Raw genomic sequence first — 112,021 nt, 5'->3', positions numbered from 1 at the left:
AAACAGGCCCTTTTTATTTTGCAAGCCGCGTTTCCATTCTTTTGCAAAGCTGTCCATATTGTTTTCATGCCTTGTCTGCGTCTGACGCTACAATTCCGCGATTCTCCCTCCGGCGCGTTTTTTTATGCTGTACGTTCTTGTAGCGTTTCTGGTTTCGCTGTTTTCGACCTTGCTGATCGTTCGCTACCGTTCCTGGCACGACGGCCTGACGGCTGACCACGATCTGGAGGGCGTGCAGAAGTACCATTCGAAGCCTGTGCCCCGCATCGGCGGACTGTCCTTGCTGATCGCCAGCGGCGTCACGTGCGCCTTGGTGGCAGTGCGCGAGCCGGACGTCCTTCCGAACATGGTGCTGCTGTTGGCGGCCTCGATGCCGGCATTTCTAGGGGGCTTCGCCGAGGACCTGACCAAACAAGTGCGGGTTTTGGTGCGGCTTGGACTTGCAATGTTGTCGGGCGGCATTGCGTATTATCTGCTTGGCGCGGCTGTGACGCGTGTCGACATTATCGGAATTGATTGGCTGCTGCAATTCTGGGTTATTTCGTTTATTTTCACGTCGGTTGCCATTAGCGGCGCCGCCAATGCCATAAACATTATTGACGGGTATAACGGCCTGGCGGCCGTGGTGTCCGCAATGATCTTGGCCGGGTTTGCCTACGTCTCGTTTTATCTCGGCGATCGGTTTTTGTTGATCGTGGCATTGAGCACGCTGGGCGGCATTATCGGATTCCTGGTTTGGAATTACCCGCACGGCCACATATTCCTTGGGGACGGTGGCGCTTACTTCCTGGGATTCATGATCGGTGAATTGTCAGTGCTGATGCTGGCGCGTCACCCTGAAGTGTCAGCATGGTTTCCGTTGCTGCTGTGTATTTATCCGGTATTCGAAACCCTGTTTTCCATCTATCGAAAAAAGTGGCTGCGGGGCCGCTCCCCCGGCGCTCCCGACGGCGTGCACCTGCATATGCTGATCTACAAGCGCCTTGTGCGCTGGGCGATCGGCTCGCGCGAAATGCGGCATCAGACGCAGCGCAATTCCATGACGTCGCCGTACCTGTGGTTGCTTTCGTCGTTGGCGGTCATACCCGCCGTATTGTTCTGGCAGCAGCCCTATCTGTTAATGTTCTTCACGGCAGTTTTCTCCACCACCTATGTGGTGCTTTATCGCCGCCTGGTGCTGTTTCGCATGCCCAAGTGGATGATCGTAAAGAAGAAAAAGCGCCATTGACCGGCGCCGCTTTCCTTAACCACCATTGCTCGGAATTTGGGGCAATGGGTTGGCTGGAACTGGCGTCGCTGTAACCAGCAATGTTGTTGTACAGTGCGGGCTGCGTTGAACGGCGCCTGCCAACATCGGGTCGAGGGCGGCGCCAAGCTCGAATCATTATGCCCACACGAATCCTCATCGTTCGCACCTCCTCCTTGGGCGACCTCGTCCACATGCTTCCGGCAATCACCGATATTGCCCGGCATGTGCCTGACGCACAGATCGATTGGATCGTCGAGGAAGCGTTTGCCGAGATCCCGTCGTGGCATCCGGCCGTCAATGAAGTCATCAAGGTCGCCCATCGGCGCTGGCGCAAGTCGTGGTGGTCGTCGCAGGTGCGCTTCGAGCGCCGGGCGCTTAAAGAACGGCTGCGCTCCACGCAATACGACATCGTGCTGGATATGCAGGCGCTGCTGAAATCTGCTTGGCTGGTGCGTCAGGCGCGCGGCGTGCGGCATGGGCTGGATTGGCGGTCGGCGCGTGAGCCCTTGGCGTCGCTGTTCTACAACGTGCGCCACCGCGTGGAATTCTGGCAGCCTGCCGTGATCCGCCAGCGCAAGTTGGCCGCGCTGACCTTTGGCTACCAGCATGCCGGGCTGCCGGACTTTGGATTGCAGAATTTCGTGCGGCAGGCCAGTCAGCCCGTGGAACCCGTGGTTGAAGTCGGCAGCGACGGCTTGAACGCCGCTGAACTGCCGCGTCTGCATCATTTGGACAACGACCGGGGTTACGCGGTGATCATGCCGTCGGCCAGCCGCGACGACAAACTCTGGCCCGAAGAGGATTGGCGCGCGGTATTCCGCCGCCTGCGCGAAGCCGGCTGCACCCTGAAACTGCTGGCGGGCAATGACGCCGAGGCCGAGCGCGCGAGCCTGCTCGTGGCCGGCATGGAAGGCGCCGAAGTCATGCCGCGCATGGACCTGACCGACGTGGCGCGCTTGCTGGCCGGGTCGCGCCTGATGGTGGGCCTGGACAGCGGGCTGACGCATCTGTCGGCGGCGCTGGGCCGCCCCACCATCGGCATCTACCGCGCTTCCACCCCCGTTCGCACGCCGCTGGTCGGGTCGAACTACACGGCCAGCCTGGGCGACCGCGGCGCGTCTCCATCGCGCGAAGCGGTGATGGCCTCGGTTGAGCAGGCGCTGGCCGCGCACTGACATGAATCGCGGCGTCTACACGCTGGCACTGCGGGCGTTGGCGCCGCTGCTGTGGCTGTGGATGGCGCGTCGTGCCAAACGGGCAGGCGGTCAGTGGGAGGTGTTTTCGCGTGAGCGGTTTGGCCATCCAGCGGATGGGCAACCGCTTTTCGCTTGGGCTGCCGCGTCGCAGGCTGCTGCCCCTGTCTCCACCACCGCCGATTCCCCCTGGACCCGCCCCGTCTGGGTACACGCCGTCAGCCTGGGCGAGACACGCGCGGCGCAGCCGTTGCTGCAAGCGTTGCTAGACCGCGGCTTGCCCGTGCTGCTGACTCACATGACGGCCACGGGCCGCGCTGAAGGCCAGCGTTTGTTCGCCGACGCCATTGGCCGGGGCCAACTGCGCCAAGCTTGGCTGCCGTACGACTTTCCCGGCGCCACCCGCCGCTTCATGCGCGGCTACCAGCCGCGCTGCGGACTGCTGATCGAACGCGAAATCTGGCCAAATCTACTGGCCGCCGCCCGACGCGCGCACGTGCCAATGGCGCTGGTCAGCGCGCGATATTCCGCGTCGTCGCTACGCCAGGCAAAACGCATGGGCGGCGTGATGCACGAAGCCTTGGCCGGCCTCGATATGGTCCTGGCGCAAACGGTGGAAGACGCGGCGCGGCTGGTGCAGGCGGGCGCGCCCGTGCCCGCTGTGACCGGTAATCTGAAATTCGACCTGGTGCTGCCGGCGTCGCAGGTTCAGGCAGGCCGAGAATGGCGCAAGCGTCTGGGTCGGCCGGTTGTGTCGATTGCCAGCACCCGCGAAGGCGAGGACGCCCCTTTTATCGACGCGATCAAGCGCTACAGCGGGCAGCCGGACGCTCCGCTATTCATGGTGATCCCGCGACACCCGCAACGCTTTGACGAGGCGGCCAGGCTGTTGAGCGATGCGCAGCTACCGTTCATCCGGCGAAGCGCGGGCGTCGAGCCGACCCCGGAAACCGCCGTGGTGCTGGGCGACAGCCTGGGCGAAATGGCCTTCTATTACGCTGCGTCGGATGTCGCCATCGTCGCGGGCAGTTTTGCGCCGCTGGGCGGGCAGAACCTGATCGAAGCCTGCGCAGCGGGCGTGCCGGTGATCGTGGGGCCGCACACCTTCAACTTCCAGCAGGCGGCCGAAGATGCGATTGCGGCAGGGGCCGTCTTGCGTGCGCCGGATGCGTCGGCCGCAGTCGATATGGCGTTGGCGTTGCTCGCTGACCCTGATCGGCGTCAGGCCGTCGGTCGGGCCGCTCGTGATTGGTCTGGCCAGCACGCCGGAGCGAGCGCCCGCACAATGCAGGTGCTCGCTCGCTTGTTGCGCTGATGCTCAGGGGCTTGAAGGCGCCTCAGCCCCAGACGCAGGAGTCGATCGCGACCTAGCTGCCAATCCCAGTTTGGCGGGCGCAATGGCGCCGGGCTGAACCACCGTTATCTTCCGGGCAATTGCGACGTCGGCAATGCCGGGAAAGGTCGGCGGTCCGGCTAGATGTCGTTCTGCCGCTTGGGGCGGAACACAAGCCGGGCCGACAGCACATACATGAAGCCGCTGTACACGCCAGCAGCGGCCAGTTGGGCAAGCACAGGCTTGACCTCATAAGTCAAAAAAATTTTCAGGACCGCCAAGTTCACCAAAAAGGAGATCAGGAAAATATAAAGATAACGCAGCCCTTCGCTGGCAATCTTTCCTTTACTTCGAAAAACGAATTTCTTGGAAAAGAAAAAGCTCTGAATGAAGCCGACTGTGTAGCCAAGGATGTTGGCAAGCACGGCAGGGACGCCCAGCGCCATCAACACGAAGATAATGCCAAAGCCAATCGCTGTGTTCAGGCCCCCGCTGATGGCGTAGCGCATCAGTCGGCCTGCTTCGTTCGTCCACCTAGACATGATGGGCGGCTTGAGCGGCCGGCTCGGCTGCAGCCGGCTTGTTTTTCTTGAACGTCGTGCTAGCCACCACGAACTGCGGCTTGCGGTTGATCTTCAGGTAGGCACGCCCGAGATACTCGCCGATCATGCCCAAACATAGCGTCTGAATGCCGCCTACAAGTAGGACGGTGGCGATTAGTGAAGTCCAGCCGCGCGGGTAATCCGGGTGTAAGAAGCTTTGCACGGTGATCACTAGGATCATGATCAAACTGAATGCGGACATGCAAAAACCGACGCAGGTGGCAAAGCGCAGGGGCAGAATTGAAAAGCTGGTCAGCATTTTCATCCACAGCGACAACGACCGTCGCAGGTTGTAGTTGCCTTCGCCTTCCAGCCGCGCCTGGTGCTCGATATCCACTGACGTGATGGAATTTGTGACGTCCAGGATCAGACCGTCTACGTACGCGTAGGGGCCGTCGTAGCGGATCACTTCCTGCACCACTTCCTGGCGCAGCGCCTTGAAGGACGACAGGTACAGGCCTTTGGGCTTGCGCAGTGCATAGGTGGCGACAAGATCATTGAACTTGCTGCCCACCTTTTTCCACAAGGCATGCTGCCGGCCGACATAGTTGGTGTAGCAGACGTCGTAGCCCGAACGCAGCGCGTCGAGCAGCTTGCCGATTGCGCTAGGCGGGTGTTGCAGGTCGTCGTCCATCAGGATTACGTATCGGCCGTTCGTGTGATGCAGGCCGGCCATAACCGCGTTGTGCTGGCCAAAATTCTTGCGTAGCGAAATACCCTTGATAAACGGATGTAGCGCTGCTTGCTCGGTAATGACCTTCCAGCTGTTGTCGGGGCTGCAGTCATTGACCAGTACAAGTTCGAACCGATCCGTCATCTGTAGCGCGCCCATTACCTCGGCCACTTTTGCGACCAGCTTGGGCAGGATTGATTCGCTGCGATAAACCGGGATGACGATGGAGACTTCCAGGCTGCCTCCGCCAGTTTCGGGCGGGTCTGCGGGGTGATGTCCAGTGGCGCTTGTCATGGCGATATCGGCTTAGTTGGTCTTGTGTTTTTGCTGCGTGAAAAGTAGGGTCAGCCCGATCAAAGCGATCAGCGTGGCGTACAGTTTGCCGAAGTAGAAGTAGCGGACCTCATACTGGTGCACCATAAAGATTAAATAGTACGCAGACACGATGGTGGCGTTGGCCCAATTGAGCACCGGGGCATACATCGACCGCCGGCGCGCCAGCGCCACGCCCGCCAGGAGTGCGACGATGATGGCGATCAGGAAGAAGATGTTCGTGACCGTGTCCCATCCCGTGGCTTGCGTTGTGGCCCGCCCCATGTCTTGCTGGCTGGCGTAGAAATAGTTGCCGATGATGCCGAATTTGATCGCATGCCATTCCAGCGGGTGGCTCAGCAAGGTGCGCACGAAAAGTTGGGGCGCTTCCTCTAGTCGCCCGCACGTCGTGGGGTCGATTCGGCAGGTCAGGCCACCACCGCCCTCGATGATGAATTCGCCGCCCTGGCTGAGCAGGTGCTCGCGGCTCATGACCGACGTCGAAAACGACAGTGTTTCGGTGTAGACCCATTTGGGGCTGCCCATGGTGACTTGATGATAAATCCGCCAGGGCGCCATGACGACGTGGGCAGAAATGACCACCGTCAGGGCGATACCCATCCATCGGCTCTTCGCCGGTCGGTGCTTGGCGCGTACGAGGCTCCACAGCCATGCCACTAGCAGCCAAAAGGTCAGGCCGAGCACAAACAATTCGAATTGTGATCGGAAGTAAGCCGCCAGCCCGATACTGACGCCCGCAGCAATGGCGAGCTTGCGCGGTTGGGCCACGGCGGATGCCTGCAGTGCGCACAGCACGCCCAGGAAGAAAAATGCGATGGAAAACGTTTCGCCATATATGACACGGCCGGGCTCCAGAAGGAATGACCGCGCTACGGACGGCACAAACAGCAGGAGCGGAAGCAGCCATGCGAACGGCACCGCGACGAAAGTGCGCAGCACCTTGTTGAATTTGCCCAGTACCCCCGCCCATGCGGCGCAAGCCAGCAACTGGAGGGTGTACACGAAATAGGGGGTGTCCAGGCTGATCAGCTTGATCAGCCCCGCTTCAACCAGCAGGAAGCCGGGAGGCCAGAAACTGGTGATCCAATTGTTCTCCGGCGAGATCCACCCCTTGTCGGCGATATTCATTGCGCCTGTCATGAAACTGCCGGGGTCTGACGGGAGGAACTTGAGCAGGTCTTGGGCCGTAGTGGCGAATGCGTCGATCTGTCCGGCAGGGTGACTCATGTAGCTCGCGTAGGCCGCGAGGATCAGGAAATAGCATAAAAATACGCCGATGAAGTGCGTCGCGGGCCTTTGGCTAATCGGCACTGTAGATGTCATTTCGTTCCTTCAAATCTAGTCAGGCGATACGGGCCGTCGGTGGGAGGTCAGGCCGCGTAATAGGACGTCCTGTCAGGGGCTTGCGCGGGGCGGCGCCATTCTACGCGCCGACCTGCAATATTACGAATTCGCCCGCCCCACCAGCTTGACCGCATCCTCGTTCAATTCCTGACTGAACTTTCGCGTATCTCGCCCGTCATCTTCCGGGCGCACGCCGATCCATCCCTGGCCCAGCGCCAGTACCCATAAATTCGCCAGCACGATCAGAATGAAGAGCACTCGCATGGCGGGCCTTGTTCAGGCGTTGAGGTCCAGGGTGGCGCGGGCGACCGCGGCCAGGCCATCCAGGACGGGGTGGTCCAGGTACACCGGCACCGGCGCGGCGCCGAACGCGCCGCCGGCATCGGCCAGCAGGCGTTCTATTTCCTGATGCACTTCGGGCCAGCCGCCGCCCGCCGCGTAGATCTGCGGGGTCTCGCCGTAGCGCTGGCGGCCCGCCAGCCATTGGCGCACCACCGCGCCCGCCTGCGCGGCCGCAATGCCGGAGGCAATGGCTTCGTGCGTGTCGATGGGGTAGGCCACGACCTGGCCGTTGGCGATGGGCAGGTTGGCGGTGCCATGGGCCAGCGCGTTGCGCATCATGGCAGGGCCCGGCAGGATCAGGCCGCCGGCGAAGACGTTGTCGGGGCCGACGGTATCAATGGTGGTGGCCGTGCCGAAGCTGGCCAGCACGAAGGGGGGATGGGCGCCGGGCAGGCGCGACAGCACGCCCAGCAGCGACGCCCAGCGGTCGGCGCCCAATTGCGTCGGCACGCGGTAGCTGTTGACCAGCCCCAGCGTCGTGCCCTGCGAAGGCGACCACGTCACCGCGCAACCGTGTTTTTGCAGGATCGCGGCAATGGCCGTGCCGCGGGCTTCGCCCGCCACGTTCACGCCCAGCGCGCGCAGCGGGCGGCGCGGCAGCGCGGCCAGCCAGCCATCCAGCGCATCCAGGTCCAGGCCGTCGAAGGCGACCGCCGCCGGCTCGCGCGGCATATCGCGGTTGCTGGCGTCCAGCCAACCCACCTTCAAACGGCTGTTGCCGGAATCAATAAGAATAATCATGCTTGGCGTCGAATCGAGATTTCACCAATTGAAATCGGTGTGGCGCCCTGGGGCGTTTGCACCAGCAGGCGGCCATGTTCGTCCACGCCACAGGCGGTGCCGCTAAGTAGGATATCGCCTTTTTCCAGCACGTTCACCGGCCGGCCCGCCAGCGCGTCGACTCGGTCAAAACGATGCTGAAACGCGGCAAAACCCTCGCGTTCCAAGGTTTGAACCGCGTCGTGCCAGGCGGTGGCGCTGGCGCAGATCAGGTCAGCCGCGTCGGGCAGGAGGCCGGATTCGGCTTGCACCTGAGTCCAATCAGCCACATCGCGATCCAGCGCGCGGGACAGCTCGGCCGCGTCGCGCAAATTGACACCCATGCCGATGACAACGGTGTAGCCGGCCTCGCGGCCACCTGGATTGCGGGTGGTTTCCACCAGCACCCCGGCCAGCTTGGCGTCGTGCCACTGCACATCGTTCGGCCACTTCATGCACAGGCCGTTCGCACGCGGCCCGGCAACGGCGCGCAGCGCCTCGCAGGCGACGACGCCGGCCAAGGGTGATAGCGCGGGCAATTGCGCGGCGGGCAGGTGCACGTCGTACGCGCACGAAAACATCAGCGTGGAGCCCGCGCGGTTTTGCCAAGGGCGGCCGGCGCGGCCGCGGCCGGCGTTTTGCAGATGGGTGCCCAACAGCCAGGGTTTGGCCGCGCCAAGCCCCGAGCGGGCTCGCGCCAGCAGGTCGGCATTGGTCGACCCGGTGTTGCCGGTCCAGGTGATGTCTTGGAATACAGGCAGGCGCTGGCCTAGCTCGCGGGCCAGGGCTTCCGGCGCGGGCAGGTCGATAGGGCGGACGTGTTCGGACATGGCGGCGATTGTAGGGCACGCGGCCGCCACGCGCGGTCTTTCGGGGCGCAAGCGTTTATCATTGGCGATACATTTTGCATCCGGTGCCCCGCCTACATGCCGCATTCCGCTTCATCCGCGTCCGCCGCCGCGCCTTTCCGTCTGGACGGAAAAGTCTGCCATGTGGCGGGCGACTGGAGCGTCCTGGCCCTGGCACAGGCCGGCGAAGTCGAACGCCGGCGCACCGCCATGGCCCGCGCGGCCCAGGAAGGCGTGCGCTGGGATCTGCACGGCATCAGCCGCCTGGACACCATCGGCGCCTTGCTGATCTGGCAGGCCTGGGGCGAAAAACTGCCCGAACGGGTGCGCTGGTCGGCCGGCCAGCAGGATGTTTTCAACGCGCTGGCCATGAACAAGGGCGAGGCCCAGACGGCCCCGCCCAAGCCCGAAACCTTTGCCTGGATCCGCGGCCTAGGCGGCGCCATCTTGCAAGCCGCCGAAAACGGCCGGGCGCTGCTGATCATGCTGGGCCAATTGATGCTGGACCTGGGCGCCATGCTGCGCCGGCCGCGCCTGGGGCCCTGGCGCGAGATCTCGGCGCAGGTGTATCGCACGGGCGCGCAGGCGCTGGGCATCACGGCGCTGGTGGGGTTTCTGATCGGCGTGGTGCTGTCGTATCTGTCGGCGCAGCAGCTACAGATGATCGGCGCCGACCGCTTCATCGTGCGGCTGCTAGGCGTGTCCATCGTGCGCGAGCTTGGGCCGGTGCTGGCGGCCATTCTGGTGGCGGGCCGGTCTGGTTCTGCAATCACCGCGCAGATTGGCGTGATGCGCGTCACGCAGGAGCTGGACGCCATGCGCGTCATGGGTATCTCGCACGGGCAGCGCCTGATCCTGCCGCGTGTGTTGGCGCTGGCCGTGACCATGCCGCTGCTGGTCTTGTGGACGGACGCCATGGCCTTGCTGGGCGGCATGTTGGCCGCGCAGATGCAGCTGGGTATCTCGCCGCAGTGGTTCCTGACCTCGCTGCCGGACGCCATCTCGCTGACCAATTACTGGATCGGCATCCTCAAGGGCGTGACCTTCGGCATCTTGATCGCGCTGATCGCCTGCCACTTTGGCTTGCGCATCCAGCCCAATACCGAAAGCCTGGGCCGGGGCACAACCACATCCGTGGTGACATCAATTACCGGCGTGATTCTGCTGGACGCCTTCTACGCCATCATCTTCAGTTCGGTGGGCATCTGATGAACAGCGCCACGCAAAATCGCCTGTTCACCGACGACAGCGTCACCGTCGAGCCCGTTATCACGGTGCGCGGGCTGCGCACGGCGTTTGGCGACCATGTGGTGCACGACAAGCTGGACCTGACCGTCTTCCCCGGCGAAATCCTGGTGCTGGTGGGCGGATCGGGCACCGGCAAGACGGTGCTGCTGCGGCAAATCATCGGCCTGGACCAACCTGCCGCCGGCTCCGTCAAAGTGCTGGGGCATTCGCTGTTCGACCTGTCGCCCGGCGAGCGCCGGCGCCTGTCCTACCGCTGGGGCATGCTGTTTCAGGCGGGGGCGTTGTTCTCGGCGCTGTCCGTGTTCGACAACGTGGCGCTGCCATTGCGCGAACTGCGAACGGTGCCCGAAGACCTGGTGTGCGATGTCGTCATGTGCCGGCTGGCCATGGTCGGGCTATCCGCCAAGGACGCCGACAAGCGGCCGTCGGACCTGTCCGGCGGCATGGTCAAGCGCGTGGCGCTGGCGCGTGCGTTGTCGCTGGACCCCGAATTGCTGTTCCTGGACGAACCTACCGCCGGGCTGGACCCGCTGCGTTCGGACGAATTCGTGGATCTGGTGCGCAGCCTGCACCGCCAGCTGCGGTTTACCGTCGTCATGGTGACGCACGATCTGGACACGCTGCTGGCGCTGGCTACGCGTGTCGCCGTGCTGGCCGACAAACGGGTGATCGTGTGCGACACGGTGCAGGAAGTCCTGAAGGTCGATCACCCGTTCATTCATACATTCTTTCTGGGCGAACGCGGCTTGCGCGCGCTTGGGGACCTGGCGCCGAAGGGGTTGCATCATGGAAAACCGTAGTCATGCGCTCATGGCCGGCATCTTCACGCTGGTCCTGTTGGTTGCCGCCGCGCTGATCGCCGTGTGGATCGGGCGGGATCGCACCAAGCTGCAAACGTACGAGATCGTGTCGGCCACCGCCGTCAGCGGCTTGAATCCGCAATCGGCCGTGCGTTATCAAGGCGTGCCGGTGGGCAAGGTGCAGTCCTTGGCGCTGAACCCGAACAAGCCGGGGCAGGTGCGCATCCGCATCGGCGTGGCGCCCAATACGCCCATCACCGAATCAACGTGGGCGGAACTGGGCGTGCAAGGCGTGACGGGGATGTCCAACGTGGAACTGCGCGACGACGGCTCGTCGCTCAAGCGCCTGGCCTCGTCCGCCGAGCATCCCGCCGCCATTCCGCTGCGCCCCGGTTTTCTTGACCGCATCGAGCAGCGCGGCGGCAAGCTGATATCCAACGTGGAAGAGGCCACCGAGCAGCTGCGCCGCGTGCTTAGCGAACAGAACGTGCAAGCGCTGACCGCCACCTTGCAGAACGCCACCGACATCACGCAGTCGTTGCGGCAAGCCAGCCGCGACCTTGCGCCCACCATGGCTAAGTTAGGACCGCTGATCGACTCGCTGGGCACGACGTCGCGCCAGGCGGACCGCGCCGCGCGCGAGATTGCCGACCTGGCGCAGCAGGCGCGGCAGGCGCTGGCGCGCTTGAATGCGCCCGACGGCCCCTTGTCGGTCGCCACGCGCAGCCTTAACGACATTGCGCTGGCCGCCGCGCGCCTGGACGGCGAAACCCTGCCCGCCGTTACCAATATGGCCACCAACGTCAGCGCCGCCGCGCGTGGCGCGACCGTCACCCTGCGCCGTGTCGACAGCACGCCGCAATCGTTCTTGTTCGGCCCGGCGCCCGTTGCGCCCGGGCCTGGCGAAGCCGGCTTTGCCGGATTCGGGAGACAGCCCAAATGAAAATGCGCAGCGCCGTACTGTTATTGACCGTGACCCTGACTCTGACCTTGGCGGGCTGCGGCATCGGCCGCGTGCCGGCGCCGCCCTCGGTGTTCGACCTGGGGTTGGACGCCAAACCCGTGCCGGCGCTGCCGGCCCGCGCACCGATCGCCATGAGCGTGCAAGCGCCGCCCGCCTTGTCGGACACCAGCATGATCTGGCGCGTGGGCGACAGCGCCGCGCCCCGGGCGTATGCCACGTTCCGCTGGGCCTCGTCGCCGTCCGAACTCGTGCGCCAGCGCATCACCGACCGCTTGTCTCGTCAGGGCGCCGTGCTGGCCGACCGCGTCAACCTTCAGATGCCGCAGCTGCAACTGACGCTGATGCAGTTCGAACAGGTGTATGCCGATGACGGGCAGTCCAGCGAAGGGCGCATCCTGTTGCAGGCAGTGCTGCTCAATGGCCGCAACGTGGTCGATCAAAAGCGCATCCAGGTGCGCGTGCCGACGCCGACGCAAGACGCCGCCGGCGGCGTCGCGGCGCTGCGGCAAGCCACGGACGAGGCCTCGGATCAGCTGGCGCAATGGTTGGCGGCGACGGTGCGAAGCGCCTCCGCCGCCACGTCCGAACCCGCCTCCGCAGTGGCATCCGGTGCTACGTCAGAAACCGCGCCCCGGCGCGGATTCGGCCCCCGGCCCGGACCGAACTTCGAGCCCGCATTCAATCCCTCTGCCGGGTCACGGCCCGGCAATTGAATCCGTTTCGTCGTTTCCTCGTTTCCCCATTTCCTTTTTTGCACGTTGAGTTGAACCATGTCCGCACGCACTGATACCCACGCCTTCACCGGCGCCGCCGGCCGCATTGATTGCGCCGTCGATTGGCCTGCCGGCACGCCGCGAGGCTGGGCCCTGGTCCTGCATCCGCATCCGCTGCAAGGCGGCGCGCGCGAAAACAAGGTGGTCACCACCGTGTCGCGCGCCTGCGTGCAGCATGGCCTGGTGGCGGTGCGCCCCAACTTTCGCGGCGTCGGGCAGTCCGAAGGCGTGTTCGACAAGTCGGTCGGCGAAACCCAGGACATGCTTGCCGTGGTGACGCAAATGCGCGAGCTGCATCCCGAACTGGCCGACGCACCCTGGGTACTGGCCGGCTTTTCGTTTGGCACCGCGGTCGCGGCGCAAACCTACGCGGCGCTGGCGGATGCGGGCGATGCCAAGCTGCCGTCCGCGCTGATGTTGATGGGGCCGGCGGTGAACCGGTTTCAGTCGCATGAAGTCCAGGTTCCTGACGACACGCTGATGGTCCACGGCGAAGAAGACGAGGTGGTGCCGCTGTCCGAAGCCATGGACTGGGCGCGTCCGCGTTCGATTCCGGTGGTGGTGGTGCCGGGCGCATCGCATTTCTTTCACGGCAAGCTGCTGGTGCTGCGCCAGTTGATCCAGGCGCGGCTGAAGGTCGCGTTGGACTGAACCGGCCACACGAAGGCAGCAGGTTGCATCAGGTTGCATGTTTTAAATGCACCGGGAACCCCGCGCGAACCGGCCGGGTCCAATCGCCTGCCTATAATTGTCAGCCACTAGCCCCGCGCCGGCGGGCGTCTTTCCTGGACCCACGTTGCCGATGAAGAATTTGCCTTACTCCGCTCAATCCCCCGCTGTCTTTACCCGCCGTCTGCTGACGGGCGCGGTATTGTCGGCGCTGCTTGCGGCCTCGATGCCGGCCTGGACGCAACAAGCGCCCGCCGCTGCCCCTGCCGCCGCGGGCGCCACCGCGCCGGCGCCGTCAGCCTCGGGCGTGGTGCCGGTGGGTGATGTGTCGGCGGTGCCGGCGCCCACCATCGCGGCCAAGGCCTGGATCGTTATCGACGTGAACAGCGGCCAGACCCTGGCCGCGTCCAATCCCGACATGAAGGTCGAACCGGCTTCGCTCACGAAGATCATGACGGCCTACGTCGTGTTCAACGCGCTGGAAGAAAAGCGCCTGACGCTGGAACAGACCGTGCCCGTGTCCGAGCACGCCTGGCGCACGGGCGGTTCGCGCATGTTCATCGAACCGCGCAAGCCCGTCACGGTGGACGAACTGAACCAAGGCATGATCGTGCAGTCCGGTAACGACGCCTCGGTGGCGTTGGCCGAAGCCGTGGGCGGCAGCGAATCGGCGTTTGCCGCGCTGATGAATCAGGAAGCCGAACGCCTGGGCATGAAGAACACCCACTTCATGAACGCCACCGGCCTGCCCGACCCGCAGCACATGACGTCCACGCGCGACCTGGCCACGCTGTCCGCGCACCTGATCACCGATCACCCGGACTTCTTCCACTACTACAAGCAAAAGAGCTACACGTACAACAAGATCACGCAGCCCAATCGCAACCGCCTGCTGTGGGCCGACCCGTCGGTGGACGGCATGAAGACCGGCCACACCGATTCGGCCGGCTATTGCCTGGTGTCGACCGCCGTGCGCGGCGACCGCCGCATCCTGGTGGTGGTGGTGGGCACGGACAGCGAAGCCACGCGTGCCGAAGAAAGCTTGAAGCTTTTGAACTGGAGCTTCCAGAACTTCGACACCGTCAAGCTGTTCGACAAGAGCCAGCCCGGCATCGATGCGCGCGTCTGGGAAGGCACCGCTGAAAACGTGAAGCTGGGTCCGCCCAAGCCCGTGTCGATTGCCGTGCCGCGCGGCAAGGCCGGCGACCTGAAGCCTGTTGCCCAGCGCACCGATCCGCTGATCGCGCCGCTGGCCAAGGGCCAACAGGTGGGCACGCTGCAATTCACGCTGGACGGCAAGGTGCTGCGCACTGAGCCGCTGGTCGTGCAGGACGCCGTCGAACGCGCCGGCTTCTTTGGCCGCATGGTCGACACCGTCAAGCGCTGGTTCCAGTAAGCGCACCGCACCGCGCCGTGCCACGGGTGCGGCCGCGGGTGTAAGCTAGCAGCGGGCGTTTCGTGCGAAACGCCCGTTTTCCATTTACAGGCAAGCCCATCGGGCTTGTCCGCGACGTTTGATCCTTCAGGAGTACCCCATGATTCCGGGCGTGCCGGGCGAAAGCCAGGTGTATCTCAACGGCGAGTTCCTGCGTGTCGACGAGGCGAAAGTCTCTGTCCTGGACCGCGGTTTTATTTTTGGCGACGGCATCTACGAAGTCGTTCCCGTGTACCAGGGCAAGGCGTTCCGCATGGCGGAGCACCTGAACCGCCTGGACCGCAGCCTGGCCGCCTTGCGCATCACGCCGCCGATGGACCGCGCGGGCTGGGTCGATCTGATCGAACAGTTGCTGGCGCGCACCAATCTGGACACCTGCATCGTGTACTTGCAGGTGACGCGCGGCGTTGCCAAGCGCGACCACCAGTTTCCCGCTGCGGCCATCACGCCGACCGTGTTCGGCATGATTTCGGCGTGGTCTCCGCCGCCCGCCGCGCAGCGCGCGCAAGGCCTGACCGCCATCAGCATTCCGGACGAACGCTGGCTGCACTGCGAGATCAAGTCGGTGTCGCTGCTGGGCAACGTGCTGGCCAAGCAGCAGGCGGTGGATGCGAACGCCGACGAAGTCGTGCAGTTTCGCGATGGCTACCTGACCGAAGGGTCCTCCACCAACATCTGGGTAGTCTCTGGCGGCAAGCTGCTGGCGCCGCCCAAGAACAACCTGATCCTGGAAGGCATCCGCTATGGCCTGATGGGCGAGCTGGCCGAAGCGGCGGGCATCCCGTTCGAGGCGCGCCGCATCACCCAGCAAGAGGTGGAATCCGCCGATGAACTGATGCTGTCTTCCGCCACCAAGGAAGTGCTGGCGATCGTTTCGCTGGACGGCAAGCCGGTGGGCTCGGGCAAGCCCGGCCCTGTTTTTGAGCAGTTGCGAGCGGGTTATGATGCCCGCATCGCCGCGCTGTAAACCGTTGTCCCGGGCGGCTGCCGCAGCCGCCCGTCGCGCTTTCGGCCGGCCTTGCCTGTGCGCAGCTTGCCCCCATATAAGAACATTCAGGGGCAACCACCTCTCTAGGTAACTCTCATGCATATTCCGCCCGAAGAATCGCTTATCGAATATCCCAGCGACTTTCCCATCAAGGTCATGGGCAAGCAGCATCCCGAATTTGCCCAGACGCTGACTGACGTCGTGTTGCAGTTCGACCCGGGCTTTGACGCCGCCACGGTCGAGATGCGTCCCAGCAAGGGCGGCAACTACATGGGCCTGACGTTCATCGTGCGCGCCACCTCGCGCGAACAGTTGGACAACCTGTATAAGGCGCTGCACGGCCATCCGATGGTGTCGATCGTTCTGTAATCGTGCAATCGGAATCGCCGTGATCAAGTGGCTCGCGCGGCCGGCGGACTACCTGCCGGTCTGGCAGGACATGCAGGCGTACACCGCGCTGCGCGGCGCCGATACGCCCGACGAAATCTGGCTTTGCGAGCACGCGCCGGTCTACACGCTGGGCCAGGCCGGTCTGCCGCAACATGTGCTGAACCCCGGCAACATCCCCATCGTCCATTGCGATCGTGGCGGCCAAGTGACTTATCACGGGCCCGGGCAAATCATGGCCTATGCGCTGTTCGACCTGCGCCGCGTGGACATGTACGTGAAGGAATACGTCACCTTGCTTGAGGGCGCGGTGATCGACACGCTTGCCCAGCATGGCGTGAATGGCGCCTGTCGCAAGCCCGGCGCACCAGGTGTGTATGTGCCTGATCCTGACCTGGGCCCCGACAGTGGCGAGCTTGCCAAGATTGCCGCGCTGGGCATCAAGATCCGCAACGGCCGCGCCTATCATGGTGTGTCGCTGAACGTGGACATGGACCTGGCGCCTTTCCTGGGCATCAACCCCTGCGGCTACGAAGGCCTGCGCACTGTCGACATGGCGACCTGTGGCGCGCATCGCTCGCCCACCGACGTGGGCAACGCGCTGGCGCAAAATCTGGCGGACGCCTGGCGCCGTAGAAGGAGCACGATTTGAAGACTTACACCGCCGCCGATGTCGCCGCCACCACGCCGGAACAATTGGCCCAGCTGCGCGAAGGGCCGCCGGAATCCTATGCCGCATGGATCGGCGCGGCGGCTGACATGGGGATGGTCGAAGCGCAGACCATCTACGGCCAGATGCTGCTGGACGGCGTGGGCGTGGCGCGCCAGCCCGACGCCGCGCTGGCCTGGTTCAAGCGCGCCGCCAATGCCGACCATCCGATGGCTATCAACATGGTGGGCCGCTGCTACGAAAACGGTTGGGGCGTGGCGGCGGACGACACCGTCGCGGCGTACTGGTTCCGGCTGGCCGCCGACCGTGGCCTGGACTGGGGCATGTACAACTACGCGCACATGCTGCGCGCCGGCCGGGGCGGCGTCACGCAAAACAAGGCGGCGGCACTGGCCTTGTACCAACAAGCCGCGCAAGGCGGCCATGTGAAATCGATTGGCGTGGTGGGTCGGTTCTATGAAGCGGGCGAGGTGGTCGAGCAGGACATTGACCGCGCTTTCGATTGCTATCAGCGCTGCGCCGAGGGCGGTGATTTCCGAGGCATGTTCCATCTGGGGCGCTTGCTGCTGCTGCGCGGCAAGAAGCAGGAAGCCGTTCAATGGCTGGTCCGCGTGCCTGAAGCCGCCACGCCGGGGTTCTTGAAGGAAGCCAACGCCATGCTGGAAGACGCGGGCTTTCCGGCGTTGTACGAGGTCTGAAGGGTCTGGGGTTTCTGCTGGCGTGAAGGTGTCGACAGACTATCGGCTTGCCGCGTTGTTTGCAGGCCGAAAAGGTAGGGCGGTATCGCAGCGGTATAGCACCGGTATAGCAGCGGTATAGCGCCCAGCGCCGCGCTTTTCTACGTGCTTAGCCGAGCTTCGAACGTCACTTCCAAGGTCTGATGCTGGCCGGCAGCCAGTTCGCCCTGTAGTCGATCAAGCAACACCTGCGCTGCCCGGCGGCCCAGGTCCGCCGCGTTTATGCCCAGCGTCGTCAGGCCTTGCGCCCATTGCGCCGCACTGCCGTCATCCGTGAAACCCAGCACCGCCACATCCTGCGGCACGTGCAGGTCGCGGTTGTGCGCCTCGGACACCGCGGCCGCCGCCAGCAGATCCGACGTGCAAAACACCGCGTCAAATATCGTATTGGTGGCCAGCAGCCGCAAAAACGCCATCCGCCCGTCGTTCATTTGCAGCACTTCGGGCTGCACGATGTCCGCAACCCGATCCAGCCCCAGCGCCGCCGCCGCGCTGATAAACCCCTGGCGTCGCGCGCGTTCCCAAGCGTTGTCCCCGCTGATGCAGGCGACCAGCGCATGCCGCTTTTCCGCCAGATGGCGCGCGGCCATGCGACCGGCCTCTTCGTTGTCGATCACAACGGCCGTATCCAGCGGGTGCGCCGAGGCACTCCACGTTTCCACCACCGGAATTTCCATCGCGGCCAGGCCGGCGCGAAGATTGGGCTCGTCCAGCGGGCCCATGACCAGCGCCGCGGCCGGCTGCAAGGCGGCCAACTGCGGCAACATGGCGGCGTCGTGCCACGGCCCCGCCGCCAGGAAATAGCCTTCGCCCGCCAGCCGCTCCGCGCAAGCTTGAACGGCACGACCGACAGGGCCGGTATCCAGGCGGGGGGCGATCAGGGCAACAAGGCGGGGCGGGGAAATAAGGGACATGGAGAAGGGCTTAGGGGGAATTCAGCGAAATTGCCAGGCAAGACGATAACTCAGCCTGCAAGGCGCGATGTGGACAAGCAGCCGGCTGGGCCAGGGCAAAGCGGCGGGCGGGTTGGTGCAACAGGCGGCGGTGGAGGCGTGAGGCGGCGGCGGGGGTAAAATGCCATTTTTGTCTTAAACCGGGCCGTCCTGCGCGCCGGTTGCGAAGGTGCCCAATGTCTACGCTTGCCGAGTCCGCTGTTCCCCCGAACGAATCCGCCGCCGCTCCCGCCACCACGGAAGCCGTCTACGATCCGACGCAAAAGCAGAAGTCGCAAGCCAAGACGGCGCGCATCCCCATCAAGATCGTGCCGGCCGAGCGCCTGAAAAAGCCCGAGTGGATTCGCGTGAAAGCCGCCGCGCCCGGCTCGCGCTTCTACGACATCAAGCGCATTCTGCGCGAGCACAACCTGCACACGGTCTGCGAAGAAGCGTCTTGCCCGAACATCGGCGAATGCTTCGGCAAGGGCACCGCCACGTTCATGATCATGGGCGACAAGTGCACCCGCCGCTGCCCGTTCTGTGATGTGGGCCATGGCCGCCCCGACCCGCTGGACACCAAAGAACCCGAAAACCTGGCGCGCACCATCGCCGCGTTGAAGCTGTCGTACGTCGTCATCACCTCGGTGGACCGCGACGATCTGCGCGACGGCGGCGCCGGCCACTTCGTGGACTGCATCACCCACATCCGCGAACTGTCGCCCACCACCCGCATCGAAGTGCTGGTCCCCGACTTCCGCGGCCGCCTGGACCGCGCGTTGACCATCCTGAATGCCGGCCCCCCGGATGTGATGAACCACAACCTGGAAACCGTGCCGCGTCTGTACAAGCAGGCGCGTCCGGGTTCGGACTACATGCACTCGTTGAAGCTGCTGGCCGAATTCAAGAAGCTGCATCCGGAAGTGCCGACCAAGTCAGGGCTGATGCTGGGGTTGGGCGAAACGGATGAAGAGATCTTGCAGGTGATGCGCGATATGCGTGAGCACAACGTGGATATGCTGACGATCGGCCAATATTTGCAGCCGTCGGAGCATCATCTGCCGGTGCTGCGGTATGTGCACCCGGATACGTTCAAGATGTTTGAGCGTGAAGCGTACGCGATGGGGTTTTCCCATGCGGCGGTGGGGGCGATGGTGCGGTCTTCGTATCATGCGGATGAACAGGCGCATGCGGCTGGGGTGAATTGATCCCTATAGAGGATTCTCCCAGAACAAGGGTGGGATGCGCTGCGTCTTGCCCTTGTTTCATTTCAAATTTCGCCAGCACCACTTGCCACGGTCGCGTCTATGCGAGCGGGCAGGCCTACTAAGTTAGAATCCGCACTGATTTTCTGATGCGCGACGCATATCGCCGCGCGCCAGGTCGTTCGCGACATCCAGTTTTAAAGACATTGAGTATTCACTCCTGAAATGATAAGCCCGGTCATGCAAATTTCGGTGCCTCAAGTTGCCGTTGTCATCCCCAGTTATAAGGTGTGCACGCATATCCTCGGGGTTATTGACGCCGTCGGCCCAGAGGTTGACCGTATCTACGTAGTAGACGACTGCTGTCCTGATGCGTCCGGCGCGTTTGTCGAAAAGCACTGCGAGGATCCGCGCGTGCGTGTGCTTCGCAATCCTGTGAATCGCGGCGTGGGTGGGGCCGTTTTAATGGGATACCAGGCTGGGCTTGATGAAGGCATGGAAATCATTGTCAAGATCGATGGCGACGGGCAGATGGACCCTGCGTTGATACCAGAGTTTATTGCCCCGATTCAGGCGGGCGAGGCGGATTACGCGAAGGGAAACCGCTTCTTCGATTTGGAGAAGATTCGGGAAATGCCGAAGATTCGTTCATTCGGCAATGCCATCCTGTCCTTCATGACCAAATTGTCATCCGGATACTGGGATTTGTTCGACCCGACTAACGGCTACACGGCAATACATCGCGATGTCGTTATGCACCTGCCGTTTGAGAAAATCAGTAATCGCTATTTCTTCGAGACTGATATGTTGTTTCGATTGAATACGTTGCGAGCCGTTGTGGTGGATGTTCCTATGGACGCGAAGTATGGCGATGAAGTTAGTAATCTGAAGATCTCCAGAATCATCGGCGAATTTGCCGCCAAGCACTTTCGAAATTTCTGGAAGCGAGTTTTCTATAACTATTACCTTCGTGATATGTCACTCGCGTCTTTCGAGCTGCCCCTAGGGTTGATTATGTTGGCTTGGGGGCTGGGGTATGGGCTGCTGAATTGGAATGTCAACCCAGGTGTCTCGGCGCCCGCCGGCACCGTCATGTTGGCCGCATTGCCGGTAATTCTCGGCGTACAGTTCATATTGGCGTTTATCGGGTATGACATTGCGTCGGTCCCCAAACGTCCATTCCACCGTCGTAACAGGGCTGCCGCAGAAAAGACGGATAAAAAACTGGAGTTGAAATGACCATCCTGGTAGCTATTATCTGTGTCATTGGCATTGCGGTCGGGCAAATTCTATTCAAGCTGAGCGCCCAGTCGCTGCAAAAGACGGGCACTTTTTTCGACATAGGAACGCTTGCTCTCCTCTTTTCGGCCTTCGCCCTTTATGGGTTCACCACCATAGCGTGGGTGTGGGTGCTGCAAAAGGCGGAACTTGGCCGCGTTTATCCCTTGATGGCCATGGCGTTTGTCCTGGTGCCGATTGGCAGCTATTTCTTTCTGGGCGAACGGTTCAATCCGCAGTATTTTGTTGGCGTTGCATTGATAGCCGCCGGTATCGTCATTGCAGTCAGGTCCTGAGATGACATTCGGAGTAGGTGCAGTGATGTTGGAATCGGCGACCAGGAAAAGCTTGGGGACTTGGCAGCATTGGGTGGTCGCGCTGTTTGTGTTGGTCTGCATCGTTTTCGCGAAAGTCATTCCCCCGATGCAGTCACCTGATGAGTTCGACCACGTCAAACGAGCATATCTGCTTGGCAAGGGCGTCCTCTTGCTTGAGCCATCTGCCGAACATGGTTCCGGCGGTCAAATCGACACAGGACTCCTTTCGTATTTCGGGGCATATGGCATGTTGCCATACCAATCCGTACGCAAGCTGTCGCAAGAAGAGGCGTTTACCGCCGATGGCATAAGTTGGAGTGGAAAGACGGAATTCAGCGCAACCCCTGGGACCGGCTACTACATGCCGCTTATTTATGCTCCCCAGGCAATCGGATTAACGGCGGGGGAGATGGCCGGTCTCACCATCGCTGACTCGTACGACCTTGCGCGCGTCTTCAATATCGTATGTGGCGCACTGCTTCTCCTTGCTGCGTTTCGGCTTTACCCAACCAATCCGTGGGTTCTGGGTTTGCTCATTCTGCCGATGAGCCTGTTCCAGTTTGCATCTGCCACCATCGACGGTCTATCGCTCAGTTTGACGATTTTTTCTGTGTCGGCATTTCTGCGTATCGCTCGGGACCGTGCCAAAACGCCGACGTGGTTGCTGCTCACGCTGGCAATGTCACTTGTAGCGCTGATTTCAAGCCGGGTTCATATGCTCCCCATGGTTACCTTGCTGTTTGCAGCAGGTTTCTATTCCAAGCGTCGTGCGGCTTTCGGGCTTTTCGTGTTGGCACTGGCCGTGATCGGCGCATGGCTTTATCTGGCGATCAGTACGACGCTCGACAAGCGCGTAACGATCGGGGCGGGACCAGGGGAAGTCATTGGTTTTTATCTGCAAGACCCGCTGCAGTTTGCGAGGGTACTGCGCGCTACATTGGCTGACCAAGACCTGATGCGCTTTTATGGTCATTCGTTCCTGGGCGCGCTTGGGTGGCTGGATACTTATTTTTCCGGCCGCGTGTACAAGGTAATCGGCATAGCATTTTCCTCCGTGGCGCTTTTTTCTTTGTCATGGAAGAGCATTCGGCAAGACTGGATAGCAAGAGGGCTGTTGCTTGCATGCGCGGGTGCAGCGGTCCTGTTGACGTTTATTGCCCTGCTCATTACATGGAACAAGCACCCTGCAGCCCAGATTTTGGGAGTACAAGGGCGATATTTCGCATTGCCCATGGTGCTGGTTGCTTATGCTCTCGCAGCAGGCATTGGCTCGTTTCAGGGTTTCGCTCGAAAGATTGCCGTAACCGGTTTGCTGGTTCTGTTTTACATTTCCGTTACGTCAACGTTGCCATTGCTGCTGACCCGCTATTACCAGACCTTTAATCCGATCGACCCCGTTACTGCTTCAGTTCGAGCGACGCCCCAGCTCGGACCGGAGACTCCAATCGCAATAGAAATGAGCCAACGTCACCTCAATGAGCCACGTGAACTTGTTGGTTTGGGAATTGACTTCGGAACGTATGCGCGAGAAAACCGAGGAACTGGTGAATTGCACCTGCAGTCAGCGACCGGGCAGACGGTACGGCAATCATTCGATCTCGCCACGCTGCAAGATAATCAATATGCCGAGATCTACTTTCAGCCCGGGGTGTACACCAACGGTAGGATTGTTTCGGTGGAGGGCGGTGGTGTCAGCGTGTGGGAGGCACAAATGTCCAACGGATATCTAAATTCCTGCTTGGTGTACATCTATGCCGACGGGAAGAAGAAATTCACCGAGGGCTGCCCAATTCCCGGCCATTGACCTGGATCGACGTAAAAAGGGATTGGCTCCTGTGCAGGGCGGCCCTCCCCGAGGAGCGCGGGACTACGGCCGAAGTGGGGCAGACTCGTAAACGGCCAGATCTTCCTGTGAGTCTACTTCGCCCCAAGTACCGCTATAGGGCACAGCGTGAATAGCTATGCCACCCGTTCGAATAAGGTGCTGCAGGGCGCCAGTCATATGCATCTGGTTGCGCTCGTCCCTCGGCAGCGCGGCACGCATATTGTCCAAGGCGTGCCAGCTTTCGGGAGTAAAGCGCAATAGCCCCATGTACTGCCCCTGTACTTCACCCACAGTGAGGGGCTTTTCGCCGATTTCCAATAGCGTCCCATCTGGGGCCAATCTGAAGGTTTCCGCGTCGGAGAGCGGATCGCTGAAGCGTGCGCCCCACAAAGACAGCCAATCGGGATCGTAAGTCAGCGCCAAGGCGCCGTCGTAATGAATGAGCGATCGGACCGCCTGGGCTTCGTAGAAGATGTCCGAATAGCTGACGATGCACGGGCCGTCCTGCAACCACCGCCGGGCGCACGCCAGGGACGAAACCATGTTCGTATGGCTCCAATCGGCATTGTGGAACTCGTGCAGACCGCGATCGGCCAGGGCCTCGCGACGATACCCGGTCACAATGCCAATTTCGTCGACGCCGCCCTCGCGCAATGCCGCCAGCTGTCTGTCCAGCAAAGCAATGCCCTTCAATTTGGTCAGACACTTCGGTTGGTCTGCCGTCATGTCGCCCATGCGGCTGCCGCGTCCCGCCGCGAGGATGATGGCTTTCATTCAAATATCCTTTGCAGACGTTGCGCGTCCAGCTGGTCGATCAAGGTTTCACGCTCGGGGTGCCACATCCAGCCTTCCCAGCGCAGGGTGCCATGTGCAACGGCCTCTAGCACACCGTCGGGGGCATTCGCCAGGGGCCGGAAGCCCATTGGGCAACGGTCCGGCGCCCACGCATGAAAGCTGTTGACCTCTCCGCTGCGTTCACCAGACAGGACGTGCCGCGTGCGCACATGACCTTGCACAGGGACCAGTTCGGCGCCGGCCCGCATGCACATCAATTGCATGCCGCGGCAGATGCCCAGCACAGGCGCGTCATGCCGCTCAGCCCATTCCAGTAGCTCCAGTTCCGTCTCGTCACGCACATGCGAATGTCCGATGTCGTCACCACCGCTCAGGATCAGGCCATTCAGTTCCCATTGCGCGCAGAACACGGACACCGCTTGGGCGCCCAGATTCGGAATGGGCAGCCAGCGCGTGCCTGGCAGTGCCTGCGCCATGAAGCCGGCCCACTGTTGGGATAGGGCGTCTCGCGGCTCCGCGTAGCCGGTGGCCTGCACGACTCGCATGGAGATGCCGATTCTTCGGTCACTTTTCATGAAGCGCTCGCAGAATTTTCTCGGCGCAGTTGAGTTCTGCCGTACCTGCGGCGACCAGCCGCGAATAGAGTTGATCGCCACAGCCGATGGCCGCGGGCAAGCCGAACTCTGCGCAACGGATCGCCATGTGTGAGTTGGCGCCGCCGAAGCGCGTGATCAGCGCAGCGGGTCGCTGGGTGAAGATCCAGTCAAATCCCGGATCCGCGTTCTCGATACAGATGATCCTGCCTTCGATATCGGCCTGCGCCGACATCTTGGCCGTCACCTCGACGATTGTGCCCGACGCTACGCCGGTTCCGACGAAGTTGGGAACGCTACGATTCAACGTCGCCACGTAGATATCCGGGACGCCAGCGATAATGTGGGCCAGTTTGAACGCGTGCGCGGATTCCAATTGAAGACGGGCGTTTGCGGCCACGACCTGATAGTGCCGGTCGAGGTAGTCCATCGGCGGTTGCGTGAGGCAGTTCTGGATGGAGTTCCACTCCAGGTAGGCAAGGTCGTCGCGCGATAATCCGACCTGTTCGCCCCAGGAAATCAGAAGCGATAGTGCGTCCGAGAGCACCTTGGTGAACGTGAACTTGACGGATTCGCGAGCAGCGATCGCGGTGCGCGCATAGGTCAGCAACTGATCCGCGTCCAACACGTCCAGCCCACTTTCCTGCAGAAGGGCGTTCAGGGCTGCGCGCTCCTGCTCGTCAAGCTGAAATTCATGCACATTGACTTCGTGCAGCGTGGGGACTTCGTTCAGGAACAAGTCGTCGCGTTCGTCATAACGCAGTGACGTGATCTCGTAGGTGCCTGGGCGCAAGTGGCCGAAGCGGCTCAGGAACTCCTCGCGTGACAGTGTTCCAAGGCAGACTTGGGCATACTCGCGGACGATGTTGGCGGTGACAGTGTGGATGCTGCGCTTGAACGCCTCAAGACGTGTCGACGTCAGCGCGCCGCGGCGGACTGCCGAACGCATCAGGCTTTCTGCGATGAACGCGTGGCGGGCCGAGATGGCGAAGGGCAGCACTCCTTGCTGACGACAGGTGCTTAGCAAGCGGCTAGCGCTTGCGAGCGCGATGCGCGCGGACGGGTCCCGCAGCGTCGGCGTGCCGCTGCGTGCCAGGCGTTCTGCGGTGTCGAGAGCTTGCGTCAACGTGGACGCTGGCCCAGGTGTGATAGCTTGCCTTGTCAGTGCTTGCAAGGCCGAGCGGAACTGCTGTAGTTCGGCGGTGTCCAGCACGGAGGGGTAGCGTTCCGTGAAGTCCTCATCGAAGCAAAAATCCAGACAGGTGGGCACGACATCGAATTCGACCTTGTCATGAAATTCTGGGTTTTCTTTCAGCCTGGTGAGCCAAGCGTTCACCAACTTCGCGCCGATGTCGTCGCTGACGTCGGCGGGCAGAAATGAGTTGAAGCTCAGGCGGACATCAATATAGGGATGCCCATTGATCTGTACCATCAGCTCCGCGTCATGTAGGCGTCGGTAGCCCATCACGGCGCGAGCTTCGTGCCATGTCGAGCGCGTGATCATCTCACGGTATAGAGACGCCGACAACGGCCTCGGAGTTGTCCCGATAAGCTCGGCTGGATTCCAGTCTGGCATGACGGCAAGCACGGTCGTGTCGCCCACAATGCCCGCTTGGGGCAGCGAACAGTCCCGGACGAATTCCTCAACGAAAGCCAACTGCCGCTCGACGCGGCGCTCCGTTACCGGGTGCCATTGCCCAGCCATCGACATTCGTCTGACCTGGAACAGATAAAGTTGCCCCTCGCGGCTCAGGCCAAACTCGATATCCAGCGCGGCGCATTGGCACAGTGTTTCCAGTTCGCGCGCGAGTTCCAGAAAGCGTGCGACGCGGGATGACCGAAGGTACTCTGGTGCGGCATCGCGGTAAACGAAGAGGCCCTTATTGATGGCGCTGCCACCCGTGACTGTATCCGTGCGCCCGCTCTCGTCGTCGAAGTCGATGCAGTAGTAGGGCGTACCGTGAACCATGTCATAGGTCATGATGACGCCGTTGACGGCGACATCGCTAATCATCGGTTGCACCAGGACCTGGTCACGCGGATCGCCCGTCATGGAATGCGCTACCCGATCAATAGCGTCTGCTACGGCCTCCGGCGACGAGCCATCCACGTCCAGCAAGCTGAGGAACGCACCGGCCATCGAATGGCGGGCGCCATCTTCGATCAACGCGCTGCTGCGCACGGCCAGGGTCGCGCCGGTGAACTTTTCCAGCACCCGGGCGACGACGGCATCGCGACTGACGTTCCACTCTTTCAATGAAAAGAATAGGAAGTCGGGCACGCGGGCATGCTGCAGCAACGCTTGCAGCCGCTGGAGTGTTTCTGCCTTCGTGCCGAATGCGAAGACGGCGCGCTGACCGGCGAGGGGTGTTTGGCGTTCAACCATCTTCGGAGGGCTGTGGAGCGAGAGAGAGCAAGGCCAAGTGCTTTAGCACAGGATGAATGACATAGTAGGGGCTGGTGTCGGGTCCGACTTGCTGGCGTTCGCCAGAAAGCTCGCCCGACGCGGCGTAATCCTTCAGTACGTGCGCGAGCAGGTCTGCTCGTATGGCGGCGTCGTAAACGCTGTCCACGTCGATACCGGCGGGGGGCTTGGGATACTCGCGGCGCGCCACTACGGGGCCTGTGTCGATATGCTTGTCCAGCAACAGGGCGGATACCGCCGGTGGATCGCCATTGAGCAGCGCGTAATACAACGTTGTGCTTCCCCGGTAGGCAGGAAGCCATCCCGAATGCATGTGCAGGAAGACAGGACCCAACGCCAACAAGTGATCCGAAACGATCTGCCCGCCATAGCCTGAGTAGATGACGACGTCCGTTTGCGCGGCCGTCATGGCTGCCGCCACTTCGGAGCTGTTGACGTCACGGGTATCGAGCTCCACGACAGGGATGCCGGTGCGGGCGCAAGTGGCGGTGACGGATTCTTCCAGGTCGGGCAATATCAATCCGGGCATGTCTGGTTGCGGCCTGGCTTGCCTGGACGACACATTCTCCGGAGGCGCGAGCAAGATGACCGAGGCCGGCAGCAGATCGCGGGCAACCAGCGTCTGGATATAAGCTTGCGATCTGGCCGTATGCGCGGCCAACAGTAATACCCTGTTGAGTCTCATGCCGCCCTCTCGTCCAGCGCCCGGCGCAAGGCGTCAACGTGACTTCGCTCTGAGCGCACCAGCGTTTGCAGGTTTTCTATCTGCTCGGAGCTCAGCGCAGGCATGTAGGCAGTCAGCGTATCCAGGCACTTCAACAGGCCGTTCAGATATTGCAGCCCGCGGGTCACGCCATAGGCCTCATCAAGTGCTTGCGCAAACTGCACGTACAAGTCCAGGTCGTTGTAGTCCTGCAGGTCGGCGGGACGCCAATTGGTGTTGTATTCGCCGTGGATTCGCTTAGTCACTTCGAATCGTTGCAACACATGATTTAGCGACGCAAGGGCTTGTCCGCGTGCGTCTCCTGCGAGTCCGCTTCGCACTCTGCTCAGCAGCAGCTCCGTTGGCCTAGGGGGCAACAGCTTGCCGGCCCGAGGGGCGGCGACGGCAGTATCTGCAGACGGTTGCAACAATGCGTCGCGATGGCGGCTCCAGGCCGCCAAGAAGTCGGCGCCATGAAAAGCGGTGTACGAGTATGTGTTGCGTGCATCCAGCAGGGCGCCGGTCGCGTAAGGGTAATGCACGGGGAGCGGGGATGTCATCGTGCGCCTGCCTGTTCCAATGTGCGGCGCGCCAACGCGACGATGTCCGGGCAATCGCCAGACGAGGAGATGATCAGATCGGCACTCGTGGGACGTGGAAAGGGAATGTCGACGCCAACGACGTTATGTTGTGTCCCAGCGCTGGCGGCGCGATACAACCCTTTGGTGTCACGCAACTTCAGTGCGTCCATGTTGGCGTCCATGAATATCTCGAAGTACCGGCTGAAGCGACTGCGGTTGGCCTCGCGCATGTCGGGGAACAGGGACAGGATGCAGCACACGACGTTGATGCCTTGGCGATCCAGCAGCTCGCATAGCGCGACTAGGCGTTCGGCGTTGGTGCGCCGACCGGCGACGGTGTAGGCGTCGTTATTGCGGTCATGCGCGAAGACTTCGCGTACTTCGTCACCGTCGAGCAGCACCGTATTTGCTTGTACGCTTCTCCACTGCCGCGCCATTTCGCGGCCCAGTGTCGTCTTGCCCGATCCGGATAACCCAACTAGCCAAATCACCATGTGGTGCTCCTGTCTGGGAGCAGCTTGTCCAGGTTAAGTAGCGCCTGCGCCGCGACTTGTGCGGAAAAGCCGTAATGAGGAGCAAAGTACAGGCTACGCAGCGTGCGTCGGGCATGTTGCTGGGTACTCCAGACGGCGTCGTCCGACAATAGCGAGGCCAGGGCTCCCTCTTCCGCGGTGACGTTAATCAGTTGCTTGCGGATGGACACGTCCGGCGAGTCATCGCCTGTCAGGGCATCATCCGCTGCCCCCGGCACGTCCAGCAATACCATGCGCTTGTCGGCGTAAATGCCCGCCATCGGCGGGCCGCCGTAGTCGAACAACATGTAGTCCGCCAATTGGTACAGCGGCAGATTATCTTCAGAGTTGGAGATGATCCGGGTAAAGTTCAGCTGCCGCAGCTTATCAATTCGGTCGGGCTCTGCAACTGGAGTCAGTGGGTGTACCTTCACGATGACGTTATAGCGGCTCGTCAATGCGCTGATCTCGGCATCGAAGTGCCCCAGCGAGGTGAGGGCGCCCTGAGTTGGCAGCCAGACGACGGTCGGTTTGGCGGGGTCGCAGCCCTGTGCCCTGGCCAATGCCTCACGGTCAACGACGTCATTGAAATAACGGTCGAAACGCGGATAACCCATCTGCACGATGGCCGCATCGCATGCATGCGAAAAATTGATTGCGTGATAGGGACCAAAACACAGGATGATGTCGTACAGCTGGTTCCAACGGGAAAGATTCCACCGGGATTTTCCGGCGGCATACATGAAGCGGATATTGGTTTCAGCAAGGCGCTTGATCAGCGGTTCGCCGAAATCCGATACAGGATGGTTGGAGACCAGATAGCGGTAGGCCTTGCCTTCATCAAGCACCGCCTGCGTGGGCGCGACACCGCAATCCCAACGCGCCAGATCGGCCGCCTGGGGCAGCTCGCCTTCGCCGTGCAGCAGTACATCGAAGCTGCCCTTGGGCATCAAGTCCCAGATGCAACCGTAGTGATTGAGCAGTTCTTTCGAATGCACCAGGAAGGCGATGCGTTCAATCACGTTGGCGTCTGTGCGGCGCTGTGTGGACGCCCGGGGGGGGCGAGCATGAAACAGGTTCGCGTGTCGCCCAAATAACTCACGGGTGTCTGCGGCGATGCGATTGGCCAGCACGTCTAACGCAACGTTCTGCTGCTGGGGCAGGCGCGAGATGTCTGCCTGCATCGCCGCGATCTGATCTTGGGCTTGCGCTCCACGTTGATCCGCTGCGCGTAGCTGAATCGTCATGTCGTCCAATTGGCCCGTTAGCTGGTTCAGCCGCAAGTCCAGCTTTTCAAGCCTGTGGGTCGTTTGTCCGAGACCCAGAAGTTTGTCTCGAAGCACACGAAGGGGTTGCAATGCATTCATAAGGCGTCGGCGGTAAAAGTTGCCTCGGCTGCGGCTGCAGCCAGCGCCGGTGCGGATAACCAGGCCAGCAACTCTTGCCAGCCCTTTTTTTGCGGAGTATAGCGCGACCGTAATGCAGTCATTCAGTTGGAAGGTGCGGTTGAGGACCGGGCGATGATTCCGTGGTGCGCACAGGCGCGCCGCATCAATGCTGCTCTTGGCCCGCTGTGTAGATAAAACGGAACAGGTCGACCCCGCCGTGCATCGAGGAGGCTTCGGTGGGATCGTCCAACAAGGAAATTGCGCGATCAATCCCCGCCAAGCGAACTTCCTCACGCGAGTGCGCCAGCAGGAGCGTGCTTTGCTCGAAGGGCGACAAGGGCTGCTCCGGGCTCACGACGGGCAGCAGTAACCCAGGAAATAGTGGCCGGATGACTTCGGGCTTCGCAAGCCGCAGCGCGCGTTTAAGGACAACCGGAATTTCAGCGCGGCTGGCGAAATCACGTTGATTTGTCGACAGGTTGCCGACGTGCCGACGATATTTCACGACCCGATGGTCGAACAAACCGACGCGGTAACCCAGGCCGGCGGCGCGCAACCAATAATCGTAGTCTTGCAGTTGGATCAGCCCTTCATGGAATGGACCCACTGCATCAGCGACGGTGCGGCGCATGGCGGCCGAAGGGGCGCAAAAGTAGTTGTCGTCGAAATACAGGCTTGCGAACACAGACTTGTGCCGGCGAGGCTGGAAGAACACGGGGTACCCCGAATCATCCAGTGTCTTGCCTTCCTGGTCGATCAGAGTCGGTCGGGAAAAGACGATGTCCCATTTCCCCGACGAGAGTATTTCAACCTGGTGCGCAAGGCGATCGGGGGTGGAAACGTCGTCGCCGCCCATGAGAGCGACGAACTCCCCCTCAGCGACGCGCAGTGCGGCATTGGATGCCGCGCTGGGCCCCCTGTTGGCCTGGCGGATTAGCGTAATGCGTTCGCCGAACTGGCGTGATATCAAAGCGGCGGTTCCGTCCGTCGAGCCATCGTCAACGACGATGGTCTGGATGTGCGGATAGCGTTGCGACAAAACACTTTCGACGGCTTGCACCGCAAGCTCTCCCTGATTGAACACAGGGATGATCACCGAGACGAGAGGGGCGTTCATGAATGCCGTTCAGCCCATGAACTTCTTGATGAGCACGATGACTTCATCCACTTCAGCGAAGGGCATCTGCGGCCAGATGGGCAACGACAGAGTTTGGGCTGCCGCTTGGTTGGCCAATGGCAAACTGTCGGCCGGAATCTTCAAATCGGCGTAGGCGCCTTGCTGATGCGGAGCGATCGGATAGTGGATGAGGCAGGTGACGCCCTGTTGATTTAGATAGGCGGCCAGCTCGTTGCGCTTGCTGGTGCGGATCACATACAGGTGATAGACCGAAGTTGCGCCGTCGACCGATTTGGGCGTTTGCAGATCGGCAATTCCTTGCAGGCCGGCGGTGTAGCGGTCCGCAATCGCGCGGCGGCGTTCGTTGCCGTGATCCAGCACTGGAAGCTTCAGGCGCAGGATTGCCGCCTGCAGTTCGTCCAGGCGGGAATTCACGCCCGCAACTTCGTGTACGTACTTCTTGGTCGAGCCGTAATTGCGCAAGCGGCGCATGTCGTCGGCCAGCGCATCGTCGTTGGTGACAATCGCACCGCCGTCGCCCAACGCCCCCAGGTTTTTGCTGGGGTAGAAGCTGAAACCTGCTGCATGCCCGAGGGAGCCCGCGCGCTTGCCCTTGTAGTAGGCGCCATGCGCTTGCGCGGCATCTTCCAGGACGAAGAGGTCGAACTCTTTGGCCACTGCGTTGATGTCATCCATGTCGGCCGGCGAGCCGTACAAGTGCACTGGCATGATGGCCTTGGTACGAGGCGTCACGTGGCTGCGCAACAGCGAGGCGTCGATGCCGTAGGTGTTGATGTCGATCTCAACCGGGACGGGGCTGGCGCCGGTCATGGACACCGCGAGCCAACTGGCGATAAATGTCTGCGACGGTACCAGGACTTCGTCGCCGGGCCCAATGCCGCGCGCGCGCAGCGCCAGCGCCAGCGCATCCAGTCCGTTGCCCACGCCGATGCAGTGCTTCACGCCGCAATAGGCGGCGAACTCTTCCTCGAAAGCCTTGAGCTCGGCGCCCATAATGATGCTGCCGCTTTCCAGTACACGCTTGAAGGCGTCATGCAGGCCTGTGCCCAGTTCCGCGTGGCCGGCGTTGATATCAAAAAAAGAGATCATGATGGATTTTTCTCGGCGACAACTTTCAGGAAGTCCGCATAACTGCGAATATAGTCGGATTCTTGGTAATGCATCGATGCCAGCACCAGGCAAACCGCACCAGAGGAGAAGTTATTCAATTCGCGCCAGACCAGCGATTTCATCAGTACACCCTGAAAAGGGCGATTGCATGTGATGGTTCGTTTTTCGTAGCCATTATCCAGAAGCAGGTCGAAACTGCCCGAGATGCCGATGATCAGCTGTTGAAGGTTGTGGTGCGCATGCCCGGCTCGCATTTCGCCGCTGGGAACGTCGTAGAGGTAGTAGACGCGCTGAATATCGAACGGAACGTGTTTGTTCGCCTCGACGAACGTGAGGTTGCCCCGAGGATCCGATATCTTCGTAAGATCGATGAGCTGGATTGCGTCATCAAGCGACTGCGAGGGTTTATAAATCATGTCGTGTCTCTTGTTTCTATAGCATCAGTTTTGTGTTGCTACGCTAAGGCCTAGATTAGATCGAGAACGTGCTGGACGTTGATCGAATAATCGTCATGCACGCTGTACTTGTCGTTGCGGACATAAGCTCGGGGGCCGATAACGCAGGTCACGTCGGCTTTTGAAACCCTGCCCAGCAGTTCCCATAAATAGAGCTGGTGACTGGGGTGGTCGGATGCCAGCACAATGACCTGCGTGCCGGGCTCGACCCAGACTAAATTGGTTAATTGTGCACCTGTCGGGGCGATTATGACTTCCGCCTCCCGGAAAATCGTAATCTGAGTCTGAACGTCCAAGCCGTCGGTGCGCATGATCTCGAAACCGCGCGCCGCGAGTGCCGCTTCCAATTCCTGCTGGTTCGTCAACTGGCGTATACCGCCGCTGCGTCCCGCATAAATCTTACGCTTGCGCAGCACGGCCCTCGTCGAAGGGACAAATGCCTTGCAACGTGCGACGGCGGTTCGGATGCGGGGAACGTCCAGGCACGACCAACGGCCGGATTCACCCGCCTCGTAGGAGTCCACCACGGACGTCACATCCGACGGAATATATAACGCGCCAACCCGATACATGGTGTCGGACTCGACGGGAAGAATCGGTCGACCCGACGTGTTGGCCATACTCAGCAGCTTCGCCATATTCTCGTGCAGGTCGCGTTCCACAATATACGGCACATCCGCTGGCAGCTCTGCTTCTTCTGCCAGGATCATTCTGGGCAGTGTCTCCGCCACAAAGTGAAAATAATTGTTGGAATACTCGTGCATGACATCGATCCCCGTGTCGACCCAGTTGGCGGGTTTCAACTGGAAATTCAACATCAGATTACCGCCTGAAGTCTGAGCGGCGCGGTGATACTTGAGTGCTGCGTCCTTCACATTTTGGAACGCTGCTGCCTCGTCATGGCGGATTTTTTCTCCGGCCACGAGATACCGGGTACCGCCTAGCGCCAAAGCGTCATGCAGCAACGCGACATAGGGCAAGCCAGGATAAGGCGCCAGCTTCTCAGTGATGCCTTCTGCACTGCGTTCCGGTGCGAGGTAGACCAGTTCCGCGCCATCGGGTTTGTCGATCATGTCCCGGATACTGCCGACAGGCAGCTCCAGCGTGGCGCGAATGCAATCCGTCGACACGATCGGCGCGGCCAAGCCCTTGGCAAGCGCGACTGCAGATTGAAAATCATACGGGCCACGCACCGCCGTGCGATTCTCGCGCGCACCCGTCGTCAAATAATGCTCGAATGCTGTTCCCGACCATTGCGCCACGTCCGGGTTGCACATAACGTACCAACTCGGGTCAAAGGACGGCCCAGGCTGATATCCTGCGCGTTCGCCCACCAAGACGAAATGGCTCAGAGGATCACGGGCATAGCTCTGTACTTCCGGATATCTGGCTTGATACCACTCCGTATCAAAGTATGGGTTGGGATTGCAGTTTGTGCGGGCGCCGGTTTGCAGAAAGTGTGCGAGTGCTCCGCCTTGCGTGAAATTCGCTGCCGGATACTTGCTTGTGTACCACGTCGCATCGAAATACGCGCTAGGGCTGCGGCCTTCTTTTGCACCCGACTCGACATAGTGTAACAGCGGGTTCAGGCCCGCATTCGCAACGTCAGGGTATTGCCGCAGATACCAGTTGGTGTTGAAGAGCGGATGGGGGTTCAAATTCTGTGCGACGCCGTTGGCCAGATAATGCGCGAGCGCATCCTCCACCGTGTCGAGCTTCGGCGCCTGGGTGCGATACCAATCGGTATCGAAAAAATCGGCAATGGTCGGGCCCTTCGGCTTGTCCGTCAGCTTATTCACAAAGCCGCGGGCAATCCTCTTTAGTTTTCGCGTTAATGGCATGTTCATCTAGACGATGCTTGAGCGCCGAGGCGCGTGGGTCCTTGTTGAACGGATCAATAGCCGAAATAGGCCTGGGTGACTTCGTGCGGCGAGCCGTCCATCTTGATGCGTCCGTGCTCAAGCCATAGCACGCGATTGCACGTGTGGCAGATCAGATCCTTGGAATGGCTTGCGATGACCAAAATGCTGGTAGAAGCAACGAGTTCATTTAGGCGTTGCTCAGCCCGGGCCTTGAAACCTTCATCGCCGACCGACAGCCATTCATCCATCAACAGGATTTCTGGACGGATGACCGTAGACACAGAAAATGCCAGCCGCAAGTGCATACCCGCGGAATAGGTGCGGATGGGCATGTCTATAAAGTCGCCGAGTTCGGAAAACTCGATGATCTCTTCGACCCTCTCCTTGATCGACGCGCGATCCAGGCCGAGCAGCGCACCGCGCAGGAAAATATTCTCGCGGCCAGTGGATTCGGCATCGATACCAAAACCGATGTCGATCAGCGAACCAATTTCACCGTCAATCTTCGCCGTGCCGCTGGAAGGAGCATACACGCCGCTGAGCACACGCAGCAACGTGCTCTTGCCCGCGCCGTTGTGGCCTAGCAGGCCGACACGGTCACCGTGGTTCAGATTGAAGCTCAGATTCTCCAAAGCTCGGATGACCACGCGACCCGATTGGTCTGCGCTGATCTGACCGCCGGTCGCGACCTGGAAAAGGCGCTTCTTCAACGATCTTGCACTGGCGTTGTAGATAGGAAAGTCGACACATACCTGGTCGAAATTGATAGTTGCCATGGTAGCCAGAATCTGTAAAAAGAGCTTAAAGCCAGTAGGCGATGCGGCGGCGATAACGGCCGTAGAGCATCAGCGTGACCAGCCAGCCGATTACTGCGAGCGCCAGCGACGCCAGCCAGTTTTGAGCATCAGGTGCGTGACCGAGCAGGGGGTCGCGAACTATTTCCAGCAGGTGATAGAACGGATTCAATGTCAGCATGTAGGTGCCGGCTCGTTGGGGCAACAGGCTGGGCAACCACATGATCGGTGTCAGGTAGAAAATTACCTGCATCAGACTGGAAATGATCTGCGGAATATCACGATAGCGGGCACAGAGCACGCCAAGTAGCAGGGATATCCACGTTAGGTTCAAAAGCAGCAGTATGAATCCCGGAATGGCGAGGAAGGCGTCCCACGTAACGGGCTTGCCGACCGCGATCAATACCAGCGGGAAGATCACGATGTTGTGCGCCAAAATGATCATGTTGCGCCACAGCTGGCGAAACACGTGCACGGTAAGAGGAATGGGTAACTGCTTGATCACGGCATCGGCGGCGATGAAGCTTGTGCAGCCCTCGGTGATGACCGTCGAGATGAATCCCCACAGGATTAGCCCGATGGCCAAAAATGGCAGAAACTCTTCGGTGGGCGACTTGAAGATCTGACCGAATACGATACCGATCGTGCCGATCATGACCCCCATGCTGATCGTCAGCCAGAAGGGGCCGAGCGACGAACGCCGGTAGCGTTGGCGCACATCCTGCCAGCCAAGGGTGCCGACAAGAGAGTAACGCTTCAGTGCCGTGGCGATGTCTGTGAGGGCGTTGGCTATGAACATTTTGCGGTTAAAGACTTAATAGACGCGTTAACGGGTCGATAGGGGAACCGGGCAAACATCGAGGGCGGGCAGCGCGGCAAGACTGTCATGGGCGGCCCGACAGCAAAGGTCGGTGAACCCTCTTCAGGCCTGGTGGCAAGTCCGCTGGCGCGTTTACGGGAATCAAGGTGTCGGGCAATGGATACCGGTCTCTCAACGCGACCTTCGCCCATTGGTAGCCACTGGCTTCCACGGCATACAGGAAGGCGCGTTCAACAGCGTGAGCTAGAGTGCCGTCGATTTGTCCCGCTTCATCATCGAAATCCCCGAAGCGGAGATTCAGATCGCGTAGGGTCCGCAATGCATCGGTCCGGCACCAGAACATCGAACCCGTCGGAAACTCCAGATAGATTCCCTCGTGGATCTCCACGCCCATCTTGCGCAGCAACGCACGGCAGGAAGCGAAATTCGCGCCCCAGCCGAGGATGGGACGCAGATAGAACAGGTGCTGCGGGAAGACCATGCCGACACGATCGTGCTTGAGCAGTTCGAAGATGGAAGCCACGATTTGGGGCGAACCCAGCAAGTGCTCGTACAGATAGTGGCGCCAGTCGGCAAGCGGCGTGCCGCCGTGCGGGGACTTCTTGGTGTGCAGGCTCAGGGCCAGATCGTAACGATCGTAGACATCGGCGAACCCGTACAATTTTGGCGCAATATCGCGGCCGCGGTTTTCAAAAACCCGGACTTCGACCGAACCCTTGTCGTAGCCAGCAAAGGCCGCCGTGATTTCTTGAAGCTTTTCTTCCGAGGTAGTTGAAATGTACAGATCCAACCGGCCGGGAACATTCGCCAGGTAACCGCGCATTTCGCCGCATAGTTCGGGGTAAAAGGCATGGATGATGGCGCACGCCCGGCGCTCATCCCGCTCAGCAGGCCGCGCGAACGGAATTTCGAACGCGAAATCGTCATTGTCCTTGGGACGGTTACCACGACTGGCGGCTGCGGCTGCGGCTGCGGCTGCGGCAGCCGCTGCCGTAGCGGTGTCGCGTGCCGACAATGCCTGTTTTATACCCCGCAGGCCGCTGCTGCGGAACAGACGCACTGCCTTGGTAGCCGCCGGCAGAACGCCGCCCTCGGAAGCAGCCAAACTGCGGGCGCGCCGCAACGCGGATAGGTACTTGCTGAACGCCATGGTCAGTAAAGGGTTCCGTCTTGATGCTGGGCGATCGCCCATGCCCAGGTCCGTTGCATGCCTTCGTCGAAAGCCGTCTTCGGCGTCCAGCCCAGCTCTTGACTGGCGAGGGTAATGTCGAGGATGCTGCGTGGAACATCGACAGAGCGGCTTGGCGAGAACTTGATTTCCGGCGTGATTCCCGAGACGCGCTTGATGACATCCACTATGTCGAGCAAGCTACGGCCCTGTCCGCCGCCGATATTAAATACGCGCGAAGGGCCATGGTGTTGCACGGCCGCCAGCACGGCGTCAACGACGTCATTGACGTAGACGTAGTCGCGCACCGAACTGCCGTCGCCCCAGATATGAATGGGTTCGTGCGATATGCATTGGTGCATGAACGCGGCGATGACGCCCTGGCTCTTCAGAGCCGTCTGGTAAGGGCCAAAGGGGTTGGCGACGCGCAGCACACGATATTGCAGGCCATGAAGGTACTCGTACAGACCCAGGTACTTTTCGATTGCCAGCTTGGAAATGCCATAGGCGGTGATCGGGTCGGTCGGTGCAGACTCGGGTGTCGGCACCTGCTTCGGCAAACCGTATATCGTGCCCCCGGAAGAGATGAAGATTACGCGCTTCACCCCGGCTTCGCGGCAAGCCTCCAAGAGGCGCAGCGTGGGCGTGACGTTGGACTGCAGGTCTGCAAGCTTGTCGATGTTGGCGCTGGCCGGCGTCGTGGCGTTGACCAAGTGAAAGACCGTGTCGCATCCCGAGATTGCCGTGGCGACGCTGGTGGGCTGCGAAAAGTCGCCCGGAATCCACTCAATATCTGTCAAGGCCGAGGGAAACGACAGGCGCCGGCCAAAGGCGCGTAGCGATGCCACGCGGGGTTTCAGCCCCTGGCACAGATTGGTGCCCAGGAAGCCGCCCGCGCCGAGAACGGCGCAGCGCATCTGCGAGAGTTGTGGCAATGGTTCGGTCAACTGTCGATCCTTGTTTGGAGCCGCGCTGGCGCGGTTCCGGCCAAACCCGACAGAATAGCACCGAGTCGGCGACCCTCTTCGGCCCAGTCTGTCGCTGCGCTGGTCTGGAAGCCGCCGGCCCGCTGGCGTTCGGCAACCTGAGGGTTCTGGAGCAGGTCGCAGATGGCGCCGGACAGCGCAGGGACTGTGGGGCGCTCAAGCCGCGAGTTGCCGTCGTTGAGCAACCACTCGGTATACGGGGCGCGGTTACTGACCACGGGAACCCCGCATGCCATCAGTTCCAGCGGAAGCAATGAAAGATTCGAAAACGACAACACCAGCGCGACATCGCATTGGCAATAGAGTTCGGGCAGGTCTGCGATGTCGACGATGCCCGGATTTTCGTAGGCGAACGGAATTTTGAATTCACTGAGGTCGGCTCCTGCCAACACGACGTGCGTGCTGGGAATTCTCCGTACGACCTCGGCTAGTACTAAGATCCCCAGCTCAAATGACCGGCGAGGCGTATTGGGCCGCGCATAAAAAAACACACGTTTTTGTGCGGGCGCGCTGCGCGGGAGCGGCTTGTACAAATCGCGGTCGTACGAAAACCCAATCGCATGCGTGGGCATGCCGTAATCGCGATGCAGTACATCGGCCAGCCATGAACCGGCGGTGATGCCGGTAAAGCCGAATCGGTAGGTTTCCTCGGCGAAGGTGCTGGCAGAGCCCGACGGGAAGAACCACGGCTCGAAGTCTTGAACGAAATAGCACTTATGAAGCGTGGATTGAAAGTTCCTGACGTCGTACGCGGTGTGCCACGCCGTCGCCAGCGAAATATGCGCAGGGGGAGCATGATCCGAGCCAATGTAGACGCGAGCCGCCAGCGGAAAGAACCAGGATGCGATGTCGCGTTCGACCGCAGCGGGGTCCTGCCCGGGCGCGTCTGTAATGATGAGCCGGCATTCGAAGCCGAGCTGTTCCAGGTAGCGCACGAAACGGAAAATATTCAGGTGACCACCAGAGCCCCGCCCTACCGCCGGTATGAACCAGTTGACGGTATTAGGCGCGGCATCCCCGTTCACAAAGGGTTTGCCGACGGGAGTCTCGAGTACAAACGAAAACTGGCGAAGGATGTCCGACTGCCCCAAGGCTTGACGACGCATCGCCTTGACGGCATGGCGACACATTGGGACTAGACCATGTTGCGTGCGATAACGGTTGGCGGCCTTTAGCAGCTTGGGAATTCGCGCGAGATTCACGACGGCTGCCCCCCCGAATTGGACATAGGCAGCCCGAGCAGCAGGCGCCGATCGCGGGATAGCCAATGCCGCAGTTTCTGAGGCAGCTTGTCTGCGCGAGACCCGAGATAATGGCCTAGTGCACGCGCAAGATTATCCATCGGCATTTTCACAACCAGCGACAGGTGGGTGCGATGCATGCCGATGCGCCGCGCGTAGCGCAGGTCGTTCATGGTATGCGCCACCCAGGTCTTGAGCATATGCGTAAAGCTCCGAGATAATACATATCCAAACAAGCGATACAGCGCATAGGATTCATCGAAACTGCGTTGCAGCTTTTCGATCAGCGCATAGTCGTGTGAATGGTAGACGGCCCCGTCGACGCTATAGGCCTTTTTCCAGCCAGCCTCGACGATATTCTTGGCCCAGATCTGGTCCTCGGCAAAGTCGACGTCGGGGTAAGGGTGCGTCTGCCAGACTGAACGACGCAGCAGTGCGTTGTTGTCAGAAAAGAAATGCAGCCGTTGTCGATACGATTCATCTTGATCGTAGCGGGCGCGGTCGGTCAGTTGCACCACCGGTTCGACGGCGAAGTTGGCGAAGTGTGCTTCCAGGTCCCGCTTGGTATAGGGACTAGCGTTTGGATAGGCAATATGGCGCCCGAAAACGCCAGCGATGCGGGAATCGGCATCAGCCGTCCGCACCATCGCCTGGAGCCAATGTTCGTCCACGGGGAGGGCGTCGTGCGTGATGACGACGGCGTATTCGCCCGTGGTGTTCGCCACTGCAAAGTTGCGCGTTTTGCCGTGGCCGAATTCGGTGGGCTTGATTTGAATCAACCGCACGCGCGGATCCACGAACGTCTGGACGAATTCAACGCTGCCATCTGTGGACCCGGAATCCACAACCAGCACGTCATACGCAAACGACGTCTGCTGCTTGCACACCGCCGCGAGCACCTGCCGGAACACCGGTCCGGGATTTTTCATCGGAATCACGATAGACGCCTTGATGGCGCCTGCAGTAGCGTCCGGATGAGGTGTGGACGATTCAGGGATAGACATGCGCGTCGGCCAGGGATTGTCCTTGCTTATCTTTCACTGAAAGAGTCGGTTCGGTGTCCAGGGGCCATTCAATGTTTAGTTCAGGGTCGTTCCAGGCGATGCAGCGTTCGTGTTCTGGTGCGTAATAGTCCGTCGTCTTGTAGAGGAATTCGGCGGTGTCACTCAGCACCAGGAAACCATGGGCGAAACCTGCTGGCACCCAGAGTTGGTGTTTGTTTTCTTCCGTCAGCATCGCGCCTACCCACTGACCGAACGTCGGGGAGGATTTGCGAATATCCACGGCCACGTCAAAGACGTTTCCTTGCACTACGCGTACGAGCTTGCCCTGCGCCTGCTGGATTTGGTAATGCAGCCCGCGCAGAACGCCCTTCACCGAACGGGAATGATTGTCCTGCACGAACTCGACCTCCATGCCCACGGCTGCTTCAAATGACTTTTGGTTATAGCTTTCGTAGAAGAAACCGCGCGCGTCGCCAAAGACCTTGGGTTCGATCAACAGCACATCGGGAATGGCAAGGGGAGTCGCTTTCATCAATAAACCTTCTCGACAAGCAGGCGTTGCAAATACTTGCCGTACCCGTTCTTGGCCAGCGGCGCGGCCAGAGTTTCAAGCTGCTGCGCGGAGATCCAATTGCGGCGATATGCAATCTCTTCCGGACAAGCGACCTTCAAGCCCTGGCGGTTTTCCAGCGTGGCGATGAATTGGCTGGCTTCCAACAACGATTCGTGGGTGCCGGTGTCCAGCCAAGCATAGCCGCGGCCCATGATTTCCACCGAAAGCTTGCCATGGTGGAGATAAGCGCGGTTCACGTCGGTAATTTCAAGCTCGCCGCGCGGTGAGGGCTTAATGCCCTTGGCTATGTCGACGACGTTGCGGTCATAAAAATAGAGTCCAGTAACGGCGTAGTTCGACTTAGGGGCCTTGGGCTTTTCCTCCAGCGACAGCACTTTGCCATCTTCGTCGAATTCAGCCACGCCATAGCGTTCGGGGTCGTGCACGTGATAGGCGAATACGCTGGCGCCTTCGGCGCGCCCGTTTGCGTTATCCAGCAATTGGTGGAAATCGTGACCGTAATAGATGTTGTCGCCCAGTACGAGGGCCGACACGTCATTGCCGATGAAGTTCTCACCGATGATGAAGGCTTGGGCCAAGCCGTCGGGCGAGGGCTGGACCGCGTATTGCAAGTTCAAGCCCCACTGCGCCCCGTCGCCTAGCAATTGCTGAAATCGCGGCGTATCTTGCGGTGTCGAGATAATGAGAATGTCCTGAATGCCGGCCAACATCAGCGTCGTTAGCGGGTAATAAATCATCGGCTTGTCGAAAACCGGCAGCAATTGTTTGCTGATCGCGAGCGTCGCGGGGTGAAGGCGCGTGCCGGAGCCGCCTGCCAGAATGATGCCTTTGCGTTTCATGTGGGAGTTTCCAGTTTCGTCAATTGATCGATAGCGCGGTCAGTGTGCGAGCTCCAATCGGGCAGTTCTACGCCAAGCGCCAGTTTCAGCGCAGCACTGCTCAACGTGGAATTCTTCGGACGCTGCGCGGCGGTTGGGTAATCAGCAGTACCGATCGCACGTATGTTGTCGGGATTCAGTCTCAGCGCGGCGCCGTTGGCGCGCGCGCGTCCGACGATGTACTTGGCAAAGTCATGCCAGGACGTCGATCCGTTTGCGGTCAGATGGTAAATGCCATTTTCAAGCCGTCCTTGGCGTAGTGCTGCGATGGCTAGCAGTGTGACATCTGCGATCAGCTCGGCGCTGGTCGGCGTTCCGTGCTGGTCAGCTACAACATTTAAAGTGTCGCGATCACGCGCCAGACGCAGCATCGTCTTAAGAAAATTCCCGCCGTGGGCGGAAAAAACCCAGCTTGTGCGGAAAATAAGCGCATCACAGCCCGAAGCCATTATGGCTGCTTCGCCAGCTAGTTTGGTCGCGCCATAAGCATTCCGAGGGTTGGGAGCATCGCCTTCAGTGTACGGGCCATCTTTTTGCCCGTCGAAAACATAATCGGTTGAATAATGCACCAACAATGCTCCGGTTTCTCGCGCGAATTTTGCGATTTCCGCGACGGCGTCCGCGTTTATTCGGCGCGCGGCGCCTCGCTCGCTTTCCGCTTTGTCCACCGCAGTATACGCAGCGGCATTGACGACGACTTGCGGTCTGGCGTGACGTAGTGTCGATGCGAGTACACTCGGATCCGCCAAGTCGCATTCCTCACGGCCAAACGCAGCCACATGGCCCAGCGGCAGCAACGCGCGTTGCAACTCGTGCCCGACTTGCCCATTCTTGCCTAGTAGAACAATCCGCATAGTCGTTCAAATCTTATTGAAGGCGGCCGCTACGAGCAGGCCAAAGTTGCCCAGTGCAGTCTGACGATAGACCCCGGATTTCACCACGCCCACGACCCGACCGACCGGGCCTTTCTTTCTTGCCGCCACGAACCGATTGAACGTCTCGCGGTTCTGCTCTGTCAACTGCGCTTGCAGAGGGGTCAGCATCCGGATGTTACGGTCGTTCCAATCCCGCAGGTGACCGGTAAGCAGCATGCGGATCCGCTCGATGCGCGCACTAAAACTGGCATTTGCCCCGATCAGGTTGCCGCCATGCTGGCGATACAGCAGCGAGGGGCGCGCATCATAGTGCACTCTTCCCCCGCAGGCGCTGATCAACAGGTACACCCACCAGTCATGCGCCACCGCTTCAGGTTGAGGACCTGCGGCAAGCAGTAGCTGGCGGGCCGCGTGGTTGAACACCATGGTGTTGCCTCCCCCAACGTTCTGCGTCAGGGCGTTGGCGAAAGACGGCGGACGCGTGAAAAGCGGCGACTGGCCGATCGGCGCGCCCGATCCATCGACGAGTGCGGTGCGAGTGCAGTACAGTGCCGGAATGCCGGCGGGGATTGAGGCATGCCACTGAGCCGCGCGTTCCAGCTTTTCTGCATGCCAAACGTCATCTTGGTCGGAAAAGGCATAGAGATCCGCCTGGAATTCCGGGTGGCAGGTCAGTGATAGAAAGTTGGCGACAAAACCCTGGCGAGGCCCGTTGAATATCTGGAGCCTGCCCGGCTCCCAGCGGCATTGATAGCGGGCCAGGATGGCGTGCGTGTCATCTTTGGAACCGTCGTCCGAGGCGCAAACGATCCAATCGGTGTGGGTTTGTGCCTCGAAGGAGTCCAACTGCTCAGGCAGATACTGCTGGCCGTCGTAAGTGCACAAGAGAATGGCGACTTTTTGGCTCACTGGGCCACCTGTACTAATACTGATCCATTGGCAAGCCTGGGAAGGCCTGGGAGGCGTGATGGCTGCGGAACGAATTTCCTATTGGAATTTGAGACGTTCCGATTGTTCTCCGAGCATGGAGAACAGGTTGCAGCCGAATAATTAACGGGCAAGCCGCTTTTATTCTCTCGGCTGCAGCCGGTTCAGTCTCATCACGACGAGTATTGGGTGTTGACCCAATTGCGGTACGAGCCGCTGGTCACGTTGGCGACCCAAGCAGCGTTATCCAAATACCACTGGACCGTTTTTCGAATACCCGTTTCGAAGGTTTCGGCCGGGCGCCATCCCAATTCACGTTCCAGTTTCCCGGCATCGATGGCGTAGCGGCGGTCGTGGCCAGGGCGGTCTTTTACGAACGTAACTTGGTCTTTATACGACTTGCCGTCGGCACGCGGGCTGAGTTCATCGAGTAGCGTGCAGAGAGTGCCCACGACGTCCAGATTAGCCTTTTCGTTCCAGCCGCCTACGTTGTAGGTTTCTCCTACGACGCCACCCTCTAATACGCGCCGAATGGCGCTGCAGTGGTCCTTCACGTAGAGCCAGTCACGGATCTGTTGGCCATCGCCGTAAATCGGCAGTGGCTTGCCGGCCAGCGCATTGTGGATAACCAGAGGAATCAGTTTCTCTGGGAAATGATAGGGGCCGTAATTGTTCGAACAGTTGGTTGTCAGTACAGGCAGTCCGTACGTGTGATGGTATGCGCGGACCAGATGGTCACTGGCGGCCTTGCTGGCGGAATACGGGCTGTTGGGCTCATATTGGTTGGTCTCGCGGAATGCGGGATCTTCCATTCCAAGCGAGCCGTAGACTTCGTCGGTCGAAACGTGCAAAAACCGAAAGTCGCGTTTTTCCGGCTCGGGAAGTTCAGACCAGTATGCGCGCACCGCTTCCAGCAGGTGGAAAGTGCCGACGATATTGGTTTGAATAAACTCACCGGGACCATGAATAGACCGGTCCACGTGAGATTCCGCCGCGAAATTCAGGATGGCGCGAGGCCTGTGCTTGGCAAGCAAGCTGGCCACCAGCGCGACATCGCCAATATCGCCTTGCACCAACTGATGGTCAGGGTTTCGCGAGAGCGAAGCCAGATTTTCCGGATTGCCCGCATAGGTGAGCTTGTCCAGTGTGATGACCGATTCGTTGCTCGAGTCGAACCAATCGAGGACAAAATTTGAACCGATGAAGCCGGCCCCGCCGGTGACAATAATACTCATTCTTTTTAGATCCTTGAGCTGTGAGCGCGGTGCGCAAACCCGCTCGATAACCCGCGATTATGCCGCAACTCACCGATGATCACCTACTGCTTGAAACAAAGTGTGCGCTGAAACAGGCGCTTACGTGCGAGAGACGCTCTAAGCGACCCATCTTCCGATCTCACCAGTTACGTCGCCTTACGCGCTTGAGGACTCGTCCAGAACACGTCCCCTTTTCCTTCCGCCTTATTGATACAGCGCGCCAACACAAACAACAGATCCGACAACCGATTCAAATATTGGCGAACCGGCGGGTTGACCGCTTCCACTCCCGCCAACGCCACTACCGCCCGTTCCGCCCTACGGCACACCGTCCGCGCAACATGCGCCTGCGCTGCCGCTCGCGCGCCGCCCGGCAAGATGAATTCCCGTAGCGGGGTCAGGGTGCCGTTGTAGTGCGCCAGGCGCTCGTCCAGTCGCGCGACCTGTTCGTCCTTCACCGCCGTGTGTGCCGGGATGCAGAGCTCGGCGCCCATGTCGAAAAGGTCGTGCTGGATGGCGAGCAGGTCGGCGGCGATTTCTGCCGGGATGGCTTCGCCCAACAATACACCGATGACGCTGTTCAATTCATCTACGTCGCCCAATGCGGCGATGCGCGGCGCGTCTTTGGGGGTGCGGGATCCGTCCCCCAGCCCGGTGGTGCCGTCGTCGCCGGTGCGGGTGGCGATGACGGATAAGCGGTTGGCCATGAAGGTTCCTGAATGGGATAAAGAGAAAGTAGGCGTTGCGTGCGGCGGTAAGCGCGCGCCCGGTGGGGCGGGGGCCGGCAATCAACCGTCAGGATTGTTGCGTTCTGCCGCAGGAACTGTTTCTTAACGGCGGTATCCTAGCACTGTGGAAAGTTGGCCGGGCGCTGTGCCGCCGGAGCAGCTTTCGCTGTCAATGGAGGATGCCTGTATGGCTTTTGACCGCAAATATGCAATGCCCATGGCCGTCGCGACCGCGATGGCTGTTGTATCGCTGGCGACGCCGCTGGCGTTCGCTCAGCAGGCCGACGCCAGCGGCGAAGTGCGGCGGGTGGACCCGGCCGCGGGCAAGGTGACGATCAAGCACGACGAAATCAAGGCGTTGGACTTGCCGGCAATGACGCTGGTGTATGACGCCGACCCGGCGCTGCTGGCCAAGATCAAGGCGGGCGACAAGGTGCGCTTCACGGCGACCCGCAAGGACGGCAAATACGTCGTGACGGCGATCACGAACTGAAGTTGCCTGCTGGGCACTGAGCCAGCTCGGGTATCGACGATCTCGGTTCGAAGCCCAAGCCCGGACCCCGAACTCCGAACTCAGGACCCCGAACTCCGGACCCCGAACTCCGGACCTCGCGGCCCGCAGCTCGCAATCCACAGAGCCCAAAGAAAAAGCCGCTCCCGCCATCAGGCGGCAAGCGGCTTTTTTGCCGGCAAGGTCAGGGGCGCGAACGTGTTGCCAGCCCCCAAGCCCCCCGATTTACAGCACGTAGCGAGCCAGATCCTGGCTGCTGGCGGCTTCGGCCAGTTGCGAGTTGACGTAGGCGGCGTCGATCCTCACGTGCTTGTCCTGGCTTGACGTCGCGTCGAACGACAACTCGTCCAGCAGCTTCTCCATCACCGTGTACAGACGGCGGGCGCCGATGTTCTCGGTGGTTTCGTTGACCTCGTAAGCCAGTTCGGCCAAACGGCGTACGCCTTCATCCGTGAATTCCAGCTGCACGTCTTCCGTCGCCATCAAGGCGGTGTACTGCTTGGTCAGCGACGCGTCCGTGTCGGACAGGATGCGCACGAAGTCTTCGGCGGTCAGCGATTCCAGTTCCACGCGGATCGGGAAACGGCCCTGCAATTCCGGGATCAGATCCGACGGGCGTGCCAGGTGGAACGCGCCGGACGCAATGAACAGGATGTGGTCGGTGCGGACCATGCCGTAGCGCGTGTTGACGGTGGTGCCTTCAACCAGCGGCAGCAGGTCGCGCTGCACGCCTTGGCGCGACACGTCGGCGCCGCCCGATTCCTGGCGCGCGGCGATCTTGTCGATTTCGTCCAGGAAGACGATGCCGTTCTGCTCAACGTTATTGATGGCCACGGTGCGCAGGTCTTCTTCGTTGACGCGCTTGGCGGCTTCTTCGTCGACGATCAGCTTGAAGGCTTCGCGCACCTTCATCTTCTTCGGCTTTTTCTTGTCGCGGGCCATGCCGGCGAACATGCCGCGCAATTGCTCGGCCATTTCTTCCATGCCGGGGGGCGTCATGACGTCCATTTGCGGCACGGCCTGGGCGACCTCGATCTCGATTTCCAGATCGTCGATCTTGCCTTCGCGCAGGCGTTTTCTGAAGGTCTGGCGGGCGCTGTTGTCTTCACCGCGCTCCGGCTCGCCGGAGGCGCCGCGGGCGGGCGGCACCAGGGCGTCCAGGATGCGGTCTTCGGCGGCGTCCTCGGCTTGCGTGCGCACGCGGCGCATTTCGAGTTCGCGCGTTTGCTTGATCGAGTATTCGGTCAGGTCGCGGATGATGGTGTCGACGTCGCGGCCGACATAGCCCACTTCCGTGAACTTGGTGGCTTCGATCTTGATGAAGGGCGCGTTGGCCAACTTGGCCAGGCGGCGCGCGATTTCGGTCTTGCCCACGCCGGTGGGGCCGATCATCAGGATGTTCTTGGGGTGGATTTCGTGGCGCAGGGGTTCAGCCACCTGCTGGCGGCGCCAGCGGTTGCGCAGGGCGACGGCCACCGCGCGCTTGGCGCGGTTCTGGCCGACGATGTATTTGTCGAGTTCGGAGACGATCTCTCCGGGCGTCATGTTGGATGCGGACATGAGGGCGAATCCTTGAAGCTTGAGGCGGGCTGGGGAAGCGGCCACGGCGCGGGGAACACCCCAAGCGCCGTATGGCGGCGTCAGTCGCCCAGCGTTTCGATGACGTGGTTCTGGTTGGTGTAGATGCAGAGGTCGCCGGCGATTTCCAGCGATTGCTTGACGACGGCCTCTGGCGACAATTCGGTATTGCGCAGCAGGGCAAGCGCGGCCGATTGCGCGTAGGCGCCGCCCGATCCGATGGCCGCCAGGCCATGTTCGGGTTCAAGCACGTCGCCGTTACCGGTCAGCACCAGCGTGTGCTCGGTGTCGGCCACGATCAGCATGGCTTCAAGACGGCGCAGGACGCGGTCCGTGCGCCAGTCGCGGGTCAGCTCGACGGCGGCGCGCATCAGGTTGCCCTGATGCTTTTCCAGCTTGGCCTCGAAGCGTTCCTGAAGCGTGAATGCGTCGGCGGTGGCGCCGGCAAAGCCAGCGAGGATTTTGTCGTGATACAGGCGGCGGATCTTGCGGGCCGTGCCCTTGACGACGATGTTGCCCAGGGTGACCTGGCCATCGCCGCCCAGTGCGACGCGGTTGCCGCGGCGCACGCACACGATGGTGGTGGCGTGAAATTGTTCCATGCGTTCCTTCCTTTGAAAGGACTAGCTGGGGGCGGTTCCAAGGAAATCAAGCGCGGTGCGCGACGGCCAATAAAAAAGGCCATGCTGGAAACCAGCATAGCCTTTCAGGGCATGGCGTGAAAACGGGACGGATCAGTCGCCGTACAGCTTTTGGCGCATCTCGCGGCGTTCCTGCGCTTCCAGCGACAGGGTGGCCGTCGGGCGGGCCAACAGGCGCGGGACGCCGATCGGTTCGCCGGTTTCTTCACACCAGCCGTATTCGCCGCTGTCGATGCGGGCGATGGACTGTTGCACCTTTTTCAGCAGCTTGCGCTCGCGATCGCGGGTGCGCAGCTCAAGTGCGTGTTCTTCCTCGATGGTGGCGCGGTCGGCGGGGTCGGGCACGAACTGCGTTTCGCGCAGGTGCTCAGTGGTCTCGCCGGCGTTGGCCAGGATGTCCTGTTCGAGTTGTTTGAGCCGTTCCTTGAAGAAAGCCAACTGGCGTTCGTTCATATAGTCGGACTCGGGCATGGCCAGCAATTCCTTCTCGCTGGGCAGATCAATCGCCGTATCGCTCGTCGACTTGCTTGATTTTTTAGTTGCTGCCTTGGTAGCCATGAAAACACTCCACTATGAATCGATCCTGGCGCGGGCGTCCTTTCCCGGTTGGTGCTGCTTGCTGACTACGTTACTCGTACCTCACAGTACTGCCTTCGTCGCATCGCGTCACGTCGGGAAGGGGGATTACCCCGCCAGGCACTGCTCCAAGCCCCGGGTGAAAATCTCCTGGGGCAGCTTACGTCCAATGAATACCATCTTGGTGGACGGTTTTTCGGCCGCGGTCCACGGCTTGCCGGGTTCGGCGCCCATCATCATGTGCACACCCTGGAACAACATGCGGCGGTTGATGCCCTTCATGTACAGGATGCCCTTGTAGCGCATCAGGTCGGGGCCATAGACCTGCACCACGCCACCCAGGAATTCCTCAAGGCGCGCGGGATCGAACGGCTTGTTGGAACGGAAAACAAACGCGCCGATTTCGTCGTCGTGCTTGGGGTGGTGATGGTGGGCGTGATCGCAATGTGCCCCGCAGTCGCCTTCGTGATCGTGGTCATGGTCGTGACCATGGCCATGATCGTGCCCGTGGTCATGCCCATGGTCGTGGGCGTGGCTGTGGGCGGCGTCGGGGTGCTCATCGGCCAGGAATTCCGGGTCGATGTCCAGAATGGAATTCAGGTTGAAGCCGCTGATGTCGATGATCGACTTCAGGTCGACTTCGCCAAAATTGACCGGCGTGATCGGCGCGCGCGGGTTCATGTGAACCAGGCGGTGGCGCAGCGCTTCGTAGTCGACTTCGTTGACCAGGTCGCGCTTGGAGATCAGGATGCGGTCGGCGAAACCGACTTGCTTCTGGGCTTCGGGTTGCTCGTCCAGCGTGGACATGCCGTGCTTGGCGTCCACCACGGTTACCACCGCATCCAGGCGGTAGTACTCGGCGATGTCGTCGTCCATGAAGAACGTCTGGCACACGGGGCCGGGGTTGGCCATGCCGGTGGTTTCCAGGATGACGCGTTCGAATGTCAGTTCGCCGGCTTCGCGCTTGACGCGCAGCTCGGACAGCGTACGCATCAGGTCGCCACGCACCGTGCAGCAGACGCAGCCGTTGGACAGTTCGATGATTTCTTCATCGCTGTCTTGCACGAGCAGGTCGTTGTCGATGCTTTCCGGTCCGAATTCGTTTTCGATGACCGCTACGCGGCGGCCGTGAAATTCGGTCAGGATGCGTTTGAGCAGGGTGGTCTTGCCCGCACCGAGAAAGCCGGTGAGGATGGTGACGGGAACCATTTTGTCCAAACTGCGCGGGGTGTTCATGGCGAAGCTGCTAGCGTGAAGTCAAGGCTGAAGTCTAGGCATTCAACACAGGCCCTGACAGGGTGTTTTGCCCCGTGCAGGATGGTGTTTGCCACAGGCTGCGTGGGCCGCCAACAGCGGCCGGACGCAGGATTACAGCACAGTCGGGGGCAGGGGGCAAACCCCGGGTCAACCCAGGGGCCGAAGCCCGCCGGATCGCGTCTGTAGCCTGGAAAGTACCCGGCGATATCACTATTTTGGGGCGGTTTTCCGGATTTCAAGAGTCGGTGCGACTTGGTCGCGACCGGCCCTTGTCCGGTGCCTGGCAAATTGGCGTTTCGGCAAGCGGGGGCCTGGCAACGTCGCCACGGACACGGGCGGGCAGACGTGGGCAGCGCGGCATGGCGGCGCGGGCGCCGCGCCGCAGCCGGTTCAATGGTGGTGGTGATGATGGCCGGCGTCAGCGGGTTGCTTTTGCTGGCATTGGGGACAGAGCGCCCGGATCTCGGTTTCTTGTGTGGCCAGGGCGTAGCCCGTTTGGGCGACGCGTTCGGCCAGTTGGCGGCTCATGGCGGGGTCGGACACTTCGGCCACCGCGCCGCAACCGGTGCACACCACCAGCAGGTCGTGGGGCGCGCCGCCGGCGTCGTGGCAGGCGCTCCAGGCGTTGACTGCGTCCAGCCGGTGGATCAGCCCTTCATCCATCAGGAAGTCCAACGCGCGGTACACGGTGGGGGGCGCGGCGCCGGGGTGCACTTCGCGCATCGCGTCCAGCAGCTCGTACGCCTTTAGGCTGCGCCCATGGCGCAGCAGCAGTTCCAGCACCTTGCGGCGGATGGGCGTCAGGCGGCGTCCGCGCTGCTCGCACAGCGTCTCGGCGACGCTGAGCTGGGCGCCTACGGTGTCGCTGCGGGGGGGGCGGGGCGGAGCGGGCATGGCGGACTTTATCTGAATGAAAGACGCGCGCGACGCGCGCGAGATGCCTGGAAGGTAGCAGAAAAGTCGTATATGCGGGCAGCGCTCCCGGAATCAAGCAGATTTAGTTATGATATAACATTGTAAAAATCGCAAGCGCCGCATCTCGCGGCGCATTGCTTTGATTTCGGCTTGTCCTTTGTGGTGTTTGCGCTTTCCCATGTCTCACTTCACGCTTCTGCCCGCACGGTCCGGCACCGCGCCGCGGCACGGCAACCCTCCTCGCTCTGCATTCCTGGTGTCGGCCTGGCGCCGCATGGCGGCCGCGTTGGTGGCTGCAACCTTGCTGTGGGTGTTGACGGGCTGGGCGCTGGATTGGTGGCCGCGATGAGCGTGGCGCCGGTCACGATCGAACTGTCCGAGGCGTCCTTCGGCTGGCACGGGCATCCCGCGCTGAAGGCCGTGTCGGGCCGCTTCGCCGCCGGCGGGATGACGGCGGTGGTCGGACCCAACGGCGCCGGCAAGTCGACGCTGATCAAGGGAATCATGGGGGTGCTGCGTCCCATGACGGGCAGCGTGCGCATCAGCGGGGCCGGGCGTTCCGAACTGGCGTGGTTGCCGCAGGCGGCTGAACTGGACCGGGCGTTTCCCGTGACGGTGCTGGACCTGGTGGCCATGGGCGCATGGCGCCGGGTCGGCGCCTGGCGACGCTTTCCCGCCGACGAGCTTGACCGCTGCATGCACGCGCTGGAAACCGTCGGTCTGGCCGATGCGGCCGGGCGCGGCGTGGACACTTTGTCGGGCGGGCAGATGCAGCGCACCTTGTTTGCGCGGATGCTGGTGCAGGATGCGCCCGTGCTGCTGCTGGACGAACCCTTCGCCGCTGTCGACAGCCATACCGCCGACGACCTGATGGCCCTGCTATGCGGGCTGCATGGCCAGGGCCGCACGGTTATCGCGGTGCTGCATGACCTGGATCTGGTGCGCGGCCACTTCCCGGAATCCTTGCTGCTGTCGGGCTCTGTGGTCTCGTGGGGCGACACCGCGACCGCGCTAAGCGACGCAAATCTGAAAATGGCGCGCCAGTGGCACGCGAGGGCCTACCAATGAGTCTGGCGCAATGGGTGCTTTCGCCCTTCATGGATTATGGATTCATGCGGCGCGCGCTGGCGGGGGCGTGTGCCTTGTCGCTGGGGGCCGCGCCTTTGGGCGTGTTCCTGGTGCTGCGGCGCATGAGCCTGATGGGCGACGCGATGTCGCACGCGATCCTGCCGGGGGTGGCGGCGGGCTTTCTGCTGTCCGGCTTGTCGCTGGGCGCCATGATGCTGGGCGGCATCGTCACCGGCCTGGCCGTCGCCTTGCTGGCGGGCCTGGTGGCGCGCCTGACTCCGCTGCGTGAAGACGCCAGCTTTGCCGCTTTCTATTTGATATCGCTGGGGCTGGGCGTACTGCTGGTGTCCCTGCGCGGCTCGAACATGGACTTGCTGCACGTGCTGTTCGGCACGGTGCTGGGGCTGGACGATGCCTCGCTGCTGCTGGTGACCATCACGGCCAGCGTGACCTTGCTGGTGCTGGCCGCCATCTACCGCCTGCTGGTGGCCGAATGCCTGGACCCCGGGTTCCTGCGCGCCAGTGGCGGCGGGGGTGGCTGGGTCCATATGGGGTTCCTGGTGCTGGTGGTGGTGAATCTGGTGGCGGGTTTCCAGGTGCTGGGCACCTTGATGGTCGTCGGCATCATGATGCTGCCCGCCGCCGCCGCCCGATTCTGGGTGCGCTCGGCTGCCCGGCAGATTCCGTTGGCGGCCGGCTTCGGCGTGCTGGCCTCCATCAGCGGTTTGCTCGTGTCCTACCACTTCAACGTACCCGCCTCGCCGTCGATCATCCTGGCGGCGGGCGCCTGTTATCTGCTTTCCATCGTTGGCGGCCCGCAAGGGGGGCTGCTGCGGGCACCGCGCCGCACGCGCCAAGCCTGAGTTCACAAGGAGATTCGCCATGCGTTCCATTCTGCCGTCGCGCCGCCGCGCCCTGTTGACTGTCGCGGGCCTGTGCCTGTCGGCTGTCCTTGGCGCAGCGCACGCCGCGGAACCGCTCAAGGCCGTGGCCAGCTTTTCCATCCTGGGCGACATTGTTCGCGAAGTGGGGGGCGACGATGTCAGCTTGACGACATTGGTGGGGCCTGACGGCGATGCGCACGAATATGAACCCACGCCGGGCGACGCAAAAAAGCTGTCCGCTGCGCAGGTGCTGTTTGTGAACGGGCTGGATTTCGAGACCTGGCTGCCGAAGTTGACGAAGGCGTCGGGCTTTGCCGGCAAGACGGTCGTGGCCTCACAGGGCGTCACGCCGCGCAAGTTCGCGCAGGTGGGCGGCGACCATAAGCACGCTGAACACGATCATGACCACGACCACGACCACGGCGATGGCGGTGGCGATGGCGATGGCCATCATCATCACGGCGACGCCGATCCGCATGCATGGCAAAGCCTGGCCAACGGCGTGATCTATGCGCGCAACGTGGCCGACGGCCTGGCCGCCGCCGACCCTGCCCATGCCGACGCCTATCGTCAGCGCGCGGCCGCCTATATCGCCCGCCTGCAAGCGCTGGACGCCTCGGCCAAGAAGACGTTTGCCGCCATTGCCGCCGACCGCCGCAAGGTGGTGACGTCGCATGACGCGTTCGGGTATTTTGGCGACGCCTACGGCGTGTCGTTCATCCCCGCGATGGGAGTGTCGACGGACGCCGAACCGTCGGCCGGCGAAGTGGCCCGCATCATCGAACAGGTCAAGCGCGACAAGGTGCCCGCGGTGTTCGTCGAGAACATCTCCAGCCCCAAACTTGTGCAGCAGATTGCACGGGAAACGGGCGCCAAGGTGGGTGGTACGCTTTATTCCGACGCCCTGTCCAAGCCCGGACAGCCCGGCGCGACCTATATGGAAATGTTTGAATGGAACGTACGTCAGCTTGCCGCGGCCTTGCAGCCCTGACCGCCGCGACGGCCATGCTGGTGGCCGGCTCCGCCAGCGCGCATCCGCACATGTGGATCGATGCGCGGGCGGTGGTCGACATCGACGCGCAGCAGCGCGTTACCGCCGTGCGCCAGGTATGGCTGTTTGACGAAATGTTCGGCGCTTACGCCACGCAGGGCATGGCCAAGGGCAAGGGCGGCGCCTTGCCCGCCGCCACCTTGAAGGGCATGGCCGACGACTGGATGAGGTCCTTGGGTGAACCTATCTCGCACTACTTCACTCGCGTCACGGTGGGCGGGCAGACCGCTACGTTCGCGGCGCCGCGCGATGCGCGTGTCGACTGGAACCCGAAGACGACGCGCCTGACGCTGTCGTTCACCTTGCCGCTGGCGAGCCCGATGCCCATCGGCCCCGAGGGCGCGCGAGTGGACATTTACGACCCTACCTATTTCGTCGCTTACGCCTTCGACGAGAAAGGCGCGGTGTCGCTGGCCGGCCCGCAGGCGTCGGCCTGCACATCCGACTATCGCAAGCCCAAGGAACTGGATTGGAAGACCATGCAGCAATTGGCCGCAATCCCGGCCGATCCGGAGGCACTGCCGGACGAACTTTTTGCCATCACCAAAGGGCTGACGCACCGCATCGAGGTGCAATGCCCCTAGCGTTGTCCCGTGGCGGCGCTGTGCTGGGGTTCGCGTTGCTGCTGCTGCTTGGCGGCATGAGCGCGGCGGCGGCGCAGGGCGCGCATCCTTTCGGCGTGCCGGAAAGTGGGGCGGGCATGGGCGGCCCCGGCTGGCTGGCCAATTTCTTCGGTCAGGTGTCTGTCTGGCAAAGCCATTTCTACCGTCAACTGACGGGCGCGGCGCGCGCCTGGCAGGCCGATGGCGGCGCGGCCTGGACGTTGATCGGCCTGTCGTTTGCCTACGGCGTGTTCCACGCGCTGGGCCCCGGCCACGGCAAAGCCGTGATTTCTTCCTACGTGCTGGCCAATCGGCAGACGGCGCGCAACGGCGCGCTGCTGGCGCTGGCGTCCGCATTGATCCAGGCGCTGGTGGCGATTGTGTTGGTCGCGGTGTTGGCGCTGGTGTTCAACGCCACCGCCGCCACGATGAACCAGGCGACGCGTTGGCTTGAGCTGGCGTCGTATGCGCTGGTGACGTTGTTGGGCGCGTGGCTGGTCTGGATCAAGGCGATTCGGCCGCTGCTGCCAGGCAGGCGCCAAGGGGCGGTGGCGGGGACGGTTCGGGCGACCACGTCCAAGCGCGCTGTGCCAATGGCGGGTGCCGGATTGACGACGGGTGCATCGCCGCCGAGGGGCGCTCCGCCGAGGGGCGCCCCGCCGGAGGGCGCCCCGCCAAAGGGCGCCTCGCCAAAGGGCGCTCCGCCAAAGGGCGCCTCGCCAAAGGGCGCCTCGCCAAAGGGCGCTGCGGCGTTGAATGCGATCCCGGTGTATGCGTCCGCCGCGTCCGTGACGGTGGGGTTGCCGCATCTCCACCAACATCACCATCACCATCATCATCACGACGACTGCGGTTGCGGACATGCGCATGTGCCCGCGCCTGAGCAGGTGGCGGGCAGCTTGAGCTGGCGTCGCGCCGCATCCGCCATTCTGGCCGTGGGACTGCGACCGTGCAGCGGTGCGTTGATCGTGCTGGTGTTCGCGTTGTCGCAAGGCTTTTTTATGGCCGGCGTGGCGTCGGCACTGGCCATGGGCGCCGGCACCGGTTTGACGGTGGCGGCGCTGGCCTGCCTGGCGGTAGCCGCCGGCGGCGCGGCCACGCGCGTCGGCCAGCGCTTGTCCAGCAAGGGCGCGGCGCGATTGCGCTACAGCGTAGAGGCACTGGCCGCGATGGCGGTGTTGTTGTTGGGTGTCATGCTGCTGGGCGGCATGTTGGCGGGCGGCGGGTAAGCCCCGGCCGTTCAGGATTTGCGGCCCGCGCGCGGATGCGCCTGGTCGTAGGCCTTGGCCAGATGCTGGAAATCCAGGCGCGTGTAGACCTGCGTGGTCGAGATATTGGCGTGGCCCAGCATTTCCTGCACGGCGCGCAGGTCTTGCGCCGATTGCAGCACATGGCTGGCGAAACTGTGGCGCAGCACGTGCGGATGCACATGCGTGGGCAGGCCCGCTGTTTGGGCGATCTGCGCCAGTTGCAGTTGCACGACGCGGGGAGAAATGCGCTTGCCGCGCGCGCCCAGGAACAAGGCGCAGGCGTCCTGAATAAGCGGGTGGGGCGGCGACAGCTGCTGGCGCACGGCAATCCATTTCTGCAAGGCGGCAATCGCTGCCTGCCCCACCGGCACCGAGCGGCGCTTGCCGCCTTTGCCCAGCACTTCGACCTCGGCTTCTTCCAGCTTCAACCAGCCGGCGGATTCGTAATCGGGGGTGCGCGTGTAGCGCAAGTCCAACCCAACCAGCTCTGACAAGCGCAGCCCGCTGGAATACAGCAGTTCAAGCATGGCTTGGTCGCGCAGCGCGACGGGCTCGTTGGCCACTTTGGCGGGCGCGCGGTCTAGCAGGGCTTGGGTTTGTTCTACGGACAAGGCTTTGGGCAGGCCACGCGGCGCTTTGGGCGCGCGTACCCCGGCCACGGGGTTCCCGGCCAGGTCGACGGCGGGGGCCCACCATTGGTAGAAGCCGCGCCAGGCGGCCAGCGTGCGCGCCAGGCTGCGTGGCCCGCGACCCTGGGCATGCAGGCGTGCGACAAATTGGCGGATGTGGCCGTTGGCGATCTTGTCCAGCGGCAGGCCGGCGCGGTCGGCCAGTTGGTGCAGAAAGTGCAGCTCACGCTGATAGCCGCTCAGCGTGTGCACGGAATAGCGGCGGTTGGTTTCCAGATGGCGTAGCCACGCGCGCATCGGTTCGGGCAGCGCCTGGTCGCCGGCGTCGGGCTGCGAGGGGCCGGCGGTTGCCCTTGCTCCGTCGGGCGAAGGCACGGTGCCGACGGTGGACCGTTTGCTGTCGGACGCGGGGGCAGCATCGACGCCGTCCTGCGCACTGCCGGGCGGGGGCGCGTTGTGCGAGTTCTGGTCCATGTCCGCCCGCCGTCGCGTTGCGCTAGGCCTTGGGCGAGGCCGGGTTCAAGCGATGCAGCGCGGCCGATGCCAGTTGGCCGACGGATTCCAGAAACGCCGTGCCCATCTCGGGCGTAAAGCGTTCCGGGTCGTCGGAGCCCAGCACCAACAGGCCCACGGCCGGGCCGTCGGCTTCCAGGCGCAAGGGCACCAGGGCCAGCGACTTGGGCTTGCTGTCCAGCCAGCCCACCGCTTCGAAATCGGTGTCGGTGCCGCAGTACGGCGTCTTCAGGCTGTCGGTGAACGTGCGCACATCTTGCGAGACGGGCTCGCCATAACCGGTGGGCGCCAACTCGGACAAATCCCACAGGCGCAGCGCCACGTGGTTCAGGTCGAATTGTTCGGCCAGGCCCAGCGCGATTTCGCCGGGCACGCGCTGCGCGTCATTTTCAGACAGCAGGCGGCTGCACCACTTGGCCACATGCGTGCCGATGCTTTCGTTGGCGGTGGCGTTGCGCACCAGTTCGTTCAAGCGCCATTCCAGTTCGCGGTTGCGTTCGCGCAGGGTCAGGATCTGGCGTTCGCCCAGCGAGATGGCGCGAGAGCCATGCGGGTGCGGCACCTGCATGGTGGCGAACACGTCGGCGTGTTCGTCAAAGAAGCCGGGGTGGTCTTGCAGGAAGGCGGCGATGTCTTGGGCGGTGAAAGCGGTATCAGTCATAGGGTCAGCGGTTCAGCGCCATGGAGAAGACGAGCTTGTCGATGTCGACCTGCCCCGTGAACACGGATTCGGCCGGGCCGGTCATGCGCAGTTGGTCGCCATTCCAGGCAACGGTCAGTACGCCGCCGCGCGTTTGCACGCGCACCGGCGATTCCAGCAGGCCACGGCGGATGCCGGCTGCCACGGCGGCGCAGGCGCCCGTGCCGCAGGCCAGCGTTTCGCCCGCGCCGCGCTCGAAAACGCGCAGGCGGACGTTGTGGCGGTCCATGACTTGCAGGAAGCCCGCATTCACGCGGCGGGCAAAGCGCGGGTGGGTTTCGATCAGCGGGCCTTGAACGGAAACGGGCGCGGTGTCCACGTTATCCACCACCTGAACCGCGTGCGGGTTCGAGATGGCCACGGCCGACAGCCACACTTTGTTTGGCACGCCAGCGGGGGCGTCCAGTTCAAGTTCCCAGAGGGTGTCTTCGCCTTCGCGCGTTGAAGGCAGGCCGGCGGTGTCGAATGGCAGGGCCTCGGGTTCGAACCGGGTGCTGCCCATATCTACCGTGACTTGTTCGTCGTCGCCTTCGTCCAGCACCAGGATGCCGGTGGCGATTTCCGCGCGCAGCGGATTACGGTCGGACAGCCCTTGTTCGTGCACAAAGCGCACAAAACAGCGCGCGCCGTTGCCGCAGTGTTCGACTTCGCTGCCGTCGGAATTGAAAATGCGATAGCGGAAATCCGCGTCGGGGCGGGTGGCCCGTTCGACCAGCAGGATCTGGTCGGCTCCGATGCCGAAGTGCCGATCGCCCAGCGCTCGGGCACGCTCGGGCGTCATTTCGATGGTCTGGCGGACCCCGTCGAGCACGACAAAGTCGTTGCCCGCGCCATGCATTTTGGTGAAGTTCCAGTTCATCGGGCGATTATCGCCCATTATTCGGGCGCGGACAGCCGGCCGAGATCAATAGAGCTTGGCTTCGCCGGGCGGACGGGTCTTGAAGCGGCGGTGGACCCAGTAGTACTGGCTGGGGCAGCGGCGCACCCAGGTTTCCAGCTCGCGGTTCAGCCGGGCGGTGGCCTCTTCCAGGGACGCGTCGCCGGGAAAGTCCGCCAGGGCGGGCAGCACGTCCACATGGTATCGGCCGGTGTCGGGGTTCCAGAAGCCCACGATGGGCAGCACCGCCGCGTTCCATTTCTGGGCCAGTTGCGCGGTGGCCAGCAGCGTGGCGGCCTGCACGCCGAAGAACGGCACGAACACCGACCCTTGGCGGCCGAAATCCATGTCGGGCAGGTAGTAGACCGGACGCGGGGCGCGCAGGTGGCGGATCAGGTCGCGCACGCCGTCCTTGCGGCTGACCAGGAAAACCTCGTTGAAGCGCGCGCGTCCGGCGGCCACGACCGCGTCGATGTGCGGATCGCTTTGCGGGGTGTACATGGTGGCAGCGCTGGGCACTTCCATGGTCAGGCGGGTGGCGGCGGCATCCAGCGCGATGAAGTGCGGCGCCAGCAATATCACCGAACGGCCTTGGGCGATCAGTTCGTTGATGCGCTCGGCCCCGCTTTGCGTGACCATGTCCTTGATGGCTTCGGGCGTGCCGTACCACAGCACGCCGCGATCAACGATGGATTGCGCCAGCGCCCGGAAGTGTTCCGCCACCCATTGCTCGCGCACCGACTCGGGCTGGTCGGGAAAGCACAATTCCAGATTGCGCCGCACGATGCGCGCCCGGGATTTAGCCAGCCGTGGCGCCAGCCAACCCAGCACGGCGCCGATGCGCAAGCGCGTCGACGGCTGGATGCGGCCGAACCATTTCAACAGGGAAACCAGCGTACGCGTCTTTGAATCTTTCATCGTGTCGGGAGTGGACCGGGCGGCGGAAACCAGAAAACGTCAGCGAGCCGACGGGGCGGCGTCGGGCGCCGGGGGCGCGCCGCGCGGGGTCTTGTAGCGGTTGTAGCTCCAGAGGTACTGCTGGGGGCAGCGCCGGATCAGGGTTTCCATCGCGGCGTTGATCAGCGCGGCCTGCGCCGTGGCATCGGCCGGCAGCGGCTCGGGCACGCGCACATAGTGGATGCGCCAGCCTCGGCCGTGGGGCAGGCGTTCGCCCGCCGTCAGGATGATGGGGACGTTGGTCTGCGTGGCCAGTTTGCTGGGCAGCGTCATTGTGTAGGCCAGGCGCCCGAAGAACGGCGCCCACACCCCATCGCCCACGCTGGGCGCCTGGTCAGGCAGCATGCCCACCGATTCACCGCGCCGCAGCGCCCGCACGAATTCCCGCACGCCCTGCATGGTGGCCGGCACGGCATTGACGGCGGAACTGTTGCGCGCGGTCTCCAGCAGCGGGGCCAGCACGTCTTTGCGCGGCGGGCGGAACATCACCGTCATGGGCATCTGGCGGGCCAGATAGCGGGCGGTGATTTCGAAGCAGCCCAGGTGCGGGGTCAGGAACAGGATGCCGCGCCCCTCGGCGCGCGCCGTGTCCACCACGGCGTTGTCGTCGGAAACCACCTGCGCCAGGCTTTGTTCGTTCTTGAACCACACGCGGGGGTTCTCAAGAATCATGGCGCCGGTTTCGGCGGCGGCACGGCGCGCGAAGGCCGCGCCGGGGTAGCCGGCCTGGGCGGCATTGGCCTGAAGGCGGCGCCGATACTTGCCGGGCCAGGCGTACACGGCCAGCCCCGCGGCGCGCCCAAGGGCGTGCGCAACCGGTAGCGGCAAGGCGGCAAAGAGTCGGAACAGGGCGAGCAGCATTCAGCAAATAGGAAAGGTCGGGCAGGGTTATGCCGGTATTCGGGAATATGTTTACACCCCCGCCGCGAGCATAAGAACGGCATTTTCGCTTAAAATCCGCTCAGTCGCCGAGTTAACCGACAACTTGCGGGGCGACGGCAAGGGTGCAGCGCATGGCGCGCCCTTTGCCAAATCCGCTAAAGCGTCGCGCCCAGATAGCGTATTTCATGCGGTCCGGGGTGCAACGCGCCTCATGAACCTATACGCCGGCAACGCCGGACACCAAGGACGCATCTGTGGCCAATAACGATTTTCTCTTCACTTCCGAATCCGTCTCCGAAGGGCATCCCGACAAGGTTGCCGACCAGATTTCCGATTCGATCCTGGACGCCATCTTCACGCAAGACCCGAACGCGCGTGTCGCAGCCGAAACGCTGTGCAACACCGGCCTGGTCGTGCTGGCCGGTGAAATCACCACCACCGCCAACGTGGATTACATCCAGGTCGCCCGGGACACCATCCGCCGCATCGGCTACGACAACACCGAATACGGTATCGACTACAAGGGTTGCGCCGTGCTGGTTGCTTACGACAAGCAATCGCCGGACATCGCCCAGGGCGTGGACCGCAGCTCGGAAGACTATCTGAACCAGGGCGCGGGCGACCAGGGCCTGATGTTCGGCTATGCCTGCGACGAAACGCCCGACCTGATGCCGGCCCCGATCTGGTACGCGCACCGCCTGGTGCAGCGCCAGAGCGAACTGCGCAAGGACGGCCGCCTGCCGTGGCTGCGCCCGGACGCCAAGTCGCAGGTCACGTTCCGCTATATCGACGGCCGCCCGGCTGAAGTCGATACCGTGGTGCTGTCGACCCAGCACGCGCCGGAAGTCACGCAAGAAACCATCCGCGAAGCGGTGATTGAAGACATCATCAAGCCGAGCTTCCCCGAAGGCCTGATCACGCCGCAAACCAAGTTCCTGGTCAACCCGACCGGCCGCTTCGTCATCGGCGGCCCGCAAGGCGATTGCGGCCTGACCGGCCGCAAGATCATCGTCGACACCTACGGCGGCGCATGCCCGCACGGTGGTGGCGCGTTCTCGGGCAAGGATCCGTCCAAGGTCGACCGTTCGGCCGCCTACGCCGCGCGGTACGTGGCCAAGAACATCGTGGCCGCCGGCCTGGCGCGCCAGTGCCAGGTGCAGGTCAGCTACGCCATCGGCGTGGCCGAACCGATCAACATCACCGTCTACACCGAAGGCACGGGCGTCATCCCCGACGACCAGATCGCCAAGCTGGTGCGCGAACACTTCGACTTGCGTCCCAAGGGCATCGTCAACATGCTGGATCTGCTGCGCCCGATCTACGCGAAGACCGCCGCGTACGGCCACTTCGGCCGTTCCGAGCCGGAATTCTCGTGGGAGGCCACGGACAAGGTCCAGGAACTGAAGAAGGCGCTGTAAGCGACGGCAGTCGGGGCGGTTTCTGTCGGTCGGCTCCAGTCTGCGGACTTCTATTGCGGGCCTGTTAGCTGCCGCCTCCTTTTACCTTCGTTCAGCCAGCCGGCTTTCAACGCCCGGTCCTGAACAAAAAATGCCCCCGCCGGACTCCGGCGGGGGCATTTTTTTGCGTTGCTGCGTTGCTGCGTTGCTGCGTTGCTGCGTTGCTGCGTTGCTGCGTTGCTGCGTTGCTGCGTTGCTGCGTCGCGACGTTACGCGCGCGCCCCGTGATCCTACAGCCCCCACGCCGACAGGTCCGGCGTGCGCCGGGTCGGCGACAGCACCGGCTCCAGCACCGCCGCGCAGTCCAGCAAGGCGGCATCGCCACCGGCGGGGGCCAGCAACTGCACGGCCATCGGCATGCCTTCAGGGTCCGCACCCGCCGGCAGCGCGATGGCTGCCGCGCCCAGGAAGTTGGCGGGGCGCAGCAGCTTGCCCAAGCCCACGTGGCGTACGTCTTCGGCGTCCAGCGCTTGCGCCGCCTGATCGCACGCGGGCATCAACAGCCCGTCCAGCCCCTGCATGGCGGCGGCGAAGGCGGCCATGTCGGCCTGGCGCCGGGTCAGCGCGGCTTCGTAGTCCGCCCGCGCAATGCGGCCGCCCGCCGCGATGCGTGCCCGCACCACGTCCCACAACGGCGCGGCGGGGTTTTCGGCCAGCGCGCCGTAATAGGCATAGGCCTCGTACGCCAGCACCAGCGAGTTGTCATCGGCCATGCGCGCAAAGGACAGCGACGCGGGCGGATGCCAGGCGGTGGGCGCAATGCCCGCTTGCGCCAGTCGCTCTTGGGCCCGATGCCACGCATCCAGGCCGGCGTCCGACAGCGGCGTGGGCCACGCTTGCGGGGTCAGCACGGCAACGGCGGCGGGCCGGCGTGGCGCGGGGTGGCGCAGCGCGGTCACGCAGGACGCGGGCAACGCCAAGGTGGCGGCATCGTCCACGTCCGGCCCGGCCAGCAATTGCGTCAACAGGCGCGCGTCCGCCACGTTGCGGGCCAGCGGCCCCAACACGTCCAGTGTGTCCGACAGCGGCAGGCAGCCCGCGCGGCTGATCAGGCCCGAAGACGGCTTGAAGCCCACCACGCCGTTCAGCGCAGCTGGCGCGCGCACCGAACCGCCGGTGTCCCCGCCCAGCGCAATGGCCGTCAGCCCCGCCGCCATGGCCACGCCCGCGCCGCTGGACGAACCGCCCGGCGCGCGCGCAACCTTCGCGTCCCACGGGTTGCGCGCCGTGCCTTGGGTGGGGTTCTGCCCCGACAGCCCGAACGCGAATTCCGTCATGCGTGTCTTGCCCAGAATCACCATGCCCTCGGCTGCCAGCTTGCGCACCGCGGTCGACGTGTCGCCGCTGATCACGCCGCGCCGCGCTTCGGATCCGCCCGTGGTCGGTATGCCCTGCCACTGCACGCTGTCTTTGACGGCCACCGGTACGCCATGCAAGGGCCCCAGCAGCAGGCCGGCGTCCCGCAGGCGGTCGGCGGCGTCGGCCTGCGCCAACGCGCGTTCGGCGGTGACTTCGCTAAACGCGGCCAGCGGGGCGGCGCGTTCGATGCGGTCCAGGAAATGCGTGGTGACCTGGCGGGCGCTCAGCTCGCCTTCACGGATGGCGCGCGCCAGCTCGCGGGCGTCTCGAAAATGCAGGTCGGTGTGGTCTTGTGCGGGCATGGGTCTCTTTCAAAAAGGAAAAGCTCTCCGGTCCTGTCCGGACCGGAAAGCCATTGCGTTTGCAGGGCGCGCGTTGCGGCTATTTCAGCGTCTGGCCCTTTGTTTCAGGCATGCGGATGAAGGTGATCAACGTGATCACGGCGCCGGCCAGCACGTAATAGAAGAACCAGCGTTCCATGCCACGGCTTTGCAACCAAGTCAGCAGGTAAGGCGTGGTGCCGCCCAGCAGCGCCACCACCAGGTTGTACGGCGTGCCGATACCGACGGCGCGCACGCTGGTGGGAAATTGTTCCGACATGATGGCAGGCGCAATCGCCGTGTACATGGCGTACAGCACCAGGCCGAACAGTTCCACCGCCAGGATCGAGCCAAACGACGGGCCCAGGGTGGTCATCAGCGGGTAGAAGAACACCAGGTAGCCGGCCGCAAAGAAGATCAGCTGCGGCTTGCGGCCGATGCGGTCGGACAAAATGCCGAACAGCGGCTGCACCAGCATGAACACGATCAAGGCCACGGTATTGGCGGCGAACGCGGTCTTGGGGTCCGCGCCAACCTGGCGGATGGCATACGTGGGCACATAGGCCACGAAGATGTAGAACGCAAACGTGGTCAGCACCGAGAAACCCACGATGCGCAGCACTTCACGCGGATGGTCGCGCAGCAGCGTGCGCAGCGGCTGCTTTTCGATGCCGGTCTTCTTGGCGTGCGAAAACGCTTCCGTTTCCGGTACCGAACGGCGGATCCACATGCCGGCCAGCCCACCGAAGGCGCCGATCAGGAACGGAATGCGCCAGCCCCACGAGGCCATGTCGGCCTTGGTCAGCGTGGACGTCAGGATCCAACCCACGGCGGACGCGGCCAGGATGCCCACGGCGGCGCTGAAAAACACAAAGCTGGAATAGAAACCGCGCTTTTCCGGCGGCGCCATTTCAGCCAGAAAGGTCGTGGCCGAGGCATACTCTCCGCCCAGCGACAAACCTTGCAAGAGGCGCGCGGCGGTCAGCAACAGCGGGGCAGCCAGGCCGATGGTGGCGTAGGTGGGGGTGATGGCGATGATGAGCGAACCGCCCGCCATCATCAAAATCGTCAGGCCCAGCGCGGCTTTGCGGCCGTAGCGGTCGGAAAAGATGCCCAGCACCCAGCCGCCCACCGGTCGCATGAAAAACCCCACCGCGAAGATGCCGAAGGTGGCAAGCAGCGCGGTGGTTTCATTGCCTTCTGGAAAGAACTGGCCCGAAAAAAAGATGGCGAACGACGCGTAGATGGTCCAATCGAACCATTCGACCGCATTGCCTACACTACCGGCCAGGATGGTGCGTGACCGGGATATGGGCGCGGCGGCAAGCGCGGCGGCGGGCGCGGCGCTTACCCCTTGCTTGCTGCGCAAGGTTGCGGATGGGCTGCTCATGACGTCCTCAACATAAGAATTTATTTTTGGTCAAAAAGACCGTTTAATTTTGTGTTTTTATCAATGCGCGAACGTTAGATTAATGAATATAGTCACGTCAAGTAAGGGTAAGCCCCTAATGCCGGCGCTGGACGACACCGATCTGGCCTGCCTGATCGCGTTGCAGGCAGACCCCCGCGCGTCCTGGCGCGAGCTGGGCGCGGCCACCGGCATCGCCGAACGTACCGTGGCGCGTCGCATCCGCCGCTTGATGGACGCCGACGCGCTGCGCGTCATTGCCGAACCTGACCCGTTGGTCATGGGGCAGGGCGTGGTGTTGCACGCGTGGGTGCGCTGCCGGTCCGGCCGCGTGCCTGAGGTGGCCGAACAGTTGGCGAGGCTGGACATCAGCCAGCTGGTCGTCACGCTGGCCGGCACCGCCGACCTGATGGCCGAACTGACCCTGGGCGATGCGGCCGACATGCCCGACGTGGTCACCCGCGTGCTGCCGTCGATCGACGGCGTCGAACATGTGGAAGCGCGGCTGGTGCTGCGCCCATTTCGTCGTGCCGGGCAGTGGCGCATCCAGGCGCAACCGGACGCCGTGCCGGACGCGCCGCAGGCCCAGCCGCCCGCCGCGTTAAGCGATGCAGAGTCGCGCATGGTGGCCCATCTGATGCGCGACGGCCGCGCCAGCCTGGCCGAACTGGCCGAGCAGGCCGGCGTCAGCGAACCCACCGCGCAGCGCCTGCTTTCCCACCTGGTCGAACGCCGGGCACTGAGCTTTCGCGTTGAGGTGGAGCCCGCGTTGGTGGGCTTTCCGGTTGAGGCGGTGATCTCGGTGCAGGTGCGGCCGCAAGCCGTCGACGCCATGGCGGCGCATCTGGCGCTGGACCCGCACACCCGCTGCCTGTTCGGCACCAGCGGGGCGTCGCAGTTGTTCTGGCACGTGCTGTGCCGCGACAGCCTGCATCTGTGGGAAGTGACCACACGCCGCCTGGGCGAACTGGACGGCGTGCTAAACAGCGAAGTCGGCGTGGTGATGCGGGCGCACAAGCGTTGCGGCATCGTGCGCGCGGGGGCGCGCCTGGCCAGCAACGGCGACGGCGGGGATTGATGCCGCGCGTCGCGCTCGCCAGATTTACAGCCGCTGCCCGCCGGTGGCGTCGATGCGTTGGCCAGTGATCCAGCGCCCTTGATCCGACGCCAGGAAAGCAACGATGTCGGCGATATCCTCGGGTTGACCCACGCGGCCCAGCGCTACGCTCTTGGCGATGACTCGGCTAAGCTCCGGGTCGCGTGCACGTGGGTTCAAGTCCGTGCTGGTGGCGCCGGGCAAAACGGCGTTCACCGTAATGCCGCGCTCGCCTAACTGCTGGGCCAGCAGCAGGCTCAACGCTTCAAGCCCCGCCTTGGCAGGCGCATAGACGCTCATTTCCGGGTAGGCAGCCCGCGTGCCCATCGACGAAATATTGATGATGCGGCCGTTGTCGCGCAGGAACGGCAGGGTCTGCTGGATCAAAAAAAAGGGCGACTTCAGATTCACTTGCAGCACGCGGTCGAAGTCTTGCGGCGCAACATCTGCAAGCAGCGCGCGCAGCCCCACGCCCGCATTGTTCACCAGAATGTCCAGCCCATCCACGCCATTGCGTTCCAGCAAAGTGCGGCGCAGATCGCGCGCCAGCGTGGTGGCCCCGTCCGCCTGGGAAAGATCGGCTTGCAGCGTCCACGCGTGGCCGCCTTCGCGCTGGATCAGGCCGGCGACTTCAATCGCAGCGTCGCCCGCGGCGTTGTAGTGGACGGCAACATGCGCGCCGCGCTTGCCCAGCGCCAACGCAATGGCGCGGCCAATGCCACGGCTGGCGCCCGTGACCAACGCTGTCTTGCCGACAAGACTGTCCGGGGTTTGGTTCTGGCTCATGCGGCCTCCGTTTCGTAGCTTGTCCATGCCTGATGCGCTTCCAGCTGGCGCGCCTGCAACAGCAAGGCGTTGCGATCCACCTTGTTGGTGCCGGCCCACGGCAATTCGCTGACGAATCGGATGCGGCGCGGGTGTTGATAGGCGGGCCCATTGGCCAGGGCATGTTGCTTCAGGCCGTCGGCATCCAACGCGCTGCCGTCGCGGCGCACGACAAAGGCGACCGGGATCTGGCCGCGTTCTTCGTCGGCCAGCGGCACCACGCAGCTTTGGCGCACATCGGGATGCAACTCAAGCAGCTTTTCCACTTCAACGGGATAGATGTTCTCGCCGCCGCATACGAACATGTCGTCCGCGCGCCCGACAAAATAATAGAAGCCGTCCGCGTCGCGGCGCATGACGTCGCCGCTGTAATACCAACCGTCTTGCAGCACCTGCGCACTTTTTTCAGGCAGGTTGTGATAGCCGGACAACACCGCCGGATTGCTCATCAGCAGCACGCCCTCATCGGCGCTCGGGCCGTCCGCCAACCGCACTTGCGAAGGGTCCAGGGGGTGCCCCACCGATAGCGGCGGCGTGGGCAAGCCGGCGGGATGCGGGCCGAACACGGCGGGTCCGGCTTCCGTGGTGCCGTAGCCGTGCGTGATGGTGGCCTGCGGCAACGCTTCTTGTATGCGCTGATAAAGCGCAACGGTCATGGGAGCGGATCCCAGCATGACGCGCCCCAACGCCGACAAGTCGCGGTCACGCAGCAAGCCGGGCTCTTTGACCAGCCGTGCGAACATCGTCGGCACGGCCGTCAGCACGGTGATGCGATAGCGTTCCAGCGCGTCGGCATAGGCGCTGACGTCGAACGCGGGCTGGATCACCAGCAGGCTGTTGCTGGCGAACGCGCGCTTGGCCATGAAGAGCCCATTCATGTGAAACAGGGGTTGTGCCAGAAGATAGCGCTCTTGACGCTCGCGTCGGGGCGCGGCGCCCGAGGTGGCGGCAAGCGCCCATAACTGCCCCGCGTGCGTCAGCGGCACGCCCTTGGGCTTGCCGGTGGAACCGGACGTGTAAAGCATCTGCGCGACGTCTTCGGAAGCGGGCGTCACGCTGGCAAAGTGCGCGGGCTGAATCTGCGCGGCAAAGCCCTCTGGCCCCGGGTCGTCGAAGTCCAGTACGGGCACGGTGTTCTCGAACGATGCGCGGCGTGCGGTATCGACGAACGCCAGCGCGATGTCCGCGTCACGGATGACGTAATCGATGTTCTCTTGCGTCTGCTTGATGTTGATCGGCACGGCCACGAAGCCGGCGCGCATGATGCCGAAATACGCAATCAGATATTCGGCGCGGTTCAACGCCGCGATGGCAATGCGCGAACCCGCCGGCAGCCCGCGTGCCGTCAGCCATGCGGCCACGCCGCCGGCGCGTTCGCGTATCTGCCCGTGCGAGTAATGGACGGGGGCATCGGAGGTGCGCAGGTCTACGATGGCGGGCAGATCGGCGGGCACGCTTGGGTCCGTCAGGTCGCCCAGGTTGTTCAGGGTATGCGTCATGAAAATGTTCCGGCGGTGGGGGCTACTGCTTATGCAGCTTGGGGTTGAGCGCGTCGTTCAGGCCGTCGCCAACCAGGTTCAGCGACAGCACGGCAAGCATGATGGCCACGCCCGGCACGGCGCAGATGTACCAGGAAGATCGGATCAGGCTGCGGCCTTCGCCGACCAGCCGGCCCCAGCTTGCAATGTTGGGATCGCCCAGCCCCAGGAACGACACGACGGATTCATACAGAATGGCGCCCGCCACAACCAGCGAAGACATGACGATGACGGGGGGCAGCGCGTTGGGCAGGATCTCGCCGGCCACGATGCGCAACGGGTTCATGCCGACCGCGCGGCACGCCTGCACGAATTCCCGCTCTTTGAATGACAGGAATTCGGCGCGCGTCAGCCGGGCAATGGGCGGCCAGGACACCAGCCCGACCGCCAGCGTGATGGCTTCGATATGCGGTCCCAGAATCGATACCACCGTCAGCACGAAAACCACGTTCGGAACGATCTGGAACAGCTCGGTGACGCGCATCAGGGCTTCGTCGACCCAGCCGCCGAACCAGGCGGCCGCCGCGCCGATGCTCACGCCGATCAGCGTGGCGGCGGCGGCCGCGACCAGACCGATCAACAGCGTGGCGCGCGCGCCGTGCGCGATCAGGGCGGCAATGTCGCGTCCCATCGAATCCGTGCCCAGGGGGTAACGCCAGGATTCAAAAGGCCAGATCTCGGGCACAGCCACAATACGCAGCGGATTGGTCGGATACAGCCAGCCCGCGCCGGCCGCCAGCAGCGCCACCAGCAGCAAGACGATCGCGCCGGCCACCGCGCCGCGATTGCGCATGAATCGGGCCGCGAACGATGCGGGCGGGGGCGCAAGCCGGGTAGCGGGCACGGCGGAAAATGCAGGGGATGTGCACATATCAGGCAGCCTTGATGCGCGGATCCATCCGCGTGTAAAGCAGGTCGACGATGATGTTGGCAACCACCACCACGAAGGAACTGAGCACCAGAATGCCCAGCACCACCGGGTAGTTCCGGCTCATGACGCTGTCGAACAGTACGCCGCCGATGCCCGGCCAACTGAATACAGCTTCGACCACGATGCTGCCGCCCAGCACCGCACCCAGTTGCAGGCCCAGCAGCGTAACGATGGGCAACATCGCGTTGCGCAGAATGTGTCGAAGCACCACGGCCGTACGCGTCAGGCCCTTGGCATGGGCGGTGCGCACGTAGTCCATGCGGCTGACTTCCAGCATCGATGCCCGCATCACGCGCGCATACGCCGCCGAATAGAACAGGCCCAGTGCAATGGCGGGTAGCGCCAGGTGGTGCAGCACATCCAGCGCCTGCGTCCACCATCCGCCATCCAAGCCGATGGTGACCATGCCGCCCACGGGAAACCAGCCCAGCTTCACGGAAAACAGAATGATCAACATGATGCCCAGCCAGAAGCTGGGCGCGGCAAAGCACAGCACGGCAAACGCCGAGACCGCACTGTCCCACCACGTGTTGACCTTGATGGCGGACACGATGCCCGCCGCCATGCCCACCAGCACGGCGATGGCGATGCTGGCCAGCATCAGCACCAGCGTGGCCGGCAGGTGCGCCAGGATCACATCAAGCACTGGCAGGTTATGCCGGTACGAGTAGCCGAAGTCCAGGCTGGCAACCGATCCGATGTATTTCAGCAATTGCACCGTCGGCGGCCGGTCCAGTCCGTACGTCACGCGCAGCCGCTCGATCAGCGCCGGGTCGGTGACCTGCTGCTCGGCCGTCATCACGTCCAAGAACGTGCCGGGCACGGATTGGATCAGGGCGAAGTTAAGCACCACCACGCCCAGCAGCAGCGGTACGGCCTGGAGCAGGCGGCGCAAGATCAGGCGCAAGGGCATGGCGGGCCTCTTACGCTTGCAACCAGACATCGGCCAGGGTTTCGCCCTGGACGTTGGCGCCGGTGGTGAAGTTGCGTACGTTCTTGCCGGCCAGCGTGAAAGACTGGATTTCAACCAGCGGCACAAGCGGCACGTCGGTCGAGGCCAGGCGCGCGAATTGCGCGGCCAGCGCCTTGCGGGCCTCGGGCGCGGTCTCGACCGCCAGCTTGGCCACCACGGCGTCCATCTCGGGGCTCGAATACCCCGTGGCGTTGCGAAAGGCGGCGCCTTTGACAATGCCGTCGGTGGTGAAGAACTGCGTCACGGTCGGCACCAATTCCAGCGGCGACGTGAAGTTGGCCACCGCGATGTCGTAGTCGTAATCCCCATAAATGCGCTTGAGCGCCGTGGCGCGGTCCACCGAATCCAGCTTCACGGCAATGCCCACGTCTTCAAGCGCCTGCTTCAGGTACTGGCCCAGCTTGGCGTTCTCTTCAAACCACGCGGCTGCCACCAGGTTCACGGTGAAGCGCTTGCCGTCCTTGACGGGCAGGCCCGCCGCGTCCAGCAAGGCGGCGGCCTTCTTCGGATCGAAGGGGTAGCGCGGCACGTCCTCGGTGTAGAACAGCGGGTTGCTGCTGAAGACGGGGGCGATGGCGGGTTTGCCTCGGCCGTAGTAGATCGTGTCGACGATGAACTGGCGGTCGATGGCATGAAGAATGGCCTGGCGGACTTCGCGTCGGTTGACAATGTCGCGGCGCTGATTGAATTCCACCGTGACGGTCCACGCGGTGTTCTGGTAGCCCCGCGTGTCCACCACGACCTTGCCGGTTTTCACCAGGCGGTCGATGTCGCGCGCCGGCACGGGGTTGGAATAGGCCAGGCCCAGCTCCCCCGTTTCCAACGCGGCGCCGCGCGAGGCCGGGTCGGACCACCAGCGGATGATCAGCTTGTCCAGATTCGGTTCGCCCGGCTTCCAATACTGGTCGTTGCGCAGGTATTCCACGTGACTGCCGCGCACCCATTTGCCGTATTTCCATGGGCCCGTGCCAATGGGCGTGTTGTTCAGTGGGTTGGTGATCAGGTCCTTGCCGTCATACAGATGCTTGGGAACCAGCAGCTGATACTGGCCGGACAACGTGGACTTCAAAAAGAACTCCGGCACCGGTGCGTTGAACGTCAGCACAACCGTGTGCGCGTCCGGGGCAGTGGCGTCCGCCAACGACTTCAGCGCGATGCCGGCGGAAATTGGCTTCCAGTGCTGCAACACGTTGTAGACCACGTCGGCGGATGTGAAGGGCGTGCCGTCATGCCAGGTGACCCCTTCGCGCAGCTTGATGGTGTAGCTGCGAAAGTCCGCCGCCGGGGTCACGCTTAGCGCCAACGCCGGTTGGAATTTCAAGTCGGCATCCAGCTTGAGCAGCCGTTCCAGAATCTTGGTGGACGTCTGAAAAGGGCTGGATCCGCCGCCGCCGGGCACGAACAACGCTTGCGGCTCCAGGCCGCCCCAGCTCGCGACCAGCGTGCCACCCTTGCGCGGCGGGCCGGCGTCCGTACCCGCTTGGGCGGTGGCGGCGAGCAGCGTGCGCGGCACCGCGCCCAGCGCGCTGGCGGCCAGGCCGCTTGCGGCGGTTCGGGTCAGGAAGGCGCGCCTTCCGAGGCGCGGGGCTTGAGTCATGATGGGCATCCTTATGGTGTTGCGCTATCAGCCTTGGCTGAGCGTGGCGTAGGTAGCGCGGCCGATGGCGACAAGCGCGCCCTGATCGTTGTAGAGGTCCACATCCGCCACGCCGACGCTGCGACCATTGCGGCGCACGCGCGCCACGGCGGTCAGCCCGGTGTTGATGGCGGGCCGCAGGTAGTCGACGCGAAAGTTGATGGTGGGCAGGCCACGGCCCAGCAGCATGCCGACGGCAAAATCGCCTACCGTGTCGATCACGGCGGCCAACGGGCCGCCATGCCATTGGCCGCTGGCGGCACCCCGTTCGAACTCCGGCCGCATCGGCGCCAGCACGGTCAGTTCGCCGCGCTCGTGATCCACGGCGCTGACAGACAGGCCCAGCCATGCGATGAAGGGCGAATCGTCGAATTTGGCCTGTATCTGGCTGGCGTTCAGCACCGCGCTCATGAAGTCACCAGCACTTTGCCGACGATCTTGCGATCTTCCAGCGATGCCAATGCCTGAGCGCCTTGCGCCAGCGGCCAGGTACGGTCCACCTGCACGTGCAGCCTGCCGCTGCGCACCAGCTCCAGCAGCTCATGCAGGTCGTCGCGGTCCCAGCCGTTCGAGCCGCGTATCTGAAGTTCGAACGTCCAGATGTATCGCAGGTCTTCCTTGGGGTCGAACCCCGCCGTGGCGCCGCAGGTCAGCAGGCGGCCGCCCAGGCGCAGGCAGCGCAACGATTTGACCCACGTGTCGCCACCGGTGAAATTCACCACGACATCCACGCCGCCCGACTTGGCGCCGCGACGGCGGGCAGGGCGGCCAAAGCGTTCCTGCACGGCCTTCAGGAAGTCTTCCTCGGTGTACAGGATGATGTGGTCGGCGCCCAGCGCGCGCAGTGCCTCGCCTTTTTCCGGCGTGCCCACGCAAGCGATGACTTCGGCGCCAGCCAGCTTGGCCAATTGCACCGCACATACGCCCACACCGCCGCTGGCACCCAGGATCAGGACTTTTTCGCCAGCCTGGATCTGACCGATGCGGTTCATCATGCGCAGCGCGGTGCCATAGGCCACCGGCAACGCCGCGGCCTGTTCGAAGCTGACCTCGTCGGGCAGCCGAATCAGCTGGTGCGCGGGTACGCGGCAAAGCTCGGCCAGACCGCCATGGATGGTCTCGCCCACCAGCCCGCCGTCCACACGGTCGATCGGGTCCACCAGCACGCGGTCGCCGGCTTTCCAGTCGTGGACGTTTTGGCCGGTCTGCACGACCTCGCCGGCCACGTCCAGGCCGATGATCACGGGAAAGGGCAACTTGATGCCGGGCATGCCACGGCGCGTGAATACGTCGTGGTAGTTCAATGATGACGCACGCACACGAATGACGACGTCATCCGGCCCGGCGACGGGGTCAGGGAATTCGGTTTCCAGGCGGAGCTTGTCGTTGCCGCCGTGTTCACGCAATACGATTGCTTTCATGAATGCTTGAGGGAAAAAGGAATAGGAAAAATAGGAAAAAATAGGAAGAAATAGGACGCCGGCTTACCAGGACGCCACGCCGGCAATCGCCTGGCGGGTGATGGCAAGACCATGGGCAAGGGCGCTGCGCCGCCACACGCTGGATACCGGCACGAAGGCGTCGATCAGGTCGGCGCGCAACTGCTTGTCGCGCGCGGCGTCGGGCGCCTGCGGGGCCTTGAAACGCAGCCACTGGTCCAGCCTGAGCGCGGCCCGCATCTGCAAGCCGCGCGTGCCGAACTCCACGACGGCGCCTGCCAGGGGGCGGCTGCCCAACGCCTGCTGCACGCCGCGAAACACCAGGCCCTGGTAGTCGGGTCGCGCCAGGCCATGCGGGCGCTGGTCGCGCACGCGTTCGGCGCCCCACCATTGGGCGGCCCGCGCCTGTTCTGCGCTGCCTTCGTCGTTGAAGCACAGGAAGAACGGTTCCCCGTATTCACCGATGCCGGTGTGCCAGTCGATAAACGACACGCGCTGGCTGGCGGCCAGATGTTCGTCGACGATGCGGCGCAAGATGCGGTTGGACCATTCGGGGCCGCTGCCGCCGTAGACCAGGCCGTCCGGATGGGTGTACTGGCCGCTGGCCGTTGTGTTGAACAGCACGTCGGCGCCGTGGGTCGCGCCAAATTTTTCGACCTCGCGCGCGCCGGCCGCCAGGCTGGATTCCGTCCAGGCGGCCGGGATCAGATGCGGATGCAGCGTGGCGTAGTGCGGGTTGGCCGGCGTGGGGCGCGTGTGGTCAATGAAGTTGCGATTCAGGTCGACGTTGTTTTCAGTCGTGCGCGAGTCATATGCGTAGCCGTACGGGTTCAACGCGTGCACCAGCACGACGTTGACGTCGTCCGGCAAGGGCGTGCCGCCATCGGCGCGCAGCCAGCCGATCTGCACGGCGGAGCCCGCCGCGCCTTCCAGCCCGTGCGTGCCGCTGATCGCCAGATGCGTGCGGGGCGCGTCGACGCGGCCCAGCACGGCCACATCCACGCTCAGCGCGCGGCCGTGTGGGTCTTTCAATGCGGGATGTTCATGGCGGGACAGCACCGCGCCACGCGCTTGGGCTATCGCCACAAAGGCGTCGCGCGCCGCCGCGTAGTCGGTGCTGAAGCAGTCCCAATAATCGGGCAGGGCGTCGCTCATGTCAGGCCGCCTCTTGCACAAAAACTTGCAGCGCACCCGCGCCTGCCTCGGGCGGCACCACCAGCTCGCCTTGGGCGTTGGCGCGATAGTTCACTTGATTGGCGTCGAACAGCGCGCGCGTTTTTGCCAGGTCGCGCACACCGATGACCGATCCGGCAAACCAGCCGCCGCCCGCCGATGCCGGCAAGCCGGCCGGAATGCGAACGCGGGGGTAACGCTGTTCAAACGCGGCAGGGCTGAGGAAGTCGATGCGCAGGCTGCCGCGACGCACTTGCAGGCCGTTGTCGGGCAGCGCGCTGATGGCAATGGCGCCGAACACGCGCTCATAACCCGCACGCAAAGAGGCGGGATCGGGGTGCACGGCGACCAGCGATTCGATGCGCCGAGCGCCATTGGCGTGGTCTTGCCATTGCGGGCGATACACCAGGTGGCGCGTCAGATGGCCGCACGTGAAGAAGTCGGGCACGCCCAACAGGCCGGCCGGAAAATTCGTGTTGATCCACGCCGCGTCTTCACTGCCTTCGGGCAGATGCACGGGGCGTCCGCCGCTTTGCGGATCGTCAGCCGTAATGCCCAACCGCGCCAGTTCCTGGTGCACGGCCGTGCTGTCGGTGGTTTGCAGCGCGGTGGCGACGGGGCCTTCGTAGGCATCGTCGTAACCGCTGAAGCGCGACTCGGCTTTCAGTTCTTCTGGGAAATAAAGCAGTTCCAGATAGTTCGCATCAAGAATGATGGTCTGGTTGCGCGTGCCGCGATGGTGCCTGCCTTGCGGGGCCAGGCTGAATCCCAGCTTCACGTAGCGGTCCGTCGCCGCCTGCAGATCGTTGACCCGGATGATGTAGTGGTCTAGGCCGGTGACTGAGGGAAGAGACATGGAATTCCTGGATTCGCGTTGGGAAGACCTGAAGTCTGTCGCACGTGGCGGCGCGCTTGAACGATTGAATTCGCATGTGGATATCTGGTTTTCATTTCATGTCGCGTACGACCGGCTGCGTGCCTGATCCAATATGAACAAATGAGAAATCAGCATTTCGCAGTGCGTGTGGCGCGGGCCTACTATCGGCGGCTTCCCCCCGGCAGAACCATCACGTCGCCTTGCAAGCCCGGCATGCCTGTGCTGGTCTACCTAGGCGGCGCAAGGCTTGAACCAACATGACCCAATTGCTTCACATCCAGAATTTGACGGTGGACCTTCCGCCGGGCGCCGACCGACCGCACGCATTGAAAGACCTGACGCTTAGCGTGAAGGCGGGCGAGATCGTGTGCGTGGTGGGCGAAAGCGGGTCCGGAAAATCGTTAACGGCGGGCGCCATCCTGGGCCTGTTGCCGCAGGGCGTGCGGGCCAGCGGCGGACAGATTCATTGGGAAGGCCAGGACCTGCTGCAAATGCCGCCCGAGGCCTTGCGCCGTTTGCGCGGCCGGCGTATCGGCATGATCTTCCAAGAGCCCATGACGGCTTTGAATCCGCTGCGCACCATCGGCGATCAGATAGGCGAGGTCTTTCGCACCCACACCCGTCTGCCGAACGCTGAAATCGCGCGGCGCACGCTGGACCTGCTCGAGTCGGTCCGCCTGCCGAATCCCAAGCAGGCCGTACACGCCTATCCGCATGAACTGTCTGGTGGCCAGCGCCAGCGCGCGATGATCGCCATGGCTCTTGCCCTGGAGCCGGCGCTGCTTATCGCGGATGAACCGACGACCGCGCTGGACGTCACCACGCAGTCGCAGATACTGCACTTGATACACGACCTGCAACGGCGCAAAGGCACGGCGGTATTGTTCATCACGCATGACTTCGGCGTGGTCGCCGAGATTGCGGATCGGGTGGCGGTGATGCAGCAGGGGGTGTTGGTCGAAAGCGGTTCCGCTGAGCAGGTCCTGGAGCGCCCGCAGCACCCGTACACGCGCGCGCTGATTGCAGCGGTGCCGCCGTTGGAACCGGCCGCCGTGCGCGCGACGCTGGACGCCGATGCGCCGGTCATCTTGCAGACCCGGGCGCTGTCCAAGACGTATCGCAAGCGCGGCGCGTTCTGGCGTCCGGACCGCGTGACGCATGCGCTGGACAACGTCGGCCTGACGCTGCGAGAGGGCCAGACGCTGGGCATCGTCGGCGAAAGCGGATCGGGTAAATCCACGCTGGCGCGCACGCTGCTGGGCTTGCAGACGCCCAATGCGGGCAGCATCGTGCTGGCGGGCGAGCCGCTGGCGTTCAAGGGAGCCACCGCGCGCCGCGCGCATGCCAGGCGCGTGCAGATGGTGTTTCAGGATCCGTATGGGTCGTTGAACCCGCGCCAGCGCGTGGGTGAAATCGTGGCGCAAGGCCCGATGGTGCACGGCATGCCCCGGCGCGAGGCGTGGGCGCTGGCGCAAGAGCTGTTTGAGCTGGTCGGCCTGTCGGCGGATGCGGTTAAGCGCTATCCGCACGAATTTTCGGGCGGACAGCGGCAGCGCGTGGGCTTGGCGCGCGCCCTGGCGATGCGGCCGCGCGTGCTGATCGCGGACGAACCCGTCTCGGCGCTGGACGTGTCGGTGCAGGCGCAAGTGCTGGCGTTGCTGGCGCGGCTGCGCCAGCAACTGGGCTTGTCCATCGTATTCATTACGCACGATCTGCGGGTGGCGGCGCAGGTCTGTGATCACGTGGCCGTCATGAAAGACGGAAAGATCGTGGAGGAGGGAGGCTGCGCGGACGTCTTCAGACACCCCACGCATCCGTACACGCAAGCGCTGCTTGCCGCCGTGCCTGGCCGCCGCTGGGACCCGGGCAGCGTGGCGGTGCGACAAGCGGCCTGATGCGCCGCTATGCGCCCAGATACGCGCGTGCCAGCGCGCCGTCCTGTGCAATTTCCGCTGCCGTGCCATGCGCCGCCACGCGTCCCGATTCCAGCACATAGGCCCGGTCGGCCAATGACAGCGCCAGCGCCGCCATCTGGTCCACCAGCAGAATCGTCATGGATTCCGCGCGCAGGCGGTCCAGCGCTTCGAACAGTTCGTCGATGATCTTGGGCGCCAGGCCCAGCGATGGTTCGTCCAGCAGCAGGATCACGGGCTTGGACATCAAGCCGCGCGCAATCGCCAGCATCTGTTGTTCGCCGCCTGACAACAGGCCGGCGCGTTGATGCAGGCGTTCGCGCAGGCGCGGAAAGCGCGTCAGCATTTCTTCGACGCGCGCCTCGCGGTCTTGCGGATGCAGGAAGGCGCCCAACCGGATGTTGTCCAGCACGCTCAGGCCGGGAAACACCTGCCGCCCCTCTGGCACCAACACCAGCCCGCGCGCAACGATGCGGTCGGCGGCCAGGCCGTTCAGTTCGGTGCCTTGCAGGTGCATGCCGCCCTCGGCGGGCCGATGCAGCCCGGCCAGCGTGCGCATCAGCGTGGATTTGCCGGCGCCGTTTGCACCCAGCAAGGCCACCATCTCGCCTTGCCGCACTTGCAGGTCGATGCCGTGCAGCACCGGGTTGGCGCCATAGCCGGTGACCAGATTTCCGACCCCCAGCACTTCGGGCCCGATGGCGGCGCCGGCCGGGCGCTGCCGGGCGGCGGGCGCGCGCCGGGCGTTTTCATCACCCAGATACGCCTGACGCACGGCTGGCGACTGCTGGATCTGCGCGGGGTTGCCCTTGGCCAATTCACGACCGGCGTCGATCGCCACGATGTGATCGGACACGCCCATCACCAGCGCCATGTCGTGTTCCACCAGCAGCACGCCGGCGCCCGCATCGGCGATGCGTCGCAGCAGACCCGCCAGGCGCGTTTTGTCTTCGCGCGACAGGCCGGCAGCGGGCTCGTCCATCAACAGGATGTCGGCATCCGTGGCCAGCGCGCGCGCAATCTCGACCAGCCGCCGGTCCACGTGCGGCAGGTCGGCGGCGGGCACGTCAAGCGCGCCTTCGTAGCCGCAGAAGGCCAGCAGCGCGCGGGCGCGCTCGCGCACGTCCGCTGCCAGGTAGCGGCGCGAGGCCAGCAAGCCGCCCAGCCGGCCGCGCACCATGCCCAGCGCCACGTTGTCTTCCACCGTCAACGTGTCGAACAGCTGTGACGTCTGGTAGGTGCGCGCAATGCCGCTGCGCGCCACGCGGTAGGCGGGCAGCGCGGCCAGCGGCGCATCGCCTAGCGACACCGCACCGCTGGTCGGTTGGTAGTAGCCGCTAAGCATGTTGATAACGGTGGACTTGCCCGCGCCGTTGGGCCCGATCAACGCGGTGACGGCAGCGGGAGGTACGTCGAACGACACGGACTGCACCGCGCGCACGCCGCCAAATGTCATCGTCAGCGCGTCCGCGCGCAACACGCGCCGGTCGCGCGCGGCGGCCGCCATGCCGCCACCTTGGCGCGGCGCCAGCGCGTGGTTCGCCGCGCGCCGCCGCCAGCGTGACAGCAAGCCCGCGACGCCATCCGGCGCGGCCCACAACACCACCAACAGGAACGCGCCGAAGAACAGCAGCCGGTATTCCTCCAGGCTGGACAGCAGTTCGGGCAGCAGGCCCACCACCACCGCGCCCAACAAGGGGCCGGCCAACGAGCCCGCGCCGCCCAGCGTTACCGCCAGCACGAACAGGATCGACTGCATGAAGTTGAAGTTGTGCGGCGTAATCATGCCGGCTTGTGGCGCAACCAGCCCGCCCGCCAGGCCGACCACGGCGGCCGACACCATGAACGCCACGGTCTTGACCATCAAGGGGTTGATGCCAATGGATTCGCTGGCCGTCTCGCTGTCCTTGACGGCCCGCATCGCCGCGCCCCAAGTCCCGCGCGATAGCAGCGCATAAGCCGCCAACGCCACGAACACGGCAACGATGGCCAACATCGCCACGCCCCGGTCGCCACCGATACCGGCAAGCGAGGGCTGCACGATGCCCATCAATCCGTTCTGCCCACCCGTGATGTCGCCGCCTTCGATCAGCGCGTGTTCCACGATGAAGCCGAACGCGATGGTGATCATTGCCAGGTACGGCCCTTTGACGCGCAGCGCCGGCAGCGCCAGCAGCAGGCCAAAGGCGCCGGCCACGAGCGCTGCGGCCGGCCAGGCCAACCAGAAGCTCCAGCCCGCCTGGCCCGTCAGGATGGCCACGGTGTAGGCGCCGATGGCGTAAAAGCCCGCGTGTCCGAATGACATCTGGCCGGTCAGGCCCAGCAATACGTTCAGGCCGATGCCGGCCAGCGCCAGCAGCGCCACGTTGCCCAGCACGAAGACGTAGTAGCCGTTGACGGTGGCCGCCAGAGCCAGCGCCGCCACGGCCAGCACGGCGTACAGCGCCAGCGGTAGCCAGCGCGATGCAAGTTGCTTATTCATCAGACCTTCCTGACATCGGCGCGGCCGAAGAGTCCGTTGGGACGCACGGCCAGCATGACGATCACCAGCGTGAAGCTGATGATCTGGGTGTATCCGGAGCCCAGCGCCACGGTGATCAGCGCTTCGACCACGCCGAACAACAGGCCCGCGATCATCACGCCCCAGGCGCTGGTGATGCCGCCCAGGATGGCGACCACATACGCCTTCAGCCCGAACAGCGTGCCCATGTCCGCCTGCACGTTGAACAGCGGCGCGACCAGTGCGCCGGCCACGCCCGCGAACAGCGTGGACACGGCAAACGCGGCCATGATGGCGTGGCGCACCGGGATGCCCATCAGGCGCGCGGCGTTCGGGTTCTGCACCACGGCCAGCAATGCCACGCCCCAGCGCGTGCGACGCGACAGCGTATGCAGCGCGGCCGCCAGCGCCAGCCCGACCAGCGGGATCAGCAATTGCAGCGGATAGATGCCCAGCCCCAGGCCACCGATTTCAAGCGGGGCCTGGGCCAGCGGAGACGGCAGGCTGCGCGGCTCTTTGCCGAAGGTGAACATCACCACGTTGTCCAGCACGATGCCCAGCGCCACCGTCGACATCAGCCACGCGTTGGAACCCCGGCTGGCGAACGGCCGCACCGCCAGGCGTTCGACCACCAGGCCATACACGCCGCACAAGGCCAGCGCCACCAACAGCGCGGGCGCTAGCTGCCAGCCCAGCGTCTGCGCAAAGGTATAGGTCAGCACGGCGCCCAACATCATGGAACTGCCCTGGGCAAAATTCACCGTCCCCGACACGGCGTAGGTCAGGTAGAAGCCCAGGGCCATCAGCCCATACATGCTTCCCAGACCCAGGCCGCTGACTATGGCGGACATCAACAACATGCGCGTCTCCCGCGTGATTCAAGTGCTGGTTTGCGTGGCGGCCGGCGATGCCGTGCCGCGGCGCCTTATTGCGTGCCCTTGACGGGCAGGATGCGGTTGTCGATGAACTGCGTCCACACGTAGTCGTCCTCGCGCAGCGCGTCGTGCGAGGTCGGCGTGAAGGGTTGTTCGTAGGTCTTGATCAGGCCGTCGTACTTGCCGATCTTGTAGAAGCCCTGGCGGACGGCATCGCCATCGGTGGAGCCGGCCTGCGTAATTGCCAGCGCCGCGAGCTGCATGCCGTCGTACGCGTTGGCCACGCCCACGGCGGGGGTGATGTCCTGCGGGCCCTTGATGTCGGAATACTTGGTCTTGAGCGCCTGCATCACCTTGTCGCCCACCGGCCCTTGCTTGCCAAAGAAGCTGTAGGTCTGCACGAAGTGCACGTTCTTGGCGTTGGGGCCGGCCAACTCCGTGAAGCGGCCACCGGCCGGGCCCCAGTGCGACACGATGGGCACCTTCCAGCCCATGCGGTCCAGCGACTTCACCACTTGCGCCGACGGGCCCACGTTGCCCACCAGGAACAGCGTGTCGGCGCCCGCCGCCTTCAGGCGGCTCAGTTGCGGCACGACGTCCAGATCATTCGGCTGGAATTTTTCAGTGCCGGCCGGCGTGACCTTGGCGGCGGCCATGGCCGCGTTCAGGCCTTTTTCATTCGATTCGCCCCACGGGTTGTTCACCAGGATCAGGCCGGGCTTGGCCGTCTTGAAGGTCTTTTGCGCGTACTGGAGCATGGCGCTGTCGACGATTTCGTCCATGGCCGACACGCGGAACACAAAGTTCGGGTTGCCCTTGTTCTGCGTGATGGCGGTGCCCGCGGCCCACGGGCCCATGAACGGCACCTTTTCCTGATTCACGATGGGCACGATGGCCATCGACACCGGCGTGTCCAGGCCGCCAAACAGCACGGCTACCTTTTCCTTGAAGATCAGCTCGCGCGCGGCGGCCATGCCCTTGGCGGGATTGCCTTCGTCATCGCGCCGCACCAGCACGATCTGGCGTCCGCCCAGCAAGCCGCCCTTGGCGTTGATCTCGTCGATGGCGATGGTCATGCCACGCGTGAGCGCTTCGCCGGCGCGCGCCGATTCACCCGACAGCGCGGTGATCAGGCCGATCTTGATGGGGTCGGCGGCAAGCGCCGGTTGCAGGGCGAGGCCGGCCGTGAAGAGGGCGGCGGCGGTGGCGCGAAGCAGGAAGGAACGGCGGGTCGGGACCATCGGGGCACTCCTGAAAAAGTGGAACGGATCTTGCATGGGGATAGGTGCTGCTTGCGTAGCCCATGCAAGATCCATGCCATCTGTGCCGACCTGGTCGCCGGGGGTGTCGATCACTGCGCCACGAGGGGCAAGCAGCGTCTTTGAACGTGGTTTGTCTGCGTCAGAGCCGAGTTTTGTTTCCAAAGCTTCTGGAATTTTGTTAACAATCATGCATCAGGATTTGCACCAAAATGAATCCAACCTTGCTCGCAAGCACTAATCCGGGGCGTGACGACGCCAATGCGTGGACGCCCGCCGCGTTGGCCTGCCATGGCCGTTTCGCCTATCAGGGCATCGCCGACCGTCCCGACTACACTTGGCCGAACGGCGCGAGGCTGGCCGTGTACCTGGGCTTCAACATCGAACACTTCGCGTTTGGCGAGGGGCTGGGAGCCGAATTGGGGCCCGCATCGCCGCATCCTGACGTGCTGAACTACGCCTGGCGCGAATACGGCAACCGCGTCGGCGCGTGGCGCTGCCTGGATCTGTTCGACCAGTTGCGCTTGCCGGCCGGCGTGCTGATCAACACCGCGCTGTATGACCATTGCCCCGAACTGGTCGAGGCGTTTCGCGCGCGCGGCGACGAACTGATCGGCCACGGCTACAGCAACGCGCATCGCCAGGGCGGCTTGCCGGAAGAAGAAGAAAGCGCGCTGCTGGCGCATTGCCGCGATCGCATCGAGCAGCATGTCGGGCAGGCGCCGGCGGGCTGGTTGTCGCCGTGGATATCCGAAAGCCGCGCCACGCCCGACCTGCTGGCCGAGGCCGGCTATCGCTATACATTGAACTGGTGCCATGACGATCAGCCCATGCGCATGCGCACCCGCGCGGGCGACCTGTGGGCCATTCCTTATCCGCAAGAGCTCAACGACATTCCGATGATCATGGGCCGCAAGATGGACGCGCGCGACTTTGCCGATATGATTCTTGACCAGTTCGAAGAGATGCGCGCACAGTCGGCCCGCCAGCCGCTCGTGATGGGCATTGCGCTGCATCCCTATATCGTCGGGCAGCCGTACCGCTTGCGTCATCTGCGGCGGGCACTGGAACCGCTGGCCGCCGCGCGCGATCGCGGCGAGATCTGGTTCACCACGCCCGGTGAAATCTGCCGCCATGTGGACGGCCTGCCACCGGGGGTGATCGCGGCGCTTTGAGCAGCCATCCACAGCGGCCATCATGAGGGGCTATCTAAAGCAGCCATCAAGAGCGGCCACCGATTGCGCCATCCCTCGCCCCGCTTGTCCGTACGCTTGTCCGTCCGCCTGTCTTGCCCGTCTTGCCCTTTCATTGCCCGAGTCCATTGCCCGAGTCCAGCATGCCAACCCGACCATCCGCCAAACCCCGCGCCAAGCCCGCCGCCCGTGACAACATCGGCGCCACGCCCGACCCAGGTGCCGTCGTTCCCGAAGGAGCGCCCGACAGCGACATGGAGCGCCGCATCTGCGAAGCCGTCTATGAAAGCGTGATGAGCCAGCGGCTGACGCCCGGCACGAAGCTGCCCGAAGCGGCCATCTGCGAATTGTTCGGCGTGTCGCGCTCGGTGGCGCGCAAGGCCTTGCAGCGGCTGGCGCACGAGCATGTGGTGGACCTGCACCACAACCGGGGCGCCGTGGTGGCCGAGCCCACGCCCGAAGACACGCGCCAGATCTTTCAGGCGCGCCGCGCGCTGGAGGCCGCGCTGTTGCCGCTTGCCGTCGCGCGCGCCACCAAGGCCGACTACGCATCGCTGCGCAAGCAGCTGCGCGATGAGCACGCGCTCTTGCACCGCGCCGGCCAGCCCGCCTGGGCACGCCAGGCCAGCGCTTTTCACGTGCGCCTGGGCGAGCTTTCCGGCAACGCCATCCTGCACGGCTACCTGGCGGAACTGGTGTCGCGCTGCTCGCTCATCGTGGCCCTGTACGAACCGCCCGGCAATGCCGCGTGCGAACACGGCGAACACGTGCTGATCGTGGACCTGATGGAACGCGGCGACGTGGCCGAGGCCGTGAAGATCAACGACAACCACCTGGCGGACCTGGAGCGGCGCATCAGCCTTGAGCGCCCGCAGCCCGCGCAAACCCTTGCCCAGATGCTGGGACTGGCCTGATATGGAAATCGACTTCGACGCTATCACCGAATACCAGCGCTACAAGCTGATGGCCAGCCTGATCGTGCCCCGGCCGATTGCGCTGATCACCACCTTGTCGGAAACCGGCGTGGTCAACGCCGCGCCGTTCAGCATGTTCAACATGCTGGGCGAAGATCCGCCCATCGTCATGGTCAGCATCAACCGGCTGGAAGACGGCGGCCTGAAGGACACGGCGCGCAACATCGCCCGCGACAAGGAATTTGTGGTGCACCTGACCGACGAAGCCATGGCCGAAAAAATGCACCGCTGCGGCGACCGCCTGCCCGCCGACGTCAGCGAGCTTGCCCACGCGGGCCTGGACGCCGCGCCCAGCCACCACGTCAAGCCGCCGCGCATCGTGCAGGCGCCCGTCGCCTTCGAATGCACGCTGTACGAAACCATGGAAACCGCCAGCCGCCAGATCTTCATCGGCCAGGTCCGCTGGCTGCACGCCCGCGACGGCCTGATCGACACGGACACCTGGCGCGTGCGCCTGCAAGACTACTTCCCGGTAGGCCGCTTCGGCGCCAGCTTCTACGTCACCACCCGCGACCGCTACGCCATCGGCGCGGGGGAAGCCCCGGCGGGAACAACGGCAAGTACGGCGATTGATGAAATTTGAGGGGGGCGGCTACGCCCGCCGTGGCGCGGCCAGCCCGTCGGACCGTCCGATGACCCGCGGGGTATTTAACGGCGTGTCCGCGGCCTCATAGCCGGCATTGGCGATCGCGTCTTCAAGGCCACGATATTGTCGACCGAGCTTTGGACTGCGCAATGCGCACATGCCGTCGTTCCAGGCGTGCACCATTTGCTTGGCGATCCAACGCCATTGCGGCTCGTTCTTTGCCGCTTCGATGACTTCAGTGCCCACCTCCACGGCCGATTCACATAGTTGTTCGACCATGGCGTGGTACTGCCTGGAAGCGATGCCTAGCCGGGCCAGCATGACCCTGGCCAGCGTGTTTCCCGGCGCCCACGTCTTGCGCCCGTCGACAGATAGCGCAGGGGCGCTGTTGCTGAACTGGGGATAGGCCTGGGTGGTGACGACGTCATAGATCGGCGTGTAAGCCACATCGGCGCGTGACGTGTAATACAGCGCGATGTTCTTGGCATGGCAATCCGCGTTACGGACCACATAGTTCGCGAGCAGATGCCACGCATAGTGCAGGTTCTGCGCACGTAGCGCCGCCGGTGGAAAGTAGTCTCGGGTGGCCTTGTACACACGTTCCGTTGTCGCGCTGTATTTCTCATGAGGCGGCAAACCGAGCAGGCTGCAAGCATCTTCCACGCCAAACGCCGGCTGACCTGTCGCGTCGACATCGTAGCGGTCGACCACCAGCACCCGGCCATCCGCCGACATCTGCGCAGTGACAACAGGCACGACGTTCAAGCGTCGAAGGACGCGAAGGGTGAAAAATTCGTTGAACCCCAGATAAGGGGTTCGCTCATCCGATCCCTTGATGATGTGTTGCGTGGTGCGAAGCGTGGCTTTCACGGTATCGGGCCCGACTCCGCCTTTGGCGTCGGGCGCCAGAAACTTCGGCACGACCCCCGAAATGGCGCTACGCGCGTATTCGCGTACCAGTTCTTCGAAACGTGGCGCCGTGTTCTCTGCCGTCAACAGGTCTTCAATACTCAGCGGCGGCAGCGCCATGCCCGGTGCGGCACCTTCCGCCGTAACCGCCACGCGCCCAATGCCCGCTGCCCCGACAACGGCAAGCAAAGACAGGTCCGTGCCATCCATAAGAGGGCCGAACAGTTCTCGGATGACGCCCAGCAAGTGTCCTTCCGGCAGGTTCTGGCGAAAGAATGGATGAAGGTCGCGCGGCCAGCGCCAGCCCTCTTCGCGCACGGGCATGGCCAGACTGACGAACGCGTCGTCGGGTGTGCCGGGCTGATACTTGAGAACGTACTCGTCACCCGCGCGGTAGAGCTTGGCGACATGGCGCCCGAGAACGTGCACGTCCAGTTTCATGGTCATTCCCCGCGCCGCTGTTCAGCCAGGATGTCGTCCAAGGTACGCTGATGACCGGCCTTGACGACTTTCAGGTCGTAGCCGGCTGCTTCGAGCAAGCGGACGAGCGCCGAAACGCTCATGTCATTGCGGGCCAGGTTTTCCATGCGCGCGACGGTCGTCCGGGCGATATCGGCGCGCCGAGCCATTTCTTCCTGGGTCAGGCCGCTTTCCTTGCGGGCTGACCGAAGCATCTCTGCCACATCGCCAAGCGTGGTCATGTTTGTAGCCCCTGGGCATCAAAATGAGGATAGTTTACTGCCTTTGTAGCCCCGGGGACTCATTGGCCAAACGGCGTCGCGGCGGCTGAATCAGGCTTCGTGTGGCCCGCCGGCTACAAAATCTGCCACGACAGGGCGTTTTGTAGCCCCGGGGCTACAAAACGACCGTGTCGGCGGCCTGCATCACCACGCTCCTCCCGCCCCGCCCGGCGCCTTCAGATACCGCGCAAATCGTTGGGCCAGAAAGTCCACGAACGCCACCGTCTTGGCCGGCAGGTTCAGGCGTTCCGGGTATAGCGCGTGAATGTCGGCGGGGGGAGTGCGCCAGTCGGCCAGCACTTCGCGTAGCCGGCCGTCGCGCAGGTAGGCGGCGGTTTCCCATTCCGAGCGCATGACGATGCCGTGGCCGTCCAGTGCCCATTCCAGCGCGCTTTGGCCGTCGTTGGAGCTGACCGGGCCGCGCACCTTTACGGTTTCGGCGCGTTGGCCGGCTTGCAGGCGCCAGGTGCCGTAGGCGACGTCGTTTTCGCGGACGACGATGCAGCGGTGGCGTTGCAGCTCGCCCGGCGTGCGGGGTTCGCCGTAGGTGTCCAGGTAGCGCGGCGAGGCGCACAGCAGCCGGCGGTTGGAGGCGATCTTGCGGGCCGTCAGGCGGGCGTCGGGCAGGTCGCCGAAGCGCACGGCAACGTCGAACCCTTCTTCGATCAGGTTCAGCGGCCGGTCCGTCAGCCGCATCAACACTTCCACGTCGGGGTACTGCCGCGCGAAGTCGGATACGGCGGGCACGATGTGGGCGCGGCCGAAGCCGAAGGTGGCGTTCAGCCGCAGCAGGCCTTGGGGTTGGGCGCGGGCGCTGGATACCGAGCGTTCCAGCGCTTCGAGGTCGGCCAGGATGCGGCCGCCCTCGGCCAGATATAGCTCGCCTTCTTGCGTGACGCTGACGCGGCGCGTGGTGCGGTTCAGCAGGCGTACGCCCAGCCGCTGTTCCAGCCTGGCCAGCCGCGCGCTGACGGCGGGCGGGGTCAGGCCCAGTTCGCGCGCGGTGGCGGACAGGTTGCCGTGTTTGACCACCAACGAAAAGAAAGCGAGATCGGAAAGGGCGTCCATGGCAGGCAGCGCGGGCAGGCGCGTAGGGGGATTTATAAATTCAATTTAATAAAGAATTCGTTTTACCGCGAATTATAAGAATCGACCCCGCTTATACACTGGCCTCACCCAAGCAGAGCCGCACGGGACCTCCCATCAACGCGGCCAATCGAGGAGACAACGCATGAAGATCAAACCGACCACCCGCGCCTGGTGCGCGGCGCTAGTTGCTGGCGCCTGTTGGAGCCTGCCGGCTGCCGCCGCCGACGCATTTCCCGACCGCGCCGTGACGCTGGTTGTGCCGTTTGCGCCCGGCGGCAGCGTCGATATCGCCGCGCGGCTGATCTCGGACGCGTGGGCGCGCGCGCTGGGGCAAAGCGTGATCGTTGAAAACCGCGCGGGCGCGTCGGGCAACATCGGCATGGCCGCCGTGGCGCGCGCGCAGCCCAACGGCTACACGCTGGCCATCAACACGATGTCGCTGGCCATCAACCCGGCGCTGTTCAAGGACATGCCGTTCGATACGAAGAAGGATCTGCGTTCGGTGGGCACGGTGGGTACGTCGCAACATGTGCTGACGGTGACCAACGCCCTGCCCGTGAAGAACGTCGGTGAACTGCTGACCTATGTGCGCGCGCGGCCCGCCAACGATCTGAGCTTTGGCTCGGCGGGCACGGGCAGCACCTTCCACATGGCGGCGGAGCTGTTCAAGTCGGTGTCCAAGACGCAGATTCTGCACGTGCCGTACAAGGGCGGCGGGCCGGCCATGGTCGACACCATCAGCGGGCAAGTGCAGATGAGCTTTCCAGTGCTGTCGGCCGCCAAGCCGCAGGTGGACGGCAAGAAGTTGCGTGCGCTTGGCGTGACGGGCACCACGCGTTCGCCGCTGTTGCCCGATGTGCCGACCATCGCGGAATCCGGCTTGCCCGGGTATGAGTTCAACACCTGGTTCGTCATCAGCGCGCCGGCCGGTACGCCGCAGCCGGTGATCGACACCTTGAACGCAAAGCTGGCCCAGGCGCTGCAATCGCCGGAGCTCAAGGCGCGCATGCAGCGCGAAGGCTTTGACCCGCTGGTCTCCACACCCGCCAAGACGGACGACATGGTGGCCGCCGAGATGACGCGCTGGGCAGGGGTGGTGAAGGACGCCGGCATCCAGGCGAACTGAGCCGGCTGACTGAGCCGGCCCACTGCGCCGGCCCAGAAAACACAGCAAGACACAGCAAGACGCAGCAAGACCCGTCCGTCGGCAAGGCGGGCGCCCCGCTTCAGGCAAGCAAGCAATCAAGCAATCAAGCAATCAGGCAAGACATAAGGAAGCAAGACATGCCCGGCATGACGCTGTACGACAAACTGGTGGCCAGCCATGAGGTGGCCCGCATCGATGACGAGCACATCCTGCTGTACGTCGATCTGCACATCATGAACGAATACACCAGCCCGCAAGCCTTCAGCGGACTGGCCGCGCGCGGCAGGGCCGTGTTGCGGCCAGGGCAGCAGATGGCGGTGGTGGACCACATCATCCCCACGCATCCCGTGCCGTCGGCGTTGCGCGTGATTGCCGATGAAGCCTCGTCGCGCCAGGCCGTGAACTTGAAGCGCAATTGCGATGCGCAGCACATTGCGCTGTTCGATACGACCGACCCGTTGCAGGGCATCGAACACGTGATCGCGCCCGAGCACGGCATGATCCTGCCCGGCATGGTGGTGTTGTGCGGGGACAGCCACACGACCACCTACGGCGCGCTGGGGGCGCTGGGCTTTGGTATCGGCACGTCCGAGGTTGAACACATCCTGGCCACGCAGACGCTGGTGTACCGCGTGGCGCGTAACCTGCGCATCCGCGTGGACGGCACGCTGGGCGTGGGCGTGTCCGCCAAGGACCTGGTCATTTATCTGGTGCATCGGATCGGGGCGCAAGGCGCGCGCGGGCACGCGGTGGAATTTAGCGGCCACGCTATCGAGGCGCTGTCCGCCGAGGCCCGCATGACCTTGTGCAACATGACGGTGGAGGCCGGCGCGCGCGCCGCGCTGATCGCCCCGGACGCCACCACCGACGCCTATGTGACCGCGCACGCGCCGCAACTGCATGGCGACCTGCTGACGCAGGCGCGTGCGTACTGGGCCACCTTGCGCAGCGACTCGGATGCGGCCTTTGACGTGGAACACACGTTCAACGCCGCCGACATCGCGCCGTTTGTCACGTGGGGCACCAGCCCCGACCAGGCGCTGCCGATCACGGGCCACGTGCCTGACCCGCAAGCCGAACCCGATCAGCTGGCGCGGCTGGCGCTGGAAAAGGCGATGGACTACATCGGCCTGGCAGCGGGGGCGCCGATTGCGGGCGTGCCGGTGGACCGCGTGTTCATCGGGTCCTGCACCAACGGGCGCATCGAAGACCTGCGTGTCGTGGCCGACCTGGCGCGCGGCAGAAAAGTGGCCGATGGCGTGCGCGCCATGGTCGTGCCGGGCTCGGGCGCGGTGCGCGCGCAAGCCGAGGCCGAAGGACTCGCGGCGGTGCTGATCGAAGCGGGCTTCGAATGGCGGCAACCCGGCTGTTCGATGTGCCTGGCCATGAACGACGATGTGCTGCGGCCCGGCGAGCGCTGCGCGTCCACCACCAACCGTAATTTCGAAGGCCGCCAGGGGCGTGCAGGGCGCACGCACCTGATGAGCCCCGCCATGGCCGCCGCCGCCGCGCTGGCCGGCCGCATTGTCGATGTCCGCGAATGGAGCCTTGCCAAATGAACCCGTTGATCGAAGGCGTGGCCGCGCCTCTGCCGTTTTCCAATCTGGACACCGACCAGATCATGCCCAAGCAGTTTTTGCGCATCATCGACAAGGCGGGGCTGGACCGTGGCCTGCTGTACGACCTGCGCTTTGACGAGCATGGCGCACCGCGTGCGGACTTTGTGCTGAACCAGGACGCTTACGCGGGCACGTCGGTGCTGGTGGCCGGACCCAACTTTGGCTGTGGCTCCAGCCGCGAACACGCGGTGTGGGGCTTGCAGCAATTTGGCATCCGCGCCGTGATCGCGCCCAGCTTTGGCGAGATCTTCTACTTCAACGCGGTCAACAACGGCTTGCTGCTGGTCAGCCTGCCCGCCTTGGAAGTCGACGCCTTGCTCGCGCGGGTGTCCAATACGAAGGAATCGGACGGCAACCGCGTGACCATCGACGTCATGGCGGGGCAGGTGCGCGCGGCGGATGGCTGGACGGCAGGCTTTGCGCTGCCCGAACGCCATCGCCGCATGTACGCGCAAGGCCAGGACATGGTGGGCGCGTCGCTGCTGCAATTGCCCGATGTTGAACGGTTTGAGGCGGCCCATTGGGCGCGGCATCCGTGGATGAAGGATGTGGCGCGCACCGTGCGCGACCGCCTGGACCGGGCAGCACGATAAATCCACAAGGAGGCAGTATCCATGACCGCATTCTTCGACTTGCCGGTGCGCCGTATCCAGACCAATGGCGTTGAGATCGCCGCGCGCATCGACGGGGCGGGCCCGCCGTTGCTGCTGCTGCACGGCCACCCGCAAACGAGCGCCATCTGGCACCGCGTGTGGCCGGCCTTGACGCAGCATCGCACCTGCGTGGCGGCCGATTTGCGGGGTTATGGCGACAGCACCAAGCCTGCGGCCTCGCCCGGCCACATTGCGCATTCAAAGCGCGAGATGGCGGCCGACATGGTTGGGCTGATGCAAGCGCTGGGCCATGCGCGCTTCGACGTGCTGGCGCACGACCGCGGCGCGCGCGTGGCGCACCGGATGGGCCTGGACCATGCCGAGGCCGTGTCGCGCATGATGCTGCTGGATATCGCGCCGACGCTGGACATGTACGAGGGCACGACGCGCGCGTTCGCTCAGGCGTACTTCCATTGGTTCTGGCTGATCCAGCCCGCGCCCGGGCCGGAGACGATGATCGAGCATGATCCGGTGTTCTATCTGCGGTCGGTGATGGGCGGCCGGCCCGGCGGGCTGGCGCATTTTTCCGCCGAGGCGATGGCCGAATACGAACGCGCGGCGCGCCTGCCGGGCTGGGCCACCGGTCTTTGCGAAGACTATCGCGCATCCGCCACGGTGGACCTGGACCATGACCGCGCCGGCCGCGCCAACGGCGAAAGGCTGCGCATGCCCGTGCGGGCGTTGTGGGGCGAACGCGGCGCGGTGGGCAAGAATTTTGACGTGCTGGCGCTATGGCGCGCCATCGCCGATGACGTGTCGGGCGACCCCTTGCCGGGGGCGCATTACCTGGCCGAAGAGTGCCCCGACGCGCTGCTGCAAGAGGCCGGCGCCTTCTTCGGATGGCGATAGGCGGCAGGCGTCAATCAAGCCTTGGCGGGCGATAGGGCTATCCAAAAAGGGACACAACCCTGGTGGTAACCTTCGCCCCATGAATCGCCACTTCGCCAACCTTTCCGAACTACCCGACCCCGACGACGCGCAACGCGTCTTCAAGGCAACCGACTCCCCCTGCGTGGCCGTGTGCTCGACGCTGTTCGATGACATCTGCCGGGGTTGCGGCCGCACGGCCATGGAAGTGGCCAACTGGGTCTTCATGACGGAAGAGGAAAAGCGCGACGTATGGGTGCGCATCAAGGCGCAGGGGTATCCCCGGCGCAATAACTGAAAGGCGCATTGCGGCGCGGGTGACCGCGCCCAGCGGCCGATCATCGCCGCCGTCTTGGTCATGTCATATGAAGCGGGCTAAATCGCGGTATCGCCCACTTCCGGCCTTATCATGCGCATCGTCCTGGTCACGGATGCCTGGCATCCGCAAGTCAACGGCGTCGTCCGCACCTGGACGACCATGCGGCAGATCCTGCAGGAATGGGGTCACGAACTGATCGTGGTCAGCCCGGAAGGCAGCCGCACCGTGCCGGCGCCATCCGAGCCGGATCTGCGGCTCTGCCTGCAACCCGGGCGGCAACTGCGCCGCATCCTGGGCGACACCATCCCCGACGCCCTGCACATCGCCACCGAAGGCCCGCTGGGGCTGGCGGCGCGACGCATGGCCCTGTCGCGCGGCTGGGCGTTCACCACGTCGTTCCACACCATGTTCCCCGATTACCTGCAAGCGCGCATGGGCATACCCGCCGCCTTGCCGTGGCGGTATCTGCGCTGGTTCCACCGGCCGTCGCGATGCGTGCTGGTGCCCACGCCCACGGTGCGCGATGTGCTAGTGCGGCGCGGCTTGAGCAACTTGCGCATCTGGTCGCGCGGCGTGGACCCGCGCAAATTCCAACCCAGCGCCAGCCAGGCTTTCGCCCATCTGCCCCGCCCGGTTTTCCTGAGTGTGGGTCGCGTCGCGCGGGAAAAGAACCTGGACGCGTTCCTGGCGCTGGACCTGCCGGGCAGCAAGGTCGTGGTGGGCGCCGGCCCGGATGAGGCTCGGCTGAAAAAACGCTTTCCCGATGCGGTATTCCTGGGAATGCAACAGGACGATGCGCTGCCTTCGTTGTATGGCGCTGCCGACGTGTTCGTCTTTCCCAGTTTGACCGACACGTTTGGCCTGGTGATGCTGGAAGCGATGGCCTGCGGCACGCCCGTGGCGGCCTTTCGCAGCGAGGCGCCGCTGGCGGTGGTGACGCCCGGCGTGACCGGCTGCCTGGACGACGACCTGGCGCATGCTTGCCGCGCCGCCTTGCCGCTGGACCGCCACGCGGTGCGCGCGCACGCGTTGACCCGCAGCTGGGATGCCGTGGCGACCTCGTTGCTGGATGCCCTGGTGCCATTGAAGCCGCTGCCGCCGGAATCGACCTCCCGGCCCACGCCCGCGCAGGCGGGATGACGCGCGTTTTTTTTCAGGGACGGGTTTCCGCACCCCCGGCCAAACCGGTACAATCCCCGGCAATCCTGAGGAGCGTTGCGACGACCCCGTGGTTACCGCCTTGCACGGCACATCGTGCACATCTACGCGGAACCCGGCTCGCCAGGCTCAGGAATCCTTGTTCAAGCGCCGCGCCTTGCGCGTCGCTACAGCAACGGCGCTCACCTTTGTCGCATATGGCGGGAAAGGCGAGCACTCGACTGTCGTGGTGTATTCGCGTTGTCCGGCCATATCGTGCGCCGTTCGAAATTCACGTGGAGCCTACACACCATGAACGCTGTAACTGATAAATCCTTCTCCGATTACCTGGTTGCCGACCTGTCGCTGGCAGGCTGGGGCCGTCGTGAACTGGCCATCGCCGAAACCGAAATGCCCGGCCTGATGGCCATCCGCGAAGAGTTCGCCGCCGCGCAGCCGCTCAAGGGCGCGCGCATCGCGGGCAGCCTGCACATGACCATCCAGACCGGCGTGTTGATCGAAACGCTGGTGGCCCTGGGCGCCGAAGTGCGCTGGGCCTCGTGCAACATCTTCTCCACGCAAGACCACGCCGCCGCCGCCATCGCCGCGTCGGGCACGCCGGTCTTCGCCGTCAAGGGCGAAACGCTGGAAGAGTACTGGCAGTACACCCACAAGATCTTCGAATGGCCCAATGGCCAGCACGCCAACATGATCCTGGACGATGGCGGCGACGCCACGTTGATGCTGCACCTGGGCACCAAGGCCGAGAAAGACCTGTCGGTGCTGGCCAACCCGGGCAGCGACGAAGAACGCATCCTGTTTGCCGCCATCAAGGAAACGCTCAAGCGTGATCCGAAGTGGTATTCCACCCGCCTGGCGCAGATCAAGGGCGTGACTGAGGAAACGACCACGGGCGTGCATCGCCTGTACCAGATGTCGCAAAAGGGCGAGCTGGCCTTTGCCGCCATCAACGTCAACGACTCGGTCACCAAGTCCAAGTTCGACAACCTGTATGGCTGCCGCGAATCGCTGGTTGACGGCATCAAGCGCGCCACCGACGTGATGGTTGCCGGCAAGATCGCCGTCGTGGCCGGCTACGGCGACGTGGGCAAGGGCTGCGCCCAGGCGCTGGTCGCGCTGCGCGCGCAGGTCTGGGTCACCGAAATCGACCCGATCTGCGCCCTGCAAGCCGCGATGGAAGGCTTCAAGGTCGTGACGATGGACGAGGCTGCCGCGCATGGCGACATCTTTGTCACCGCCACCGGCAACTACCACGTCATCACGCGTGAGCACATGAACGCCATGAAGGACCAGGCGATCGTCTGCAACATCGGCCACTTCGATAACGAAATCGACGTTGCCGGCCTGGCCGATTGCCAGTGGGAAGAGATCAAGCCGCAAGTCGATCACGTGATCTTCCCGGACGGCAAGCGCATCATCCTGCTGGCCCAGGGCCGCCTGGTGAACCTGGGTTGCGCCACCGGCCACCCGTCGTTCGTGATGTCGTCTTCGTTCGCCAACCAGACCATCGCCCAGATCGAACTGTTCACGCGCAACGAAGCCTACAAGTCGGGCGAAGTCTATGTGCTGCCCAAGCACCTGGACGAAAAGGTTGCCCGCCTGCACCTGAAGAAGCTGGGTGTGAAGCTGACGACGCTGCGCAAGGATCAGGCCGACTACATCAACGTGCCGGTCGAAGGCCCCTTCAAGCCCGAGCACTACCGTTATTGATGGGTTGAAAGCACAATAGGAAAGACCCGCGCCATGTTGGCGCGGGTTTTCCGAACCGCGGATTTCCCTGTTTTTGTCTGTCGAAGCCAGGGCCGCGGAGCGTCAATACAGGAGTTCGAACATGGTGACATTGATACTCGTCTGGATTCTGAACGCGGTGGCCCTGCTGGCTGTTGCTTACCTCTTGCCCGGCATTGCCGTGGCCAGTTTCGGGTCTGCGCTGATCGCCGCGCTGGTGCTGGGTCTGGTGAACATGCTGGTCAAGCCGGTGCTGGTGCTGCTGACGCTGCCCATCACGATCGTCACCCTTGGGCTCTTCCTTATCGTCATCAACGCCTTGTTGTTCTGGTTCGTCGGCTCCGTGCTGAAGGGCTTCCAGGTCAACGGGTTCTGGTGGGCCGTGGGCGGTGCCATTCTGTACAGCATCATCTCTGGCCTGCTTACCAAACTGATCCCCTAATGTCTGACTCGACTTCCCCTGCTTTCAGCCTGGAGTTCTTTCCGCCGCGTGACCTGGCTGGTCAGGAACGGCTGGTTCGCGCGGCCAAGCAGATGCTGGCCATCCAGCCCAAGTACGTCAGCGTGACCTTCGGCGCGGGTGGTTCCACGCGCGCCGGCACGGCCGACGCCGTGCGCACGCTGCGTAACCTGGGCTGCGATGCCGCGCCCCACTTGTCTTGCGTGGGCGCCACGCGGCAGGATCTGCGCGACATTCTGCAAACCTACAAGAACGAAGGCGTGCGGCGCGTGGTGGCGCTGCGTGGCGACCTGCCTTCGGGCATGGGCGGCGATGCGGGCGAACTGCGCTACGCCAACGAACTGGTGTCGTTCATCCGCGAGGAAACGGGCGACTGGTTCCACATTGAAGTCGCGGCCTATCCCGAAATGCACCCGCAGGCCGCCAACCCGTCGCTTGACCTGGACCATTTCGTGGCCAAGGTAAACGCGGGCGCGGATGCGGCCATCACGCAGTACTTCTTTAACGCCGACGCCTATTTCGACTTTGTCGACCGGGCCCAGGCCAAGGGCGTGAAGGTGCCGATCGTGCCGGGCATCATGCCCATCACGAACCACACCCAGCTGCTGCGTTTCTCGGAAATGTGCGGCGCCGAAGTGCCGCGCTGGATCCGCCTGCGCCTGGCCGAGTTTGGCGACGACAAGGCATCCATCCGCGCTTTTGGCGTGGATGTGGTGACCGAGTTGTGCCAGACCCTGCTGGACAACGGCGCGCCCGGACTGCACTTCTACACCTTGAACCACGCGGAAGCCCCGCTGGCGGTGTGGAAGGAACTGGCGCTGTAATCGGTAATCGGTAAACGCTAAGCGCTAAGCGCTAAGCGGTATCCGGCAAGCAGAAGGGGGCAGAAATGCCCCCCTTTTTTTTAATCCGCGTACACCCCTACCTTGCGGATGACGGTGCCCCACTTGTCTACCTCGGCTTGCAGCCAGGTTTGCAGGCCTTCGGGTGTCTGCTTGGATTCCGGCACGATCTCGGCGCCCAGCTCTGCCATCTTTTGCGAGAACGCCGGGTCCTTCAGCGCCGCGCGCAACGCCGCGTTGAACTTGTTGATGGCTTCTGGCGGCGTACCCTTGGGCGCATAGACGCCATGCCACACCTTCACCTCAAAGCCCTTCAAACCGCCTTCCTGTAGCGTCGGCGCGTCCGGCAGCGTCTTGATGCGGTCCAGTGTGGTGACACCGAACAGCTTGACGCGGTCGGCCTTGATCTGCGGGATGGTCTGTGTGGTCTGGTCGCACAGCACGTCTACCTGGCCGCCCAGCAGCGCCGTCATCGCGGGCGCCGTGCCGGCATAGGGCACGGTGGTGAACTGCACGCCCAGCGATTCCTGCAACAGCATGCCGCACAGCTGCGACACCGCGCCCAGGCCCGCGTTGGCCAGGTTGATCTTGTTGCCGTTTTCACGCGCGTACTTGATAAAGCCCGCCATGCCGTCGGCCGGCAAGTCCTTGCGGCCCAGCAGCGTCATGGGCACGTCCGCCACCTGGCCGACGTAAGCGAAGTCGGTCAGCGGGTTGAACGACAGCTTGCGATACAGGGCCGGCGCGGTCGCCATGCCGTTGTGGTGGATCAGGAACGTGTAGCCGTCCGGCGCCGCGCGCGCCACATGCTGCGAGGCCAGCGTGCCGCCCGCGCCGGTGCGGTTTTCAATGATGACGCTTTGCCCAAGCGTCTTGGCCATGGACGCGCCCAGGCTGCGCGCCACGACGTCCGTCGGCCCGCCAGCGGCGAACGGCACGACCAGCGAAATGGGGTGGTTCGGGTAAGCGCCTTGCGCACTGGCGGAGCCCCAGGCAAGGCAGGACAGGGCCAGTGCCGGCCAGGCGGCGCGAATAGAGGCGCGAATAGAGGCGCGAATGGTCGCGCGAAGGGAGGCGCGAAGGGAGGCGCGAAGGGAGGCGCGAACGGAGGCGCGATCGGCCACGCGCGCGAAATGATGGGGCATGTCTCGCTCCTTGTGGTTTTTTGATGGACCCCAGTGTGGCCCGTCGGAACAAGGATGAGAATTCGCCGTTTTTCAAGCCAGGTTTCAGCGGGCGGAAAGGCGGGTTAACGCGGATTGCCGCTTGGCTGGCGCGGATCGCTGGTGATGTAACGGGGATTGCCGCTTGCCGCTTGCCGCTTGCCGCCTAACTGGCCTGATCCTTGCCTGGATCCTCGGCCAGCACTTGCGGCGCGGGATAGCTGCTGGCCGGGGGCGCATTGACGGGTTCAACACGCAGCGGCTGGTGCACGCGGCTGGGTGGCACCAGCGAACCGGGGTCGTTGGGGTTGGTCCACAGCGGGTCTGGAATTTCGGCAAAGACCTGGCGCAGGCGCTCGCCCCAGGTGCCCCGGATCATGCGGAAATACTCGTTGCGTTCGTCGATGCTGGCAAAGTGGGTCACGCGCAGCGTGTCGGTGTCGTAGACCAGCAGGTCCAGCGGCAGGCCCACCGAGATGTTTGACCGCAAGGTCGAGTCCATGGAGATCAGCGCGCACTTGGCGGCCTCGTCCAGCGACGTGTCCGGGCGCAGCACGCGGTCCAGGATGGGCTTGCCGTACTTGGCTTCGCCGATCTGGAAGTACGGGCATTCCTGGCTGGCTTCGATGAAGTTGCCGGCCGCGTAGACCTGGAACAGCCGGCAGCCTTCCGTGCCGATCTGTCCCCCGAAAATCAGGCTGACGTTGAACTCCACGCCCTGTTCCTGCAACGCGGGCGCCTCGCGGCGGTAGACCTCGCGCACCGCCGCGCCCACGCAGCGGGTGGCCTCGAACAGGTCGGGCGCGTTCCAGATGGTGTCGCCGCCTTCGTCGTGCTGGCGCGCCAGCGCATGCAGCACCGCCTGGCTGACGGCCAGGTTGCCCGAGCTCATCAGCACCATGACGCGCTCGCCCGGGCGCTCGAACACGGTCATTTTTCGGAAGACGCTGATCTGGTCGACGCCGGCGTTCGTGCGGGAGTCAGAAAGGAAAACCAGGCCGGCATCAAGGCGGGCGGCTACGCAATAGGTCATGATCGATCATTCAAAGAAACCACGCCGCATTGTATTGCGGCGTGGGCGCGGCGGTTATTGCTGGCCGGACGTCTGCACCTGCACGCTGATCTCCATGGATTCTTCACCCCCGCCGCTGCGCACGCCGCGCACGGGCGAGGCGGAATCGTAATCCCGCGCCACGGCCAGGCGGCAATGGCTGTCGGATGCGAATTGGCGGTTGGTGACGTCGATACTGGTCCAGCCGATGTCGGGCAAAAACACGTCGGCCCAGGCGTGGCTGGCCGAGTGTTCGGTGGTGGTGTGCACGTAGCCGCTGACGTAGCGCGCGGGCACGCCCAACCCGCGCACGCAGGCCAGGAACAGGTGGGCGTGGTCCTGGCAGACGCCGTGGCCCATCGCCAGCACCTGGTTGGCGGCCGTGGTCACGTCGGTGGTGCCGGGTTCGTACGCCACGCGGTCGCTGATGGCGTTGGCCAGCGCCAGGATGTCGTCCTGGGTGCCCAGGCCATTGGGCAGCACGCCGCGCACAAAGGCCAGAATGGTGTCGTCCGCCTGGGTCAACGGCGTCTGCACGCAATAGGCGTGCACGGGCAGGCGGCTGTCTGCACTACCTAAAAGGCCACGCGTCAGCGGCGCCACCTGCACCTGCCCGACCACACGCAGTTCGATATCGGTGTGCGGGCGGTTCAAGGTCAGCGTGTGGGTGATGTTGCCGTACGCGTCCACCTGCTTTTCCAACGCGCCGGGCGCTTCGATGTGCCACCGCAGCACGCGTTGGTGTTCGTCGTCGCGCGGGGTCATGCGCAGCGTCTGGATGCTGTAGGTAACCGGCGCCGTGTAGCGGTAGTGCGTGACGTGCGTGATGAACTGTTTCATGGGGCTGTCTCCGTGTTATGCCGACAGCGGGACCAGGAAGTCCTGGCTGATCCGGTTGCCCAAATCGTTGATGCGGTCCAGGAAATGGTCCAGGTATTGGTGCAGGCCGCTATCCAGAATGTCCTCGACGCGGCCAAATTGCAGCTCGGCGCACAGCATGCCCGCGCGGCGCTGGGTCTCGGTTGAGCGTTGGTTGGAAACGCGCGCCAGGTCTTCGGACACGGCACGCATCGACGACAGCAGCGAACGCGGCATGTCGGGGTGCAGGATCAGCAGCTCGGCCACGCGGTCCGGCGTGATGACGTCGCGGTACACCTTGCGGTAGATCTCCAGCCCGGACACTGAACTGAGTAGTGCCGACCAACGATAGAACTCGCTTTGCAGCGCCGCGGTGCCTGAGCCTTCGCCACGCGCTTCCGTCGTGGCCTGGCTGCCGCGTTCGTGGAATTTCACGTCCAGCATCCGGGCGGTATTGTCCGCGCGTTCCAGGTGCATGCCGATGCGCAGGAAATACAGCGCCTCGTCTTCCAGCATCGTGCCGATCGTGACGCCCCGCGCCAGATGCGATCGGAACTTCACCCATTCAAAAAACTCACCGGGGTTGCGTTCCAGCAGGCCGGTATGCAAATGCTTAAGCAATTCCAGCCAGGTGGTGTTGTAGGTTTCCCAGACCTCGGTGGTCAGGCTGCCGCGCACGGCGCGCGCGTTTTCCCGGGCCGCGCGCATGCAGGAATAGATCGACGATGCGTTCTCCGGATCACGCACCATGTACTGCAACACGTCGTTGGGCGAGATGGAGGCGTACTTGGTTTGATACAGCCCTTGCAGCTCGGAGATGCGCAGCACGCCCAGCCACGACCCTTCGCGCGTTTGCGGGTCTTGCGGCAGCAGCGACATTTGCAGGTTCACGTCCAGCATGCGCGCCGTGTTTTCGGCGCGTTCAATGTAGCGGCACATCCAGAACAGGTTGTCGGCGGTTCGGCTCAGCATGTTCAGTCCTCCAGAACCCAGGTGTCTTTGGTGCCGCCGCCCTGGCTGCTGTTGACCACCAGCGAGCCTTCGGTCAGCGCCACGCGGCACAGGCCGCCGGGCACCGTGCGGATGTCCTTGCCGCACAGCACGTACGGGCGCAGGTCGATGTGGCGCGGCGCGACGCCGGATTCCACATAGGTTGGCACGGTAGATAGCGCCAGCGTGGGTTGCGCGATGTAGTTGGCCGGGTTGGCGCGCACGCGTTCCTTGAAGGCCTCGACTTCGGCGCGGCTGGCGGACGGGCCCACCAGCATGCCGTAGCCCCCGGCGCCATGCACTTCCTTGACCACCAGGTCGTGCATGTTGGCCAGCACGTGTGACAGTTCATCAGGCCGCCCGCAACGCCAGGTTGGCACGTTGGACAGGATGGGCTCTTCGCTGAGATAGAACCGGATCATGTCCGGCACGTAGAGATAGGTGGATTTGTCGTCGGCGATGCCGGTGCCGATGGCGTTGGCCAGCGTGACGCGGCCCGCGCGGTAAACGGACAGCAGGCCGGGCACGCCCAGCGCCGAATCGGCCCGAAACGACAGCGGGTCCAGAAAATCGTCGTCCAGCCGGCGGTAGATAACGTCCACCTTGCGCGGGCCTTGCGTGGTGCGCATGTAGACGGTGTTCTGTTCCACGAACAGGTCTTGCCCTTCGACCAGTTCCACGCCCATCTGCTGGGCCAGGAACGCGTGTTCGAAGTAGGCCGAGTTGTACATCCCGGGCGTCAACACCACCACGGTGGGATCGTCGCCGCCATGCGGGGCCACTTCGCGCAGGTTGTCCAGCAGCAGGTCGGGATAGTGCGCCACCGGTTCGACCTTGATGCGGCTGAACGCGTCGGGCATCAGCCGCATCGACATCTTGCGGTTTTCAAGCATGTACGACACGCCCGAGGGCACGCGCAGGTTGTCTTCCAGCACATAGAATTCACCCGCGCCGGCCCGCACGATATCCACGCCGGCGATGTGGCAGTAGATGTCCTCGGCCACGTCCACGTCCTGCATTTCGGGGCGGTACTGGGCGTTCAGGAATACCTGTTCGGCCGGCACGATGCCCGCGCGCACGATGTCGTGGCCGTGGTAGATGTCGTGGATGAACATGTTCAGCGCGCGCACGCGCTGCTTCAGGCCGGCTTCCAGGTGGCGCCATTCGTCGGCGGGAATGATGCGCGGGATCAGGTCGAACGGGATCAGGCGTTCGGTGCCGGCGGCGTCGCCGGCGACGGAAAACGTGATGCCGACCCGGCGAAAGCTAAGGTCGGCTTCCAGCCGGCGCACGGCCATGGCCTCGGCCGACTGCTCTTGGTGCCAGCGTTCGAACGCCTGGTATTGGGAGCGTATGCCGCCTGCGCTGTCGCGCATTTCGTCATAAGCGGCGGGACGGGATGGTCTGTCCTTCATGGCTCCTCCGATGCTGTGCCTGCTGCCGGCTTGTGGTGGCCGGCTTGCACGCGGTCAACCCGGCCGATGATTGGCCGGTCACAAACAATAAGCAACCTGCATGCCAGCTTTCGGGGACACAGGGCCCGTGGGCACAATATCCTCTGAAGGACGCAAAAACGCCATCCCCGCTGCGACCGATGGCACCGCTTTGGTGCGCGCCGCCGGGCGCATCTGGTGCGTCAGTTCATGCGGAACGTATGCAAGGTGGTGCCGCCGGGGCCGCCTTGGGACAGCGGCGCCTCGGGCACCCAGCCGTCTTGCGTCAGCACGGCGTCCAGCGGGAAGTCGTGGGGAGCGGCCTGGTAGTCGGCATCCAGCTCGCCGCAGCTCCAGGCGATGCCGATGGTGATGAAAGGATGTCCGCGCTCGCGCAGCGCGGCCAGGGTGCGGTCGTAGTAGCCGCCCCCATAGCCCAGGCGGTCGCCGTGTTCCGTGTAACCCAGGGTGGGCACCAGCACCACGTCGGGCAGCACGTCCGGGCCGGCAACGGGTTCCTGGATGCCGTAGGGGCCGGCTCGCAGCTCGGCGTCGGGCGTCCAGGACAGGAAGGCCAGCGGCGCATTGCGCTCGCGCACCACGGGCAGCGCCACGCCGACGCCGTTTTCGACCCACTGCGTCAGCAGGGGGCGCAGGTCGGGCTCGTCGTCCATGGGCCAGAACGCGGCGACCGTGGCGGGGGCGGGGCGGCCGGCGCGCACAGCTTCGTCGCGGGCCACATTCAGCCAGGTGAACAGGCGCGCGCGCATCAACAAACCGCCGCGGCTGCGCTGGTCTTCAAGCATTTCGGCACGCAGTTTCCGCAATCGCGTGCGGTGCTGGACTGCGGTATCCTTTGGAGTATTTTGCGTAGTCATGCAGTGGCTGTAATGGGGGTGGACAATGAAGGCGAACGTGCTGGAATCGGGCATGCGGAATAGAGGCATGTGTACGGATATGTACACGAACATGCACGTGGACATGCACGTGGACATGCACGCGGACATGCCATCGGCCATGCGGCTGTCGGGCAATGTCGTGCAGCTGTGTGGCAAGGCCTTCGTATGACGGCAAATCAGGGACGCGGCATGACACGTGCGCAGCAATCTGGACGGTATCAGAAAATCCAACGGAAATCCCCGCAAGCCAGGGACAAGCCTGACACGCCCGATACGCCCGACACCCGCCTGGCCCTGCGCCGCTGGCTGCCGTTGCTGGCGCTGTTCACCGCCGCCTGTGCGCCGGTGGATGCGCAACAGCGCAGCGCCGCCATCAACACGCAACCCCAGCCGCCCGTGCAGTCGGCGCAATCGGCGGCACAGCCGCTGATTGCCGTTCCGCCCGCCGTGCTGGCCGGCCTGCCCCCTACCGCCGACACGCCCGCCCTGGCCGCCGTCGTGGCCGCGCGCGAAGCCATGAACCGCAAGCAGTGGTCCATCCTGGGCGCGTTGGTGCCGCAAGCCAAGTCCGACACGCTGGGCATGTACCCCGAATACTGGCTGCTGCGCTATCAGCTCTGGACGCCGCCGGCCACCGGCCGCCCCACGGCCGACCTGCAACGCTTCATCAGCAGCAATGGCGACGCCTACCTGGCCGACCGGCTGCGGGGCGACTGGCTGCTGGCCGCCGCCCGCAGTGGCGATTTCGAAACCGTGCGCAAGCTGGCGCCGGTCAAGAACAGCAACGCCCAGATCGAATGCGCCATTCTTGACGCCAAGCACATGACCGGCCAGCGCGCGACCGCCGCGCAAGCCATGTCCGCCTTCGCGCCCGGCAGCGCCTGCTGGGCCTTGTACGACCAATTGGTGGCCGACGGCATCCTGGGCTGGGAACAGCTGGAACCGCAACTGCGCGACGCCATCGAGGCCGACAAGACGACGGACGCGCGCAAGCTGGTGCAGTACATGTTCGAGCCGCGCGACCTGAAAACGTACGACGTCCTGATGAAGGACCCGATGAAATGGCTGACCCGCCAAGACCGCATGCCGGTGGGCCGCAACGAAAAAGAACTGGTCACCATCGCCTTGGCGCGGCTGGCGCGATCGGATGTCAGCGTGGCCGATTCCTACCTGCGCCGCGAATGGGCCAAGTCCATGTCCAAGCCCAACCTGGCCTGGGTGCGCGGGCAATACGCCCTGATGGCCGCGCTGAAGCTCGATAGCCGCGCCGACGACTGGTATCACGAAGCCGGCCACATCCGCATGACGGAATACAACGCCGGCTGGAAGGTGCGCGCCGCATTGCGCCAACCCAAGATCGACTGGAAGTGGGTGATCGAATCCATCGACGAGATGCCGCCCGCGCAGCGCAACGACACGTCTTGGGTGTACTGGAAGGCGCGCGGCCTGGCGGCCACTGGCCGCAAGGATCAAGCCAACGCCTTGTATGCCAGCATCGCCGACCGCTTCGATTTCTACGGCCAGCTGTCGGCCGAAGAGTTGGGCCGCCGCATCAATGTGCCGCCGCGCCCGGCGCCCATCAACGACCGCGAAATCGCCGAGGCCCGCGCCAACCCCGGCTTGCAGCGCGCCGTGCAGTTGTTCCGCCTGGGCTGGCGTGCCGAAGCGGTGCCGGAATGGAACTTCACGCTGCGCGGCATGAGCGACCGCCAATTGATGGCGGCCGCCGAATTGGCCCGTGCCGAAAACATCTACGACCGCGTGGTCAACACGTCGGATCGCACCGAAAAAGAGTTCGACTTCAGCCAGCGTTTCATCGCGCCGTTTGAAGGCCGTGTCACCGCCAAGGCCAACGCCATCGCGCTGGACCCGGCATGGGTCTACGGTTTGATCCGCCAGGAATCGCGCTTCATCATGGACGCGCGTTCGCACGTGGGCGCCTCGGGCCTGATGCAACTGATGCCGGCCACGGCCAAGTGGGTGGCGGGCAAGATCGGCATGACCGATTTCACGCCCGCCAGCGTGAACGATTTCGACACCAATACCGAACTGGGCACCAACTACCTGAACATGGTGCTGCGCGACCTGAACGGGTCGCAGATGCTGGCCAGCGCGGGCTATAACGCCGGGCCGCGGCGTCCGCACAATTGGCGCTCGACGTTCTCGCATCCCGTCGAAGGCGCGATCTTTGCCGAGACCATCCCCTTCAACGAAACGCGCAATTACGTGAAGAACGTGATGTCCAACTCGGTGTATTACGCGGCAATGTTCACCGGCCAGCCGCAGTCCCTGAAAGAGCGCCTGGGCAACATCGTGCCGCTGGGCGCAGAAAGTACCTCGATTCCATGACGCAGGACCCCGCCATCAACGGCTTGCAGGTGTATATCGTGGGCGGCGCGGTGCGTGACGCGCTGCTGGGCTTGAAGCCGGGTGACGACGATTGGGTGGTGGTGGGCGCAACGCCCGAAGACATGGTGCGCCGGGGTTTCATCCCCGTCGGCGGGGATTTCCCCGTGTTCCTGCACCCGCGCACCAAAGAGGAATACGCCCTGGCGCGCACCGAGCGCAAGTCGGGCCGTGGCTACAAGGGCTTTACGTTCTACACCGGCGCCGACGTGACGCTGGAAGAAGACTTGCGGCGTCGCGACCTGACGGTCAACGCCATCGCCCAGACGCAGGACGGCACGCTTGTAGACCCGTTGGGCGGCGTGGCCGACGTGCACGCGCGCGTGTTTCGCCACGTGGGCGAAGCCTTCCAGGAAGACCCGGTTCGCATCCTGCGGCTGGGCCGCTTCGCCGCCCGCTTTGATGATTTTTCCGTGGCGCCCGAGACGATGGCGCTTTGCCGCGCGATGGTCGACGCGGGAGAGGCCGACGCGTTGGTCGCCGAACGGGTGTGGAAGGAATTGTCGCGCGGGCTGATGGCTAAAAAGCCGTCGCGCATGCTGGATGTGCTGCAAGATTCCGGCGCATTGGCGCGCGTGATGCCCGAATTGCAAGGCGTTGCCGACGTGGGTGCCGATGTGGATCGCGCGGCCGGGCTGGGGGTGTCGGTGGCCGGCCGATACGCGCTGCTGTGCCGCCTGACGCCCGAGCGCGAGGCGCTGGGCCGACGCATGCGCGTGCCCACCGAATGCAACGACTATGCGCGTTTGTTGCCCGAGGTATTGCTGGGCCTGGACGCGGCTGAACAAGCCGCCAACAACAACGACGCCACCGAGGCGCAGCTTGCGCTGATGGAACGCGCCGACGCGCTGCGCAAGCCCGAGCGCTTTTTCGACCTGCTGAAAACCGCCGCCATCCTGCGCCCGGTGGACATGGGCGCCTGGCAGGCAAGAGTGGATGCGGTGCGCGGTGTGGACGCAGGCGCCATTGCGAAAGCGTGCGCGGGCGACCCGGCGCGCATCAAGGACAGTGTCCGGCAAGCAAGGCTGCACCGGCTGCGAGCCGGATAGCTCGGCGTGCCAGCCGGACGGCTTGGCACGCCGCCACAACTTTGCCCGCCGCTATAGCATGGCCCGCCGCTACAGCTTGCCCAAACGGTCGCCGCGTGAAAAACCTGTCAGCGGTTCCGTGATGCCACGGCCCACGGCCAGCACCTTGAACAGCTCGCCCATTTCCGCCTCGGACAGCAGCTTTTGCACCGGCGCCACAGCCTGCGCGTATTGCTGCACATCCGACGGGTCCAACTGGCCCAGCAAATCCATCAACCCGGCGTTCATCAAGAAGCGCGCCTGCGACGTGTAGCCCAGCACTTGCAGGCCGGCTTCCAGCGCCGCATCGGCCATGGCGGTGAAATCCACGTGCGCGGTAATGTCCTGCAAGCCCGGCGCGGTGAAGGGATCGCCGTGCGCGTGATGACGCAAATGGCACATCAGCGTGCCGCCCGCGCGTTGCGGATGGTAGAACTCGCTGCGCGGAAATCCGTAGTCCACCAGCAGCGCCGCGCCGCGCTCCAGCCAACTGCCCATCGCGGCAATCCAGGCTTCGCCCTGCAGATTGATTTCGGACACGTAGCCGGGCAATGCCGGCATGCGCGCGGCGACGGCTTCGGCCAAGGCAGGCGATGCGGGGCGGTCGCTCCAGACGAAGTGCTGCTGCGCGTCCAGCGCCACGCCGCGCTCCATCACGGCGCCGTCCTGGCTCCAGCAAAACAGCGATACGGGCATCGCGTCCAGCACCTCGTTGGCCAGCACGCAGCCGGCGAAGGCGTTGGGCAAGGCGTCCAACCATTGCACGCGGTCCCCGAAAGCGGCCAGGCGTTCGGCTTGGCGCGCGCGCAAGTCGGCAGACACTTCCAGGATCAGGTATTGCGTCTGGTCCAGGCCCTGCGCATCCAGCTCGCGCAGCACGCCTTCGGCCAGGGCGCCCGTGCCCGCGCCAAATTCCAGTACGGCTTGTGTCTGCGTCTGCCGCAGCACCTGCGCAACCTGACGGGCAACGGTGCGGGCAAACAGCGGGGTCAGTTGCGGCGCGGTGACGAAGTCGCCCGCCGGCGCCTTGGCGTCGTCCTCGCCATCGGCCAACTTGACGTTGCCGGCCGCGTAATAGCCCAACCCCGGCGCGTACAACGCCTGCGCCATCCAGTGGTCAAACGGCAACCAGCCGCCATTGGCCGTAATGGCGGCGCGCAGCTGTGCGGCGGCGGCGTCGCTATGCGCCTGGGCGGCGGGTGACAACGGGGGCAGGTTGGCGGGGGCAGGGCGTTGCATGGCGGGTTCTAGCGTAGGCATGACGGCATTTTCCCAAAAAAAGGCGTAGCCGTCCGGCTGCGGGCGGGTGTCTGGCGACGGTAATGCACAATGAACAAAAAAACCCCGCGACGAACGCGGGGTTTTTTACTGCGGGCTTAGCGGGGCGATTTAGCCGCGACGATCAGCCGGCTTGGCAAAGCGCTTGGCGGGGCCGCCGGGGCGCTTGTCGAATGCGGGCTTGGCGCGGAAGCCGCCTTCCGGACGGTCGCCGCCACGGAAACCGCCTTCACGGGCAGGACGATCGCCAAAGCTGGGGCGGGCGTCACGGTCAGCGCCGCGGAAACCACCTTCGCGGGGAGCACGCTCGCTGAACGGGCGGGCATCGCGCTGGGGGCGGTCACCAAAGCTGGGACGGTCGCCGCCGAAGCTGGGGCGGGCGTCACGGTCACCACCACGGAAGCCGCCTTCACGCGGGGGGCGGTCGCCGAACGGGCGATTGCCCTGGTAGCCGCCTTCGCGCTGGGGACGATCACCGAAGCTGGGACGATCGCTGAACGAACGGGCCGGGCGGTCGCCGAAGGGGCGATTGCCTTGGTAGCCGCCTTCGCGCGGGGCGCTGTCGCGGTTGCCTTGGTAACCACCTTCACGCGGCTTGAATTCGCCACGGGGTGCGCCGCCTTCACGCGGGCCGCCAAACGAACGGCCTTCGCGGTTGCCTTGGTAGCCGCCGCCTTCATGGCGCGAACCACCGAAACCGCCAGGACGCTTGCCGAACGGCTTGCCGCCACGCGGGGCGCCGCTGCCGCCGGCCGACGGACGCGGCGTGCGCTTGGGTTCCAGACCGGCGATGGTTTCCGGCGTAATCGTTTGGCCGATGTAGTGCTCGATACGGCGAACCTTGTGGCGCTCGGAGTGCGTAGCCAGCGTGAACGCCAGGCCGCTGCGACCGGCGCGGCCGGTACGGCCGATACGGTGCACGTAGTCTTCGGCTTGCATCGGCAGGTCGAAGTTAACGGCGTGGCTGATGCCTTGCACGTCGATGCCGCGGGCGGCAACGTCGGTGGCAACCAGAATACGCAGCTGGCCGCGTTGCAGTTGCGACAGCGTACGGGTGCGCTGGCGCTGGTTCATGTCGCCGTGCAGGGCAGCGGCGGCAAAGCCTTGGTCGGCCAGGCGATCGGCCAGGTCGTCAGCGCCACGCTTGGTGGACGTGAAGACGATGGCCTGATCCAGCTTGGCGTCGCGCAGCACGTGATCCAGCAATTGCATCTTGTGGCTGGCGTCGTCCGCGTACAGCAGGCTTTGCGTGATGTTGGTGTGCTTTTCCTTGGCGCCGGCCATCTCGATACGCTGCGGGTCGCGCATCATCTTCGCAGCCAGCTTGGCGATCGTGCCGTCCAGCGTGGCCGAGAACAGCAGCGTCTGACGATCTTCCGGCAGGCGGCTGACGATGGTTTCGATGTCTTCGATGAAGCCCATGTCCAGCATGCGGTCGGCTTCGTCCAGCACCAGCGTGTGCACGGTGTTCAGCTTGACGCGACCCGATTGCAGGTGATCGATCAGGCGGCCCGGCGTGGCGACCAGCACGTCAACGCGACGCGACAGGGCCTTCAGTTGGGCGCCGTAGGGCATGCCGCCCACGACGGTGGCGGTGCGCAGGTCAGCCAGCTTGCGGCCGTAGGTGGCCGTGGCTTCGGTGACTTGCAGAGCCAGTTCGCGGGTGGGGGTCAGCACCAGCACTTGCACGCCGACGCCCTTGTTGGCGGGCATCTGGGCAATACGGTGCAGGGCCGGCAGCATGAAGGCGGCGGTCTTGCCGCTGCCCGTCTGCGAGGAAACCATCAGGTCGTGACCGGCCAGCGCTTGCGGAATGGCAGCGGCTTGGACGGAGGTGGGGGTATTGAAGCCAGCTTCTTGAACGGCCGACAACAGAGCGGGTGCAAGACCCAGAGTTTCGAAAGACATTACTTTCCCTTGCCGCAGACAATGCGACGCAGTGCTTGGTCGGGCCAGGGGAGTAGGCGGCCGGATCCAGGCGACGGTTGATGGAGCATCGTGCCGACCGAATCAACCGTGCGCGTGGCGCGTTCTCTTATACAGATTGGAACGCAGGGCGAAAGGAAAGGAGGTCAGGAATCGATGATAGTTCGGCATGGGGGCCAGGCTAGCTTGCCTGGCAGACTGCAAAAAATTCCGCTAAATCAAAGCGGTAAATGCCGAACTCGTTTTGTGCAGTGCGGCGATCATAACCCGATTTCGCCTTGCAAGGGAATTATTTTTTTGTCCAGTCCCCAATCAATAGGGTTTTTCCCTTGGTTCACCAGCCACGCGTTGGTCATCTGAAAGTGCCCACAACCCAGGAACGGGACGGGCGGCCTGCGGGCGGACAGCGGGGAGGGGTGGTTCGCCATCAGCACCAGATGGCCGTTGTTGTCCGGCAGCAACAAGCGCTTGGCCTGCGCATGGGCGCCCCACAGCATGAACACCTTGGGCGAGGGGTCTTGCGCGACCAGTGCGATCAATGCATCCGTCACCGTTTCCCAGCCGCGCTTGGCATGGGAGGCGGGCTGGCCGTCCTCGACCGTCAGGCAGGTGTTCAGCAGCAATACACCCTGTTCCGCCCACGGGCTCAGGTCATTGCTGGCGGGGATAGGGGTAGCTGGGTATTCCTGGGCGATCTCGTTGAAGATGTTGCGCAGGCTGGGTGGGCGCTTGCAGTCGTCGGGCACCGAAAACGCCAGGCCTTGAGCCTGGCCGGGGCCGTGGTACGGGTCTTGCCCCAGGATCACGACGCGCACATCCGAGGGCGCCATGCCGTGCAGCGCGCGCAGCGGCGTGGCGGGATAGACGACGGCGCCTTCGACCAGGCGCTTTTCAACATGGGCGGTGGCCCGCGCCAGGGCATCGGCCACGGCGGGGTCTTTGAAGGCCGCCGCCCAGGCGGCGGGCAGCGCGGCCGTGTGGGCGGCGAGGGCGTTGGGAGTCAGGCGGTTATCAATCGGCATGGGCGCGATTTTGGCATAGGGCCGGCCGCCGCGCTGCGCGTTTCCCTACTGCATCACCCAGCCATGGCTGACCAGGAACGACTGGCCGGTCAGGGCCGCGCTGGGGAAGGTGCACAGGAAAAGCGCCGTCTGGGCGACGTCTTCGACCGTGGTGAAAACGCCATCCACCGTGTTGCCCAGCATGACTTTCTTGACCACGTCTTCTTCGCTGATGCCCAGTTCCTTGGCCTGCTCGGGGATCTGCTTTTCGACCAGCGGCGTGCGCACGAACCCCGGGCAGATGACATGCGAGCGCACGTTGTGCGCGGCGCCTTCCTTGGCCAGCACGCGCGCCAGACCCAACAGCGCATGCTTGGCGGCGACATAGGCCGATTTCAGCGGCGAGGCCTCGTGCGAGTGCACCGATCCCATGTAGATCACCACCCCGCCGCGATCGTCCTTGTACATGTGCTTGAGCGCCGCCTTGGTGGTCAGGAAGGCGCCGTCCACGTGAATGGCCTGCATCTTTTTCCAGTCGGAAAAAGCGAAGTTCTCGATGGGATTGACGATCTGGATGCCGGCGTTCGAGATCAGGATGTCGATGCTGCCGTAGGCGGCCACCACCTTGTCGATGCCCTGGTTCACGGCGTCTTCGCTGGTGACGTCCATGGCGACACCCATCGCCTTGCCGCCGGCCTGCTCGATTTCTTTCGCGACCGCGTCCGCGCCGGCCTGGTTCAAGTCGGCAATGGCGATGGTGGCGCCCGCGCGCGCCAGGGTCAGCGCAATTTCTTTGCCGATGCCGCTGGCCGCGCCTGTGACGACGGCCACTTTTCCATTCAACTGGGACATGCTGCTACCTCCGGACAAGGATTGCCGGCCGGTGTATGCGCCCAGGGCGCGACGGCCGGCGACAGACGGCCTTGCGAATCGCCGGCCGGTGCCGCGCTGGTGATCCGCAAGGAATTGATCCGATGGTAGTCCTTCAGCTTGAGCGCCGGCTGAACGCCCGGCGCCCGCCGACTCAGCCCTGGCGCACCGGGGCGGGAGCGCCCTCGGTAGCCGGGGCGCCGCCCGAGCGCAGCAGCAGGAAACCGACCACGGCGGACGCCAGCGATCCGGTCAGCACTCCAATCTTGGTGGCGTCGACCGTGGCCGCGTCGGTGAAAGCCAGCGCGCCGATGAACAAGCTCATGGTGAAGCCAATGCCGCACAACAGCGCCACGCCGTACAGCTGCTTGAACGTGGCATGGCGCGGCAGGCTGGCCATGCCGGTCTTGATCGCCAGCCAGGCAAAGCCGAACACGCCCAGCTGTTTACCCAGGAACAGGCCCAGCGCCACCCCCAGCGGCACGGGTTGTGCCAGGCTGGCCAGACCCATGCCCGCGAAGGACACGCCCGCATTGGCAAAGCCGAAGATCGGAACGATCAGCAGCGCGACGGGCTTATGCAGCGCATGTTCCAGGTCGTGCAGGGGC

110 protein-coding genes, 1 pseudogene and 1 riboswitch (1 of these 112 cut by a window edge) are annotated in these 112,021 nt (G+C 63.7%); of the genes and pseudogenes, 43 read left to right on the top strand and 68 right to left on the bottom strand.

Going from position 1 to position 112,021, the window contains the following annotated elements:
• Positions 1-124: 124 nt before the first annotated feature.
• The 3 genes from DVB37_RS27320 to DVB37_RS27310 all read left to right on the top strand — a co-directional run bounded on the left by DVB37_RS27320 (position 125) and on the right by DVB37_RS27310 (position 3,757).
• Positions 125-1,228, top strand: a complete 1,104-nt coding sequence (locus tag DVB37_RS27320) for a glycosyltransferase (protein WP_046802947.1) — start codon at positions 125-127, stop codon at positions 1,226-1,228.
• A gap of 158 nt (positions 1,229-1,386) precedes the next feature.
• Complete coding sequence (gene waaC, locus DVB37_RS27315; protein ID WP_046802948.1) at positions 1,387-2,424, top strand: lipopolysaccharide heptosyltransferase I; 1,038 nt, start codon at positions 1,387-1,389, stop codon at positions 2,422-2,424.
• 1 nt (position 2,425) lies between these two features.
• Entirely contained in the window at positions 2,426-3,757 is a 1,332-nt protein-coding gene (locus DVB37_RS27310; RefSeq protein ID WP_120157289.1) for a 3-deoxy-D-manno-octulosonic acid transferase, read from the top strand.
• Positions 3,758-3,915: 158 nt separating this feature from the next.
• On the opposite strand, the gene DVB37_RS27305 is transcribed toward DVB37_RS27310, so the two are convergent.
• The 6 genes from DVB37_RS27305 to DVB37_RS27285 form a co-directional block, all read right to left on the bottom strand.
• Positions 3,916-4,284 (bottom strand): GtrA family protein, encoded by a 369-nt coding sequence (locus DVB37_RS27305; protein ID WP_162941300.1) that lies wholly within the window; start codon positions 4,282-4,284, stop codon positions 3,916-3,918.
• Between the two features lie 25 nt (positions 4,285-4,309).
• Positions 4,310-5,344, bottom strand: coding sequence for a glycosyltransferase family 2 protein (locus DVB37_RS27300; RefSeq protein WP_120157287.1), 1,035 nt, complete (start codon positions 5,342-5,344; stop codon positions 4,310-4,312).
• 12 nt (positions 5,345-5,356) lie between these two features.
• Positions 5,357-6,706, bottom strand: a complete 1,350-nt coding sequence (locus DVB37_RS27295) for a DUF3488 domain-containing protein (RefSeq protein WP_162941299.1) — start codon at positions 6,704-6,706, stop codon at positions 5,357-5,359.
• 120 nt (positions 6,707-6,826) lie between these two features.
• Complete coding sequence (locus DVB37_RS28510; RefSeq protein ID WP_162941298.1) at positions 6,827-6,991, bottom strand: hypothetical protein; 165 nt, start codon at positions 6,989-6,991, stop codon at positions 6,827-6,829.
• A 12-nt stretch (positions 6,992-7,003) separates the two neighbouring features.
• The gene (locus tag DVB37_RS27290; RefSeq protein ID WP_120157285.1) at positions 7,004-7,810 is read right to left on the bottom strand and encodes a type III pantothenate kinase; all 807 of its coding nucleotides are present in this window, start codon (positions 7,808-7,810) and stop codon (positions 7,004-7,006) included.
• Entirely contained in the window at positions 7,807-8,658 is an 852-nt protein-coding gene (locus tag DVB37_RS27285; RefSeq protein ID WP_046803127.1) for a biotin--[acetyl-CoA-carboxylase] ligase, read from the bottom strand. The genes DVB37_RS27290 and DVB37_RS27285 overlap by 4 nt, the downstream gene beginning before the upstream one ends.
• Positions 8,659-8,754: 96 nt before the next feature.
• On the opposite strand from DVB37_RS27285, the gene DVB37_RS27280 reads away from it, so the two are divergent.
• From DVB37_RS27280 to DVB37_RS27235, 10 genes and pseudogenes are all read left to right on the top strand, one after another.
• Complete coding sequence (locus DVB37_RS27280; RefSeq protein WP_120157284.1) at positions 8,755-9,885, top strand: ABC transporter permease; 1,131 nt, start codon at positions 8,755-8,757, stop codon at positions 9,883-9,885.
• Positions 9,885-10,724: an ABC transporter ATP-binding protein gene (locus tag DVB37_RS27275; RefSeq protein WP_120157283.1), complete on the top strand. Its 840-nt coding sequence runs from the start codon at positions 9,885-9,887 to the stop codon at positions 10,722-10,724. The genes DVB37_RS27280 and DVB37_RS27275 overlap by 1 nt, the downstream gene beginning before the upstream one ends.
• Positions 10,711-11,667, top strand: coding sequence for an MlaD family protein (locus DVB37_RS27270; RefSeq protein ID WP_046802953.1), 957 nt, complete (start codon positions 10,711-10,713; stop codon positions 11,665-11,667). The genes DVB37_RS27275 and DVB37_RS27270 overlap by 14 nt, the downstream gene beginning before the upstream one ends.
• Positions 11,664-12,263 (top strand): annotated as a pseudogene (locus DVB37_RS27265) (ABC-type transport auxiliary lipoprotein family protein); the annotation flags it as partial. The gene DVB37_RS27270 and the pseudogene DVB37_RS27265, both read left to right, overlap by 4 nt.
• A 195-nt stretch (positions 12,264-12,458) precedes the next feature.
• Positions 12,459-13,112, top strand: a complete 654-nt coding sequence (locus tag DVB37_RS27260) for an alpha/beta hydrolase (protein WP_046802955.1) — start codon at positions 12,459-12,461, stop codon at positions 13,110-13,112.
• Between the two features lie 151 nt (positions 13,113-13,263).
• Entirely contained in the window at positions 13,264-14,526 is a 1,263-nt protein-coding gene (locus tag DVB37_RS27255) for a D-alanyl-D-alanine carboxypeptidase family protein (protein WP_046802956.1), read from the top strand.
• Between the two features lie 139 nt (positions 14,527-14,665).
• On the top strand, positions 14,666-15,532 hold the full coding sequence (locus tag DVB37_RS27250) for a D-amino acid aminotransferase (protein ID WP_162941297.1): 867 nt from the start codon (positions 14,666-14,668) through the stop codon (positions 15,530-15,532).
• A gap of 117 nt (positions 15,533-15,649) precedes the next feature.
• Positions 15,650-15,922: a YbeD family protein gene (locus tag DVB37_RS27245; protein ID WP_006216435.1), complete on the top strand. Its 273-nt coding sequence runs from the start codon at positions 15,650-15,652 to the stop codon at positions 15,920-15,922.
• 19 nt (positions 15,923-15,941) lie between these two features.
• Positions 15,942-16,592, top strand: coding sequence for a lipoyl(octanoyl) transferase LipB (gene lipB / locus DVB37_RS27240; RefSeq protein ID WP_120157282.1), 651 nt, complete (start codon positions 15,942-15,944; stop codon positions 16,590-16,592).
• Positions 16,589-17,308: a tetratricopeptide repeat protein gene (locus tag DVB37_RS27235; RefSeq protein ID WP_120157281.1), complete on the top strand. Its 720-nt coding sequence runs from the start codon at positions 16,589-16,591 to the stop codon at positions 17,306-17,308. Before lipB ends, DVB37_RS27235 begins: the two co-directional genes overlap by 4 nt.
• A gap of 140 nt (positions 17,309-17,448) precedes the next feature.
• Here the strand turns inward: DVB37_RS27235 and DVB37_RS27230 are convergent, their stop codons facing one another.
• Positions 17,449-18,261: a LacI family DNA-binding transcriptional regulator gene (locus DVB37_RS27230; RefSeq protein ID WP_120157280.1), complete on the bottom strand. Its 813-nt coding sequence runs from the start codon at positions 18,259-18,261 to the stop codon at positions 17,449-17,451.
• A 215-nt stretch (positions 18,262-18,476) separates the two neighbouring features.
• On the opposite strand from DVB37_RS27230, the gene lipA reads away from it, so the two are divergent.
• The 4 genes from lipA to DVB37_RS27210 all read left to right on the top strand — a co-directional run bounded on the left by lipA (position 18,477) and on the right by DVB37_RS27210 (position 22,883).
• Positions 18,477-19,487 carry a lipoyl synthase gene (lipA, locus tag DVB37_RS27225; protein ID WP_046802961.1) on the top strand — a complete coding sequence of 337 codons (1,011 nt, stop codon included), beginning with the start codon at positions 18,477-18,479 and terminating at the stop codon, positions 19,485-19,487.
• A gap of 237 nt (positions 19,488-19,724) precedes the next feature.
• On the top strand, positions 19,725-20,723 hold the full coding sequence (locus DVB37_RS27220) for a glycosyltransferase family 2 protein (RefSeq protein ID WP_120157669.1): 999 nt from the start codon (positions 19,725-19,727) through the stop codon (positions 20,721-20,723).
• Entirely contained in the window at positions 20,720-21,058 is a 339-nt protein-coding gene (locus DVB37_RS27215) for a 4-amino-4-deoxy-L-arabinose-phospho-UDP flippase (RefSeq protein WP_120157279.1), read from the top strand. The genes DVB37_RS27220 and DVB37_RS27215 overlap by 4 nt, the downstream gene beginning before the upstream one ends.
• Before the next feature lie 25 nt (positions 21,059-21,083).
• Positions 21,084-22,883, top strand: coding sequence for a DUF2142 domain-containing protein (locus DVB37_RS27210; protein ID WP_240434188.1), 1,800 nt, complete (start codon positions 21,084-21,086; stop codon positions 22,881-22,883).
• 63 nt (positions 22,884-22,946) lie between these two features.
• Here DVB37_RS27210 and DVB37_RS27205 read toward each other — a convergent pair whose 3' ends face one another.
• From DVB37_RS27205 to DVB37_RS27095, 23 genes are all read right to left on the bottom strand, one after another.
• Positions 22,947-23,678, bottom strand: coding sequence for an NTP transferase domain-containing protein (locus tag DVB37_RS27205; RefSeq protein ID WP_120157277.1), 732 nt, complete (start codon positions 23,676-23,678; stop codon positions 22,947-22,949).
• Positions 23,675-24,274, bottom strand: a complete 600-nt coding sequence (locus DVB37_RS27200) for a gamma-glutamyl-gamma-aminobutyrate hydrolase family protein (protein ID WP_120157276.1) — start codon at positions 24,272-24,274, stop codon at positions 23,675-23,677. Before DVB37_RS27200 ends, DVB37_RS27205 begins: the two co-directional genes overlap by 4 nt.
• Positions 24,264-26,678 (bottom strand): PEP/pyruvate-binding domain-containing protein, encoded by a 2,415-nt coding sequence (locus DVB37_RS27195; RefSeq protein WP_120157275.1) that lies wholly within the window; start codon positions 26,676-26,678, stop codon positions 24,264-24,266. The genes DVB37_RS27200 and DVB37_RS27195 overlap by 11 nt, the downstream gene beginning before the upstream one ends.
• Entirely contained in the window at positions 26,671-27,402 is a 732-nt protein-coding gene (locus tag DVB37_RS27190) for a formyltransferase family protein (protein ID WP_120157274.1), read from the bottom strand. Before DVB37_RS27190 ends, DVB37_RS27195 begins: the two co-directional genes overlap by 8 nt.
• On the bottom strand, positions 27,399-27,686 hold the full coding sequence (locus tag DVB37_RS27185) for a hypothetical protein (RefSeq protein ID WP_162941295.1): 288 nt from the start codon (positions 27,684-27,686) through the stop codon (positions 27,399-27,401). The genes DVB37_RS27190 and DVB37_RS27185 overlap by 4 nt, the downstream gene beginning before the upstream one ends.
• 290 nt (positions 27,687-27,976) lie before the next feature.
• Positions 27,977-28,495, bottom strand: coding sequence for an adenylyl-sulfate kinase (locus tag DVB37_RS27180; RefSeq protein ID WP_120157272.1), 519 nt, complete (start codon positions 28,493-28,495; stop codon positions 27,977-27,979).
• Positions 28,489-29,880 carry a CDP-glycerol glycerophosphotransferase family protein gene (locus tag DVB37_RS27175; protein ID WP_120157271.1) on the bottom strand — a complete coding sequence of 464 codons (1,392 nt, stop codon included), beginning with the start codon at positions 29,878-29,880 and terminating at the stop codon, positions 28,489-28,491. The genes DVB37_RS27180 and DVB37_RS27175 overlap by 7 nt, the downstream gene beginning before the upstream one ends.
• Positions 29,881-30,064: 184 nt before the next feature.
• Positions 30,065-31,018, bottom strand: a complete 954-nt coding sequence (locus tag DVB37_RS27170) for a glycosyltransferase (RefSeq protein ID WP_120157270.1) — start codon at positions 31,016-31,018, stop codon at positions 30,065-30,067.
• Positions 31,019-31,027: 9 nt separating this feature from the next.
• A complete protein-coding gene (locus tag DVB37_RS27165; protein ID WP_205571596.1) occupies positions 31,028-32,128 on the bottom strand; it encodes a DegT/DnrJ/EryC1/StrS aminotransferase family protein in 1,101 nt (366 codons plus the stop codon).
• Positions 32,125-32,565 (bottom strand): FdtA/QdtA family cupin domain-containing protein, encoded by a 441-nt coding sequence (locus tag DVB37_RS27160; protein WP_120157269.1) that lies wholly within the window; start codon positions 32,563-32,565, stop codon positions 32,125-32,127. Before DVB37_RS27160 ends, DVB37_RS27165 begins: the two co-directional genes overlap by 4 nt.
• A 50-nt stretch (positions 32,566-32,615) precedes the next feature.
• Positions 32,616-34,451 (bottom strand): DUF563 domain-containing protein, encoded by a 1,836-nt coding sequence (locus DVB37_RS27155; protein WP_120157268.1) that lies wholly within the window; start codon positions 34,449-34,451, stop codon positions 32,616-32,618.
• 47 nt (positions 34,452-34,498) lie between these two features.
• Entirely contained in the window at positions 34,499-35,242 is a 744-nt protein-coding gene (locus DVB37_RS27150; RefSeq protein WP_120157267.1) for an ABC transporter ATP-binding protein, read from the bottom strand.
• Positions 35,243-35,267: 25 nt separating this feature from the next.
• Positions 35,268-36,059: an ABC transporter permease gene (locus DVB37_RS27145; RefSeq protein WP_120157266.1), complete on the bottom strand. Its 792-nt coding sequence runs from the start codon at positions 36,057-36,059 to the stop codon at positions 35,268-35,270.
• An 85-nt stretch (positions 36,060-36,144) separates the two neighbouring features.
• On the bottom strand, positions 36,145-37,230 hold the full coding sequence (locus tag DVB37_RS27140; protein WP_120157265.1) for a rhamnan synthesis F family protein: 1,086 nt from the start codon (positions 37,228-37,230) through the stop codon (positions 36,145-36,147).
• Between the two features lie 2 nt (positions 37,231-37,232).
• Positions 37,233-38,195, bottom strand: a complete 963-nt coding sequence (locus tag DVB37_RS27135) for an NAD-dependent epimerase/dehydratase family protein (protein ID WP_162941294.1) — start codon at positions 38,193-38,195, stop codon at positions 37,233-37,235.
• Positions 38,192-39,436 carry a glycosyltransferase family 4 protein gene (locus DVB37_RS27130; RefSeq protein WP_240434011.1) on the bottom strand — a complete coding sequence of 415 codons (1,245 nt, stop codon included), beginning with the start codon at positions 39,434-39,436 and terminating at the stop codon, positions 38,192-38,194. Before DVB37_RS27130 ends, DVB37_RS27135 begins: the two co-directional genes overlap by 4 nt.
• The gene (locus DVB37_RS27125) at positions 39,433-40,479 is read right to left on the bottom strand and encodes a glycosyltransferase family 2 protein (protein WP_120157262.1); all 1,047 of its coding nucleotides are present in this window, start codon (positions 40,477-40,479) and stop codon (positions 39,433-39,435) included. The genes DVB37_RS27130 and DVB37_RS27125 overlap by 4 nt, the downstream gene beginning before the upstream one ends.
• Positions 40,466-41,011, bottom strand: a complete 546-nt coding sequence (rfbC, locus tag DVB37_RS27120) for a dTDP-4-dehydrorhamnose 3,5-epimerase (protein ID WP_120157261.1) — start codon at positions 41,009-41,011, stop codon at positions 40,466-40,468. The genes DVB37_RS27125 and rfbC overlap by 14 nt, the downstream gene beginning before the upstream one ends.
• Entirely contained in the window at positions 41,011-41,892 is an 882-nt protein-coding gene (gene rfbA, locus DVB37_RS27115; protein ID WP_120157260.1) for a glucose-1-phosphate thymidylyltransferase RfbA, read from the bottom strand. Before rfbA ends, rfbC begins: the two co-directional genes overlap by 1 nt.
• The gene (gene rfbD / locus DVB37_RS27110; protein WP_120157259.1) at positions 41,889-42,785 is read right to left on the bottom strand and encodes a dTDP-4-dehydrorhamnose reductase; all 897 of its coding nucleotides are present in this window, start codon (positions 42,783-42,785) and stop codon (positions 41,889-41,891) included. Before rfbD ends, rfbA begins: the two co-directional genes overlap by 4 nt.
• 6 nt (positions 42,786-42,791) lie before the next feature.
• Positions 42,792-43,715, bottom strand: a complete 924-nt coding sequence (locus DVB37_RS27105; protein WP_120157258.1) for a glycosyltransferase family 2 protein — start codon at positions 43,713-43,715, stop codon at positions 42,792-42,794.
• Positions 43,716-43,906: 191 nt separating this feature from the next.
• A complete protein-coding gene (rfbB, locus tag DVB37_RS27100; RefSeq protein WP_120157257.1) occupies positions 43,907-44,968 on the bottom strand; it encodes a dTDP-glucose 4,6-dehydratase in 1,062 nt (353 codons plus the stop codon).
• A gap of 167 nt (positions 44,969-45,135) precedes the next feature.
• Complete coding sequence (locus tag DVB37_RS27095; RefSeq protein WP_120157256.1) at positions 45,136-45,696, bottom strand: cob(I)yrinic acid a,c-diamide adenosyltransferase; 561 nt, start codon at positions 45,694-45,696, stop codon at positions 45,136-45,138.
• 208 nt (positions 45,697-45,904) lie between these two features.
• Here DVB37_RS27095 and DVB37_RS27090 point away from each other — a divergent pair, with 208 nt between their 5' ends.
• Positions 45,905-46,210, top strand: a complete 306-nt coding sequence (locus tag DVB37_RS27090) for a copper-binding protein (RefSeq protein WP_006216414.1) — start codon at positions 45,905-45,907, stop codon at positions 46,208-46,210.
• A 243-nt stretch (positions 46,211-46,453) separates the two neighbouring features.
• On the opposite strand, the gene hslU is transcribed toward DVB37_RS27090, so the two are convergent.
• From hslU to DVB37_RS27065, 5 genes are all read right to left on the bottom strand, one after another.
• A complete protein-coding gene (gene hslU, locus DVB37_RS27085; protein ID WP_120157255.1) occupies positions 46,454-47,788 on the bottom strand; it encodes an ATP-dependent protease ATPase subunit HslU in 1,335 nt (444 codons plus the stop codon).
• Between the two features lie 80 nt (positions 47,789-47,868).
• The gene (gene hslV / locus DVB37_RS27080) at positions 47,869-48,408 is read right to left on the bottom strand and encodes an ATP-dependent protease subunit HslV (RefSeq protein WP_006216412.1); all 540 of its coding nucleotides are present in this window, start codon (positions 48,406-48,408) and stop codon (positions 47,869-47,871) included.
• A gap of 132 nt (positions 48,409-48,540) precedes the next feature.
• Positions 48,541-49,005, bottom strand: coding sequence for an RNA polymerase-binding protein DksA (dksA, locus tag DVB37_RS27075; RefSeq protein ID WP_006216410.1), 465 nt, complete (start codon positions 49,003-49,005; stop codon positions 48,541-48,543).
• Positions 49,006-49,131: 126 nt separating this feature from the next.
• On the bottom strand, positions 49,132-50,259 hold the full coding sequence (locus DVB37_RS27070) for a GTP-binding protein (RefSeq protein ID WP_046802983.1): 1,128 nt from the start codon (positions 50,257-50,259) through the stop codon (positions 49,132-49,134).
• Positions 50,260-50,670: 411 nt separating this feature from the next.
• Positions 50,671-51,174 carry a Fur family transcriptional regulator gene (locus DVB37_RS27065; RefSeq protein ID WP_046802984.1) on the bottom strand — a complete coding sequence of 168 codons (504 nt, stop codon included), beginning with the start codon at positions 51,172-51,174 and terminating at the stop codon, positions 50,671-50,673.
• Between the two features lie 199 nt (positions 51,175-51,373).
• On the opposite strand from DVB37_RS27065, the gene DVB37_RS28505 reads away from it, so the two are divergent.
• The 6 genes from DVB37_RS28505 to DVB37_RS27040 are packed head-to-tail and all read left to right on the top strand — an operon-like array spanning position 51,374 to position 56,029.
• Positions 51,374-51,544, top strand: coding sequence for a hypothetical protein (locus tag DVB37_RS28505; RefSeq protein WP_162941293.1), 171 nt, complete (start codon positions 51,374-51,376; stop codon positions 51,542-51,544).
• Complete coding sequence (locus DVB37_RS27060) at positions 51,541-52,263, top strand: metal ABC transporter ATP-binding protein (protein WP_046802985.1); 723 nt, start codon at positions 51,541-51,543, stop codon at positions 52,261-52,263. The genes DVB37_RS28505 and DVB37_RS27060 overlap by 4 nt, the downstream gene beginning before the upstream one ends.
• A complete protein-coding gene (locus DVB37_RS27055; RefSeq protein WP_046802986.1) occupies positions 52,260-53,126 on the top strand; it encodes a metal ABC transporter permease in 867 nt (288 codons plus the stop codon). Before DVB37_RS27060 ends, DVB37_RS27055 begins: the two co-directional genes overlap by 4 nt.
• A 19-nt stretch (positions 53,127-53,145) precedes the next feature.
• Positions 53,146-54,138, top strand: coding sequence for a metal ABC transporter substrate-binding protein (locus DVB37_RS27050; RefSeq protein WP_120157254.1), 993 nt, complete (start codon positions 53,146-53,148; stop codon positions 54,136-54,138).
• 50 nt (positions 54,139-54,188) lie between these two features.
• Positions 54,189-54,782 carry a DUF1007 family protein gene (locus DVB37_RS27045; protein WP_240434187.1) on the top strand — a complete coding sequence of 198 codons (594 nt, stop codon included), beginning with the start codon at positions 54,189-54,191 and terminating at the stop codon, positions 54,780-54,782.
• Positions 54,773-56,029 carry a nickel/cobalt transporter gene (locus tag DVB37_RS27040; protein ID WP_162941292.1) on the top strand — a complete coding sequence of 419 codons (1,257 nt, stop codon included), beginning with the start codon at positions 54,773-54,775 and terminating at the stop codon, positions 56,027-56,029. Before DVB37_RS27045 ends, DVB37_RS27040 begins: the two co-directional genes overlap by 10 nt.
• Positions 56,030-56,040: 11 nt before the next feature.
• On the opposite strand, the gene xerC is transcribed toward DVB37_RS27040, so the two are convergent.
• The 5 genes from xerC to DVB37_RS27015 all read right to left on the bottom strand — a co-directional run bounded on the left by xerC (position 56,041) and on the right by DVB37_RS27015 (position 60,587).
• Positions 56,041-56,976 (bottom strand): tyrosine recombinase XerC, encoded by a 936-nt coding sequence (gene xerC / locus DVB37_RS27035; RefSeq protein WP_120157667.1) that lies wholly within the window; start codon positions 56,974-56,976, stop codon positions 56,041-56,043.
• 199 nt (positions 56,977-57,175) lie between these two features.
• Positions 57,176-57,853, bottom strand: coding sequence for a DUF484 family protein (locus DVB37_RS27030; protein ID WP_046802990.1), 678 nt, complete (start codon positions 57,851-57,853; stop codon positions 57,176-57,178).
• A 4-nt stretch (positions 57,854-57,857) separates the two neighbouring features.
• Positions 57,858-58,769: a diaminopimelate epimerase gene (gene dapF / locus DVB37_RS27025; protein WP_120157251.1), complete on the bottom strand. Its 912-nt coding sequence runs from the start codon at positions 58,767-58,769 to the stop codon at positions 57,858-57,860.
• Positions 58,770-58,796: 27 nt separating this feature from the next.
• The gene (locus tag DVB37_RS27020; protein ID WP_120157250.1) at positions 58,797-59,687 is read right to left on the bottom strand and encodes a lysophospholipid acyltransferase family protein; all 891 of its coding nucleotides are present in this window, start codon (positions 59,685-59,687) and stop codon (positions 58,797-58,799) included.
• 39 nt (positions 59,688-59,726) lie between these two features.
• Positions 59,727-60,587, bottom strand: coding sequence for a lysophospholipid acyltransferase family protein (locus DVB37_RS27015; protein ID WP_046802993.1), 861 nt, complete (start codon positions 60,585-60,587; stop codon positions 59,727-59,729).
• A gap of 275 nt (positions 60,588-60,862) precedes the next feature.
• On the opposite strand from DVB37_RS27015, the gene metK reads away from it, so the two are divergent.
• Positions 60,863-62,026 (top strand): methionine adenosyltransferase, encoded by a 1,164-nt coding sequence (gene metK, locus DVB37_RS27010; protein ID WP_046802994.1) that lies wholly within the window; start codon positions 60,863-60,865, stop codon positions 62,024-62,026.
• Between the two features lie 269 nt (positions 62,027-62,295).
• On the opposite strand, the gene DVB37_RS27005 is transcribed toward metK, so the two are convergent.
• On the bottom strand, positions 62,296-63,726 hold the full coding sequence (locus DVB37_RS27005; RefSeq protein ID WP_120157249.1) for an amidase: 1,431 nt from the start codon (positions 63,724-63,726) through the stop codon (positions 62,296-62,298).
• A 79-nt stretch (positions 63,727-63,805) separates the two neighbouring features.
• Positions 63,806-65,134 (bottom strand): MFS transporter, encoded by a 1,329-nt coding sequence (locus DVB37_RS27000; RefSeq protein ID WP_120157248.1) that lies wholly within the window; start codon positions 65,132-65,134, stop codon positions 63,806-63,808.
• Between the two features lie 82 nt (positions 65,135-65,216).
• Between DVB37_RS27000 and DVB37_RS26995 the strand changes: the two genes are divergently transcribed.
• The gene (locus tag DVB37_RS26995) at positions 65,217-66,230 is read left to right on the top strand and encodes an Lrp/AsnC family transcriptional regulator (protein WP_120157247.1); all 1,014 of its coding nucleotides are present in this window, start codon (positions 65,217-65,219) and stop codon (positions 66,228-66,230) included.
• A 24-nt stretch (positions 66,231-66,254) separates the two neighbouring features.
• Here DVB37_RS26995 and DVB37_RS26990 read toward each other — a convergent pair whose 3' ends face one another.
• The 9 genes from DVB37_RS26990 to DVB37_RS26950 form a co-directional block, all read right to left on the bottom strand.
• Positions 66,255-67,034: an SDR family oxidoreductase gene (locus tag DVB37_RS26990; protein WP_104142582.1), complete on the bottom strand. Its 780-nt coding sequence runs from the start codon at positions 67,032-67,034 to the stop codon at positions 66,255-66,257.
• The gene (locus tag DVB37_RS26985; protein WP_120157246.1) at positions 67,031-68,572 is read right to left on the bottom strand and encodes a class I adenylate-forming enzyme family protein; all 1,542 of its coding nucleotides are present in this window, start codon (positions 68,570-68,572) and stop codon (positions 67,031-67,033) included. The genes DVB37_RS26990 and DVB37_RS26985 overlap by 4 nt, the downstream gene beginning before the upstream one ends.
• Positions 68,573-68,594: 22 nt before the next feature.
• A complete protein-coding gene (locus DVB37_RS26980; protein WP_120157245.1) occupies positions 68,595-69,482 on the bottom strand; it encodes an ABC transporter permease in 888 nt (295 codons plus the stop codon).
• Between the two features lies 1 nt (position 69,483).
• Complete coding sequence (locus DVB37_RS26975) at positions 69,484-70,455, bottom strand: ABC transporter permease (protein WP_120157244.1); 972 nt, start codon at positions 70,453-70,455, stop codon at positions 69,484-69,486.
• A gap of 10 nt (positions 70,456-70,465) precedes the next feature.
• The gene (locus DVB37_RS26970; RefSeq protein WP_120157666.1) at positions 70,466-72,112 is read right to left on the bottom strand and encodes an ABC transporter substrate-binding protein; all 1,647 of its coding nucleotides are present in this window, start codon (positions 72,110-72,112) and stop codon (positions 70,466-70,468) included.
• A 27-nt stretch (positions 72,113-72,139) separates the two neighbouring features.
• Positions 72,140-72,562, bottom strand: coding sequence for a PaaI family thioesterase (locus tag DVB37_RS26965; RefSeq protein ID WP_046803002.1), 423 nt, complete (start codon positions 72,560-72,562; stop codon positions 72,140-72,142).
• Complete coding sequence (locus tag DVB37_RS26960; RefSeq protein ID WP_046803003.1) at positions 72,559-73,572, bottom strand: zinc-binding dehydrogenase; 1,014 nt, start codon at positions 73,570-73,572, stop codon at positions 72,559-72,561. The genes DVB37_RS26965 and DVB37_RS26960 overlap by 4 nt, the downstream gene beginning before the upstream one ends.
• A gap of 63 nt (positions 73,573-73,635) precedes the next feature.
• The gene (locus tag DVB37_RS26955) at positions 73,636-74,745 is read right to left on the bottom strand and encodes a M14 family metallopeptidase (protein WP_120157243.1); all 1,110 of its coding nucleotides are present in this window, start codon (positions 74,743-74,745) and stop codon (positions 73,636-73,638) included.
• Between the two features lies 1 nt (position 74,746).
• Positions 74,747-75,619: a VOC family protein gene (locus tag DVB37_RS26950; RefSeq protein ID WP_120157242.1), complete on the bottom strand. Its 873-nt coding sequence runs from the start codon at positions 75,617-75,619 to the stop codon at positions 74,747-74,749.
• On the opposite strand from DVB37_RS26950, the gene DVB37_RS28865 reads away from it, so the two are divergent.
• Positions 75,618-75,746, top strand: a complete 129-nt coding sequence (locus DVB37_RS28865) for a hypothetical protein (RefSeq protein WP_256373869.1) — start codon at positions 75,618-75,620, stop codon at positions 75,744-75,746. The genes DVB37_RS26950 and DVB37_RS28865 overlap by 2 nt on opposite strands.
• Before the next feature lie 151 nt (positions 75,747-75,897).
• Positions 75,898-77,535 carry an ABC transporter ATP-binding protein gene (locus DVB37_RS26945; RefSeq protein ID WP_120157241.1) on the top strand — a complete coding sequence of 546 codons (1,638 nt, stop codon included), beginning with the start codon at positions 75,898-75,900 and terminating at the stop codon, positions 77,533-77,535.
• A 7-nt stretch (positions 77,536-77,542) separates the two neighbouring features.
• On the opposite strand, the gene DVB37_RS26940 is transcribed toward DVB37_RS26945, so the two are convergent.
• The 3 genes from DVB37_RS26940 to DVB37_RS26930 form a co-directional block, all read right to left on the bottom strand.
• Positions 77,543-80,035 (bottom strand): branched-chain amino acid ABC transporter ATP-binding protein/permease, encoded by a 2,493-nt coding sequence (locus DVB37_RS26940; RefSeq protein WP_120157240.1) that lies wholly within the window; start codon positions 80,033-80,035, stop codon positions 77,543-77,545.
• A complete protein-coding gene (locus tag DVB37_RS26935; protein WP_120157239.1) occupies positions 80,035-80,913 on the bottom strand; it encodes a branched-chain amino acid ABC transporter permease in 879 nt (292 codons plus the stop codon). The genes DVB37_RS26940 and DVB37_RS26935 overlap by 1 nt, the downstream gene beginning before the upstream one ends.
• A 65-nt stretch (positions 80,914-80,978) precedes the next feature.
• Positions 80,979-82,169: an ABC transporter substrate-binding protein gene (locus DVB37_RS26930; protein ID WP_120157238.1), complete on the bottom strand. Its 1,191-nt coding sequence runs from the start codon at positions 82,167-82,169 to the stop codon at positions 80,979-80,981.
• 230 nt (positions 82,170-82,399) lie between these two features.
• On the opposite strand from DVB37_RS26930, the gene DVB37_RS26925 reads away from it, so the two are divergent.
• From DVB37_RS26925 to DVB37_RS26915, 3 genes are all read left to right on the top strand, one after another.
• Entirely contained in the window at positions 82,400-83,362 is a 963-nt protein-coding gene (locus DVB37_RS26925) for a polysaccharide deacetylase family protein (protein WP_189371416.1), read from the top strand.
• Positions 83,363-83,523: 161 nt separating this feature from the next.
• Positions 83,524-84,294, top strand: coding sequence for a GntR family transcriptional regulator (locus DVB37_RS26920; RefSeq protein ID WP_120157237.1), 771 nt, complete (start codon positions 83,524-83,526; stop codon positions 84,292-84,294).
• A 1-nt stretch (position 84,295) separates the two neighbouring features.
• Complete coding sequence (locus DVB37_RS26915; protein ID WP_046803011.1) at positions 84,296-84,937, top strand: flavin reductase family protein; 642 nt, start codon at positions 84,296-84,298, stop codon at positions 84,935-84,937.
• 9 nt (positions 84,938-84,946) lie between these two features.
• Here DVB37_RS26915 and DVB37_RS26910 read toward each other — a convergent pair whose 3' ends face one another.
• The 3 genes from DVB37_RS26910 to DVB37_RS26900 all read right to left on the bottom strand — a co-directional run bounded on the left by DVB37_RS26910 (position 84,947) and on the right by DVB37_RS26900 (position 87,657).
• On the bottom strand, positions 84,947-86,290 hold the full coding sequence (locus DVB37_RS26910) for a type II toxin-antitoxin system HipA family toxin (RefSeq protein WP_120157665.1): 1,344 nt from the start codon (positions 86,288-86,290) through the stop codon (positions 84,947-84,949).
• 2 nt (positions 86,291-86,292) lie between these two features.
• The gene (locus DVB37_RS26905) at positions 86,293-86,550 is read right to left on the bottom strand and encodes a helix-turn-helix transcriptional regulator (protein WP_046803012.1); all 258 of its coding nucleotides are present in this window, start codon (positions 86,548-86,550) and stop codon (positions 86,293-86,295) included.
• Positions 86,551-86,733: 183 nt separating this feature from the next.
• Positions 86,734-87,657 (bottom strand): LysR family transcriptional regulator, encoded by a 924-nt coding sequence (locus tag DVB37_RS26900; protein WP_120157236.1) that lies wholly within the window; start codon positions 87,655-87,657, stop codon positions 86,734-86,736.
• A gap of 163 nt (positions 87,658-87,820) precedes the next feature.
• On the opposite strand from DVB37_RS26900, the gene DVB37_RS26895 reads away from it, so the two are divergent.
• The 9 genes from DVB37_RS26895 (at position 87,821) to metF (ending at position 96,453) form a co-directional block, all read left to right on the top strand.
• Positions 87,821-88,804 (top strand): tripartite tricarboxylate transporter substrate binding protein, encoded by a 984-nt coding sequence (locus DVB37_RS26895; RefSeq protein WP_046803014.1) that lies wholly within the window; start codon positions 87,821-87,823, stop codon positions 88,802-88,804.
• 158 nt (positions 88,805-88,962) lie between these two features.
• Positions 88,963-90,384: a 3-isopropylmalate dehydratase large subunit gene (gene leuC, locus DVB37_RS26890; protein ID WP_120157235.1), complete on the top strand. Its 1,422-nt coding sequence runs from the start codon at positions 88,963-88,965 to the stop codon at positions 90,382-90,384.
• Entirely contained in the window at positions 90,381-91,037 is a 657-nt protein-coding gene (gene leuD / locus DVB37_RS26885) for a 3-isopropylmalate dehydratase small subunit (protein WP_120157234.1), read from the top strand. The genes leuC and leuD overlap by 4 nt, the downstream gene beginning before the upstream one ends.
• A gap of 21 nt (positions 91,038-91,058) precedes the next feature.
• Complete coding sequence (locus tag DVB37_RS26880; protein WP_120157233.1) at positions 91,059-91,946, top strand: alpha/beta fold hydrolase; 888 nt, start codon at positions 91,059-91,061, stop codon at positions 91,944-91,946.
• Between the two features lie 79 nt (positions 91,947-92,025).
• Complete coding sequence (locus DVB37_RS26875) at positions 92,026-92,262, top strand: DUF1289 domain-containing protein (protein WP_046803018.1); 237 nt, start codon at positions 92,026-92,028, stop codon at positions 92,260-92,262.
• A 111-nt stretch (positions 92,263-92,373) separates the two neighbouring features.
• Entirely contained in the window at positions 92,374-93,423 is a 1,050-nt protein-coding gene (locus DVB37_RS26870; RefSeq protein ID WP_120157232.1) for a glycosyltransferase family 1 protein, read from the top strand.
• A 61-nt stretch (positions 93,424-93,484) separates the two neighbouring features.
• Positions 93,485-93,632: riboswitch (S-adenosyl-L-homocysteine riboswitch) on the top strand.
• A gap of 100 nt (positions 93,633-93,732) precedes the next feature.
• The gene (ahcY, locus tag DVB37_RS26865) at positions 93,733-95,151 is read left to right on the top strand and encodes an adenosylhomocysteinase (protein ID WP_046803020.1); all 1,419 of its coding nucleotides are present in this window, start codon (positions 93,733-93,735) and stop codon (positions 95,149-95,151) included.
• A gap of 124 nt (positions 95,152-95,275) precedes the next feature.
• Positions 95,276-95,611: a phage holin family protein gene (locus DVB37_RS26860; protein WP_006224804.1), complete on the top strand. Its 336-nt coding sequence runs from the start codon at positions 95,276-95,278 to the stop codon at positions 95,609-95,611.
• Complete coding sequence (metF, locus tag DVB37_RS26855) at positions 95,611-96,453, top strand: methylenetetrahydrofolate reductase [NAD(P)H] (protein ID WP_046803021.1); 843 nt, start codon at positions 95,611-95,613, stop codon at positions 96,451-96,453. Before DVB37_RS26860 ends, metF begins: the two co-directional genes overlap by 1 nt.
• Before the next feature lie 80 nt (positions 96,454-96,533).
• Here the strand turns inward: metF and DVB37_RS26850 are convergent, their stop codons facing one another.
• The 6 genes from DVB37_RS26850 to DVB37_RS26825 all read right to left on the bottom strand — a co-directional run bounded on the left by DVB37_RS26850 (position 96,534) and on the right by DVB37_RS26825 (position 102,844).
• The gene (locus DVB37_RS26850; protein WP_240434010.1) at positions 96,534-97,616 is read right to left on the bottom strand and encodes a tripartite tricarboxylate transporter substrate-binding protein; all 1,083 of its coding nucleotides are present in this window, start codon (positions 97,614-97,616) and stop codon (positions 96,534-96,536) included.
• A gap of 184 nt (positions 97,617-97,800) precedes the next feature.
• Positions 97,801-98,667 carry a proteasome-type protease gene (locus DVB37_RS26845; RefSeq protein WP_046803022.1) on the bottom strand — a complete coding sequence of 289 codons (867 nt, stop codon included), beginning with the start codon at positions 98,665-98,667 and terminating at the stop codon, positions 97,801-97,803.
• A gap of 54 nt (positions 98,668-98,721) precedes the next feature.
• Complete coding sequence (locus DVB37_RS26840) at positions 98,722-99,525, bottom strand: transglutaminase family protein (protein ID WP_120157231.1); 804 nt, start codon at positions 99,523-99,525, stop codon at positions 98,722-98,724.
• Between the two features lie 15 nt (positions 99,526-99,540).
• Positions 99,541-100,515 (bottom strand): alpha-E domain-containing protein, encoded by a 975-nt coding sequence (locus DVB37_RS26835; RefSeq protein ID WP_046803024.1) that lies wholly within the window; start codon positions 100,513-100,515, stop codon positions 99,541-99,543.
• A 2-nt stretch (positions 100,516-100,517) separates the two neighbouring features.
• Positions 100,518-101,948: a circularly permuted type 2 ATP-grasp protein gene (locus DVB37_RS26830; protein ID WP_046803025.1), complete on the bottom strand. Its 1,431-nt coding sequence runs from the start codon at positions 101,946-101,948 to the stop codon at positions 100,518-100,520.
• A 221-nt stretch (positions 101,949-102,169) separates the two neighbouring features.
• Positions 102,170-102,844 (bottom strand): 5-formyltetrahydrofolate cyclo-ligase, encoded by a 675-nt coding sequence (locus tag DVB37_RS26825; protein ID WP_120157663.1) that lies wholly within the window; start codon positions 102,842-102,844, stop codon positions 102,170-102,172.
• Between the two features lie 67 nt (positions 102,845-102,911).
• Here DVB37_RS26825 and DVB37_RS28860 point away from each other — a divergent pair, with 67 nt between their 5' ends.
• From DVB37_RS28860 to DVB37_RS26815, 3 genes are read left to right on the top strand one after another with little or no spacing between them, the layout of a single operon-like run.
• Positions 102,912-103,034 carry a hypothetical protein gene (locus DVB37_RS28860; protein ID WP_256373868.1) on the top strand — a complete coding sequence of 41 codons (123 nt, stop codon included), beginning with the start codon at positions 102,912-102,914 and terminating at the stop codon, positions 103,032-103,034.
• 20 nt (positions 103,035-103,054) lie between these two features.
• Complete coding sequence (locus tag DVB37_RS26820) at positions 103,055-105,214, top strand: lytic transglycosylase domain-containing protein (RefSeq protein ID WP_120157662.1); 2,160 nt, start codon at positions 103,055-103,057, stop codon at positions 105,212-105,214.
• Positions 105,211-106,320 carry a CCA tRNA nucleotidyltransferase gene (locus DVB37_RS26815; RefSeq protein ID WP_120157230.1) on the top strand — a complete coding sequence of 370 codons (1,110 nt, stop codon included), beginning with the start codon at positions 105,211-105,213 and terminating at the stop codon, positions 106,318-106,320. Before DVB37_RS26820 ends, DVB37_RS26815 begins: the two co-directional genes overlap by 4 nt.
• Positions 106,321-106,389: 69 nt before the next feature.
• On the opposite strand, the gene DVB37_RS26810 is transcribed toward DVB37_RS26815, so the two are convergent.
• The 5 genes from DVB37_RS26810 to nhaA form a co-directional block, all read right to left on the bottom strand.
• Positions 106,390-107,577 (bottom strand): class I SAM-dependent methyltransferase, encoded by a 1,188-nt coding sequence (locus tag DVB37_RS26810; protein WP_120157229.1) that lies wholly within the window; start codon positions 107,575-107,577, stop codon positions 106,390-106,392.
• A gap of 150 nt (positions 107,578-107,727) precedes the next feature.
• Complete coding sequence (locus tag DVB37_RS26805) at positions 107,728-109,524, bottom strand: DEAD/DEAH box helicase (RefSeq protein ID WP_046803027.1); 1,797 nt, start codon at positions 109,522-109,524, stop codon at positions 107,728-107,730.
• Between the two features lie 278 nt (positions 109,525-109,802).
• Positions 109,803-110,564: a uracil-DNA glycosylase gene (locus tag DVB37_RS26800; protein ID WP_120157228.1), complete on the bottom strand. Its 762-nt coding sequence runs from the start codon at positions 110,562-110,564 to the stop codon at positions 109,803-109,805.
• 45 nt (positions 110,565-110,609) lie between these two features.
• Positions 110,610-111,395, bottom strand: coding sequence for a 3-hydroxybutyrate dehydrogenase (locus DVB37_RS26795; RefSeq protein WP_120157227.1), 786 nt, complete (start codon positions 111,393-111,395; stop codon positions 110,610-110,612).
• A 172-nt stretch (positions 111,396-111,567) separates the two neighbouring features.
• Positions 111,568-112,021 carry the 3' end of a Na+/H+ antiporter NhaA gene (gene nhaA / locus DVB37_RS26790; protein WP_120157226.1) on the bottom strand. It continues 779 nt past the right edge of the window, so 454 of the gene's 1,233 nt are visible here — the last part of the coding sequence; its start codon lies beyond the right edge, outside the window; it ends in the stop codon at positions 111,568-111,570.

Source organism: Achromobacter sp. B7, from assembly GCF_003600685.1.
In the GTDB taxonomy this organism is placed as follows: Bacteria; Pseudomonadota; Gammaproteobacteria; order Burkholderiales; family Burkholderiaceae_B; genus Achromobacter; species Achromobacter spanius_B.
This window is presented reverse-complemented; position numbering and strand designations above follow the sequence as displayed.

Excerpts from the sequence above, each read along its gene's own strand:
- DVB37_RS27070 (WP_046802983.1), bottom strand. The coding sequence starts at position 50,259 with ATGAACACCCCGCGCAGTTTGGACAAAATGGTTCCCGTCACCATCCTC.
- DVB37_RS26820 (WP_120157662.1), top strand. The coding sequence starts at position 103,055 with ATGACACGTGCGCAGCAATCTGGACGGTATCAGAAAATCCAACGGAAA.
- DVB37_RS26915 (WP_046803011.1), top strand. The coding sequence starts at position 84,296 with ATGGAAATCGACTTCGACGCTATCACCGAATACCAGCGCTACAAGCTG.
- DVB37_RS26980 (WP_120157245.1), bottom strand. The coding sequence starts at position 69,482 with ATGTGCACATCCCCTGCATTTTCCGCCGTGCCCGCTACCCGGCTTGCG.
- DVB37_RS27090 (WP_006216414.1), top strand. The coding sequence starts at position 45,905 with ATGGCTTTTGACCGCAAATATGCAATGCCCATGGCCGTCGCGACCGCG.
- DVB37_RS27305 (WP_162941300.1), bottom strand. The coding sequence starts at position 4,284 with ATGCGCTACGCCATCAGCGGGGGCCTGAACACAGCGATTGGCTTTGGC.
- DVB37_RS27020 (WP_120157250.1), bottom strand. The coding sequence starts at position 59,687 with ATGAAAGATTCAAAGACGCGTACGCTGGTTTCCCTGTTGAAATGGTTC.
- DVB37_RS26955 (WP_120157243.1), bottom strand. The coding sequence starts at position 74,745 with ATGAGCGACGCCCTGCCCGATTATTGGGACTGCTTCAGCACCGACTAC.
- DVB37_RS27300 (WP_120157287.1), bottom strand. The coding sequence starts at position 5,344 with ATGACAAGCGCCACTGGACATCACCCCGCAGACCCGCCCGAAACTGGC.
- DVB37_RS27155 (WP_120157268.1), bottom strand. The coding sequence starts at position 34,451 with ATGAACATGCCATTAACGCGAAAACTAAAGAGGATTGCCCGCGGCTTT.
- DVB37_RS26945 (WP_120157241.1), top strand. The coding sequence starts at position 75,898 with ATGACCCAATTGCTTCACATCCAGAATTTGACGGTGGACCTTCCGCCG.
- DVB37_RS27015 (WP_046802993.1), bottom strand. The coding sequence starts at position 60,587 with ATGCTGCTCGCCCTGTTCCGACTCTTTGCCGCCTTGCCGCTACCGGTT.
- DVB37_RS27250 (WP_162941297.1), top strand. The coding sequence starts at position 14,666 with ATGATTCCGGGCGTGCCGGGCGAAAGCCAGGTGTATCTCAACGGCGAG.
- DVB37_RS26940 (WP_120157240.1), bottom strand. The coding sequence starts at position 80,035 with ATGAATAAGCAACTTGCATCGCGCTGGCTACCGCTGGCGCTGTACGCC.
- DVB37_RS27260 (WP_046802955.1), top strand. The coding sequence starts at position 12,459 with ATGTCCGCACGCACTGATACCCACGCCTTCACCGGCGCCGCCGGCCGC.
- DVB37_RS26970 (WP_120157666.1), bottom strand. The coding sequence starts at position 72,112 with ATGACTCAAGCCCCGCGCCTCGGAAGGCGCGCCTTCCTGACCCGAACC.
- DVB37_RS26805 (WP_046803027.1), bottom strand. The coding sequence starts at position 109,524 with ATGTCTTTCGAAACTCTGGGTCTTGCACCCGCTCTGTTGTCGGCCGTT.
- DVB37_RS27255 (WP_046802956.1), top strand. The coding sequence starts at position 13,264 with ATGAAGAATTTGCCTTACTCCGCTCAATCCCCCGCTGTCTTTACCCGC.
- DVB37_RS27060 (WP_046802985.1), top strand. The coding sequence starts at position 51,541 with ATGAGCGTGGCGCCGGTCACGATCGAACTGTCCGAGGCGTCCTTCGGC.
- DVB37_RS27170 (WP_120157270.1), bottom strand. The coding sequence starts at position 31,018 with ATGAACGCCCCTCTCGTCTCGGTGATCATCCCTGTGTTCAATCAGGGA.
- rfbD (WP_120157259.1), bottom strand. The coding sequence starts at position 42,785 with ATGCGGATTGTTCTACTAGGCAAGAATGGGCAAGTCGGGCACGAGTTG.
- DVB37_RS26995 (WP_120157247.1), top strand. The coding sequence starts at position 65,217 with ATGAATATAGTCACGTCAAGTAAGGGTAAGCCCCTAATGCCGGCGCTG.
- DVB37_RS27195 (WP_120157275.1), bottom strand. The coding sequence starts at position 26,678 with ATGGTTGAACGCCAAACACCCCTCGCCGGTCAGCGCGCCGTCTTCGCA.
- DVB37_RS27065 (WP_046802984.1), bottom strand. The coding sequence starts at position 51,174 with ATGCCCGCTCCGCCCCGCCCCCCCCGCAGCGACACCGTAGGCGCCCAG.
- waaC (WP_046802948.1), top strand. The coding sequence starts at position 1,387 with ATGCCCACACGAATCCTCATCGTTCGCACCTCCTCCTTGGGCGACCTC.
- DVB37_RS28860 (WP_256373868.1), top strand. The coding sequence starts at position 102,912 with ATGTGTACGGATATGTACACGAACATGCACGTGGACATGCACGTGGAC.
- DVB37_RS28865 (WP_256373869.1), top strand. The coding sequence starts at position 75,618 with ATGGAATTCCTGGATTCGCGTTGGGAAGACCTGAAGTCTGTCGCACGT.
- DVB37_RS26875 (WP_046803018.1), top strand. The coding sequence starts at position 92,026 with ATGAATCGCCACTTCGCCAACCTTTCCGAACTACCCGACCCCGACGAC.
- DVB37_RS26930 (WP_120157238.1), bottom strand. The coding sequence starts at position 82,169 with ATGGTCCCGACCCGCCGTTCCTTCCTGCTTCGCGCCACCGCCGCCGCC.
- DVB37_RS26990 (WP_104142582.1), bottom strand. The coding sequence starts at position 67,034 with ATGAGCCAGAACCAAACCCCGGACAGTCTTGTCGGCAAGACAGCGTTG.
- DVB37_RS26965 (WP_046803002.1), bottom strand. The coding sequence starts at position 72,562 with ATGAGCGCGGTGCTGAACGCCAGCCAGATACAGGCCAAATTCGACGAT.
- DVB37_RS27175 (WP_120157271.1), bottom strand. The coding sequence starts at position 29,880 with ATGAATGCATTGCAACCCCTTCGTGTGCTTCGAGACAAACTTCTGGGT.
- DVB37_RS26975 (WP_120157244.1), bottom strand. The coding sequence starts at position 70,455 with ATGCCCTTGCGCCTGATCTTGCGCCGCCTGCTCCAGGCCGTACCGCTG.
- DVB37_RS26795 (WP_120157227.1), bottom strand. The coding sequence starts at position 111,395 with ATGTCCCAGTTGAATGGAAAAGTGGCCGTCGTCACAGGCGCGGCCAGC.
- lipA (WP_046802961.1), top strand. The coding sequence starts at position 18,477 with ATGTCTACGCTTGCCGAGTCCGCTGTTCCCCCGAACGAATCCGCCGCC.
- DVB37_RS27295 (WP_162941299.1), bottom strand. The coding sequence starts at position 6,706 with ATGACATCTACAGTGCCGATTAGCCAAAGGCCCGCGACGCACTTCATC.
- DVB37_RS26825 (WP_120157663.1), bottom strand. The coding sequence starts at position 102,844 with ATGACTACGCAAAATACTCCAAAGGATACCGCAGTCCAGCACCGCACG.
- DVB37_RS27215 (WP_120157279.1), top strand. The coding sequence starts at position 20,720 with ATGACCATCCTGGTAGCTATTATCTGTGTCATTGGCATTGCGGTCGGG.
- DVB37_RS27220 (WP_120157669.1), top strand. The coding sequence starts at position 19,725 with ATGCAAATTTCGGTGCCTCAAGTTGCCGTTGTCATCCCCAGTTATAAG.
- metF (WP_046803021.1), top strand. The coding sequence starts at position 95,611 with ATGTCTGACTCGACTTCCCCTGCTTTCAGCCTGGAGTTCTTTCCGCCG.
- xerC (WP_120157667.1), bottom strand. The coding sequence starts at position 56,976 with ATGCGCGCGTGGCTACGCCATCTGGAAACCAACCGCCGCTATTCCGTG.
- DVB37_RS28510 (WP_162941298.1), bottom strand. The coding sequence starts at position 6,991 with ATGCGAGTGCTCTTCATTCTGATCGTGCTGGCGAATTTATGGGTACTG.
- dapF (WP_120157251.1), bottom strand. The coding sequence starts at position 58,769 with ATGGGCGATAATCGCCCGATGAACTGGAACTTCACCAAAATGCATGGC.
- DVB37_RS27040 (WP_162941292.1), top strand. The coding sequence starts at position 54,773 with ATGCCCCTAGCGTTGTCCCGTGGCGGCGCTGTGCTGGGGTTCGCGTTG.
- DVB37_RS27280 (WP_120157284.1), top strand. The coding sequence starts at position 8,755 with ATGCCGCATTCCGCTTCATCCGCGTCCGCCGCCGCGCCTTTCCGTCTG.
- DVB37_RS26905 (WP_046803012.1), bottom strand. The coding sequence starts at position 86,550 with ATGACCACGCTTGGCGATGTGGCAGAGATGCTTCGGTCAGCCCGCAAG.
- DVB37_RS27000 (WP_120157248.1), bottom strand. The coding sequence starts at position 65,134 with ATGAGCAGCCCATCCGCAACCTTGCGCAGCAAGCAAGGGGTAAGCGCC.
- DVB37_RS27200 (WP_120157276.1), bottom strand. The coding sequence starts at position 24,274 with ATGAAAAGTGACCGAAGAATCGGCATCTCCATGCGAGTCGTGCAGGCC.
- rfbB (WP_120157257.1), bottom strand. The coding sequence starts at position 44,968 with ATGAGTATTATTGTCACCGGCGGGGCCGGCTTCATCGGTTCAAATTTT.
- DVB37_RS26960 (WP_046803003.1), bottom strand. The coding sequence starts at position 73,572 with ATGAAAGCAATCGTATTGCGTGAACACGGCGGCAACGACAAGCTCCGC.
- DVB37_RS26815 (WP_120157230.1), top strand. The coding sequence starts at position 105,211 with ATGACGCAGGACCCCGCCATCAACGGCTTGCAGGTGTATATCGTGGGC.
- DVB37_RS26835 (WP_046803024.1), bottom strand. The coding sequence starts at position 100,515 with ATGCTGAGCCGAACCGCCGACAACCTGTTCTGGATGTGCCGCTACATT.
- DVB37_RS27140 (WP_120157265.1), bottom strand. The coding sequence starts at position 37,230 with ATGGCGTTCAGCAAGTACCTATCCGCGTTGCGGCGCGCCCGCAGTTTG.
- DVB37_RS27230 (WP_120157280.1), bottom strand. The coding sequence starts at position 18,261 with ATGTCCCTTATTTCCCCGCCCCGCCTTGTTGCCCTGATCGCCCCCCGC.
- DVB37_RS27285 (WP_046803127.1), bottom strand. The coding sequence starts at position 8,658 with ATGTCCGAACACGTCCGCCCTATCGACCTGCCCGCGCCGGAAGCCCTG.
- DVB37_RS27245 (WP_006216435.1), top strand. The coding sequence starts at position 15,650 with ATGCATATTCCGCCCGAAGAATCGCTTATCGAATATCCCAGCGACTTT.
- DVB37_RS26900 (WP_120157236.1), bottom strand. The coding sequence starts at position 87,657 with ATGGACGCCCTTTCCGATCTCGCTTTCTTTTCGTTGGTGGTCAAACAC.
- DVB37_RS26920 (WP_120157237.1), top strand. The coding sequence starts at position 83,524 with ATGCCAACCCGACCATCCGCCAAACCCCGCGCCAAGCCCGCCGCCCGT.
- DVB37_RS26870 (WP_120157232.1), top strand. The coding sequence starts at position 92,374 with ATGCGCATCGTCCTGGTCACGGATGCCTGGCATCCGCAAGTCAACGGC.
- DVB37_RS27125 (WP_120157262.1), bottom strand. The coding sequence starts at position 40,479 with ATGTCTATCCCTGAATCGTCCACACCTCATCCGGACGCTACTGCAGGC.
- DVB37_RS27275 (WP_120157283.1), top strand. The coding sequence starts at position 9,885 with ATGAACAGCGCCACGCAAAATCGCCTGTTCACCGACGACAGCGTCACC.
- DVB37_RS27205 (WP_120157277.1), bottom strand. The coding sequence starts at position 23,678 with ATGAAAGCCATCATCCTCGCGGCGGGACGCGGCAGCCGCATGGGCGAC.
- DVB37_RS26810 (WP_120157229.1), bottom strand. The coding sequence starts at position 107,577 with ATGCAACGCCCTGCCCCCGCCAACCTGCCCCCGTTGTCACCCGCCGCC.
- DVB37_RS27210 (WP_240434188.1), top strand. The coding sequence starts at position 21,084 with ATGTTGGAATCGGCGACCAGGAAAAGCTTGGGGACTTGGCAGCATTGG.
- DVB37_RS27095 (WP_120157256.1), bottom strand. The coding sequence starts at position 45,696 with ATGGCCAACCGCTTATCCGTCATCGCCACCCGCACCGGCGACGACGGC.
- DVB37_RS27160 (WP_120157269.1), bottom strand. The coding sequence starts at position 32,565 with ATGATTTATAAACCCTCGCAGTCGCTTGATGACGCAATCCAGCTCATC.
- leuD (WP_120157234.1), top strand. The coding sequence starts at position 90,381 with ATGAACCCGTTGATCGAAGGCGTGGCCGCGCCTCTGCCGTTTTCCAAT.
- DVB37_RS26800 (WP_120157228.1), bottom strand. The coding sequence starts at position 110,564 with ATGCCGATTGATAACCGCCTGACTCCCAACGCCCTCGCCGCCCACACG.
- DVB37_RS27030 (WP_046802990.1), bottom strand. The coding sequence starts at position 57,853 with ATGACTGATACCGCTTTCACCGCCCAAGACATCGCCGCCTTCCTGCAA.
- DVB37_RS27165 (WP_205571596.1), bottom strand. The coding sequence starts at position 32,128 with ATGATCTCTTTTTTTGATATCAACGCCGGCCACGCGGAACTGGGCACA.
- DVB37_RS28505 (WP_162941293.1), top strand. The coding sequence starts at position 51,374 with ATGTCTCACTTCACGCTTCTGCCCGCACGGTCCGGCACCGCGCCGCGG.
- DVB37_RS27320 (WP_046802947.1), top strand. The coding sequence starts at position 125 with ATGCTGTACGTTCTTGTAGCGTTTCTGGTTTCGCTGTTTTCGACCTTG.
- DVB37_RS27150 (WP_120157267.1), bottom strand. The coding sequence starts at position 35,242 with ATGGCAACTATCAATTTCGACCAGGTATGTGTCGACTTTCCTATCTAC.
- DVB37_RS27180 (WP_120157272.1), bottom strand. The coding sequence starts at position 28,495 with ATGGTGATTTGGCTAGTTGGGTTATCCGGATCGGGCAAGACGACACTG.
- DVB37_RS26840 (WP_120157231.1), bottom strand. The coding sequence starts at position 99,525 with ATGAAACAGTTCATCACGCACGTCACGCACTACCGCTACACGGCGCCG.
- leuC (WP_120157235.1), top strand. The coding sequence starts at position 88,963 with ATGCCCGGCATGACGCTGTACGACAAACTGGTGGCCAGCCATGAGGTG.
- DVB37_RS26935 (WP_120157239.1), bottom strand. The coding sequence starts at position 80,913 with ATGTTGTTGATGTCCGCCATAGTCAGCGGCCTGGGTCTGGGAAGCATG.
- DVB37_RS27310 (WP_120157289.1), top strand. The coding sequence starts at position 2,426 with ATGAATCGCGGCGTCTACACGCTGGCACTGCGGGCGTTGGCGCCGCTG.
- DVB37_RS26850 (WP_240434010.1), bottom strand. The coding sequence starts at position 97,616 with ATGCCCCATCATTTCGCGCGCGTGGCCGATCGCGCCTCCGTTCGCGCC.
- DVB37_RS27270 (WP_046802953.1), top strand. The coding sequence starts at position 10,711 with ATGGAAAACCGTAGTCATGCGCTCATGGCCGGCATCTTCACGCTGGTC.
- rfbA (WP_120157260.1), bottom strand. The coding sequence starts at position 41,892 with ATGAAACGCAAAGGCATCATTCTGGCAGGCGGCTCCGGCACGCGCCTT.
- rfbC (WP_120157261.1), bottom strand. The coding sequence starts at position 41,011 with ATGAAAGCGACTCCCCTTGCCATTCCCGATGTGCTGTTGATCGAACCC.
- DVB37_RS26880 (WP_120157233.1), top strand. The coding sequence starts at position 91,059 with ATGACCGCATTCTTCGACTTGCCGGTGCGCCGTATCCAGACCAATGGC.
- DVB37_RS27190 (WP_120157274.1), bottom strand. The coding sequence starts at position 27,402 with ATGAGACTCAACAGGGTATTACTGTTGGCCGCGCATACGGCCAGATCG.
- DVB37_RS27055 (WP_046802986.1), top strand. The coding sequence starts at position 52,260 with ATGAGTCTGGCGCAATGGGTGCTTTCGCCCTTCATGGATTATGGATTC.
- DVB37_RS27050 (WP_120157254.1), top strand. The coding sequence starts at position 53,146 with ATGCGTTCCATTCTGCCGTCGCGCCGCCGCGCCCTGTTGACTGTCGCG.
- DVB37_RS27290 (WP_120157285.1), bottom strand. The coding sequence starts at position 7,810 with ATGATTATTCTTATTGATTCCGGCAACAGCCGTTTGAAGGTGGGTTGG.
- DVB37_RS26895 (WP_046803014.1), top strand. The coding sequence starts at position 87,821 with ATGAAGATCAAACCGACCACCCGCGCCTGGTGCGCGGCGCTAGTTGCT.
- dksA (WP_006216410.1), bottom strand. The coding sequence starts at position 49,005 with ATGGCTACCAAGGCAGCAACTAAAAAATCAAGCAAGTCGACGAGCGAT.
- DVB37_RS26950 (WP_120157242.1), bottom strand. The coding sequence starts at position 75,619 with ATGTCTCTTCCCTCAGTCACCGGCCTAGACCACTACATCATCCGGGTC.
- DVB37_RS27005 (WP_120157249.1), bottom strand. The coding sequence starts at position 63,726 with ATGCCCGCACAAGACCACACCGACCTGCATTTTCGAGACGCCCGCGAG.
- DVB37_RS26910 (WP_120157665.1), bottom strand. The coding sequence starts at position 86,290 with ATGAAACTGGACGTGCACGTTCTCGGGCGCCATGTCGCCAAGCTCTAC.
- DVB37_RS26925 (WP_189371416.1), top strand. The coding sequence starts at position 82,400 with ATGAATCCAACCTTGCTCGCAAGCACTAATCCGGGGCGTGACGACGCC.
- DVB37_RS26985 (WP_120157246.1), bottom strand. The coding sequence starts at position 68,572 with ATGACGCATACCCTGAACAACCTGGGCGACCTGACGGACCCAAGCGTG.
- DVB37_RS26830 (WP_046803025.1), bottom strand. The coding sequence starts at position 101,948 with ATGAAGGACAGACCATCCCGTCCCGCCGCTTATGACGAAATGCGCGAC.
- DVB37_RS27145 (WP_120157266.1), bottom strand. The coding sequence starts at position 36,059 with ATGTTCATAGCCAACGCCCTCACAGACATCGCCACGGCACTGAAGCGT.
- DVB37_RS27045 (WP_240434187.1), top strand. The coding sequence starts at position 54,189 with ATGTGGATCGATGCGCGGGCGGTGGTCGACATCGACGCGCAGCAGCGC.
- ahcY (WP_046803020.1), top strand. The coding sequence starts at position 93,733 with ATGAACGCTGTAACTGATAAATCCTTCTCCGATTACCTGGTTGCCGAC.
- hslU (WP_120157255.1), bottom strand. The coding sequence starts at position 47,788 with ATGTCCGCATCCAACATGACGCCCGGAGAGATCGTCTCCGAACTCGAC.
- hslV (WP_006216412.1), bottom strand. The coding sequence starts at position 48,408 with ATGGAACAATTTCACGCCACCACCATCGTGTGCGTGCGCCGCGGCAAC.
- DVB37_RS26845 (WP_046803022.1), bottom strand. The coding sequence starts at position 98,667 with ATGACCTATTGCGTAGCCGCCCGCCTTGATGCCGGCCTGGTTTTCCTT.